The following is a 111,409-nucleotide window of genomic DNA, read 5'->3' as shown; positions in this document are numbered from 1 at the left end:
CTTCCCGATAAAACCCAGCATAGTGCAGCTTGCTTTCTCACAAGCACTGTTGCTCAATGTCCTTACCAGATCGACTATGCTTATTCTGACAACGGTAAAGAATTTAAAGGAACTGACAGCCACGCTTTCGTCAAAGCTTGCAGGCAGCACGGTATCGGTCAGAAGTTTACCCGCATCAATCGTCCGCAAACCAACGGTAAAGCTGAGCGGGTTATCCGCACCCTGATGGATATGTGGCACAGCAAGATTCACTTTAAAGACTGCGCCGATCGGCACATTCAGCTTCTCCGTTTCATTAATTTCTACAATACCGTTAAGCCTCACAAGAGTTTGAATAATGCCACCCCTTATGAAATACTCACCGCTTATTTCAATCAACCTATCTGTAAACAACTCTGAGATTTCTTACAGATTAACCTTGTTCATTGTCTGTTCTGAAATATATCATCAGATACGTTCGCGTATCACTTTTCCTCGCTTCTTCGTTAAAGTAGCAAAAAACTGTCACACCAGAAATTGCTGATAATACGGCGTGATAAGGTTGTGCTGTGTTTTTTAATATGCTGGTATTCATTGCGGGTTCCTCTTCAGTGTCATCTGACTCAATAGACTTGTCAGGCCAGTAAGGTGTATTTCTGGATGTCCGGCGTTTGGGCCAGCAGAGGCGCTATTTCTGCCAGTGCTTGCTGGATATGCGGCGTGGCGAAGTGTGCTGCGATGGCATTTTCTTCTGTCCATTCTTCGATAACCAAAAACTCAACCGGATGGCTGTTATTGCTGAATAACTGGTAGCTCAGGCATCCTGCTTCCTGGCGTGTTGGTGCGACGATTCCGTGCAGAATCGTTTGTGCACTTCTGGAATTTTGTCTGTGCGTGCGATGACGTGTGCAACGACTTTGATAGTTTGCTTCGACATGAAATTTTTCCTCCTTCGGTTGATGAGCTATCCCAAGCGAAATGCAATGGATCGCTTCTACAAACCTATACGAAGGAATCTGCTGTTTGGATGCAACGGACGATTACTGCGTGATTGAGTGAACTGGGATTTCTTGAGGATGCAATTTAAGTGTCTGTATATAGATTGAATATGTGGAAAATTTAAAAAACTTGTGTTTGTTTGCATCCAAATTTCAAGTGGCTGCGTATTGAGCAGTGGAGGTACTCAAAAAATATATGCAGGGGACTCCATTGACTTCCAGTGAAAGCAGACAGCGCTCACTGGGCACAATAACTTGGAATTAATGAACAGGAGAGGAAATCATGATGTTTGCACAATCAAGACCAGTTTCACCGGAATGGGTTAAATATTTCGCGATCGCTTTGATTTGCGCGCTCGTCGCCATTGACGGCATCGGTTCGGTGATGGCGGATCAAGTCAAGACCAACGTTCAGCAAACGGAAGCCAGCGACAGTGCAGATGAGCCGTGTCTCGTGATCAGAAGCGATTCGGTTGCGGCCAGATTGGGCGGGTATTATGGCATTTTTGCGTTTTTGGAGAACCATGCATTGCCTGCTTTATTGTCCGATCGTGAAATTGCATCGTTCTTTGGCAATTTGACGGAAACCCCCGCGGATATTTCGCAGTGCCTGGCCATGATGCTGGATCATGACTTGGGTGGTTCCTCACGGCATGACGGCACTCTGCTCGATACCGGCCATAAATGCCGCGGTTCGATGCCTAAAATTCACAAGGGGCGCAACATTCCGGATAGAACAATTACAAAATTCATTCAAATCATCGGTCAGCAAGCCGAGTTAGCCGGTATCAGCGAGGCTGATATCAAAGCCGTTGCCAAGGTGCTCGAGCAAAAGCGTGCCGGGGTGCGTAACAAATAATTCAATTCCGGCCGGTTGGATGCCCCGCTCCGTGTAGCGGGGTTTTTATTGCGGTTGAAAGCAGAAAGGGCTATTGCATTGAATGCAAACCGATCATGTTGCCTTCGGTGTCCCGGATCAAAGCGATAAAGCCATAGGGTCCGATGGATATTTTTTCGCGGATCAATTGTCCTCCCGCAGAGGCTGCACGAGCAGCCTCAACAGCACAATCCGCACAAGAAAAATAGACCAACACGGCGTTTCCGCCGGATGGCCCATCCGCCATTTTGACCAGCGCACCGGATGCACCCATTTGACCCTTCATCATGGGAAAGCTCCAAAGCTCAACCGGCATGCCCGCGGGACTATCCAGTCGCTCCAGTTTTGTTTGGAACACTGATTCATAAAAACGCTTGGCGCGCTCCATGTCCTGCACGTAAATTTCAAACCATCCTACGGGGTTATTGTTCATGTGCATTTCTCCTTTGCGTGCTTAAGTTTCGAATGGATTTTTATCTTAACCAAGGTTTGAATATCCTCGATCTTGATTCTCTATTGAGCATCGAAATGTCCAATTAACTGGGCTGGCATTGAGCAAGATTGTCTCTTAACCATCTAAACGCAGAACATTTACTTGTTGCGTTATTTTAGTGTTTTTCATGCTATTTTTCCCTCCTGAACTATTCCCGAGTAAAAAAGTCAGATATTTTGTTGGCTTTCATTTTTGATTATGATAAACTTTGTTCTCCATTACGAAAAGGTCTTATATTTCATGACCTTGAATGGATTGTGGTTAATGGTAACTACAACGGGAACTGTGGTTTTGATTGGTAAAACGTACTATTTCCTTACCCAAAAACTATAGTTTTTTTCTGATTAACAAATTTAATGGAGGAGAGGAATATGATCACAAGTGTCGTGATTTTTTCAACAAACGCCCGAGCGCGGAGGGTTTCTATGATGTCAAGTGTAATGGCATTGCAGTCATACACAAAAGTTTTCCCAACCTACACTGAACCTTGGAGGAGTTAAAATGACATTATTGATATATGATTCGAAAAAATTGATCGAAAAAGCACTAAAAGTATTTTCACTATTCTTAACAATTTCCGTTTTATCCGCTTGCGCACAAATGAGTTCCGTCGCTGCGCCAGTTGGAATTTCCAATAATGATCATGATGCTCTAGTCAAGTATTATGAGGATATAGGGAGAGAAACCAAAGCAAGGTTGCGGGAGAATAAAAAAGTTCTCAAGGAGTATGAAGCGCATCCTTATTACTTTGGTAGACAAGGTCTAGAAGCTCAATCGCATGCAAAAGCAAACGTTCGTGAATACGAAAAGACTTTGCGGGAAATTCAGATACATGCTGATTTCCATAGAAAAATGGCGTTAGAGCAAAAAGGCAAAGTAATAAATAAAGCGAAAGCTAATCAAGATCGTGACCTCACTTCAAAGAGTCCAGAGAGTTCTGTGAACAAAGGCCTTTGAGTAAGTAACGAACAACCACCGAATTTTTCGGTGGTTGGTCTTTAAGACCTGCAACAAAAAATCTGCAACATCGATTTTCAGTCACAACGCTGATTTAAAACTGTTCCTTAGAAGGGAAGTACAAAATCCAGCGAGAACAAAATTTGATCCTTATGGCCAGCAAACGGTTTGTACGCAACAGTACGATAGGCATCGACACTGTCATAGCGAATATTCGGTCGAATGGTGAGCTTCTTCAGATGATCCCAGCGAATTTTTAGCGTCTTAGCCGCTTTCCAGTTCATTCCCACCGTTGCCGCGTAATAATCCGCAGGTGCAACTGTAACGTTGTTGATATTTCCCGCATAGCTGACCGGTACGCCATTGACGATATTGGTTGCCGCCGCGACCCGGAATGGCGAAGGATTGCGAAATCCGTCTCTGTCGCGGAACCATTCGCCACGAAACCCAATCGATAAATTTTCGGTCAGATCATAATATAGATGCGTGACCAACCCCATCCACTGGGCATCTTTGACTACATTGGCGTATTTCAGATTATTCAATAGAACGCCGTCCGCGAATCCATGCACATGATGCAAGACCAATAAGGTTTTGGGATTGATTTTGTGTTGCAGCACGAGGTTAAACATTCCCCACGATTCACTGCTGTGTGTTGAAGTTTCGCCGTAAGTGCCGGTGGCATTGAACGATGTGGCCTGATTGTCACTTTTCCAGGTGAAACCGGCAATTCCGCTCCAGTTGCCAAGCTGTTTGTCCCAGCCGCCATCCCAGCCTCCGGTGGCGCTGCCGGTCACAGCGCTGCCCATGATTGACCAGTTTTTATCGACAATATAATTGGCTTGTAAGCCGGTATGCGTGAAAGGTTCGCCTGCATTAAAAGAATAAGCGCGCGTGTAAAAGAAATTGTCGGGTGCTGGAATTGTTTCAAAACCGGTAGGAGAGTAAAAATGACCGGCTCTGATATTAATTCCTTTTGTGCCAATGGGCACATGGGCTTCCAAATAAGCTTGTGGCAGGGCGATGCCGTAGGTTTTGGTAGAGGCGCAACACAAACCGAGATCCCAGTTGCTGCGCTTGAGCGCTTCACCGGTGTTGACGTCAAAAGCCGGTACGCCAAAGGCTTGAGTAAAAACGGCATCGGTTCCGAACAGGAAATCGAACCGTCCGCCAAAATCCCATTTGTGGGTTTCGGAAACCACTTGACGTTGAATAAACGTATTGAATTGATTCAACTGAAAACGATTGGCTTGATCGGCGAAAGCAACCGGTCCATTGAAGCCATCTGACTGGCTTGGATTAAAGGTTGCGCCGCCATTAACCCATCCGCCGACTTCCACCCGGCTGTCTTTAATAAAATTCTTTAGATTGCTTAAGTTGCTGGCATAGAGTGGAACCGGGGAAGCTATAAATTGAAACATAATGCTTGTCGCAGCAAGCAACAGCCATTTTGAATATTTCATCTTGCACTAGCGATAATAGTGATTCATTAATGAGTTACGACGGCCTGAAAATACTGCGCGGATGATAACTGATTTTACCAGTTTCATGGTGAATAGATACCGCGAACGAAGCAACACGCTGCATTACGGGACGCTACTCCGGAGCAACCGGAGTAGCGGTTATCGTATTCACCAGATAATTCCTGAGATCCTCATTTCAGCCGGTTACAACCACACCATCAATCCCATCTCCAGCGGATGCGTCAGCAGCGGGTGATACGGATAAATGCGGATGAAATATTCTTGTTTGCCGCACAATTCCGGGGTTAGTTTGAGCTCAAACAGATGTTCGCCGGAATCTTGGATGCCGGTAAAGGCAAACTTAAAATGGTCAAAATTGCACAGCCGTGTGGTCTTGAACTGGCGGCAAATCAATAATTCAATGACGATATCTTCGGGTGCCAAGTTATTCAGTTTGGCGGCGATCTTGAAATTCAGCGCTTCGTTAAAATGAATGCGTTCGCAAGGCGCATCCAAACGGCGTAACGTGACGCCGTGCCATGCTTGCTTTATTCTGGCCTTCCATGCGGCGATGTTTTTTGCACCGGCAAAATCATTTTCAGCATAAAGGGCGCCTTTGCCGCTGGCCGGACGATAAAATTTGGTGACATATTCATCGACCATGCGGGTCGCGTTATAGCTAGGCAGCAGCGATATCATCGAATGCTTGGCCATTTTCACCCAGCCGGGCGAGTAGCCGAGCTTGCCATGGTTGTAATACAACGGAACCACTTGGTCCTGCAGGATTTCATACAATGCGCGGCTTTCCTCCTGGTCGCGCACGGTACCTTCCATATCTTCCGGGCCGGGTTTGATCGCCCAGCCGTTTTTGCCGTCGTAGCCTTCTCCCCACCAGCCATCCAGCACGCTGAGATTGATCGCGCCGTTGATGCCCGCTTTCATGCCGGAGGTGCCGCTGGCTTCCAGTGGATAAATCGGATTGTTCAGCCAGACATCGACACCGGCGACCAGCCGCCGGGCGAGACGCAAGTCGTAACCTTCGACTAACAGCAGCCGTCCTTCAAACTCGGGAAAACTGGCGACTTGACTGATGCGCCGGATTAAATCCTGCCCTGGTACATCCGCCGGATGCGCCTTACCGGCAAAAATCAGCAATACCGGGCGTTCCTGATCCAGGATAATTTTGCGCAGCCAGTCGAGGTTTTCAAATAACAACGTGGCGCGTTTGTAGGTGGCGAAGCGGCGTGCGAAACCCAGTGTCAGAACATTCGGATTGATCGGATCGACAAACTTCAGCAGCCGGTCAAGATGCGCTTCGGAGCCGCGATTCCGGGCATTTTGCTCGGTGATGCGCGAGCGGATGCCGTAAAACAGCTGCGATTTCAACGATTGCCGCACACTCCAGAACAGATGATCCGGTATCGTATCGATCCGTGACCAATATTCGGTGTCGCACATTTTGTTGCGCCATTCGTGACCGAGATAACGGTCGAACAGATCGGACCATTCCTGCGCCAGAAAGGTTGGCACATGAATACCGTTGGTGACGTAGGAAATCGGATTTTCTTCCGGCTCGATCTGCGGCCACAAATCGCGGCAGATACTGGCGGATACGCCGCCGTGTATCTTGCTGACGCCATTGTGCGTGCGTGAGCCGTGAATCGCGAGCGCCGTCATATTGAAGTCCGGACTTCCGGATGCATGACCGAGCGCCATGAATTCTTCACGCGTAATGTTCAAGCTGCGGTAGAAGGCGTCAAAATAGGTTTGCATCATCTCCGTGTTGAAGTGGTCATGCCCGGCAGGCACCGCGGTATGCGTGGTAAAAACGGTATTTACCGCGACGCTTTCCAGTGCGCTGGCGAAATCAAGTCCTTGCTGCACCAGATCGTGAATGCGCTCAAGAATCATGAAAGCGGCGTGTCCTTCATTGATATGCCATATCGTCGGTTTGATGCCGAGCGCATGCAATGCGCGCACGCCGCCCATACCCAGAATGATTTCCTGTTCAATCCGCATGGTTCTGTCGCCGCCGTATAGATTGTGCGTGATATAGCGATCTTGCGGCGAGTTTTCCGGCAAATCGGTATCGAGCAGATAAAGCGTGACGTGGCCGATTTTCGCTTGCCATATTTTGGCCGTGACCTGGCGGTGCAGTAAGGGCACTTCAATTTGCAAGCCCGAGCCATCCGGACGCAATACCGGTGTGACAGGGAGGTCGTCGAAATCGGAAATGGTATAGGTGACTTGCTGGTTACCCTTGCTATCGATGGTTTGAAAGAAATACCCTTGGCGATACAGCAAGCCGATGGCGACGAAAGGCAAATGTAAATCGCTCGCCGCTTTGCAGTGATCTCCGGCGAGAATGCCCAAACCGCCGGAATAAATCGGCAGGCTTTCGTGAAAACCGAATTCAAAGCAGAAATAAGCGACTTGGTCTTGTGAACTCAGCCCTCCGTTGTTCTGTAGCGCCGATGCGTCATGGTAGGAGTCATACGTCGACAGAATGCTATTGTAGGTGGCGAGAAAAACCCGGTCTTCGGTCGCTTTCAGTAACGCCGATTCGTCCACGCGCTTCAGGAATGCCTTCGGGTTATGGCCAACCGCTTCCCATAAATACGGATCGAGCCGTGAAAACAGCGTGCGTGTGGCGCGATCCCAGCTGTACCAGAGATTATTGGCTAGCTCTTCCAGACGTTTCAGGCGTGGCGGTATTTTAGGATTGACGGTGATGGTGAAGGCGGTTCGCGGAAACATGCAGGCTCTCCTTGCTGAGAATGATCGTTGCTATGATACACCCAGCACCGGCTAATTGATTGGATTTGAAGATGGGAATCCGCTAGCGAGGTACGTTGGGTGCGGATTTTAGGGAATTTACGGGCCGTTATTGAGTAACCGAAAGGCTTCCTGACGAGCGCCCAGTAAGCCAATTGCGGGGTTGGTGACGATATGCACCGGAATTTCGCGCATGAGTGTGGAAAACCGTCCTTTCGCGTGAAACGCATGCATAAAGCCGCCCGCGCTGAGTGTATCGATAATTTTCGGCGCGATGCCGCCCGCGATATAAACACCGCCGCGGCATAATCCAGCCAGCGCCAGATTGCCCGCATAAGCACCGTAAATCGCGGCAAATAATTCCAGCGCCTGGATCGCGATGGGATGTTGCTGGGTTTGCGCCAGCGCCGTGATGATGGCGCCGCTATCTTCTTCAAGCTGGAGTGGCGGTAAGTCTGGAGATGCCGCTGCGTTCTGTTGCAGAAATTTAAAAATATTCGTCAGGCCGGGTCCGGACAACAAGCGTTCCACCGACACATGCCCGAAGCGTTGTTGCAACCATTCGAGCAAACCGGTTTGCAGCGGAGTGACCGGCGCGAAATCGATATGCCCCGCCTCGGTGGGCCATGCAAAGTAGCGATTGTTGACCGGTGTGAGCCATGCTACGCCCATTCCCGTGCCTGCGCCCAATACCACGCGCATCGCCTGCGCATGCGGTTGTCCGGCTTGCAGTGTGATCAAGTCAATTCCTGGTAGATTTTCAATAGCCAGTGCAACGGCTTCAAAGTCGTTGATCAGTTTGACCGATGGAATAGAGAAGGCATGGGCAATGTGCGCACTGCTGATCTGCCAAGGCAAATTGGTTAATCTTGCCTGTTGATCGGCAATAGGCCCCGCTACGGCAAAACAGGCTGCTGCGGGTGGGTTGGGTGCGGCGGTCTGTTTGAGGAATGCTTCGAGAATGCTGGAAAAGGTTGCGAAAGCTGTGCTGTCGTAGCGTTGTGTGCAGCGCTCATGTATTCGGCCATCCGCTATTTCAGCCAGTTGCAGGATGGTTTTGGTGCCGCCGATATCGCCGTAGAGGAGTTGTGTATTCATGTGCTGGTCAATCCCTGGAATCTTCTTAAGATGAATGGAAAAAGTGACAAGCTGGAACGATAGTATACCGCGGCGTATACGCTATGTTTTGATTGCCTTTGCGATGGTTTGTCTTACAATCACGGATTCAGTACATTTTTGCGCAATGCTAGAACTTCTATGATCGATCCACTGATTATCGCTAAAACAAATAAATCGGACTTGGCGCTTTTGCCCGCGATGGCAACGCGCCACGGTTGCATTACCGGTGCGACTGGAACCGGTAAGACGGTGACGCTGCAAAAACTGGCGGAGAGCTTTTCCAATATCGGCGTGCCGGTATTCATGGCCGACATCAAGGGGGATTTGACCGGGATTTGCAAAGCGGGAACGCTGTCCGGGAAAATGCAAGCGCGTTTGGATACGTTGCAACTGGATGTGCCGCAATGGGAAGGCTTTCCGGTGACATTGTGGGATGTGTTGCAGGAGAACGGTCATCCGCTGCGGGCGACGATTTCCGATATGGGGCCGCTGCTGCTGGCGCGTTTGCTGAATCTGAATGAAACGCAGGAAGGCGTGCTCACGTTGGTTTTTAAAGTCGCCGACGATCATGGTCTATTGTTGCTCGATCTGAAGGATTTGCGCGCGTTGCTGCAATTTGTCGGCGACAATGCGGATCAATTCAAAACGCAGTACGGCAACGTGTCACCGGCTTCGATCGGCGCGATTCAGCGCGGTTTGCTGCAGATCGAGAAGCAGGGTGGCGGCAAGTTCTTTGGCGAGCCGATGCTGAATATCGAAGACTTGATGCAGATCATCGACGGCAAAGGCGTGGTCAATATTCTGGCCGCCGATAAATTGCTAAACTCGCCGCGCTTGTATAGCTCCTTTTTGTTGTGGATGCTGTCCGAGCTGTACGAAAATCTGCCGGAAACCGGTGACCGCGAGAAACCCAAGCTGGTGTTCTTTTTTGACGAAGCGCATTTGTTGTTCAGCATGGCATCGCCTGCGCTGCTGGAGAAAATCGAGCAAGTCGTGCGGCTGATCCGCTCCAAAGGAGTGGGGATTTATTTCGTGGCGCAGAATCCTTTTGATATTCCCGAGAAGGTGTTGAGCCAGCTGGGCAACCGTGTGCAGCACGCATTGCGCGCGTTCACGCCGCGCGACCAGAAAGCGGTGAATGCCATTGCGGAAACCATGCGACCCAATCCAAAGTTGAACGTCAAGCAAGCGATTCTCGAACTTTCCGTCGGCGAAGCGCTGGTTTCATTCCTCGATGCCAACGGCTCGCCCGGCATGACCGAACGCGCATTCATATTGCCGCCGGTCAGCCAGATCGGCCCGATCACGGCGGACGAGCGCAAGGAATTGATGCAGTCGTCGATTGTGGCCGGTGTCTACGAGCAGGAAATCGACCGCGAAAGCGCTTTTGAGCTGCTGCAAGCGCGCAGCGGCGCGGAGAAACCGCACGGCAATTCAGCGCAAACCACAGCGGCCGGAAGCTTGCGCAAACCGGCGGACGAGGGGATTCTGGCCGGTCTGGGCGATTTGCTGCTGGGTTCGTCCGGCAAGCGCGGCGGACGTCGCGAAAGCGTGCTCGACGCCTTTGCAAAAAGCGCCGCGCGCTCGGTTGGCTCGTCGATTGCGCGCGAAATTACTCGCGGGGTGCTGGGGTCGATCCTAGGGCAGAAGCGCCGTTAGGGAAGTTCTGAAAAACGACTGCGCTCGTTCAAGCTGTGTTGAAATCAGGTTCAAATGCTCTTTACTCAATGTAAACTGCGCTTTCTCACCTGATTTCGCCTTGCCTGATCATCGCTCGCTACCTTTTTCAGAACTTCCTTAGCCAGAGCGCGGCTCTGTTTTTATATTGAGGAGAGAAGACAATGAAAAAAATCATCGGCGCGTTGCTTTTGTGCCTGCCTGCCGGACTGGTTCACGCTGCCGGTACTTACGACGGTATCTGGACGATAGACGATTTGCCGGAAGCGGGTTATTTAATGATCTCGGAGAATAACGGCCGGTTGATTTTTGCCGGTCTCAATCCACCTGATTTCGACGGCAATCGACGCTGGGGCGCATCGTGGGGCGGACATCAAGGACGGCACGGTGCGGCTGACGCGTTTGATTAACGATAACATCGATGCCGTCACCGATGTCATCTTTACTTCAGCGACGACATTAACGTTGACCCAGAAATCATGCCGTCCGATCAATCCCAATTATGTTTGCTCTCTGCCAAACGGCGTGGCTTTTGCGGCCACCAAGATTTGGTAAAAAACGGATCACCACATTCCTATGCACACCATCATGAAATCACTACTCATCGTACCCATCCTGTTGCTGGCCGGTTGCGCTTCATATTCGATCTACGGCGGCGACCCTGCGCAGCGGCAATTGCGCAACCAATGGTCAGCCAACTACGAACTATGCGAACGGCTAACCGTCGCGACACTAGCGCCCGAGAAAATCCGCGAAGAATGGACCAATGAAATTACCAGTAGAAGCGTGGATTGCAACCGGTATGCGGCAACCACGCATACTGCGGTGAACCGGGATATGCCGGTTCTGCGCTGGAGCACGCAATGGACTGCGCCGAAAATGACTTCAACCATACCCGCGCCGAGTCAATTGATTCATGCGCGGTGAGTTTTGGGGAGCTATGAAACCCGAACCTTAGAATGAAGCATCAATTCAAAGGCAGCATTAGCCGTGATTTCGATGCCTAATGTTTGACATGAATGGCAACGGGAGATCGCAGGTCGGTAGCTGTCCGCTAGATGGAGGGAGTGGATGTCACTTCTTCTTCGTGCTGATAGCCTTCTCGTTCCGGGCTTCTATGGCTGCCAGCTTTTCGGCAGGAAGCTGGTCATAATCTCCTGCACGGATTTTGGGTGCGTGATCATTTGATCGGCGATCGCATTCACCAGCCCAAAGAGACGCAAAGCAGTGTCACGATCATCCTTGAGATCAATAGTTCCGGGATGAACTGCTTCGTTTCCAATCACACGAACCACGTCAAGTGCTCTCTGTACGAGTGGGTTTAAACCTTTCGACACCAAGCTTGCGATATCGTCGTCAATGTTCTTGCCCTTTTCACCGAGATGCTCGCAAAGCTTCTGAACGACTAAACGCATAAGTGCAGCCGCTCCACGCGGTGAACTCCCCACGATTGCGCGGGCTTCTTCAAAGTCAGCTATGAGTTCATCGGGTAGGTCGGTGTTCGGTAGTACACCAACTCGTTGTGCAGGGAAGGTCAAATTTTTATGTACCCATACGGCGATCTTCTTGCAGTTGTAGCACTCGCTCAAGTGAAGATTGCTGATGTTGTTGTAGACATAGGAGCCGCTCTGATTGCGATCTAGAAGCACTAGCCCTGACATGATCTTGTCGATCGACAGCAGGAATTGCTCCTTTTGATCTGCTTCCAGTTCCTTTGCTTTCGTGATTCGATCTCTCGTCTTGGCGCCGGGGAATGATGGCACTCGCTCTTTCTCGCTAATTTGGTTTGCGTACAACTTGTACCAGTGCTGGGTTGTGAATGCCCCGCAGTGAGGGCAATCGAAAGCAGTGACAGAAATGGAGGGTGGTGTGGCAGCTTTACTCATACATGCATTGTCCCCACGGGTTGCGTGTTTGTGACGGCCAACGCAGTATATAAGACATTCTGTCCAATAATCTCATATGCAATGTCGTAAAACTGTGGTCAAAATTAATTCTCATCCTATATTTCCAGATAAAGTTAAAAATGAATGCGGCAAACAATACAAGTAAAAAGACCTGACAAGTTTTGTATTGAATACGATGTTCATTTTACTAAAGACCGGTCCCAATAAGGCATGTCGCCGACGTGTTCTGCTAAGAAATTAATAAAAGCGCGTATTTTTATGGGTAAATGCCGGCTGGGGAGATAGCAGGCGTAAATATGACGCTCTACGGATAAGTAGTCCGGCAGCGCTATTTGCAACCGCCCTTTTTGCAGTTCCATGCCAATCGTATACGTGGGCAGCAGGGCAATGCCTAATCCATACAGCACCGCTTGTGCGAGTGCATCGTTATCGTTGATCCGCAGGGTTCCGGAGATCGGAACCTTGATCTTGCCTTCCGGCCCGTCGAAACGCCAATAGCCTTGTTCGGGTGAAAGCGCGCAATCCAGACAGTTGTGTTTTACAAGTTCCGCCGGAGTTTGGGGTGTGCCCCATTGTTGAAAATACTGCGGGGTTGCGCACAATATGCGGCGGACAGGCGCAATCTTGCGTGCTACCAGATTAGGATCGGGCTCGTTGGTCACGCGGATTTGCACGTCATACCCTTCTTCAATCAAATCGCCCGCATGATCGGTGATGGTTAAGTCAACTTTGATCTCGGGATAGCGCGCGAGAAAACAAGGCAGCGCCGGGGCGATATGGCGCGTTCCGAATGAGCTTGGCGTGCTCACTTTCAGGGTTCCGCGCGGCTCGTCATGAAGACTATTGATGGCTCGCTCGGCGTGTTCGGCTTCTTCCAGAATGCGTTTCACATGTTCCGAAAGCGCAATGCCTGCTTCGGTCAGACTAAGGTGCCGCGTGCTGCGGAGCAGTAAGCGGGTGCTGAGATCCTTCTCAAGCTTTGCAACGGCTTTGCTCACCGCTGAACGAGAGATATCCATGCGCCGCGCCGCCTCGGCAAAACTGCCTGTTTCTACCACCCGCGCAAATATGACGAAAAGATTAAGATCTTGCATCGTGTCATTGTATCTAATTCGGAAACAAAATGTTTCGCTTTATTGGACTTATCACCAAGACATTCAATCTATATGATCTATCCCAAGGTGAGATATTTAATTTGTACCTTTAATTTTGTACCTTTAATTAATAGGGTTTTTTTCATTGCATTTAAATGGCTATTATATATCGATCCTTATTTTGTTTGTTCTTTGGTCACTGCAATTGAGGGTGATTGGTTGATAAGCCAGTAGTCTTATTGTCAACCTGAAAGAACGTATTATTAACCTGGATATTGATTCGAACCGGCGATGCGCTTTTTGCCGGTTGGTATGAATAACCGGTAAACAACCTAAAAGAGGAATAATAAATGGAAACTAAAGAGTTATTAAAAGCACCGCAGCTGGTTGTAGTTTATGCAATCACGATTCTTTACACGATTACGTTTTACTTGGCCGCTTTTACAGAGCCGTCTGCGACGAAGAAACACTACAGGATTTATCAGGTTGCCCAGGTGGAAACAGGTCGTCCTGTTCATCTTGAAGCTGTAAGAGATAACAGCTCGGGTTAACGGAGTGTGGATTGCGCCCCCGTGCTTGTGCCTGGAAAATCATTGAAATATGCCCACGGGGGCGTCCGGATTAGTTAGTAATAATTAATTGAAGTTTTGGAGAGGAGTCAATGGATAATTCGATAGTAATGAAAAGATTCGAAATCGTAATTGGAGCGGAGTATGTCGATCAGTTGACGGAATTGCTGGAAAGAACCGAAGTCAGCGGATATACCTTTTTCAAGAATGTCGGCGGTATCGGATCGCGGGGTATCCGCAATCCCGATGATGTTCTGATAACCGATGAAAACATTGTGATCATTCTCGCTTGCAAAGAAGACAGGGCGCAGAAAGTGCTGAATGAACTCGGCGTGGCCATGAAAGGCTTTGGTGGTATGTGCCTGGTTTCAAATTGTCGTGCACAAATGCCAGGATGAGATGAATGGATGAAGCCCTGTTTTTAATGCCAGCTGGGTAGCTGGCATCAGCTGCTAGGTTTCGTTAGTCCGCTTAAACGCCGATTCTTACGCTCCAGCTCATAGCCGCACGCAGTAAAGGATTGGATCAAAATGTCTTGTTTTCTTGTGTTGATTGGATCACACTGGAATAGAGTTTTGATTGATCAATTCTGTTGTTGGCGGATCATCAAACTCTTTCTTAGTGCGTTCATTTCTCATGAAAAAGTAGCTTTATTTTTTCTATCCACGGGAGGCACATCATGGCAAGAGATTCTGCATTAATCAGCAAAATTAAATCCGGTATCGTCAGTAATCTGTCTTGGAGAGCTGCGCGAAACACCAATCTCCATATCGAAAACCAAGTGCTCAAAAAGGGTGAAGCTGTGCTGGCGTATAAGCAGCGCATCGTCATGGAGCGCAATTCCATCATGGTGTTCGCGGATGACGCGCCGCAATATAACTGGTCGCATCCGTGCCGCTATTTATTGCACGATGCGGAAACCGGTGATTTGTACAATGAGGTGAGCGCTCAGTTTCCACCTTATATGACAGCCGATGTTCCCAACACTTTTCAAGCGTTTCATACGCCCATCAAGATCGCCGAACCTGAAATTTATTATCCCGTTCTGCCGTGGCTGCGCTGTCCGATCCGTTGGACGAAAGGCCAGCGTTACGCGGTGTTGTTCTCGGGTGCTTCAAACAACCGGCACACCAACGATCTGGAGTTTCTCTACCGTACTTTGCGCGATATTTATGGCTTTCCCGCCGCGAATATCTTCGTGCTGAATTACGACGGCACGATTAACTACAGCGGCAATCCACACCCGGTGGTGAGTTGGCCGGGGGACAGTTCCGCCTATCGGATGCCGGTCAACGGCAAGGGAACAAAAGTCGATCTGGATACGGTTTTCAATACACTCAAGGCAAAATTGAAACCGGACGATCTGCTGTTGATCCATACCAACAATCACGGCGGTCATAATGGGTCACAGTCCTATCTCTGTACTTATAGCGGAGCGGATTATCTAGCCTCGGATTTTGCCGATACGCTGGCGACCCTGCCCAAACACTATTGCATGATGGTGATGATGGAGCAGTGCCATGCCGGCGGTTTTAACGCGCCGATCCTGGCGAAATCAACCGCAGCCTACACCAGCGTTTCGTCCGCCTGTCTGGAAGCGAACAATTCCATCGGCGGTGCGCAATTCGACCCGTTTGCACGCGACTGGATTGCTGCGATGGCAGGGCATACGCCGTATGGAGGCGCGTTGGCATCCAATCCCGATACGGATGGATCCGGTAAGGTTTCCGCGCGTGAGGCGCATGACTATGCCGATTCGGTGCATGATCCCTATGACACGCCGGTGTTCAGCCGATCCTCGGTAGCGGCGGGTAACTGTTTCCTCGGGCAGCGCTACTGGCATGTCTGGCCGATTTACTGCCGTTTGCTGGTGGAAGTTTTGCAGCCGTACTACCTGCGCAAACCGATCCCCGAGTTTTACGATATGGTCCATGCCAAGCTGGTGCCGCAGTTGAGGGAAATCGAAAGCAAGCTGGAAAATGCTTCCGCGGCACAAGAGAAAGAGCTGCGGGCAACACTGGGCGACGTCGTGAAAAAGACGCTGGGTAGATGAGAGAATCCGATCAGGGCATTTTCGAGCGTGTCAGCTCGGTCTTTGACGATGAAACGTTATCCAACGCGATCGTCTATCTGAGCCGCGAGATTGCGCACGCCGGAGCCAGGGTTCACGCCGGAGATGTGCTGATTGATATTCCCTGGGAAGCGCGCATTGTGTTTGTCGATCTCGAGCCCAGGGCCAATTGGGGGCATCGCTGTGCCTACATCATCTTGCAGTGTGAGGGCAACGGATGTATCCGCAAAGATGCGCAAATGCCGCCCTTTCTCAAACCCGGCGGCATGCCGTTCCGCTTGTTGTCGAAGGGCGCTGAAGTTCCGGAATGGACGGTTGCAACGCTGTAAACAGGGCGGAATGCCGGATGGGTGTGCATTTGACAGTGCAACGGGCTTCCAGTACATTCGCGCATGAAAGCGGGGGTATTGTATATGCCTTCAGCAAGTTGATTCGTTCAGTAACAGCTCGCCTTATTCACCCATAACTAGGTTTATCGATTATTCATTATGATCAATGTGGCCGTGCAACTCCTTGCGACACAGCTGAATCAGTATTTACGCCGTACTTACAATCTGGGTGAAGATGTGGTGGTGGTTTCCAATTTATTGGAGATCGACGGTACGGTGGCAGTCAATGTCAATAATAAGCTGGTTGTTTTTTTGGTGAATATCGAAAAGGATTCCGTGCCGTTCCGGCAAGTCAGCCTGCATGAAGTCGGGCAACGGGAGGTACAGAGCAGTGTGCCGCTCTATTTTAATTTGCACCTGATGATGGCGGCGAATTTTACCGGCAATAATTATCCCGAAGCGCTGAAATTTTTATCCAGCACGATCATTTTTTTTCAGAAGAATCATGTGATCAATCATCAAACAGCACCCGAGATGGACGATCGCATCGAGAAACTGATCCTGGATATCGAAAATCTTTCCATCCAGGATCTCAGTAACTTATGGGGTTCTTTAGGGGGTAAATATTTGCCATCCATTCTGTACAAGGTGCGCATGGTGGCCTTCGATACCGAGGATGTGGTTGGCCGTATCCCCGTTGCGGGCGAGCCGAAGTCGATGGTGCAATAGTGTTTCAGGAATGGTTTTGGGTTGAGTTGATCTGGAAAATAACCATAGATTGAGCGGAATATGGGTGCCTATCGTTTACTCGTCAATGTAACTGTCGAACATGCCTATTTCTCCGGCCAACATTGCAAAACCCTGGAATTCATTCCCAGCGAATCTTGTGTGGTGTTATTGAGAAGAGCAGGTTTACTGCTCAAGTCATCGGAAAGTGGAATTGCCGTTTATTTTGACGAAGAAAAAATCAATATCCTGCGTCTTCATGCGGAAGACGACTTGGTTCTGACTTTTAAAGTTTTTTCCAAGGACAATAACTTCTTCCGCTATACCGCTCCCGGTGCGCCGCCCGATGATGCGATTCTTTTCTTCGATACGCAACAAGTCACCCGGGATGCCGCAGATAAACAACTGCTGCATCCGGATGCGTATGCCGCCGCGGATGCTTGGCTGAAGCTCACAGCCGATCCCTTGCCTGCCATACTGGAACGCAAGGATTATCTCGTCAAGCCGGTGCTTATTGCGCGGGTAAACATTACTGCCGGAGCGGAAGGATTGTGTTCGGACAAGCTGGATGACGCCGCGCGTAAGTTTTATATCCGTTTAAACACCAATCAGACGTACTGGAAATACTACATTCTCGGCGATTTATCGAAACGCAATGTGTTCATCGCGGATTTGGATAATGTCTTGCAGTTTGAAAACTTGGGAAACGTGACCTTGCCCGGAAATCGCAATGCCATTCAATTGCTGTCTTCAAAGGCGATTCCGCTGCATGAACTGCCCGATCAGCGCTTGCAGTTGAAAGAATCCACCGGCACGGGTGACAGAGTGCTGGTCAAACGCCTGCCGAATGCCAGTGTGGAGCAAATTCATGCGGAAATGATCAGTGACAAAATAGCGAGTGTTTCCGAGATTTATATTAATTGATAGATAAAATGGCGCGCAGTGGCAGAGTTGTCTGCGCACTATTTCTTCCCGATTTGTTTCTGACTGGATTCGACAGACTAACGCGAGATGGCGAGTGTTCGGATGTGAGTGGTACCGCTGTAACCGGGTTGTCAGATAATTTGACAAGAAACAATGCGGATGCCATGTTCATTGGTAAGGTTTGACACCGTTATCCGGGGGGTGACTATGAAAATTTATCGTTTGACCGCTCATATCCCGATGGCTCATACCTGTCAGTTGATTCTGACAATAGCTAAAACCCTGTTGACAACACCAATGTTATTGAATAAAAATCATGGTCTTATAGTGCATTCGTAGATGCCTGATACTTGCTGGTCATCTTCTAACAATATGAGATCTTCATGTCTGAAATTCCACCGTATCAGCAGCTATTTGAAGTAAGCCCACACCCTTATTTGCTCCTCCGAGCGGATTCCGCTTTTACCATTGCCGCCGTAAACAACAAATATGTAGAAATGACCCGTACCGAATGCGATGCGATTGTCGGACATGGTTTATTTGAGATTTTTCCCGATGACCCGGAAGATCCGGCTTGCGCCAGTGTAAGAGATTTACGTACTTCGCTCAATCATGTGCTCAGTAAAAAACGCGCGGATGTCATGAACGTGCAAAAGTACGATATTCCATTGCGCGATGGCAGTGGAGGCTTCGAAGTCAAATACTGGAGTCCGGTCAATACACCGGTATTGGATGAAGAGGGCCAGGTTGCCTATATTTTGCATCATGCGGAAGATGTGACTGAGTACATCGTCAGTCATAACCATAAAGCGCAACCTGGCAAGGTGAAAGGGCGCGCACAGCGCATGGAAGCGGAGATCGTGCAGCGTGCGGCTGAAGTGAATCAAGCTAATCGCGCTTTGAAAACGGCGCTGGAAGAATTGGAGCAGATGAATCAGCGTCTGACGGAGCTGGATCAACTTAAATCACAGTTTTTTGCCAATATCAGCCATGAATTACGCACACCGCTGACGCTGATCATCGCTCCTTTGGAGAACCGCATGCGGTGGCTCACCGGCAGCAACGCTTCCGCGGAAGAACGCCATGAAACCGGATTGATGCTGCGTAACGCGCGCATTCTTTACCGCCACGTTACCGATTTGTTGGATGCGGCTAAGCTTGAGGCGGGGCGCATGCCGGTTTTTTGGGCGCGGTTCGATTTGGCGGAGCTGGTGCGAGTCACGGCAAGTTACTTTGAATTGCTGGCGCAGGGGCGCGATATCGCATTACAGGTTATCGTCCCGGAAGTCTGTGCAGTTGAAAGTGATAGCGAGAAGCTGCAACGCATCCTGCTCAATCTGCTGTCCAACGCATTCAAGTTCACGCAGGATAAAGGTTGTATTGTCGTCCGGCTTGTTACCACCGAAGCGCGCGCGCAGATCGAAGTTCAGGACAATGGTCCCGGCATACCGGCGGAAATGCGTGAGCACGTGTTTGAACGCTTTATGCAGGTGGAGAGCAGCGTAACCCGGCAGCATGACGGCACCGGCTTAGGGATGGCGATCGTCAAGGATTTTGCCGATTTATTGCATGGCAAGCTCGAACTCGAAGAATCACCCGGGGGTGGCGCGCTATTCAGGATCACGCTGCCGCGCACCGCGCCAGCCGGTTCGGTACTACGGGATGCGCCAGTTTCCCTGGACGAGATCATTGTGCATGAAGTCATGGATGAACTTCAGAGCCGTGCGGAAAGAACCCCGCCGCTCCCGGTGGCCGCCACCCATTTGCCCTTGGTTTTGGTTGTTGAAGACAATGCGGATATGAATCGCTTCATTGCCGGCATGTTGCAGCCTCGCTACCGCGTAGCCAGCGCTTTCAACGGCCGTGAAGGATTGGAGCAAGCGCTGAAGCTGGCACCCGATTTGATTCTTTCCGACGTGATGATGCCGGTAATGAATGGTGAACAAATGGTGTGGCAAATACGCCAGCATGCGGAACTGGATGGCGTGCCCATCATCATGCTGACTGCTAAGGCCGATGACGATCTCTGTGTCAAACTGCTGAAATCCGGCGTGCAGGATTATCTGAACAAGCCTTTTGCCGTGGATGAGCTCCTGGTGCGCGTTGATAAACTGGTGTTCGAGAGACAACTTGTCAGAGAACAGCTGCGGCAGAGCGAAGCACGATTTCAGGCTACTTTTGAGCAAGCCGCCGTCGGGATTTCGATTATTTCACTGGAAGGATATTGGTTGCGTGTCAATCACAAGCTTTGCGCTATCCTGGGGTACAGTCAGGATGAATTGATGGCGCTTACATTTCAGGATGTCACCTATTCCGATGATCTGGAAGCAGACATCAATAACGTAAAGCGCATGTTGAACGGTGAAATCACTGCGTATGCAATGGAGAAACGCTATATTCGTAAGGATGGCCGCGTGATATGGATCAATCTTCACGCTTCCCTGGTGCGTAAGCCCGATAACGCGCCGGATTATTTCGTCGCCGTGGTTGAAGATATCCAAAGCCGCAAGGAGATTGCGGCAAACTTCAAAGAAGCCAGACGCATCGCCAACCTCGGGCATTGGACCTGGAACGGCGCGGATAAACAAACCTGGTCCGAGGAGCTTTACCTGATTTATGGCCGTGATACCGCTTTGCCGCCTGCGGATTATCAGGAAATGGCGAGTTTTTACACCGTGGATAGCTGGAATAAGCTGGCTGCCGCAGTGCAAAAGTGCTGGCGCGACGGTGCTGCATTTGAGTGCGATGCGGAAGTGGTGCGGCCGGATGGCGCGCATCGCTGGACGATCTCACGCGGAGAAGCAGTGCCCGATTTTGACGGCCGCATCATTGCCATGCGCGGAACCGTGCAAGATATCACCGAGCGCAAGCTGGGCGAAATGGCGCTGCAGGAAAGCAAGGAACGACTCAAGTTGTTCATTGAATACGCACCCGCCTCGTTAGCCATGTTCGACCGGGAAATACGCTATCTTGCTTGCAGTCAGCGCTGGCGTAACGATTACAACTTGGGCGATCGTGATTTATTGGGGGTATGTCATTACGATGCTTTTCCTGAGATCGGTGAAGAATGGAAAGCGATCCATCGCCGCTGTCTGACTGGTGAAATCATCCGCGCCGATGAGGATCGTTTTGAACGGGCCGATGGCAGCATACAATGGTTACGCTGGGAGGTGCGGCCTTGGCATCAAGCCGGTGGTGCAATCGGCGGGATTGCCATGTTTACCGAGGATATCACTTACCGGAAACAAGCCGAAGCGGCATTGCAGCAACTGAATGCCGATCTGGAAAAACGGGTTGCGGAGCGTACCGCCGAATTAAAGATGCTCAACCAATCACTGGAAAGCTTTGTGTATTCCGTTTCGCATGATTTGAAGGCGCCACTGCGCGGTGTCGAAGGCTATAGCCGGTTGCTGGAAGAAGACTATTCCGATCGATTGGATGACGAAGGACGTTTATTCATCACCAACCTGCGCGGGGGTGTCACGCGCATGAATGAGTTGATCGATGATTTGCTGGCTTATTCACGCATGGAACGACGTAAATTGGATTCCCATGCGCTGGACCTGACGGCATTAACCCAGCGGGTGATTGCGGAGTGTGACGGGGAGATTGCCGCGCGTCAGATCGAGGTCATTTGTGATTTACCGCTATTGATGGTCAATGGTGATCGCGACGGCCTGGCTATGGTGCTGCGCAATCTGCTGGAGAATGCGATCAAGTTCAGCCAGCATGCGGCTCACCCGCGCATAGAGTTTGGCGCTGACCGGGATGATCGGCATGTGATCTTGTGGGTCCGTGATAATGGTATCGGTTTTGACATGAAGTATAATCAGCGCATCTTTGAGATTTTTGAACGTCTCCATCGGCTGGAAGATTACCCGGGTACCGGGATCGGTCTGGCTTTAGTCAAGAAGGCTATGCAACGCATGGGAGGACGGGTATGGGCACAAAGCACGCCGGGTGAAGGTGCAACCTTCTATCTGGAATTGACCGCGATGGCGGAAAACTTGAAATAGCGACGGAGTCAATAACGATGAGCTTATACCCACCGATTCTCCTGGTCGAAGACAATCCTCTCGATGTGGATCTGACGCTACGCGCTTTTCAGCGCCGCAAGTTGATTAATCCGGTACTGGTCGCGCGGGATGGCGAGGAAGCCTTGGCGTGGGTGCCGCGCTGGGAAGCGGGCGAGATCCAGCCGGCCGTTATTCTGCTGGATTTGAATTTGCCGCGCGTTGACGGTCTGACTGTGTTACGGACTTTGAAACAACACGCGGTGCTTTGCCGCATTCCGGTTGTTGTTCTCACCACTTCAAAAGAAGATCGCGATATCCAAGCGGCCTACGATTTAGGCGTCAATTCCTATATTGTAAAACCGGTAGGGTTTGATAACTTCATGGACGTGGCGCAGCACATCGAACTGTATTGGTGCGTTCTGAACGAGCATCCCCAATAATCATGATGCGCGTTCTGTATATCGAAGATTCCGCCAGCGATGCCGATCTGGCCCGGCGCACCCTGCGCCGGACTGCACCGGATATCGAATTGGATGTGGTGAATACCCTGGCTGAAGGATTCAAGCGGCTTGCCGAGCCGAATTGTTATGACCTGCTGCTGGCTGATCTGTCCCTGCCCGATGGCTCCGGTTTGGATGCATTGGCGCATGTGCGGGAGCAACAACTGCCCATCGCGGTAGTCATGCTCACCGGGTCGGGCGATCAGGATTCCGCCGTGGCCGCGCTTAAAGCCAATGCGGATGATTATCTGATCAAACGGGATGATTATCTGGAACGTCTGCCGCGGATATTGCGTGGCGCCCGAGAACATTTTCGCGACAATCTGGAGCGCAGTCATCCGGTTCTGCGCGTGTTGTATCTAGAGCATAATATATTCGATATCGATTTGATGCGCCGTCATTTTGTTTTGCATGCGCCGCATATCCAGATGACCGCGGTGAGCAGTGTGCAAGATGCGCTCGCGCTGCTGCCTGATGATCCGATGAATCAGGCGGCGGAATTCGATGCATTGCTGATCGATTATCACTTGCCCAGCATGGATGGCTTGGAGTTTTTCCAATTGTTACGGTATGAGCGCAAACTGAATATTCCTACCATCCTGGTGACAGGCCAGGGTAGTGAGATAGTGGCCGCGCGTGCGCTGCACTTGGGTGTGGATGATTATTTGTCGAAGCACGAAGGCTATCTGTACGAGATTGTTGCCACTTTGGAGAAAGTGCAGCACCAAGCGGAATTGACTCGCGAACGGATCAGCTTAAAAAGAACCAGCCAGCGCCTTTCGTATCTTCTGGCCGCCAGCCCGACAATTTTATACAGCTTGAAGTTTTCCGGAGAAACGCCGCGCCCCAACTGGGTGAGTGAAAATATCGAACGTCTGCTGGGCTATACGCAAGAAGAGGCATTGGCGGCGGATTGGTGGCGCTCGCATATCCATCCGGATGATCGTGAAGCGGCTTTGGCCCGCTGGCCGATGTTGCTGAGCGAAGGCCAGCTCACACACGACTACCGGTTCCTGCATCGATCTGGGCGAATCGTCTGGATACTCGATGAGCTTCGATTGGTGCGGGATGCTGACGGCGAGCCTGCCGAAATTGTCGGTGCCTGGCTGGATATCAGTGAACATAAGCGGCTCGAACTGATACGCCAGGCGCATCAATCCGCATCGAATCTGATCATTGCCAGCCAACCGCTGCCCGTAGTTCTGAATGATATTGCGCAACGCCTCGAGGTGATCAATCCCGGCATGCTGGTTTCCATCCTGCTGCTGGATAGGCATGCGGGCCGTCTTAAGCACGGCGCGGCGCCCAGTCTGCCGGATGAATACAACGTCGCTGTCAATCAGGTGATGATCGGTGATGGGGTTGGCTCGTGTGGTACGGCCGCATGGCGCGGTGAAGCGGTGATTGTTTCCGACATCGATCACCATCCGTACTGGCAGCCTTTTCTGGAACTGACGCGCAAAGCCAATCTTCATGCCTGTTGGTCGATACCCTTCAAAGATGAAGCAGGCAGTGTGCTAGGCACTTTTACCATTTATCATCGTACCCCGCGTGAGCCATCACCTGCCGATTTGATGCTGATCAATGAGTTTGCCTCGATCGCGGCCGTGGCGGTGCAAAAAGTCTATGCCGCGGAAACATTGAAACAGGCGGCGGCGGTGTTTGAGTCCAGCCGGGAAGGGATCGTCATCACCGACCTGGAGCCGCGCATTCTGGCCATTAACCGCGCCTATACCGAAATTACCGGTTATAGTGAAGCGCAGGTGCTGGGTAAGAATCCGAAGATCATCAAGTCGGGGCATCACGGTAAACCCTTTTACCAAGCGATGTGGGCCAGTCTGAAAACCGTGGGCCATTGGAGCGGGGAAATCTGGAACCGCCGCAAGAATGGCGAAATTTATCCGCAATGGCTGACGATCAGCACAGTGTGTAATGACAGGAATGAGCCCTGTAATTATGTTGGCGTGTTTGCCGACATTACGCAGATGAAGCAATCCGAGGCACAGCTGGCGCATTTGGCGCATTATGATCCATTGACCGGCTTACCGAACCGGCTGTTGGTGCAATCGCGCCTGCATCATGCCATTGAGCGGGCGCAACGGCACAGTCTGCGCATAGCGACGCTGTATGTCGATCTGGATCGTTTCAAGAATGTCAATGACAGCCTGGGACATCCCATCGGGGATGAGCTTTTGATTATGCTGGCTGCGCGCCTGAAAAAGCGTTTGCGTGAGGAAGATACGCTGGCGCGCCTGGGCGGCGATGAGTTTTTGCTGGTGCTTGAGGATATCAAGGAGCCGAGCGAATCCGCTTCTGTCGCGCAGACTTTGATTGATTTGCTTGCGACCCCCTTTGCACTGCCCAGCGGTCATGAGATCTTCATTAATGCCAGTATCGGTATCAGCCTTTTTCCGGATGATGCCAGCAATGTCACCGAGTTGATCCAGCACGCCGACATGGCCATGTATCTGGCGAAAAAAGAAGGCCGCAGCACCTATCGTTACCATACGGAAGCATTGAGCATTGCCGCCAATGAACGCTTGGTCATGGAAACCCGCTTGCGCCATGCGCTCACCGCCGGGGAGTTCGTTCTGCACTATCAGCCGTTGATCGATGCGCATAGCGGCCGGGCGGTCGGGGTTGAGGCTTTGGTGCGATGGCAGCCGCCGGGAGAAGCCATCGTGCCGCCGGGAAAATTTATTCCGATTGCAGAAGAAACCGGATTGATCGTGCCGCTCGGGGAGTGGGTGTTGCGGACCGCCTGCGCGCAAGGACGGGCCTGGATTGATGCTGGTTTTGCACCGCTCGTGATGGCGGTCAATCTGTCGGTTCGGCAGTTTCAATCCGAGAATCTGGCTGAAGTGATCCAGCGGGTTCTGGAAGAAACGAAACTTCCGGCAGCGTGCCTGGAATTGGAATTGACCGAGAGCATGTTCATGGAGCATGCGGAACGCTCGATCGATACGCTGAAAACCTTGAAGGCACCGGGAATCCAGCTGGCGATTGATGATTTTGGCACCGGCTACTCGTCATTGACTTATTTGAAGCGCTTTCCCATCGATAAACTCAAGATAGATCAAAGCTTTGTGCGCGGTCTGGCGCATGATCCCAATGACCGTGAGATCGCCGCCACGATCATCGCGATGGCGCGCGGTCTGAAATTAAGCGTCTTGGCGGAAGGCGTTGAGTCGGAGCAGCAATTGGCTTTTCTGCGTCAGCATGGCTGCGATTATTATCAAGGATTCCTGTTTCACCGCCCCGCACCGGCAAAGGAGCTTGAAGCTTGGCTACGGGAGCACTCCGCACAGCCGTAAAAATTGTGCGTTCTGCTGGAAGTAGGAATTAGCGGCGTTAATTTTGACAATTCTTTACTTAACGCTTGAGAATTAATATTGCATCGGCTAAGCTGCTCCATGTTCAATCTAAACAAGGTTGTAGGCTGGATTTATCAAGTTGAATGATAACAATGGCCGATGAACGCTACATTTCCAATTAAAAGGAGCTGATGATGGGGCAATATAAGACACCGGGTGTTTACATTGTTGAAAAGAGCGCGTTTCCGAATTCTGTCGTGGAAGTGGCAACCGCAGTGCCGGCATTTATCGGTTATACGGAAAGAGCCAATAACAAAGGAAAATCGCTATTAAATAAGGCGTGGCGTATTTCATCCATGTCGGAATTTATCAGCTTCTTTGGCGGACCGCCTAAAACGCAATATCAAATTTCCGAAATTGCCGCGGCAGCCGCAGCGAAAGCGGGAAAAGGAGGGGCTGCACCGGCTGCGGCTGCAGCTGCGGTCGAATCGGATTTTGCGAGCGGCGATAAGGAATATGTTCTGGAACTCCAGGGCGCTCGTTATTTTCTGTATCACAGCATGATGCTGTTTTTTCAAAACGGTGGCGGCGCTTGCTATGTCGTATCGGTTGGCGGCTATACCGATAATATCGAAAAACCGAAGCTGAACGCAGGGATCGATGTTTTATTAAAAGAGCAGGAACCGACGATGGTGGTGATTCCTGATGCCATGTCGCTGGCTGAACCGGACTGTATCGCATTGCAACAGGCTGCTCTGAGTCATTGCGGGCAAGTGATGAAAAATCGCTTTGCCATCCTGGATGTTTTTGATGGCTATAAGGAAGCGCAGGATAGCGGGTGTATCGAGAAATTCCGCAATGATCTCGGCACGAATAGCCTGGATTTTGCCGCAGCCTACTATCCGTGGCTCAATACATCCATCGTGCAAACCGGTGATTTGAACTTCGCTAACATTTCCAATGCGGATAAATTGCAGGAATTACTCAAAGCGGAAGTCGACGGCAGCGAGTTGGATGATAAGAAAAAAACCGAGATCAACGGCAAGATTGCAGAAATCGGCGTGACACCCAAAACAGCAACCATGTCGACCGATGTCGATCTGCATAAAATTCTGACAGCCGTTTGCCCGCTGTACAAGAGCATCATCGAAAGTATCAAACTCAAACTCAATCTGCTGCCACCCAGCGCGGGTATGGCCGGTGTTTATACCATGGTCGACAATTCCCGCGGAGTGTGGAAAGCACCTGCCAATGTCAGCCTGAACGCGGTCATTTCACCCGCCGTTGAGATCACCAATGCGCAGCAGGAAGACTTGAACGTCACAACCGCCGGTAAATCGATCAATGCGATCCGGACGTTCATCGGCGAAGGCACTTTGGTTTGGGGGGGCCCGCACGCTCGATGGCAACAGTTTGGACTGGAACTATATCAACGTGCGCAGAACCATGATCATGCTGGAAGAATCCATCAGACTGGCGACCAAAGCGTATGTATTCGAACCCAATGTTTCCAGCACCTGGGTAACGATCAAAAGCATGATCAGTAACTTCCTGACCAGTATCTGGAAACGCGGCGGCTTGGCTGGCGCGACACCGGAAGATGCCTTCGGCGTGTTCGTCGGCCTGGGCGAAACCATGACGCCGCAGGATATTCTGGACGGTATGTTGAAAGTGACCGTGCTGGTTGCATTGAGCCGCCCGGCAGAGTTTATTGAAATTACCTTCCAGCAGCAAATGCAGAAATCTTAACCTGAAGTTAGCGCGTTAATCGGTGCAATTGACAAAAACAACGTTTATTTCTTAATCATAAAATTGGGAGTGCATTATGGCAGATGATGGATCAGCTCAGTCGACGACAGTTTGGCCTATGCCAAAGTTTTATTTTCAGGTTAAGTGGGATTCTCAAGTCATGCGGTTTCAGGAAGTCAGTGGTCTGGATATTCAGTCGGAAGAGATCAAATACCGCCATGGCGATAGCCCGGAATTCTCTGTGATCAAGATGCCGGGGATGAAAAAAGTCGGCAATATCACCATGAAGAAAGGCGTTTTCAAAGGTGATAACAAATTCTGGGATTGGTTTAAACAGATCAAGATGAATACCATTAAGCGCTTGCCTGTTACCATCAGTTTGCTGGATGAAGGCGGCAAGGCGACGATGGTGTGGACGCTCACGAACGCTTGGCCGACCAAGATTACCGGCACTGATCTGAAATCGGAAGGCAACGAAGTGGCGATAGAATCCATCGAAATCGTGCATGAAGGCCTGACGATCGCCAACAGTTAGTGTTTTTAAATCTTGCCAGCAGATGGGTGACTCATGAATATTTCATTATCTGGAAATGTTTATCCACCCTCTGCTTTCTATTTTAAGGTCGTGATCGGGCCACCGGCCGGATTGTCGGCGGACACTTCTTTCCAGGAAGTATCCGGAATCGAAACGGAAATGGAAGTGGAATCGGTTGTCGAAGGCGGTGAAAACCGGTTCGTGCGGCAATTGCCGAAAGGCATCAAGCATCCCAATTTATCCTTGAAACGCGGCATTGCGCCATTGACCTCACCGTTGGTGGTGTGGTGCAAATCGACGCTTGAATCCGGTTTTAATTTGGCGATTAAGCCCTTGCCTGTTCTGGTGTATCTGATGAATGAAGACAAGATGCCGATTCGCGGCTGGTCTTTCGATTCGGCTTACCCGTTGAAATGGGAAGTCGAAAGCTTCGGCTCTACCAAAAACGAAGTCGCCATCGAAAAGATCATTCTAAGTTATACCGTTTCCATGCGCATTATCTAGCAGGCGGAAGAATACCCAATGGCGATAGAGATTAAACAACTGCTGATCAAGTCCAATATCGTGCAGCGCACCGGGAACGAGGATCTCGATTTATCCGAAGAACACCGGTTATTGAAAGAAGAAGTGCTGGCGGAATGCCGCCGCATGATCGCCGATTTTCTGCGCGAACAGGGGGAACGCTAAATGTCGCTGGGCGGTGCCAAGGCGCTGTTGACGATTTCGCCCTGCGTCGTGAATAACGGCAAAATCAGCGTCGATGGCTCGCTGAAAAAATTTGAAGCCATGATCAATCCCGCCGGTTACGAGCAAACGTTCAAGCTGAGCTATTCCAAAAACAAGGTGCTGGGGCAACCGGGAACCGAAACCAAATACGATGCAAGCCACCCGGAAAAATTTGTTCTCAAGGAATTGATACTGGATGCCACCGGAGCTGTCTCGGCTAATCCGCTCTCGGTCGTCAGCGATCCGGTTCCGGTCAAGGAGCAGATTGAATTATTGAAAGACGTTGTGTATCGCTACCGAGGTACCAAGCACGAAGCGCCAATTGTGCAATTGAAATGGGGCGAATTGCTTTTCTACGGGCGGGTGGAGTCACTGAAATTTGACTATACCTTGTTCAAACCCAGCGGCGTGCCATTGCGTGCCAAAGTTACACTGGCCTTTGTCGAATATCAGAGCAAAGAGGAAATATCCAAGGAAGCAGGGCAAGAATCCCCGGATTTGACGCACTTGATCGAGGTGAAAGCGGGAGATACTTTACCGCTGTTGTGTTACCGGATTTATCAGGACTGTAACTACTATATCGATGTTGCAAAGATTAATCGTCTGACGGATTTTCGTGATCTTAAACCTGGAACTAAGCTTCAGTTCCCTCCATTAAACTAGGTTCACTATGGCAGATTCCCCATTAACGGGCAGCACGGGTGTCGTATCTGTGACTATTCAGAGTGATGGCAATGCCATAGCCGATACCATTCAAGTTGTTTCGGTCGAGATCATGTACGGGGTCAATAAAATTCCCGGCGCCAAGATCGTCTTACTGGACGGGGATATGCCGAGCAACAAATTTCCGGTTAGCGATGCGGATTATTTTAAACCCGGCGCGGTGATCACCATCAACGCCGGTTATGCCAATCAAACGAGCACTGTGTTCAAAGGTATTGTCGTCAAGCATGGCATAAAATTGGATGGTGACAATTTCTCCCGGTTGATCGTGCAGTGTAAAGACAGTTCGGTTGCCATGACGGTGGGCCGCAAGAACGCCAATTTTGTCGATTCAAAGGATAGCGACATCATCAGTAAGCTGATCGGCGCATACCGCGGACTGAGTTCCGATGTGACGGATACGACGGTGAGTTATAAAGAACTGGTGCAGTACTATTGCAGCGACTGGGATTATTTGCTGGCGCGGGCGGAAGTTAATGGTTTTCTGGTGACGATCGACGCCGGAAAAGTAACGGTCAAAGCGCCGCAGGTTGATGGTGAAGCGGTTCTGACCGTGACGTACGGTATCGATTTGATGGCGTTCAGCGCGGAGGTCGATGCCGCTGCGCAATTTTCCGTGGTGAAAGGCATCGCATGGAGCCTGACCGATCAGGCGGTGCAGGAAGCGCAGGCGAGTCCCGAACAATTAACCGGGCAGGGCGATCTTGCCGCGGGTGTTCTGGCAGACGTGATGGCACCGGATTATTTTCGTCTGCAAACCGATGCACCACTGGAGAATGCTTCGCTCACCGGGTGGGCCAAGGGGCAGCAAATTAAGTCTGGTCTGGCGCGTATCCGAGGTTACGCGGCGTTTCAAGGGAGCGCCAAAGTGAAACTTGGCACTCTGGTTGAGTTGAAAGGCGTGGGCAACCGCTTTAACGGCAAAGTGCTGGTGACGGCAGTGAAACATGACATCAGGCAGGGCAACTGGGTGACGGAAATTGAGTTCGGTCTATCGTCGCAGTGGTTCGCCGAGCAGTATAAAACCGAGGCGCCGCTTGCTTCAGGCTGGGTACCCGGAGTCAACGGTTTGCACATCGGTGTAGTGAAAAAGCTCGATGCCGATCCGGAAGGGCAATACAAGATTCAGGTATCTGTGCCGGTTTTGCAGGCAGAGACCGATGGCGTATGGGCGCGGCTGGCCAGTTTCTACGGTTCCAGCGGCATCGGCGCTTTCTTCATTCCGGAGATCGGCGACGAAGTGGTGCTGGGATACTTCAACGACGATCCTTCGCATCCGGTTATTCTCGGCAGTTTGTACAGCAGCAAACAAAAAATGCCCTACGAATTGACCGCCGATAATTTCATTAAAGCAGTGGTTACCCGTAGCAAGCTCAAGCTTGAGTTTGATGATGATAAGAAAGTGATCACGGTGATTACACCGGGCAATAACAAAATCGTCATCAGCGACGATCAAAAATCGATTCTGCTGCAAGACCAGAATTCCAACAAAATCGAGCTCAATTCAAGCGGTATCGTCATCGACAGCCCGAAAGACATCAAGATCAGCGCCAAGGGCAAGGTAACCATCGATGCGGTGAGCAATATCGAATTGACGGCGCAAGCGGATATTAAAAATCAGGGACTTAACATCAATCATCAAGCCAATGTCGGTTTCAGCGCCAAAGGTAACGCCACAGCCGAGCTGTCGGCCAGCGGTCAGACCACGGTAAAAGGCGCTATTGTGATGATTAATTAAGCTGTATTGAATGCTCAGGATTGCAATTGTTTTGAAAGGAATTTAACGATGCCCCCAGCCGCACGTATTACCGATATGCATACTTGCCCGATGCAAACACCGGGCGTGCCGCCGATTCCTCATGTGGGCGGCCCGATCAGTGGTCCTTGCGTGCCCACTGTATTGATCGGCAATATGCCGGCCGCTGTGGTAGGGGATATGTGCATCTGCGTCGGACCACCCGACAGTATTGTGAAAGGATCGGCGACGGTCATGATCAGCAACCGCCCGGCTGCCCGGATGGGTGACACAACGGCGCACGGCGGTACCATCGTGCTGGGTTTTCCGACGGTGATGATCGGCGGCTAGCATGGAAGCAAAGCGATGAGTGCCGACGATAAATCATTCCTGGGAATCGGCTGGGGATTTCCGCCTGAGTTCGGTCAATACGGATCGATGCGGAAAGTATCGGCTGAAGAGGATATCCATGAAAGCCTGTATATCCTCTTATCGACCAATCCCGGTGAGCGCGTGATGCAACCCACATACGGCTGCGGTTTAAAAAGTCAGGTCTTTGAAGAGATTAATGAAACGACGGTCACGGTCATGGTTGACCTGATCAAGCGCGCGATACTTTTTTTTGAGCCTCGCGTGGTGGTGGAAAATATCCGGGTGGATTCCGGTAACCAGGAAGATATCTTGAATGGCTTGATCAAGATTGATATCACCTACATCGTGCGGACCACAAATAACCGCCACAATATCGTGTACCCGTTTTATTTCACTGAAGGCACGAATGTTAAATTATAAGGTTTCTGGGTGAATGAAGCTTCGCACCGATTGGTCAACACAATATCATTTGCACATCAGTGACGGTAAGAATCAGGAGAAAAGATTATTACCGGCGCTGGAGAAGGATTATTTCAACGTTGCCGATATGCGCTTTCATACCTTATTGGCGCTGCTGGTTGAATATGCGCAAGTGATGAAGTTTTATAACCTGAATAATCGGGAAGACGGAACCTGGGCGCATTTTTTCTCGTTGGACGAGACGGTTGTCATTGCCACGATTCTGGCTGTCGATCTGGATAAGCTGGCGACCGGCGCTGCCGGTCAGGGCAATATGGCTGACGATGAATTGACAAAGGCATTGCGTGCATTGTCTGAAAAAGAAATCAGCCAGCATATGATGTCGTCTTATACCGCGGTCAGGTTGTTGGACCGGTGGCTGCAATTACTGGCGCGGACAAAAAATGCCATCGGTACCGAATTGCGCAAAGTGTTGGAAAGTGTCATTACCGGACTCAGGAAAGATATCGATGTGCTCGGGCAATATTTGGCTGAGCATGTTTCGCATCACACGCTCGAAACGATTTTCTCCCGCGATTTGATGACATTGTTGCAAGTGACGGAGGAAACCGCGCTCAGTCACGCCAATGCGGCGGTTGACGTGGCCGATGCCGTTCCTATCCGGTCCAGTTTCTATGCGTTCGTCAAAGCCATTGAGATGGTGCAAGGCAGTGCGGAAAAATTATTGTCCGTATCGTTAACCAGCAAAGACCATGAACCCGCCGCAGGGTTGTTGCTTGCCTTTTTGCAGTTGTTTCAGAAACTGCACGATAAAATTAATCGCTTCACCTTGAACTATGTCGATTTTTATTACGACCAGGTGCTCAAAGTTCAGCCACGCGGATTCACACCCGATCATGTTTATGTGGCGCTCGTTCCGAACAAAAAAAATCACAGCGTATTGATACCGAAAGGAACGGAATTTCTGGCAGGTAAGGATGAGAACAAGCAGGATATTATTTATACCGCTGACGACGATGTGTTGATAAACGATGCCTCGGTGAGCGCTATCCATACGTTATTTTTTAAGCGCGATCCGTTAAATTTTCCCGAAAATGGTTTGTGCGAATCGGTTGTGCTGAATGATCAAGCGGGCGCGATCAACCGGCAGATCCCTACTGGCGGCTGGTTGAATGATGTGCCGGTTTTAACCGGCGATAGCGCGCTGGATAGCGATAATGTTCAGATGTACCCGTTATTCGGCGCCCCTAAAAAAGGGGAGGAAACCATTCTGGTGCAACATGCCCGCATCGGGTTTGCGCTAGCCAGCAAGGCGTTGTGGTTGCAAGAAGGACGGCGGACGGTCTCTATCCATATGAAATACACCACTGGACTGGAGGGGGATAATAAAATCACCCTGGAACAATGGGTCCGGAAAATCGCGGTAGCCATGCAACTGTCCGGAAGTGCCGGTGAAAAAGGATCAGTTCAAGAGCAGCAAGCTTTTTTCAAAGCGTTCCGGGATATTTTCATTATCAGTTTATCGGTCGAAGGCGGGTGGCGAGAGATCGCGGAGTATCTGCCATCCTACTCAGGTGTTGAACAACGGCAGGAAGAAAACAGTCTGACGCTTACTTTTTTCCTGCCGGAAAACTTTCCGGCGGTTGTTCCCTACGATTCCAAAATTCACGGCGAGGGTTATGAAACCGGATTGCCTGTGGTGCGATTGGTTCTGAATCCCAAGAGTTACTTATATCCCTATGGGATTTTGAGCAAACTGGAATTGGATTCGATCCGCATCGATGTCGCGGTGGAAGGATGCCGCACGGTGCAATTGCACAATAACATCGGACAATTATCCCCGCTCGCGCCGTTTGCGCCGTTTGGCCCGCTGCCGGAGGTTGGTTCGTATCTGATCGTGGGTTGCTCGGAAGCGGCCGGTAAGCAATTGTCGGATTTCAACGTCGAGATCCAGTGGGGCGGTTTACCTGCCGGTATCGGTGGTTTTAAAACCCATTACCAGGGCTATGAAACCTTCGGCGATACCGACTTCAGGGTCAGCACAACGGTACTGTCAAATGGCAAATGGCTGCCGGAGAATGCCAAAGCGGCGGTTGTCAATTCTCTTTTTCAAATTAAAACCAGCTTGGATGGCGGCAGTGAAGTCAGCGCATACCGTAAATTGTCGTGTGCTCCGGTCATTTCCTATTGGAGTCCTTTTGAATATCGCAATGCTTTGGCAGAATTCGCTTACACGCCCTCCACGCATCGAGGCTTCTTCAAATTCACCCTGGCGGCGCCGGGGCAAGCATTCGGTCACCGCGATTATCCCACTGCATTGGCTAATGTACTGACTTTCAACGCCAAGCAGAAACATGCCAAGTTTCTTAAACACGTGCCTAATCCGCCGTACACACCGATGATCACATCCATCGCAGTCAACTATAAAGCTTCTGCGCAAATGATCATGGGCAAGGAAGAAGTCAATTGTGTTGCGGCGCTGCAAGAGAGAATGATTTATTTGCATCCGCTGGGGTGGAAAAATGTCACTATGCGAGCCGATCAAGCCCATTATTTATTGCCGCAATTTCTCCACTCCGGGAATCTATTAATTGGCTTAAAAGGTTTGACCGGTGGCGGTGTGATTACGCTATATTTTTATTTGCGGGAGAATTCATTGCCGGTAGAAGCCGCTTCGCTGAAGGAGATGCAGTGGTTTTATCTGGCGGATAACCAATGGTTTGCGCTAAGCGCTAGAGAGATCGTATCCGACTCCACGCAGCGGTTCATGAGATCGGGAATAATCACGTTGAATATTCCGGCGGATATTTCCCAGGACAATACCGTGTTACCGGCCGGATTATCCTGGTTGCGGGTGTCGTCCGATCATGATCTGGAAAAATTTTGCAGTTTGTATTCAATTCATGCGCAAGCGTTAAGAGCCAGCCGGCATCTGGAACAAGATACCGTGCCGGGCAATTCCATCCGCTTACCTGCCGGTGCGGTGTCGCGCGCGCGCAAATCAATTCCGGGCGTAGGCGCCGTCAAACAAATTCAACCCTCTTTTGGCGGCCGTTTGGCGGAAGACCGCGCTCATTTGCGTATTCGTGTCAGCGAGCGGCTGAGGCATAAAAAGCGCGCGTTGCTGCCGGCCGATTATGAACTGCTGATACTCGAGCAGTTTCCGCAAATCTATAAGGTGAAGTGTTTTCCCGGCATGAGCCCTGATTTTGTGATCAAGCAGCGCTTCAGTCCCGGCCATGTGCTGATGGTGGTGGTGCCTTATCTCGCTCAGAACGAAAGCGTCACGCAGAAGCCGCTTCTGAATGGCCACCTGATTACTGAAATACAAGATTTTATCAACCAGTATGTGCCGCCTTTTGTGACCGCGCACATCCTTAACCCGGTTTACGAAGTCATCCAGGTGCGCTGCACGGTCAAGCTGAAAAATCCATTACTGGCCGGTATGTATCTGGAGCGTTTGAATCAGGCGATAACGGACTTCCTGTCGCCATGGAACGAGACCGTGGGATATACCCGTCACTTTGGCTGGATGGTCAGTAAGCATGATGTTGAGTCTTTTATCCAGAGCCTCGATTATGTCGATCGTGTCACCAATCTTTCCATACTGCGCATTGCACCGGCGGGTGAAGACTATTTCGACCTGCTTGACAGCGCGGATAAACCGGAGGATTCGGAAGTAAAAGATATTATCCCGGTATATCCCTGGAGTATCGTGGCGCCTATCAAGCAGCATTTTATCGAGATGGATGATCGCTACGATTTAATCGAGCCGCAAATCACCGGCATCGGCGAACTCGAAATTGGCAGTACTTTTATAATTTCTGACGAAAAATGGCGCGAAAAGATAGAAAAACACTAGAAGCCAAATTCAAGAATGGCAGAATGCCTTCTGAAGTGGCATTTGCCGACTTGATCGATTCGACGCTGAATCTGATTGATGATGGATTCGAGAAAACCGCCGAAGAGGGATTGAAAATTTTTCAGCTGGGCGACGGCAAGCTGATGAGTTTTTATCAGAACATGGCGACGCTCAGCGCCATGTGGTCTGCCGGTATCGATAAAGCAACGGGAAATCTGAGCTTCGGCAATAAAAATAACCCGCATATTCTGACATTGCGCAGCACCGATGGCAGCGCCGAGTCCGGCGATGCGGTAACAGCCGGTGTCGGTATCAATACCGATAATCCCCGTTTTGAACTGGATGTCGCCGGTACCATTGCTTCGCATGGCAGAGTCGGACGCCGCGGAGAACTGCCGGTGCCCGCAGATGGAAACTGGCACGATATCACCGAAACGTTGACCGGCTGTCAGGCCTTCGAGGTGATGGCCGGTGTCGGCGGTAAAGATGCCGATGGCAAGTATGCCTTGATGCATGCTTTCGCGCTCAACGCCTATAACGACAAGAGCCACATCACCTATCATCAGGCGCACTATGGCGCCAAGTGCAATCGCCTGGAATTACGTTGGGAGCGCGGCGCGAATATCGAGAACTTTGAATACACGCTGCAGCTTCGTGTGGAATCGTCATACGGTGACAAGATCTGGGTGAATTATTACATTACCCGGTTATGGTATGACCCGGTGATGTATGAAAGCGAAAAAGAGCCGGAATCGGCGTACCCTAAAGTTTTACGCAAAAGACAGGAAGACAAATAAATGTCCGCGCGTATGCTAGTCATTCATTTGAGTTTGCAGGAAGGCAATCTGCTGCTGGAAGCACTGGCCGAGCTGCCGTTCAAATCCGTATTCGAACTGATCGGTAAGTTAAATCAACAAGCCAATGAATTGTTTGCGCCGGGTATCGCGCCGCAAGAGCGGCAGCGCTTTGTGTTTATCGAGGCTGAACTGTCACTGGCCATCAAGGCGCTGGGGAATTTGCCTTATCATCGCGTCCATGCATTGCTGTCCGGTTTGCACCAGCAAATCCAGGCGCAATTGAGCAACCCGCATTCATTCGCAGCTTCGCAAGAGTATGCCGGCCTCTGAGCAAATACCGCGTATCCGGATCGATCCCGATGGATTGGATTTTGAAACGTTGCGCAAGGAAGCCATCGGCAAGGTTCAGGATTTATCCGGTGACCTATGGACCGACTATAACCTGCATGATCCCGGCGTCACCATTCTGGAACAACTCTGCTATGGGTTGACCGATTTGTCTTACCGTTCCGGATTTACCGTGCCGGATTATTTGACCGGTGCAAAAGGAACGATCGATTATCAGCAGCAAGCGCTCTACTCGCCGGAAGAAATTCTTCCCAGCGCCGCAGTGACCGGAATCGATTATCAAAAAATTCTCTACGACGCCATTCCGGAGATCGATTATGTCTGGCTCGAACCCAGCGCGACGGAAGAAAATGCGTTAGCCAACGGTCTTTACACCGTATTCGTGAAGCTTGACGATGAGCTGATTCAAAGCCGAGCGGATCCACCCAAGCAAGATGAGAGTCTGAGCGAGCTATCCGGTAAGCTGGAACGGATCAATATCGCTTCGGAGCATGTTCGCTCGCTGCTGGATCAACTCGGCCATCAACTGGATACTGATCACGAAAACTTAAAACGAGGGCGCGATTTTGCGGCTGATATTGACTTGCCGTTACCGGCATCCGAGCAGCTGGCTGATCAAATAGGCGATATCCTGCATCAACTGGATGCGAGTTTGTCGAGTGTCGACGATATCTGGAGCAAGATTGGCTCCATCTGGTCGGTCTTGATGGATTCATCGCTGAGCACGGATTTGAGTGCCCGGTTGAACGAAGTGTTGTTCAAGCTGGATGCGGTATTCCATTATGCGAAACTCAACGATGCGTTAAAAAATATTCTGGCTGCGATCGAATCAAACCCGGACGATTGGATAGCCAATGGCGGTGAGTTGCTGGCAAAGCTGGTTATTCCCTTGTCGCGCTTCGGGAGTGTGTTATCCAGATTGGATAAAATATTGACCGGAATCGGCGATGGTTTGTTTTCGGAAATCAATACGCCGGATCAAAGTGCAGGGGAGCTCGATGAAAAGGCCGTCATACAAAAAATCCGGTCTGTTTTTGCCGCGCATCGCAATCTGTGCGAGGATATTCATCGCATTGAAATTATCCATACGGTGCTCTATTTTCTGGCGGGTGAGATCGAAATACAACCGGCTCACAATAGTGCCAAAATTTATGCCGAAATCTTCCTCCAATGCGCCCACTACATTTCTTCCGGCATTCAGATTGACCGCTATGAATCGATTCTGAGTGAAACGGGCAATTACGAACAGGTTTTTTCCGGCCCACTGACAAAGCACGGTTTCATCAGCGACCGGTGCTTTGAAGGCGCGGAGGAGATTCTCAGCGTAGTCGATTTAATTTCCCTCATCAGTCAAATCGATGGTGTGAGCAAGGTGCACGATCTCTACCTGATTGACCAGGAAAACAAGAAGTACACCAGCATTTCCTATGACTCATCGCGCTACGTATTTCCCGATCTGTGTTTTCCTAAATCCGGCAAGCCGAAACAACTGTTGCGGCTGGTGCTTCCCCAGGATGTGAGCCGCAAGAATCATGACGGCAAGACGACGGGATTTACACCCTACGAGAATGCGCAAGACGAAGCATTGCTGGAAGAAACGCGTCTGGAATTGAAAAAATTAATTTTTGCATACCATGCATTCAGAAATAATCGCCCGTCGTTTGCGCATTTAATCCCGCTGCCCAGAGGAGAGCGGCGGGTATCGTCCGATTATTACTCGATTCAGAATCATTTTCCGGCCATTTACGGGATTAACCGCTACGGTATTCCGCAGTCGGAATCGCCCGGCGTGAAAGCAAAGGCAAAGCAGCTCAAAGCATACCTCTTTCCGTACGAGCAATTGATGGCGGATTACTTGCAGCATCTGCAAGAAATGCCGCGCTTGTTTTCGCTCGATTCCGGGCTGCAACAGTCCTATTTTTCCCAATTTCTCGATGACCGGAATATTCCCGGCATCGAATCCCTGTATGCGGATGGCAATCATCATAGCCGGACGACACTGTCCAAGATTCTGACGCGTTACGATCGCTTCACCGAGCGCAGGAATCGCGTGCTGGATACGGTATTGGCGATGTACGGCGAGCAATATCCGCAACGCTCATTGCAAGAATTCGATTGTTACCGGCGTCCCGATCAAGCCAAGTGGGTGATCGAGAACAAAATCAATTATCTGAAATGTATCCGGGAAATCACGCGCGACCGGGCGAAGGGTTTTAACTACCTGAAACCGGTATTGCACCCACATCATGGCGAGCTGGAAGAAAATCTCGCCGGTGCGCATAAACGGATCAGTATTCTGCTGGGATTGCAGTCATTCGATCGTATTGCATTGATCACCGATGTTCTCGCGGAAAGAAACAGCCGCCTGATTCCCGATCATATTCTGGCGGAAAGTGTGCAATTCTTACCGGAGAAAATGGAAGATCGCGCGATTCCAGTCGTATTCGAGGAAGAAAAGTTTGCAGAAATTGCTATTCCCGCAAAGCTCCCGCCGTTTGGTTACGGCGTTTTTAAGGATGGCGTCGAGATAAAAAATTTCCGGCTGATCAGCACCAGGGAATATACCGCCGTGTGTTTGAAGTCCGGACAGAATACCCGCTTATGGCCATTGAGCCGCAAACGCAACCGGGATGACGCGGTTCGATACGCGCATGAGTTCTGCCGCGCGATTACACAGCTGAATATCGCATGCGAGAGTTTTCACATGATCGAGCACGTGCTGCTGCGGCATCGAGGAAAAGATGCTGCTACCGCTATCTCCGGTACTGAAGATTTTTTTGATTTCCGTGTCAGCGTGATTTTTCCATCCTGGACGGCAAGGTTTGCAAATACCGCATTCCGTAAATTTGCCGAGGAAACGGTGATCAAGAATCTCCCCGCGCATATTCTCCCCGAGTTTTACTGGCTCGACTTTGTACCGATGCAGGATCTCGAGCAACGCTATAAAACTTGGTTATTTTGTCTACAGCAGGCCAACCTCGATCACCATCAGGATAATTTCAAGCAACTAAACAGAGCATCGGAACGAATCATCTCTTTTCTGCTGAAAAACAGAGGAGAAACCGATTGTGAATGCTGGCTTTAATACTATGTCGAGCGCGCACCGCATTGATGAATTTATTTTTGATTGTTCGTTTGACTCTTTCTCGCTAGCCAACGAACACGAGCCGGAAATGAATGCTTTCCTGACAGCAAAGCTGTTGCCTGCCATCGATTCAATTCTGGATGAATTCGATGAAACTGATGCGGTCTGGCGTTTGGATCGGGTGGAAATTGACCTGGGTAATATTCCCGGCGTGGATTTTTATGCTGAATTGATTCAGCGCGTGCAGGAGGAACTGAGTGACCAGCTGCGCGCGATGCAAAGCAATTTTGTCCAATCTGGATCGATACCGGTCAAGACATTGCCTGCGCAATTATCGGTACAGCGGTTAAGTAAGATCCAAACGGATTTGGAAAAACTGCAGGATTTTTTGCTGACGGGCCGGATGTCCTGGCCTATGGACACGGCAGATCGGCATGTGCACGAAAAGATGCTGCAGCAAGTACTGCGGGAACACAGCGCCAGCGCAGCTTGGGTTCATCTGCTCAAACGTTTGCCATCTGCGGAAAGAACGGTAGTGATTAACCGCTTGGTTTCGCAGTTTCCACGCAGTGCATTGGAGGATGTTTTAAGCCGTATCACGCCGGATCATGCGCATCCCCTGTTGGATTTCCTGCGGCTATATCAACGGGCAATGTCACATACGGATACCATGCCAGCCGCTCAAACACAGGCGGTCAATGCCGCCTGGGAAAAGCTCTTGGCACTGTTGCTGCAACACGGCCAGTCTGAGGCTGACCGGGTGATTCTGCTGGATCGCCTTTTCCGGGAAATTGCACCGCCGCAAGCGCGAGAATCGCTCTCCCTGCTGAAAAGAATCCGCCAATTGGCCGCGCAGTCTCGTCACGAAGAGAGAACCGGTAGCTTGCTGTATGACGCATTGCTGGCCATGGAAAATGCCTATGCACGGAATCCGCATGCTGATTCCACAGGGAACTCAGCTTTGCCGATGCCCCGGAATGACGATCAGGATGCAGCACAAAGCAAGACGAAAGGGACAGAAAGCGAGCGCTGGGAAGAGGAAGCGCAACACCCGGAGATCACTGCACAATCCGCTGAAGCGGAACAAGCCCGGCCGGTGCATGAAACATTGTACTTCCGCATCGTAGCGGCACTGCAACAGGCAAAGCTGATCGATGCGGAATTTGCTTCGAGCGTGCTGCGGCTGCAAGCGGCTGAACGGCGGCAACGGTTGCATCGTTTACTGCAATCACCAGCAATAAAACCCCAACTGCTCCAGCTGCCGCAACCGGTTCTGCTGGACATCAGCTACTGGCTGTCGCCGCCTACGGCGTTGCTGTTCGAACGCCTGCTGGCGCATAGCGTCGTGCTGTACCGGCTGCCTGGATCGTCCGGGAAAGCAACGCAGAAACACTGGAAGCAGCAACTATGGAGTGTGAGTCTGGATTATCTGTTGTCTGAAACCGCTACAGAGATCGATCCGGCCGCTTACTTACAAACGCTTGTGCGCGCTGTCTCTCCCAAAGAGGCGCGCTTACAGACAACCCTGCACGCTTGGCACGTAGCACTGGAGCACAGCAAAACCGCCAGCGCGATAGCGGCGTTATTGCGAACACTCATCGGCGGCGCACCGGCATGGCAGCAGACAGCAGAAGAAACCCCGCATTCCGTTCAGGAATTAAACCCAGCAAGCGAAGCACATGCTGCTTACTGGCAACTCCAGCAACGCTTCACAACCGGTCAACCGGCTGCCGGGTACGATCTGAGCGCGTTGCTGGAAACGTTAGCAACCAATCACCCTGCGCAATTGCGGCAACTGTATCAAGACCTGCGCAACCGCCACTACGATGTAACAGCAGCCCAACTGGATGCGGTCGAACTGCACAGCCTGGTTGAACAACTGCTGCGAATGGAATCCGCCAGCGACACTGCCGACCGGCGCACCTTCCTGCAAGCAATAGAAAAGTACGCGGATCATGCCAATGACCGGCAAGCCTACTACCGGCTGCTGCTGGAAGATCTACTGCATGACCGGGAAATCGACCTGGAAGCGATTGCAAGCCAATCGCAGCAAACACCTTTCCAGCCGAGTGATGCCCGTGAAGATCGGAACGAACAAGCCAAACAAGCCGAAACGGAATCAGCAGTTGGATCAACGTCACAACAATCAACCGAACAACACTCCCCGGCAGGCGATGAAGCACTGTACGCAACAGTAATCGCAGCCTTGCGCGAGGCACAGCTGATTGATGCGCATCATGCAACGGTTGAGACAAGCACTCAACCGGCTGAACTCAGGCAACGGTTGCGCGGCATATTGCACACGATTAAAGCGAGCGATTGGGTGAACAAACTGCCGCAATCCATACGGATGAATATCGCGTACCTGCTGGCGCCGCAAGCGGCCGTACTGAATGAACATCTGCTGGCGCAGACAGACAAGCTTTATCGGGTAACCGGGTTAGCCGGACAAAGCAACCGGCAGCAATGGCAACAGCGCTTATGGGCTGCCAGCTTGCGGTATCTGCTGACCCTGGACACCGTTGAGATCACACCGGCGGCTTACTTGCAGGCGCTCGCACGCGATGTGTCGGATGAGACCGATGCACAGATCACGCTACGGGCTTGGTATGAAGCGTTGGCGCAAGGCGAAGCTGGTGATAAAGCGCAAACGGCTGACTTTCAACCGTTGCCGGAGAGCCGGTTAGAAGAACGGGAAATTGATCCGAAAGCGATTGCAGCGTTACCGCAGCAAACATTGCTTGAAAACGATTCTGCCCATAAAAATCGGGACAAGCCGATCACCGCGGAACCGGTGAGTACCGGATCGACTTTCCAGCCAATGGCGCCGCAACCCCAAACCGGTTTTGAGACGCTGTATGTCACCGTTATGGCGGAACTGTGTAGATTAGGGCTGATTCATGAGCGTCTCGCGGCTATAGAAGAAAGTATTCAGCCCGCGGACCTCAGACAACGGTTACGGGCTGCATTGCGTGCGATAGCCGTACACGACTGGGTGAATCAGCTGGCGCAATCAATCCGGATGGATATTGCCTATTTGTTAGCCCCGTCAGCGGCAGTGCTGAACGAACATCTACTGGCGCACGCGGATACGCTATACCGGGCGATTGCCCGGATCGAACAAAGCAGCCGGAAGCAATGGGAGCAGCGCTTATGGATGGCCAGCATGCGTTATTTGTTAACTCAGGATGCTACTGATATTTCACCGGCGGCCTATATGCAAGCGCTTGCACGTGGCGTATCGGGCGAAGCTGATGCGCAAGCTACACTACAGGCTTGGCATGAAGCGCTGGCGCAGCGTAACACTTCCGGTGCATTGCTTACATTGCTGAGAGGCCTTGCTGCGAGCACTCAGGCAGAGGGGAGAGCGGTTGCGGCGCACAGTGAGCCGGCCAAACTGGAGGCAATAAAAGAGACTGAGAATGTAGAAGACGTCAGGTTGCCGGAGATCACTGCACAAGCCGCTGAAGCGGAACAAACCCGGCCGGTGCATGAAGCATTGTACTTCCGCATCGTAGCGGCACTGCAACAGGCGAAGCTGATCGACGCGGAATTTGCTTCGAGCGTGCTGCGGCTGCAAGCGGTTGAACGGCGGCAACGGTTACATCGTTTACTGCAATCACCAGCAATAAAACCCCAGCTGCTCCAGCTGCCGCAACCGGTCCTGCTGGACATCAGCTACTGGCTGTCGCCGCCAGCGGCGCTGCTGATCGAACGCCTGCTGGCGCACAGTACCGTCCTGTACCGGCTGCCCGGATCGTCCGGGAAAGCAACGCAAAAACACTGGAAGCAGCGGCTATGGGGTGCGAGTCTGGATTATCTGTTGTCCGAAACCGCTACAGAGACTGATCTAGCCGCTTACTTGCAAACGCTCGTGCGCGCTGTCTCTCCAAAAGAAGCGAATTTACAGACAACCCTCCGCGCCTGGCACGTAGCGCTGGGACACAGTAAAACCGCCAGCGCGATAGCGGCGTTATTGCGAACGCTCATCGGCGGCGCACCGGCATGGCAGCAAACAGCCGAAGAAACTCCGCATTCCGTTCAGGAGCTTAACCCAGCAAACGAAGCACATGCTGCTTACTGGCAGATTCAGCAACGCTTTGCAACCGGTCAACCGGCTGCCGGGTACAGTCTGAGCGCGTTGCTGGAAACGTTAGCAATCAATCACCCGGCGCAACTGCGGCAACTGTATCAAGATCTACGTAGCCGCCGTTACGATGTAACGGCAGCGCAACTGGACGCAATCGAACTGTACAGCTTGGTTGAGCAACTGCTGCAGATGGAATCCGCCAGCGACACTGCCGACCGGCGTACCTTCCTGCAAGCAATAGAAAAGTACGCGGATCGCGTCAATGACCGGCAAGCCTACTACCGGCTCCTGCTGGAAGATCTACTGCATGACCGGGAAATCGACCTGGAAGCGATTGCAATCCAGTCGAAGCAAACATCTTTCCGGCCGAGTGATGCCCGTGAGGATTGGAACGAACAAGGCAAGCAAGTCAAAACGGAATCAACAACCGGATCAACATCACAACACTCAACCGAACAACACTCTCCGGCAAGTGATGAAGCACTGTACGCAACAGTAATCGCAGCCTTGCGCGCGGCACAGCTGATCGATGCGCATCATGCAACGATTGAGACAAGCACTCAACCGGCCGAACTCAGGCAACGGTTACGCATGACACTGCGCGCGATAGCCGTACCCGGCTGGGTGAACAAACTACCGCCATCCATACGGATGGAGATCGCTTACCTGTTGGCGCCACAAGCGGCCGTGCTGAATGAACACCTGCTGGCGCAGACAGACAAGCTTTACCGGGTAACCGGACAAAATAACCGGCAGCAATGGCAACAGCGTTTATGGGCCGCTAGCCTGCGGTATCTGTTGACCCTGGACACCGCTGAAATCACACCGGCGATCTACTTGCAGGCACTCGCACGCGGCGTATCGGATGAGACGGGTGTGCAGATCACGCTACGGGCTTGGTATGAAGCGTTGGCGCAGAATAAAACGGCCGCTGCGATTCGTTTATTGTTACAGGCACTGATCGACACTCCGGTCGAATCACTGCACAGCGGGAAAGAAAATCCACTGGTCGAAACCGGAGTCAGTCCGCCGGTGCCGGTTGAGCAAGCAGCGGCCATCGATTGGGATGCTTTGCTGAACCGAACTGAACCGACCGATGTCACCGAGGAGATTTATATCGATAATGCCGGGCAGGTGCTGGCAGCGCCGTATTTGCCGCGGCTTTTCAGCATGCTGAAACTGGTCGAGGAGGGCGCTTTTGTCGATCGCCAAGCAGCCGAGCGTGCGGCGCATTTGCTGCAGTTTATGGTCAACGAGCAAACGCAATCGCCGGAATACCAATTGACACTGAACAAAATTCTATGCGGCGTATCGACCGGCATTCCGATCTGCCGGGAAATCGCGATCAACGCGCAGGAACAGGAAACGATCGAAGGGTTGATGCGCGGCATGATTCAGAATTGGAAAACCATCGGTAATACCTCCATCAGCGGTTTACGCGAGACATTCCTGCGGCGTAAAGGGAAATTGCAATTAAAAGAAGATGGCATGTGGTATCTGACAGTTGAACCCGGCGTGTTTGATATGTTGCTGGATAGCTTGCCGTGGAGTTTTTCTGTCATCAAGCACAGCTGGATGGAGCGGGCGGTTCATGTTATCTGGCGCTAATAATTTACGGGAAAAATACCGGCGATGATGGAAAGCGACGCAAACGCAGTCACTTTGGAAAAGGAAATCGCCTGGTTTAAGACGGTGCTGGCGGCGCGCTGTGATATTTATTTTTGCCGGGAAGGCGCTGTTGAGGATATCCGCACGTTATCGCCGCCGGATATTGCCGCGGAGCAATCCGAATATGCGCAGCTGGTGCGGGAATACGCTATGGGATTCGATGAGCGGCTGGTGGTCATTCTGGCGTTGCTGCCGCACATACAACCGCATGTGCTGGATACTTTTCTGCTCAACAACCAGGAAACCGCGCGTGGATTTACCGAGTTCGGCGGATGGAAAGGCAAGGGGCATAGCGGATTTTTGCCCACCTGCGAAACGGCTGTTTTCATTCTGGCGGGAGACAATCTGGCAAAACGTTTCGAAGCGATGCGTTTGTTTCAGCCTGATCACTACTTGTCCAAACAGCAAATTCTCAAGGTGGAGCACAGCGCAAGCGGCGAGCCTTTTTTGAGCGCCATGCTGATGATGATGGTCGAGTATTTGAACCGGTTGACGCTGGGGCGTCATGATAAGCCGGATTATGGTACCAACTTTCCGGCGAAATTGATTACGACTTCGCTGACTTGGGATGATTTGGTGCTCGATCCGGAAGTGATGGATGAGATCGACAATATCAACACCTGGCTGCGGCATTCGCACACCATTTTGCAGCAATGGAATCTGGGCAGAAATATCAAACCGGGTTACCGCGCGTTATTTTATGGCCCTCCCGGCACGGGAAAAACGTTGACGGCGACGCTGATCGGATCGAGCATCGGCGTCGATGTGTACCGCATCGATCTGTCGATGGTGGTATCCAAATATATCGGCGAGACCGAAAAAAATCTGGCGAATGTGTTTGATCAGGCGGTGAACAAGAACTGGATTCTTTTTTTCGATGAAGCGGATGCGTTATTCGGTAAACGAACGCAAACCAGCAGTTCGAATGACCGCTACGCGAACCAGGAAGTATCGTATTTATTGCAGCGCGTTGAGGATTATCCCGGTGTGGTGATTCTGGCGACCAATTTGAAAACCAACATCGACGAAGCCTTTGCCCGGCGTTTCCAGACCTCGGTGCATTTTGCGATGCCGGACGCTGACCAGCGTTTAAGATTGTGGCAAGGCATGTTTGCCAGCAGCCGCTTGCTTGCGGCGGATGCCGATTTGGCAAAGCTGGCGGAGAGCTATGAGCTTTCAGGCGGCGCTATTACCAATGCGGTGCGCTACGCTGCCATTCAGGCGATACGGATGAAGCGCGATGTGATTATTCAGGATGATCTGATCAAAGGCGTGATAAAAGAATTGCTAAAAGAAGGCCGAACACTGTGAGTATGCGATGAAAAAATATTTCCTTTGCTGGATGGTATGCGTTTTTTTAAGCTGCTGCGTTTCCGCTGCGCTGGCAGTGGACGCGCAGTACGATCGCTTGCTCGATCAAGAAAAATTCAAACGATTGGATAAATCCACTGTCAGTGGCATGCAGCGGAATCTGGCGTTGATTTATCAAGGAGATCGCGATTGGAAAAAGGATGTTGCGCAAAGCAAACAACCGCTGACGGATGGGAAAATGGGGCCGGTCACGTTGTATTGGCTGCAACGGTTTATCCACGATTTCAAGATTGAGCCGGTCGGCCAATATGTCAATGAAACCAGAAGCCGTCTGGAACGTATCGCATCTTTCGCGAATATGTTTCCGGAAGAGGCAAAAGTGCTGATCAGCGCTGATTTTGCGCTGTGGAATGACGATCAGCCGGAAGCGCAGAAAAATAGTTATTACAAGGTGCGGCGCAGCGGAACCGATCAAGCATTGCTGGATCTTGTGTACCTTTATCTGCAAGTGATCGATCCACAAATGGAATCGATCACGATCCATAAGAACCAACCGATGATCAATTTCTATCAGCTGGCGGCGGAAGATTTCAAAATACTGCAAGGTAAAGGCCAGATCTATGTGCAATTGTCCAAGCTGGTCAATAAGAAATTCGATAACGTAGCGGCTTTGCAAGCGGCCATCGCGGAGGTGCTTAAGGATTATCCCGATCTGGTGGATAAATTGACGCCGGTGATCCAGCAATATTACCGCTATGCCGATGCTGCCATCAGTCAGAATTTTCTCGATGTGCTGATGGGCGATGCTTTATTTACTTCGCTCAATGGTGTTCTCGCTGCATTATTGGATAAGTCATTAAAAGGTGTAGCCTATCCTGATAAACACCTGTTTGAGCAAGCGGCAAAGTCGAAAATCTATGCGGGTATTGGCGCCTGCCAGGATGTAAGTAAACAGAATGCCTATGTGTCCGGGTTAAAAATCAGCGATGATAACTTTAAAAAATTGACCGAGGACTTGCTAACCGGCCCCTATCAGGGAATGCGCGATTTTTCCCAACAGTTGAAGGAAATTGATTTATTGCGCTTGCATCCCAAAGAGGATTGCGAAGATCACGATTTGGCATTGATTGATGAATTTGTCACCGGTCTGTATGAGCAGGTGGTACAGCCCGCCATCGCACCACTATATAAGAAAAGTCCGGTTTATCGCGCGGCATCGCCCGTTCAATGGGATGGTAGCGGCTGCGGTTGCGTGCTGGATAATTTGTCCGGCACGGTGTACGGTTTTTACCCATTTTGGCTGGCTGGAGAGAAGCAAACGGTTAATTTCAGCGTATTGTCCAGAGTTGCTTATTATGGGCTTTCGTTTGATGAAGACGGCATCATCAAGCACGCGAATAATATACATAACGAAAGCACGATTTTATCGCTCGGTGATGCGGGCCGGGATGCGCAGACCGCATTTATTCAGGCTGCCCGCAAACACAACAGCAAAGTCGATTGGGTCATCCGCAATGATAAATCCTACTGGGAGCGCTGGAAGAAACTGTCCAATCCATCCAAAGCAGCGGTTTTTGAAACGTTGACGGAAAACATCGTGAATCTGCTCACCAGCCAATTAACCGATCGTTTCAGCACAATACGGCAGAATATAACCTTCGGCATGATTCCGCCGCCCGCGCTGGGCGATGGCATTACGCTGTATTTTGATGGTTTCCCGGATGATCGCGAATCCGTTGAGTTGTTCAACCGCTTTTTTACCGAACTGCAGAAAAGATTGTTTGCGCAGAGAGGTGACTATTTTGTCAATATCCTGGTGCCGCAATCCGCGCTCGGTAGCGGTGTTTACCGCTATGCCAATTTATTTGCCTGGGTTGATAATACCAAGCCTTCCAGCAGCGCGGATACATCGTTTGCAACCAATGCGCGTTCTGACGTGAAAACCAAGATTCTGATTCTGATTGAGGAGCCGACCACGGATTCCAAAAAGAAATTGCGGCTGGATATCGAAAATGGCGAACTGCATGGTATCGAACGCGGCATCTTGCTTAGACATATTGTTCCGGTCATCGAATTCGATGGCAGGGATTGGAAACAATTGGAAGACGATATTGTGTATTTTAAAGATAACTTCGGCGGAATCGGGTTCTGGCCTTTATGGACCAACGAGCCGGAGGTCGTTGCGGAAATGCCGTTCCGCTGCGATGAAATTAATTTTGTTAGCGGCTGCCTGGTGCGATATTTTCAAAATACCACCTGGCATGGTGAACCGGAATCGATGCTGGAAAAAATGGTCTGCGAAAATCGCGTGTACTTCCGGTTAGCATTAGGTGCGCTGATCTTCTTATGTTTGTTATTCACCATCCTGTATTTATATTCATGCCGCATTCATAAAAAGATCAGTAACTTTTATGTGATTTATCTGCTGGTTATTCTGCTGCCCACAGTGATAGTCGCATTGCTGTTGTTAACCTATGATCCTCTGCTGGAGCCGGTTTCTGCGGGTAATTTGCCGTTGATCCTGGTGGTTTCCGGCGGTATTGCAGTCAGTATCATTGCTTATCAGCGGCGGAAAAAACAAATGCGCAAGCCATCGCGGCCGAGAATCAGCGATTAGACCGGGTAATGATTTCATGCGCAGAAAATTGGGGTTTAAAAGGAAATGACTACAATGGACCTTTTTGAAAAAGCGACAGTCATGCATTACCACCGTCATCGTATTGCCGAATTTCAACACGGCACGGTCGAATCACTGGGATGGCGCGGTGCGCATAGCCAGCAAATCCGCTACCAAGTGCTGGCCAAAGTGGGTAACTTGAGCGGTAAGACGATACTCGATGCCGGGTGCGGGTATGGCGACTTAAAAGCATTTCTGGACCAGCATTTTTCCGGTTTCGATTATATCGGCATCGATCAAATGCCGGAGTTTATCGCCGAAGCGCGGAAGCGCTACGAAGGCATCGAACGGACAACTTTTTATCAAACGGACTTCAGTACCGCCGAGTTACCGCAGGTCGATTATGTCATCGCCAGCGGTGTATTGGGATACCGCTGTAAAGATGATAGTTTTTATACCGCCATGATCGGCAAACTGTATAACAGCGCCAGAATCGCGTTGGCTTTCAACATGCTGGATAAAAGCCATTTCCCGCAGCATGACTTACTGATCGGACATGACCGGGAAGAAATCCTGACGCTTTGCCGGGTACTGTCGCCCCGAGTAGAATGCTTCAATGATTATTTGGAAGATGATTTTACGGTGTTGATGTATCGGGATGAGGTTGATGGTCAGTTGCCGGTGTAAAATTGGAAGTAATATCCCATAACGCGGAGGAAAGCATGAAACAATCAGTTTCAACTGGATCGGAACAACAGCAAACAAGACAGTTCCAGCCTAATGCTAATGGGATGCATGCAGGAAACTCATCGGATTTTGTCGATAACCGACCGGAGACTATCGCACTAAGGCAGTTAAAAGATACCATTCGTTCCAATCCAAAAACAATTGCTCAACGCAATAGGACGGAACAATTTCATAATATGTCGCGAGGGAAATTGAATGCGCTGCAGCGTATCAAAGAAGAAAAGCCGCTTCAGGGTAAGTTCGCAACTGCCCAGCACCGCGAGTTAGGGATCATCAACGCTAGAACCGTGCAACGGAAGGAACAAGAAGCCGAAAAACCATTGCCAGGATCAGTCGTGCCAAGCCAAGAGCTAGGCAGTACGGCAGTCAATGCAACCGACAATGCCGGGAAAGCGCTGCCACCAAAGCCCGCACAAGCGCCCCCGACGCCTAAATCCGGCACCTTGCCGACCGACCCTGCAGCGGCTGCGGAAATAGAACAACGGGCACTTGAGGTGGAGGCCGCTGTGCAGGCTTTGATGAAACAATCCGCCGACACGCTAAGCCTACAACAGGGCTTGTCCACGCTGGCCGAAGCCTACCGCTTGAAAGACATCCGGTTGAAAGGTGTCGGACATGCCAAGCCAAAGGTCGTCTTTGAGATCAATCCGACTTACGAGGTTGCATACGATTCCGGTTCTTCAATTGGTTATCGCATGCTTGGTAGCGGCACAGGAGAAGCCACTCAAACCAATGCCTTGTTTAAAACTGGCAGCATAACATTAGGTACAGCCTCGGCTACGGTAGGTCGGGAAATGATCGCCAACCCGCTGTCGCAAGACCATCAACCAGGATCTGATTCCAACAAGGACTCCGATCAAGACAGTTTGATGAAACAGCTTGCCAATAGCGGAAACACCGGTGTTCCGAATCATTCTAAATACATCAAGGGGCACTTGTTAAACCATGATGTGGGCGGCCCCGGCAATGCCATCAATCTATATCCAATCACTGCCGACGCCAATGACAAGCACTTGAAGTTTGTCGAGAAATGGGTCAAGTCTAGCGTACAGGCAGGCTATGTCTGCTACTATCATGTTAAGGTGGATGGTGAAAGCATCTCGCATTTGCCAAGTGGCAAATACCAAGTGGATTCCAACTTCAATTTCGACTTTTTTCGCTACAGCATAGATGGAAACCCTGTTCCAGGTTCCCGCCATCAAGGCAGCATCCAATCCCGCTATCTGGCCTATGGGGAAAAGCCTTATGGAATCGCAGAAGAATTCGGAAAATCAGGCAGCCCTGAAGCCAGCAAGTTGGATGAAGGCAAAGGGACGCCGAAGGCGGCGCCATTGGGCGGTGAGCAAACTAAAATTGTATCGGGTTACAAGCTGCAACATCCGGCCGGTAAGGGATTCATCACCGGTGGGGCTTCTGGCAAACCTTTGCCAGCAGTATATGGCGGTTCGGGAACCTTGGGCTTTAGTGGTATCACCTTGGCTCATAGTCCTGACAGTGGAGAGGCAAACGTACTTGAATCCTTCACGAGCGATACTGTGGTGCAACCCATAGGCTCGCCAGTCAAGCGAAAAAAGTCTTGGCAGCAAGTCAGGATTTATCTGTCGCAGGATAAAAAAATCCCGCCTGGAACCGTCGGTTGGATGAGTAGCAAGGCATTAAAGAAAGGGATACCGTTCTCTTCTTCGGTGCAGTGGCTGCGGCCTATCAATTTATCAGACAGCATTGGTGGGATTAATTCTGGCGCTATATATACTTTCTTTGGCGGCGCCGGTGTGACTCTAACCGGGAATGAATACGGTAGTTGGGTGCAAGTGAGCGTGATTCATTCGCTTGACGATAAGCTGTCAAAAGGCATTGTGGCGTGGATGAAAGCCGCCTGGTTGGAATAAATCTGCCTGTTGGACAAACGGGGAGGGGGGCTGGATCATTGCATGGCGATTCCATAATTTTCACGTGGAGCAATCCATGTGCTGGATTAAAGTGGATCTGGAAACGGATCCTTCTCAGGTGGACTATGGCTCTACTAAAAGAAGTGGTGTGGTGAAACTTGCATCCAATGGCAGACAGGCACAACATCTCTCGATTGCTGAATGGCTAGTGATTGCTAAGCACCTCGGAGCCTGGAAATGGCATCGGAATATGGTATGGTATTCAGGATTTGATTGCAGCAAATGTGAATTGGAGTTCAATAGCTTTGTTGTAAAGCTTTAGTGCGAGTAAAATACTTAGTGATGATCTATAGCAAGTGGCTTCAACTAGCGAGCCAGATTGTATTCACCTGTCAGTCAAAGATTGAAAGTGGCATAAGATAAACGGAGGGTAGTATGAAACGATTATCATCGATTGAGTCAGAGCGGCAACAAACGCGCAATCCTACTGCCGTGGCAATTATATCATCCGTTCAGCAAGCTTTTGCGGACAATCGTGAATCGACTGCAAATCAGCGGCAATTGATGACTACTATGGTCAATTCTCCCCAAGCTATCGCGCAAAGAAAAATCAGTCAGCTGATACACAATAGCTCGCGCATGCTGGCACAACGCAAAATGCTTTCCGGTGAATCCGTGCAGCGCGTCGAGGAAGACAAGTCGCTGCAGAAGAAATCCGAACCGATTCAACGGATCGAGGAAGAAGAATTACAGAAAAAGGCAGCCACGGATTCTCCCGCGCAATTGAAAGAGCAATCCTCCGCCCAAACGAACAATACTGCGAACAACACCGGCCTGCCGGATAACCTTAAATCCGGCATAGAGAACCTATCCGGTATGTCGATGGATTCCGTCCGGGTACATTACAACTCATCGCAACCAGCGCAACTCAACGCGCTTGCCTATGCGCAAGGAACCGATATCTATGTCGCACCGGGGCAGGAGCAGCATTTGCCGCATGAAGCCTGGCATGTGGTGCAGCAGGCGCAAGGCCGCGTGCAGCCGACGATGCAGATGAAGGAAGGTGTTCCCATCAATGATGATCGTGGCTTAGAGCACGAAGCGGATGTGATGGGTGCGAAGGCATTAGGAAGCGCTGTTTAGCTTAAATAGGAATAAGCCGACGGGGCTGTGGCGTTAGATCCCGCTGGATTCCTCGGACTATCCACCGTGCCGCACATAGCTACTCCAAAGCAGTCTGCATGCGGCTATCCATCATCAATGCACGAAAATCAGTTTCCCAGCCTTTGAGTTTGTCGTGCGCATGTTGACGTTGTGCTGGCGTGGTGCTGTTGTGCATGCGTGCGATAAAGCCGCAGGTGTGTTCGGCCAATTTCAATTGGTATGCCCGATAGTCCGGATCGTCGGAACGGTGCGTGTGGGCAATCAGTTTCCGTAATGAGGCCGTGGCCAGTTCGGGTGCGGCGGATTCGGCGGCGAGCTGGCGCAGGGTTCGCAGGGTTTCTTGTTGCCGCCGCTGGCGTTCGGTCAACCATGCTTCCGGATTGAAAGGGGAAGCTTCAAGGCTGGCAACGATTAAGCGTCGTTGTGTTTTATCAATATCACCGTACAGATTCTCAACGCGTTTGACCGTCCGTTTGATGGCTGCGCGCAGCCGGTCTTCGGGATCGGGTTGCAGGAAATCCTCGCGCAGCTCCTCGTTACTCTTGGCGTAGCGTTTTTCGAGATGCCGCCACTGCGGTTCACCCAAACGCAGTGCCACCGGTGTGCCGAGATGCGCGGCGTGATCGAAAGCGGGCGCGACGATCGTTTGCAATTCATCGGACCAGCTACAGACTTGCTCGGGTGTCAGCGGGCCGTCGACCCGGCTGCGTATCGCGGCTAGCCAATCCGCGTATTCCGGCAACTGGTTGGCGCGGTGCCAGCCAAACCATTGGTGAATGGCGTGCTTGGCGTGCGGCGCTTGTTCCCGGCTGAAATCGACATAACCATCGAGCCACCACCACACCATTTGCGGCCCATTATCATAGCCAAGTCTCAGCATGCTGCAACCGCTCAACAGCAACAGCAAGGCGATCAGCGCGATTCGTGCGAGTGATTTGCGTAAGGTGTGCAGCATCATGACAGGTGTCCATTCAACGTTAAGCAGAAGGGAATTTTACCGCAATCGCGTCCATCTTTTTTGACGTAACGTGTGATTCCGAATCGCTAGGATTTTCGCACCTTTGGCGATAACATTGCGGGACTTCATTTTGGATGCATTGCAAATGCGTACTTCGCAAATTTTCTACATTCATGACCCCATGTGCAGCTGGTGCTACGCCTTCAGCCAAAGCTGGGCTGCGTTGCAGCAGGCATTGCCGCGCGATATGGACATTGTTTACCTCGTTGGCGGTCTGGCGCCGGATACCACGGAACCGATGCCGCCCGCGACGCAGAAAATGGTTCAACAAGCCTGGCAACGCATCGAGCAAACCGTTCCCGGCGTCCGCTTCAATTGGGACTTCTGGTCACGCAATACACCGATCCGCTCAACGTATCCGGCTTGCCGGGCCGTTCTGGCGGCTAAAAAGCAACGCACTGAAGCTGAGCCAGAAATGATCCGCGCCATTCAAACCGCCTATTATCAACAAGCGAAGAATCCATCGCTGCCGGAAACCTTGCAAGCATGCGCCCGTGAGATTGGTTTGGATGCGGAAACCTTTAGCAAAGACCTGAAAAGTCTGGCGATAGAAAATGAATTACAGCAGCAAATTCAGCAGGCAAGAAGTATGGATGTTTATTCCTATCCGTCTTTGCGATTGGTGCATAACAATGCTGTGTTTCCGGTTGCGGTCGATTATTTGGATTATCGAACCATGCTGGATGAGATAAAAGCAATCGAATCTGAAGTGCCTCACACCTGATAATACAGTTTTAGAAATTGTTCTCCATTCAATCTGACATTGATTGAATGGAATCGATTCTTCGCAGTGATTTCCACCAACGTAATGTTCACCAATCGGATTGGGGTGAAGAGACTCTTTGTGTGAATATTGATTTAGATCAAAATCAATTTTTCCGTATGCTATCTATCTTTGTAAGATAATTGACATTAATAATAAGAATTATCTTTCTAATTAATAAAATAAATATGACGTAAGATTAGCCCTAATCATTATAAATAAAGGGTAAAGGAATATGAGAGTAAACCTACCGGTTTCAAACACAGAATATCCTATAGGCGATGACACGCTGATTTTATCGACCACTGATACAAAAGGAAGAATAACATATGTAAATCCGACCTTTATTGAAGTGAGTGGATTTTCTGAAGATGAGTTAATCGGGAAAGCGCATAACATTGTAAGGCACCCTGACATGCCACCGGATGCATTTGCTGATTTGTGGAAAACTTTGCAGGCTGGTAAACCATGGACAGGTCTGGTTAAAAACCGCCGAAAAAATGGCGATTTTTACTGGGTACTGGGTAATGCTACTCCTCTAGTCGAAAATGGAACCATTGTCGGTTATCTGTCGATACGAACCAAACCATCTCGAGAGCTCATCGATAAAGCAGAGCCGATATACCGTCAGATTCTTGAGGGAAAAGCTAAGAATATCAAGATAGAAAATGGAAATATTGTTCGCACTGATTTTGTTGGAAAAGTTGCTTCTTTATTTCAAATGACTGTTGGAAAACGGATAGCGCTTTCTTTATCGCTGCCAACATTGTTGTTGGTCAGTGCTGCAATAGCTGGCTGGTGGAGCTTACACCAAGAATCCGGAGCAAGCTGGTCAAGCAATTTTATTGTAGTAACTGCTTTAGCAGGCATACTGTCAATGTGTTTGTCTGGATTTCTGATTTGGCGGAATACTCTCAAACCCTTAAATAAAGCGATTGAGATAGCCAATACACTTGCATCAGGGGATCTGCGAAGCAAATTTACAAATGAATTTTCGGATGAATTCGGAAAGTTGATCAAAGCGCTGGTTCAGATGAGTATTAATCTGAGGACCACGGTTTTAGATGTTCGCAATAGCGCTGAGGAAGTGCGCCAAGCATCGAGTGAAATAGCAAGCGGTAACCTTGATTTATCACAACGCACAGAAGAACAGGCTTCTTCGCTAGAGGAAACCGCATCCAGCATGGAAGAATTAACTTCCACAGTAAGGCAAAATGCTGATAATGCAAGACAAGCAGATCGGCTCTCAACCAGTGCGAGTGCAGTCGCAGGAAAAGGGGGACAAATGATGAAAGAAGTTGTTAATACCATGTCCTCGATCAGCGATAGCTCAAACAAAATCGCAAATATCATTAGCGTAATTGACGGTATTGCTTTTCAAACAAATATTCTTGCACTCAATGCGGCTGTAGAAGCAGCTCGAGCAGGAGAGCAAGGTCGAGGATTTGCTGTAGTGGCAACGGAAGTGCGAAACCTGGCGCAACGAAGCGCCGCAGCAGCAAGAGAAATAAAAACACTAATCGAAGATTCTGTTGGAAAAGTCCAGGATGGAGCCAAACTTGTAGAAGAAGCTGGGAAGACTATGGATGAAATAGTCGCCTCAGTGAAACAAGTGGCGGAGATAATGTCAGAAATTACAGCAGCTTCTCGGGAACAAAGCACCGGCATTGAACAGGTTAATCAAGCAGTGATTCAAATGGATGACGTTACACAGCAGAATGCTGCTTTGGTAGAAGAAGCGGCTGCATCGGCCGAATCATTAGAGCACCAAGCAAAAGATTTGGCCGGTGCAATTTCAATTTTCAAAGTGGGTCAACAATCTGTGACGAGAAAAGATTCACGAACTCGAATGTTATCTACTGCTATGACACTCCCTTCAGAAAAAAATAGTTTAACCTATATGAAAAGGAATCAGCATCAGTCAGCATGTAAAAAAACTGCTAATGGAAGAAATGAGGATTGGAGTGAATTTTAGTTTGGAAGCTATCAAAATAAATTTTAATGCTTAAGAGATCGCTGATTAATTTGCTACATAAAGAGTGTGCAGAGTGAAAAATGAAAGAAAAATTGGATTTTTATCTCTAATTTGATTCTCATTTTATTTCTGAAATATTTCTGGGCAATTAATCAGCGACTTAACCTTTTTGGAAGGACGCTAACCTGATGCATTTTAATTAATTCAAGTTATATTTCCATCCGAGAATTTCAGAGAGTTGTAATCCAAAAAGAATAATAATAAATAAAATCATGCTCCTGTTAAGAAAACTCCAAGTTTTTCCTCTTGCCATAAAAAAATTTCCGATGCATAGATGGGTGAGTATTGGTTCTATGTTGTTGCTAGCGCTGACATATGCCTTACTAGCTAAAATAATAATAGAAAATTTCGCTGCCCAGGGAAATTTTTCTCCAGTCTGGCCGCCAAGTGGATTGGCTTTGGCAGCTCTGCTCGTTGGTGGTCATAGATTTTGGCCCGGTATTGCGCTAGGAGTTTTTTTAGCCAACTATTTAGCAGGCAAGTCTATAGAATCAAATCTAGTTTTTGTCATTGGTAATACTGCTGAACCTCTTATTGCTATTTGGTTTCTTAGGCATAATTTTAAGTGTAAAAATATAAATTATGAAAGTATCATAAAACTTAAAAATTCTAGTGACTATTCATGGCTTGCCGTATCGGCCATCTTGTCGGTCTCGATTGGCACTATGCTATGTATCATAGGGCTATCATTAATTAACGAATTGAGCTCTCCAGTGCTAACTTTCAGCTTATTAGTCTGGTGGATAGCAAACTTGCTCGGGATAGCAATATTTACTCCCTTCTTTTTAATTTGGAAGAAACTTCCTAAAGGATGGTTTGAAGGTTATCGTGCGATTGAAGCTCTTGCTTTTATTGGCTTAACCATTTTGATTGGACAAATAGTCCATCTCGAATTGTTTTATCATGAACTGGGTTCTATCGCTCGAGGTTACTGGATCGTAGTTTGTGCAACATGGGGAGCTATCCGGTTTGGTCGTCATGGCATAACGCTGGTCCTCACTATTACATTTGTGCAAGCCATGATCGGAGCGGCAATCGGAATTGGTCTCTTTGGAAAAGATTTGCAAGAATCTGGATTAATCAATATGCAACTCGCATATCTTGTTGTATCAGTACTTGGTCTAATGCTTATGCTTACAATTTATGAATTAAGAAAATCTCAAGACGAAATGAGATTGGCATTACTTGTTTATCATAAAAGCAGTGAAGCAATGATGGTTACAGATGCGAATAAATGCATTATCAGTGTCAATCCAGCTTTTACTGAAGTCACTGGTTATCAATCTGCGGAAGTCATTGGAAAAACCCCAAGGATTCTAAGTGCGGGTCTTCATAGTAAAGAATTTTATCAGACTATGTGGCAGTCGATCGGTGCGACTGGCAAGTGGCAAGGTGAGATTCAAAATCGCCGCAAGAATGGCGAGTTATTTACGGAAGTGTTGAGTATCAATACTCTATATAACCTGGATGGGACTATTCAGGGATGGGTCGGCTTATTTAGTGATATTTCAGAAAGGAAGAAAAAAGAAGAATTAATTTGGAGACAAGCTAACTATGACCAGCTGACTGGATTACCAAATCGGCGAATGATATATGAACGATTAAATGAGGAGTTGAAGAAATGCCAGTATGAGAATAAGCAACTTGCGTTGATTCTTATCAATATTGATCGCTTTCGAGAGATAAACGATACCCTTGGTCATCATTATGGAGATTTGCTTCTTAAGGAAGTTTCTCAGAGATTGGCTACGTTTTCACAAGGAAAAGGAATGCTTGGGCGGTTAGGTAGCGATGAATTTGCCTTCATGCTTAGTAATCTGGACGGAACTAGCCTTGTGGGCTATTACGTTAATTCCATTTTAGAGCAGTTGGCAATCCCTTATCATTTAGAGAATGAAATAACCTATCTTACAGCCAGTATAGGAATTGCACTTTTTCCAACGGATGCAACTGATATAGCTACCATGCTCAAGTGTGCTAATCATGCGATGCATACTGCTAAACGTGAAGGAAGAAATTGCTTTCATTACTTCACAAACAGTATGCAAGAAACTGCCAATACACGAATGCGGCTCGCAAATGATTTGCGGCATGCCGTGAAAAATGGAGAATTACTAGTTCATTATCAACCAATCATAGATTTATCTACTGGTTACATTCAAAAAGCAGAAGCTCTTGTTCGCTGGCAACATCCCAAAAGCGGGATAATTAATCCAGACAAATTTATTCCAATTGCTGAGGAAACAGGTCTTATTGTAGAAATTGGCGATTGGATTTTTCACCAAGCGGCTACGCAGGTAAAATACTGCCGTGCAACTTACAATTCGAATTTTCAGATCAGTATCAATAAATCCCCTTTTCAATTTAAAGTAGATTCTAGTAGATGCCACTCGTGGTTCGAGCACTTAAAAAAACTTGGCCTGCCAGGGGAAAGTATAGTAGTTGAAATCACTGAGAGTTCTATGATGGAAGCAACGAATAACATATATGATTATTTATTGAAGCTTCGGGATAATGGTATGCAAGTTGCACTTGATGATTTTGGAACAGGGTACTCATCCTTAGCCTACCTCAAGAAATTTGATATTGATTACATCAAAATTGACAAGTCTTTTGTGCAAAGCCTTAGTTCTGACTCGGATGACTTAACTTTATGCGAAGCAATGGTTGTGATGGCTCATAAACTTAATTTAAGAGTCATTGCAGAGGGTATAGAAACATGGGATCAATTTGAGCTATTGAAAAGTATAGAGTGTGATTTTGGACAAGGCTATTTATTTTCAAAACCGATTCCTGCCAATGAACTTAATCAATTATTTGCTGAAAATACTGCTTTTATTCCACTCAAGAAATCGGTAGGTGAATAATTTTGTGTTAATTGTCATTTAGCAGGAAACTGCTTATATATTTGGAGAAGAAATCCACCCCCTCCAGGCCCCTACCGACCGACTTAATTGCTAGGCCGTTGGCCGATTACAATATGCCAGAAGATTTAATCGGTGAGTATGGCTTTACTCAAGTAACTGACAAAGCGCTGGTTGAGCGTGCCTTGCAAGCTGAAATGATCGAATATCTTGGTCACGATAAGCACGAAACTGTAACGAATCCCACTGGCAATCCTAGAAATGGCAAAAGTCGTAAGATACAGAAGGTGAATTTGGTGAATTGCCCATCGAGATTCCCCGTGACCGTGAAAGTAATTTCGAGCCTCAAATCATTTCCAAGATGCACAGCGGCAATCTGTCATTCGTCTCCGAACAGGGCCGCCCTTATAATAATTGCACCGGCTTACGATATGACGCCGATGACCTTTGCGCCCCGCGGAACAACTAGTTTGTGTGTTCCTTGCTCAAATGAAAGCGAGCACAGGATTCAACCACCGGTTCGGACCGTGTATCGCCGCACTTGAGGATCACATCAAGATGGCCAGCGCTAAGATTGACCGGCTAGGATGAATGTGTAGAGACCTTTGCACGGCTACGATCCAAAGGGGATCACACAATACCCCGATCCGCTCAACGTATCCGGCTTGCCGGGCCGTTCTGGCAACCAAAAAGCAACGCGTTGAAGTTGAGCCGGAAATGGATACGCGTCATTATTGATCGGCTGAATTCGGCTCATTGCGGACGTTTGTTCGAGCCTAAAACGGCTCGCCAAAGCGGACAAAACAAGTAACTGGAATTTGTTATATTTGTTTAATAGTTATTCTATGGTAGTTGGCCTGCAATTGATTTGGTAGGCCGTCAGCAGGTGCGTTGCTTATGCCGCTTACTCCAACATCTAAAACGGCTAACCCGGCGCTCAAACTCGCTCCCTTCGGTCGCTGCGCGATAAAGCCGCGCAGCGCTGGTTAGCTCTACGTTATAACTCAGGAGAGTTCATGAACGATTTAAAATTCATCAGAAGATTTGTTTTTTTAATCGCACTGTTCCCTACAATCAGCACATATGCGGCTGAGTTCACTAAAGAAGACATTATTGGTCAATGGAAAACTGTTGTAAAAAATCCTGTGCATAAAAATACGGTGGCAAAACGGTACATGAGGCATACGTTTTTTGAGGATGGGAAACTTGTAGTAGAAAATAAAGAAGACTCACAAGACAACAAAGAGTGGAAATTTAGTGATGGAGTTTTCATTGTCACATCATCTTACAAATCAAGTAAATTTATCGAGCAATATAAGCTAATAAATATTAACAAGCTGTCAAAATTTAGATTTCAAAGCATAATCGATGGGAAACCACTAGCTGATTACGATCCGAAAGAAATCTATATAAGACAAGGAAGCGATACAGACAGGAATATGGAAACCTTGGATATTTTTAAAAGTGTTAAAAGCTCAATGGATTTCATAGATCCAAACACATTAGAAGTTGGTTCAGAGTATATACTTAGCAAAAAAACACCAATCATGCCTCACTACACTCCCTCCGACTTATCAAAAATAGTTTATGCCGTTAAAGGTCAGTCTATATCAATTATCAAACGTCAAATGGTCAACAATACTATTTGGTATCAAGTTACATTTAATGGAAACCAAGGCTGGGTAAACAGTATTGCTTTATTTGGGCAAAAACTTAAATGATACGAAAGAGTTATAACAAGTCAGCCCAGTCCGACGCGCTAACGCGTGCGGCTGGCTTCAGATGTTACAAATATATTTATCATTTAGAAATAATTCCATCAAAATGCAAACCTGCATGTCCCCCGTTCAAGTAATACGGGGGGCTACAAATGTATCTCACCCAAAAGAAAAATACTTCTTCAACTTATCCCAAAAGCCATCGGTATCCGAGTCGGCCACCACAGTTTTATCGATCAACAAATTCTCCATGATCAACTGGTAAATTCTCGATAGTTTCTCGAGATCGTCCACCGCCACGTGTTCGTTCAATTTGTGGATCGTCGCGTTGCGCGGGCCGAATTCGATGACTTGCGCGCAGATGTCGGCGATAAAGCGGCCGTCCGATGTGCCGCCAGATGTGGAGAGTTGCGGTTCGATGCCGGTGACTTCGACGATGGCGGCGTGCATGGCGTCGGCCAGTTCCGCTTTGGGCGTGAGGAATGGTTTGCCCGACAATTCCCATTGCAAGTCATAATCCAAACCATGTTTGCCAAGAATTTCATACACGCGGTTTTGCAGCGATTCGACCGTGCTGGCGGTGGAGAAACGGAAATTGAATAACAGGTTCAGCGTGCCCGGGATAACGTTGGTCGCGCCGGTGCCGCCGTGAATGTTGGAGATATGCCAGGTGGTCGGCGGAAAATATTCATTGCCTTGATCCCACTCGGTTTGCGCCAGTTCCGCTATTGCCGGTGCGGCCAGATGAATCGGGTTTTTTGCCAGATGCGGGTAAGCGATATGGCCTTGGATGCCTTTGATCGTCAGATTGCCGGATAACGAGCCGCGCCGGCCGTTTTTGATGGTATCGCCCAGTGTATCGGTGCAGGTCGGTTCGCCGACGATGCAGTAATCCAGCAATTCGCCGCGCGCTTTGAGCGCTTCGACCACTTTGACGGTGCCGTCGACGGCGATGCCTTCCTCATCCGAAGTGATCAGCAATGCGATGGAGCCTTGATGGTTGGCATGTTGCGCCACGAACGCTTCAATGGCGGTGATAAAAGCGGCCAGCGATGATTTCATGTCAGCGGCGCCGCGGCCGTACAGCTTGCCGTCGCGGATCGTGGGCGTGAACGGGTCGCTGTCCCATTGTTCCAACGGGCCGGTGGGCACGACGTCGGTATGTCCGGCAAGGCACAGCACCGGCGCTGTATCGCCGCGCCGAGCCCAGAGGTTGTCGACCTCGCCGAAGCGCATTTTTTCGATACGGAAACCGAGTTTTTCCAGGCGTTCGATCAGGATTTCCTGGCAGCCGTCATCGGCAGGGGTGAGTGAGCGGCGGGCGATCAGTATTTGCGCAAGCGACAGTGTGTCATCGGACATGATTTTTTCCTGAATTTAACAAGTTAAAAATTGGTGGCGGTGCGGGTGTATGAAAACCACAACAAACGCGGCATAATACTTCAGCGCTACAGTAGGGATTTGGACGGTTATCATGTAAATTTGCGACTGTAGCGCTTTGAGAAGATTGCCGGATTCTACACGCCTGATTGAAGTCTTGTACAACACCGTGTCATCGTGCCGCAAAGTTGACCGGGTTTAACTCACTACGAGGAAGATTGCCATGTTCCTGTTTCTCTTCTATGTCGTCTTATTTGTCGTTGCCGTTGCCAGCCTGATTCTGGCGATTCCTTTACTGCGCCGTCATCTGGTCAGCAATCCGATCCTGAAAATTTTCCGCAAAATGCTGCCGCCCATCTCGCAAACAGAGCAGGAGGCGCTGGATGCCGGTACGGTTTGGTGGGAGGGTGAATTATTCAGCGGCAAGCCGGATTGGAAAAAGCTGCTGGCTTATCCCAAACCGCAATTGAGTGCGGAGGAGCAGGCGTTTCTCGATGGCCCGGCGGAGCAATTGTGCGCCATGCTCGACGAATGGAAGATCACGCACGAGCTGAAGGATCTGCCGCCGGAAGTATGGCAGTTCATCAAGGACAAGGGTTTCTTCGGCTTGATTATTCCCAAGCAGTACGGCGGTTACGGTTTCTCGGCGCTGGCGCATTCCGAAGTGGTGATGAAAATCGGCTCGCGCAGCGGCACCGGGGCGGTCACGGTGATGGTGCCGAATTCCTTGGGGCCAGCCGAGCTGCTGCTGCATTACGGTACCGAAAAGCAAAAAGAATATTACTTGCCGCGTTTGGCCAAAGGCCAGGAGGTGCCTTGCTTTGCGCTGACTTCGCCGGAAGCGGGTTCGGATGCGGGTGCGATGCCGGATTTCGGCATTGTGTGCCGCGGCGAATACGACGGTCAAAGCGATGTGCTGGGGATGAAAGTAACCTGGGAAAAACGCTATATCACGTTGGGCCCGGTGGCGACTATTCTCGGTCTGGCGTTCAAATTGTACGATCCGGATCGCTTGCTGGGTAAGGATGAAGATCTCGGCATTACGCTCGCGCTGATTCCGACCAATACGCCGGGCGTCCATATCGGGCGGCGGCATTATCCGCTCAACGGTGCATTCCAGAACGGCCCGAACTGGGGCAAGGAAGTGTTCATTCCGATGGATTGGATCATCGGCGGGCAGGAAGGCGTCGGGCAAGGCTGGCGCATGTTGATGAACTGCCTGTCGGTCGGGCGCGCCATTTCATTGCCAGCCACCAGCGTGGGCGCGGCAAAATTGGCGGCGCGCACTGCCGGTGCGTATGGCCGGGTGCGGACGCAATTCAAAACACCGATCGGTTACTTTGAAGGTATCGAGGAAGCACTGGCGCGCATCGGCGGCAATACTTACATGATGGACGCCGCGCGCGTCATGACCGCGAGTGCGGTCGATCTGGGCGAGAAACCTTCTGTCGCGTCGGCCATTGTCAAATATCATCTGACCGAACGCGGACGCCAAGCGATCAACGACGCGATGGATATTCACGGCGGCAAGGGCATTTGCATCGGGCCGAGAAACTATCTCGGGCGTACTTATCAGCAGATTCCCGTCAGCATTACCGTGGAAGGCGCCAACATTCTGACGCGCAATATGATCATTTTCGGTCAGGGCGCGATCCGCTGTCATCCGTATCTGCTGAAAGAAGTCAACGCCACGCATGATAACAATCCAGACAGCGCATCGCAGGCGTTTGACGAAGCTTTGATCGGGCACGCCAAGTTCACTCTGCGCAATACGGCAAACGCTTTGATTTATGCGCTATTCGGTAGTCATATCAAAGACAACGCGCCAGAAAATTGCGCGCCGGAAACGGCCGCGTATTACCGCCAATTAGCGCGTTACTCCGCCAGTTTTGCGTGTATCGCCGATATCGGGCTGATGAAGCTGGGCGGATCGCTCAAACGCAGGGAGCGCTTGTCGGCGCGACTGGGCGATATTCTCAGCATGTTGTATCTGTGCTCGGCTACGCTGAAGCGTTTTGAAGACGATGGCCGTCCGGCTGCGGATTTGCCGTTGCTGCATTGGTCCATGCAAGATGCTTTGTATCGCTTGCAACAGGCATTCGATGAATTTTTGACCAATTTCCCGGGGCATATTGCGTTGATCTGGGCGCTAAAAGCCTTGGTCTTTCCGCTCGGGAAACGCTGCAAACCCCCTACTGACGTACTGTCGCACGAAGTTGCCAGGCTGATGATGGAACCGGGTGCGGTGCGCGATCGATTAACCTCTGGGATTTTTGTTCCTACCGCCGACGGTGAACCGATGGCGGATCTGGAGCACGCTTTGCAATGCGTTATTCAATGCAGCGCCATCGAAGCCAAACTGCGCGAAGCCGTCAAGCAGCATAAAATTACCGATCATGGTGACGGACAGATCGCTCAGGCGTTGCAACTGAACATCATTAGCGCGGAAGAAGCGGGTCTTCTGAACAAGTTGAAAGATTTACGCGGCCGAGTGGTTAAAGTGGACGATTTTCCGCCTGATTTCGGTCACGAAACAAGGACGGACACGGGAATTGCCGGAACAATCGGTCATGTGGCGAGCGCCGCTGCTGGCGCGGGTGCTGCTGGTTTTGTCGCGGCGGTGAGTGCTGCGGCCGCTGCGGCTGCCGAAGTGATGGAAAGTATTTCTTCAGACGAAGGCGGTGGCGAAGAGGAACAAGACAAGGAATGACGTGCACTGAAAACATAACGACACTGACAGAAATCCCGGTATAAAAAGGAATGCTATGCAAATCGAGCAAGACGGAATGACAAACATTATTCCGGTAGAAGAAGCAAAAACACTGGATGGTCTTTTCAAGGCGCGCGTGCAGCGCACGCCGCAGAAAGTGGCCTACCGCTATTTCAACGCCGTCAGCGAGGAATGGGCTAACTATACCTGGGAGCAGATGAATCAATGGGTGGCGCGCTGGCAAGCCGCGTTGATGAAAGAATCGCTCGCGGCGGGCGACCGGGTCGCGGTGATGATGAAAAATTGCCCGGAATGGGTGATGTTCGAGCAGGCGGCGCTCGGCCTCGGGCTGGTGGTGATTCCCTTGTACACGGATGACCGGGTTGAGAATGCGGCTTACGTCATCAACGATGCCAACGTTAAATTATTGCTGCTGGACAACTCGCATCAATGGCAGCAATTTTTGACCATCCACAATGAAATCGAAGGATTGCAGCGGGTACTCATCCTCCGGCCTTTTGAACCGGATAGTATCGATGCTTGCGATCATGTTCGGGTCGTCGCGGCGATGGATTGGCTATCATCGGCGCATGCCAATGAAGTGCAGCATATCCCCAGCGATCCGCATGCGCTGGCCACGATCATTTACACCTCCGGCACATCCGGCCGTCCCAAGGGTGTGATGCTCAGTCATCACAATATCCTAAGTAATGTGGCCAGTTGCTTGCAGGTGATTCCGGTGCAGCCGGATGATTTGTTACTGTCGTTTTTACCGCTATCGCATACGTTCGAACGGACATCGGGGTATTACGTGCCGATGATGGCTGGCGCCACGATTGCGTACGCACGTTCGATTCCGCAGTTGCAGGAAGATCTGCTGACTATCCGCCCGACATTGTTGATTTCGGTGCCGCGCATCTATGAACGGGTTTATGCGGGCATACGGGCAAAACTGGCCGAAGGCTCGGGTTTTGCGCGCTGGTTGTTCAATTTTGCGGTGGAAACCGGGTACAGCCAGTTTGAATGCCAGCAAAGAAGGGGATATCGGCGTTTGTCGCATGTGTTGTGGCCAATCCTCAAGCAGCTGGTGGCCGACAAGGTGCTGGACAAGCTCGGCGGACGCTTGCGGATGGCGATGAGCGGCGGCGCAGCCTTACCGGCTGAAGTTTCGCGCATATTTATTGGTCTTGGATTGCCGGTGTTGCAAGGCTACGGGATGACGGAAAGCAGTCCGGTCGTGTGTGCTAACCGGGTTGAGGATAATATGCCAGCCAGTGTCGGCTTGCCGATTCCCGGCGTGGAAGTCAAATTAGGGGAAAACAATGCCCTGTTGGTACGGGGGCCGAATGTAATGCTGGGATACTGGAATAATCCGGAAGCGACGAAAGCGGTGATTTCGCCAGATGGCTGGTTGAATACCGGTGATATCGCATCGATTGATGAGCAAGGCCATGTAACGATTACCGGGCGGTTGAAAGAAATTATCGTTTTGTCGACCGGCGAGAAAGTGCCGCCGGGTGATATGGAAGCCGCGATTCTGCGTGATCCCTTGTTTGAACAGGTGATGCTGATCGGCGAAGCGCGTTCTTATTTAAGTGTTCTGGCGGTATTGAATCCAGCTCGATGGCAGGATCTTAGCGCGCATTATGGCCTGGATGATCGCCTGGATAGTGAACAGCAGAAACATCAGCTGGAGAAAATTTTATTGGAAAAAATCACGCATCAAACCAGTGAATTTCCAGGCTACGCCAAAATACGCCGCGTTGCCGTCATTCAGGAGCCTTGGACTATCGAAAACGGGTTGTTGACACCGACGCTCAAATTAAAACGCACGAAGGTGCTGGAAAAATATAAGGCCGAAGTCGACAAACTCTATATCGGGCATTAAGCAGCGGGCATTGCCCCATTGAATCTTTTCGAGAGAAGGAAACAAGCCGATGGCAAAAGACACGAGTAAACTGGATAAAGTGGTTCTGGAAGCGCGCCGGAATGCCGAGAAACGCGCGCAGGGGTACCGCGAGCAGGCGCTTAAACTATTTCCCTGGGTGTGCGGGCGTTGCGCGCGCACGTTCGATCATAAGAATTTACAGTTGCTGGAAGTGCATCACAAAAACAGCAATCACGACGACAATCCGCCCGATGGCAGTAACTGGGAACTCCTCTGTACCTACTGCCACGAAAACGAGCATTCTAAGCTTAAGGATGCCATGGGCCGGACGGATAGCGGGCAAGCCGGGAACACGGCGACGTTCAGTCCTTTTGCCAATCTCAAAGATATGTTGAAGAACAAACCTTGATCCGGATTTCGTTTATTGAATTGAATTCAGATCAATGGCGGTATTCCGGGCTGTTGTGCGTTGTATTAAACGAGCAGGCGGTTATAATGATTTTTTCGAGCTCATAGGAGTCAGGTCATGGTGATGAAGAAGTTAACGGATATCAAAGGAATCGGTCCGGCGACAATCAAAATATTGCAAGAGCGCAAAATAAAAACGGTTGAGGCGCTGGCTTCGCTGAGTTTGGAAGAGCTGCGGAAAATACCCGGTTTTAAAGGCGAGTTGCGCGCGCGTGCGGTCAGACAAGCCGCTTTGGATAGTCTGAAAGAAAAGCCAGCCAAACCAGCCAGTACGGCGGATAGCAGCACACTGACTGTGACCAAAAAGACTGTAATCGATCAGACAGTAAGTTTGCCCAAAGCGGATAAAGCGAAAGGCAAAGATAAAGACAAAGACAAAGACGAGAAAAAAGCCCGGAAAGACGACAAGAAAGCAGTAAAAGATAAAGAAAAGAAAAAGAAGCATAAAGATAAGAAAAAAGACGGCAAGAAAAAAGATAAAAAGAAATCATAGCTCCTTGGGTCTGATCAAACATTGCAGGTGTGCTTGATGCGCTTTTACCGAAATGGGCGCAGTTCCATAATCCAGCACAGCGGTTGCAGCGGTGGTCAGTAATTTACCGGAAGCGTTAGCAAGTGGGGGATCATCACATAGGTGGCAGAGTAATTGATCCAGACCGGGATTGTGGCCGACGATCAGTAAGGTGTGAGCGCCTGCGCCGTATTGATTGACCAGCGCAATCAGGTCATTGAGCGATGCTTCATAGATTCTGTCTTCCCACAGCACGCGCTGTTGAGCAAAATCCAATTGCTCCGCAGCCAACTGGCAGGTTTGTTTTGCCCGCAACGCAGGTGAACAGAGTATCCGGTCGATGCGGTACTGTTTCTGTTTCAACCATTGTCCCATTTGTTTTGCAGCTTTTTTGCCGCGCGCGGTTAGAGGGCGGTCAAAATCGGATTTGCTCGCATCGCTCCAGTCCGATTTGGCGTGCCGCATGATGATCAGCTGATTTTTTTGCATCGCTTGAATAGAAAACATATTCACCAACCAACATACTATCACCCTTATGGCGCCGAACATGGATGAGTCCTACGCAGCCGTGGATTTAGGTTCAAACAGCTTTCATATGATTGTGGCGAATTGGGCGGATGGCCGCCTGCAGATCATTGATCGTATGAAAGAAATGGTGCGATTGGCTTCCGGCTTGAATGACAAGCAGGAGCTATCCAGCGAATCGATGCAGCAGGCGCTGGAATGCCTGCAACGGTTCGGTCAGCGTATCCGGGAAATTCCGCATGTGAATGTGCGTGCCGTCGGTACCAATACGCTGCGCCAAGCCCGGAATGGCGGCGAGTTCTTGCTGCATGCGCATCGCGCATTGGGGCATCCGATTGAGATTATTGCTGGCCGTGAAGAGGCGCGGCTGATCTATTCCGGTGTGGCGCATACTTTGTACGATGAGGTGAACAAGCGGCTGGTGATCGACATCGGCGGCGGCAGTACGGAGCTGATTATCGGCCGGGGGTACGACACATACCAGACGGAAAGCTTGTATATGGGTTGCGTCAATATGGAGCAGCGGTTTTTTGACGACGGTAAGATAAAAGCCAAAAAAATGCGCAAGGCCATCCTGTTTGCAATGCAGGAACTGGAATCGCTGGAAACTGCGTATAAGAAAACGGGTTGGGATTATGCCCTGGGTTCTTCCGGCACCATCATTGCCATCCGGGATGTAGTGCAAGCGCAAGGCTGGTGCGATTCAGGAATTACGGCAACCGCGTTGACGCAATTGATGGACGAACTTATCGCAATCGGTGACAGCGCGTTAATTAATTTCCCGGGTTTGTCGGAACGCAGAAAGCCGGTTTTTGCCAGCGGCGTCTCGATATTGTACGGTGTGTTTGAAGCGCTTAACCTGAAGAAAATCGATGTATCCGAGGGCGCGTTACGCGAAGGTTTGCTGTATGACCTGATCGGCCGGGTGCACGATGAAGATGTCAGGGATAAGACCATCATGGCGGTGGCGCAACGCTACAATGCCGATTTGGAGCAGGCCGGCCGGGTTAGGGATACTGCCGGAAATTTTTTTCATCAGGTAAAAGCGGCCTGGGAACTGGATGAAAAAACCGACCTGAAATTATTGTCGTGGGGTGCCTACATTCATGAAATCGGCTTATCGGTTGCGCATAACCAATATCACCGGCATGGCGCTTATCTGACGGGCAATTCGGACTTGGCCGGTTTTTCCCGTCAGGAGCAAATGAAACTGGCGATGCTGGTGCGTAGCCATCGGCGCAAGTTTCCCGTGGAAGAATTTGAATCGATCGCTGTTTCCATGCGTACCTCGATTATCAGATTATGCATCTTACTCAGGCTGGCGGTAGTCATGCATAGAAGCCGCTCGAATATCAGTCTGCCGGAAATATTGGTTTACGTGAATAAGAACCGTGTGAACTTGGACTTTCCACCCGGCTGGCTGGATCAACACCCCTTAACGCTGGTTGATCTCATTACCGAACAAGGTTTTTTGCAGATCGCGGATATCAAACTATCGTTTCATTAGATAGTTGCAACAGCTAGCTTGAGATTACATGCGGAATTCATTGCAAGCTATTGAATTTATGGGTTGCGAGCGCTAGACTGCTGCATTTCCCGATATCGGAAAAGCGGATTTTTTTGTGTTCAGAGTTTTACCCAATGATGTTCCAATGAGAAAGGGGATGGCATGCAATTAGGAAAACTTGCGCACCGGTTTGGCGGGATTTGCAGCACAGCGTTGTTTTTGATCCTGATTCTATCGGCTCCTGCGGTGGCCGAAGAGTGGATTTATACCGTCCGGCCCGGCGATAATTTATGGAATCTGACGGAACGCCATCTGAAAAGCATGGAATACGTGCAGCAGCTGCAGCAGCTCAATCAAGTGCGGAACCCCTATGTGATACCGCCTGGTACCGCGCTGCGAATTCCGGTGGCCTGGACAAAACAGCAGGATATCTTCGCGCAGGCGGTCAGTGTCTACGCTACTGCGACGTTGCAGCGTAAAGACCAGGAGCGCATAGCGCTTGAGCAAGGCATGCAATTGCTGATGGGCGATGAAATACACAGTGGAAACGACGCGTTTGTGACCGTCGAGTTCGCCGATGGATCACAAATGCGTATGCAGGAAAACACCCAGCTGCGCCTGGAAAATATGCGGATGTTCGGCGATTATGGTTTGATTGATACGCTGGTTGATGTGCGTCAGGGGCGCACGGAAAATTCCGTGCCGAAAAAATCCGAGAAAGCCACCCGGTTCAAAATTAAAACGCCATCCGCAATCAGCTCGGTGCGCGGCACGGATTTCCGCGTCGGGGTCATTGAAACGCAATCCGGTACCAGCAGCGAGGTGCTGACCGGTAGCGTGGAGGTCAATGGCGAGAGAAAACAAGTCAAAGTGCCGGCGGGTTATGGCACGGTAACCATCGAAGGTAAGCCGCCGGTCTCGCCCGTCAAGTTGCTGCCGCCGCCGGATTTGTCCGGAGCCGCGCATTATTATCAAAATTTGCCACTGGTGATTAAATTTACCCCATTGGCGGGGGCGCACGCGTACCGGGCGCAAATTGCCGCCGACCGGGACTTTAAAAACTTACGCTCTGAATTTACCGCTGCGAATTTACCGTTCCGCGACGGCGATATTCCGGATGGCGATTATTGGCTGAGAGTGCGCGGTATCGATGGATTATCGATCGAAGGCAAGGATGCGGTCATTGCGTTCGCGCTGAATGCCTATCCGGAAGCGCCTTTTATTCTTGCGCCACTCCCGGGCGGCATGGCGGAGCCGGAAAAACAGCAATTCAAATGGGCGGCGCAAACGGATGTCTCCCACTATGCCGTTATGATCAGCAAGGATGCTGATTTCTCATCGTCTTTGTACTTTAATCCTGAAGTGAAAGAAAACAGCGTGACTTTATCCGAGTCACTGACGCCCGGTCATTATTTCTGGCGTATTTTCGCCGTGTCCGCGCGCGAAGGCGCGGGGCCGTTCAGCGATACCATGGCATTCCGGGTACCTTATCCCGCACCGGTGGTGGGAGAAGCGAAACTGGACGATAACAAAATGACGTTCGCCTGGCGCGCTGCTGCGGAAGGGCAGAGCTTTCAGTTTCAATTTGCGCGCGATAAAGAATTTACCCATATTATTCACGACGAGTCGACTACGGCTTCGCAAGTAACGATCGCAAAACCGGATAGCGGCACTTATTATCTGCGTATCAAAACCATTGAATCAGATGGTTTTCAAGGGCCTTGGGGATCGCCGCAAGCGATTGAAGTTCCCTTCGGGATATCCTACTGGTTTATGCTGCTGATGTTGCTGCCATTGCTCGTATTGATATGATCCAGGCGGGTCAGCTGCGGAAGCACCGGTCATTTGCTATCCGCATCGTAATCCTGCTCGCCGGAGTTGCTTTCATCGCTTATACGGAAGTACTGGAGCGCTTCGATTTTATCCTCTATGACAAAATAGCCACGTTGCAGCAATATCCACAGGATCCCGATGTTGTCATTGTCGCGATCGATGATGAAAGCTTCAAAACTTTAGGCCGCTGGCCGTGGTCCAGAGGCGTGCACGCGGAATTGATCAACCGGCTGAAATCGATTGACAATCAAGCGGTGGCTTTGGATTTGCTGTTCTCCGAGCCGCAGGATAGCGATCCCTACGCCGATCATTTGCTGGCTTACGCGATTGCCGAACACGGCAATGTCATTTTGCCGGTGGCGCCGGTATTTGACGCCGATACGCAATTGTTAACGCTGGTGCAGCCGCTGCCCCTGTTTACCCAACAGGCTGTACTCGGCCATGTTGACGTTGAACTGGATAGCGATGGCGTTGCGCGGCGCGTTTTTTTATCCGCGGGGATTAATGCGCCCGCATGGCCCGCATTAGGATTGGCGCTGACCAATCCGGCCGCCGCGAGAGCAATCTATCAACTGCAAAACCCTGTGGCAGTGCCGGAGCAACCGGAACACTGGGTAAGAGCGCAGCAAGCGCTGATCCCTTATGCTGGGGAGCCCGGCAGTTTCCGGAGAATATCGTACGCCAGGGTTTTGTTCGACGATGAGGCCTTGGCCAGCTTAAGAAACAAAACGGTGATCGTCGGCATGACCGCGGCGGGAATGGGAACACGTTTCGCCACACCGGTATCGCCGCTCAATCATCAACTCATGACGGGCGTGGAATGGCATGCCAATGTTTTTTCCATGCTGGCAACCGGCCGCATCATTCATCCCGCTCCCGCAGTGATTACAGCAGCCATCGCAGTTTTCTGGGTAAGCGCTATTCTGGTGATCATTGCCTGGACAGGGAAAAATCTGACAATCCCGCTATTACTCGCGCTCATGATTGCCGGATTATTTCTTTGCGGCTTGATCCTGACGCTGAATCGCATCTGGATTCCCCCCGGCGCGGCGTTATTGGGCACGTTATCGCTGTATCCGCTTTGGAACTGGCGGCGCATCAATGAATTTCTGCGCACATTCTGGATTGATAAAACACATTCCAATGCGGCACTGGAATCAATCGGGGATGGCGTCATCATTACTGATGCTTTTGACCATGTGATCTACATCAACAAAGGCGCGGAGACAATTCTGCGAACCCAGCTCAATCAGATCAAGGGCAAGCTGTTAGCGGAAATTCTGGGACTGGATACCCGAAACAACGGCTTATCCGCTAACCCAGCCGGGAAAGATATCTTGGACGGCGGTTTGCATAAACCCGGCATGGTTGAATGCTTGCTGAAAACAGCGCAAGGCACTGAACGGACGGTGCGGATTACGCGGAATCAGTTATTCGACGATCAAAAAGCCATGATGGGTTCGGTAATCGCGATGACGGATATTACCGACCGCATTGAACTGGCGCAGCAAGTTGCGCACCAGCAAAGCCACGATGCGTTAACCAAGTTACCGAATCGCTCGAGACTGCTGGCGCAATTTGATTCCCTGATTCAGACAATCCCCGATACCGGGAAGAATATTACGGTATTTTTTGTCACCCTGGATAATTTCAAAAAAATTAACGATGCCATGGGCCATCATGCCGGAGACAAATTACTCAAGTTGGTTTCCAGCCGTCTATTCGATATTGTGGGAGCTGAGGTCATCCTGGCACGCTGGGGCGGCGATGAGTTCGTGCTGCTATTTAACCGTCTGGCGAAGGAAGATTCCGCGCCGGAGATGGCGCAGAGAATTCTCGACACCATCCGGCAACGGTTTGAGATTGATGGATTTGAAGTATTTGTTTCCGTCAGTATCGGCGTGAGTTTTTACCCTGAAGATGGACTGACCGGCGAAACGGTATTGGAAAGAGCCGGTACCGCAATGTATCGCGTCAAGAAGGATGGCGGGAATCACTTCGGTTTTTATTCCGCTGAATCCTCGGTGGTTTGGACGCGCGATCAGCTCGAACTGGAAAGGGAATTACGCGCCGCGATAAAAAATGATGAATTGCAGGTATTGTTTCAGCCGATCGTCAATGCGCAATCGCATCATATCGCGCGTATCGAAGCGCTGGTCCGCTGGCTGCACCCGAAGCGGGGCTATTTGTCGCCGAGCGAGTTTCTTCCGCTGGCGGAGGACATCGGCCAGATTGAGCAGCTGGGCGAAATCGTGCTGAAAACCTCATGCGCCGCGGCATACAACCTCTTGCAATTGGGTTATCCGGTAAACGTTTCGGTGAACGTCAATCCGCGGCAATTATTAAACAAGAACTTTCCGCAAACGATTGTACAAGTGCTGCACGATACCGGACTGCCTGCCAAGTCCTTGATTCTGGAAATAACCGAGAGCGCCATTGTCAACGACATGGAACGGGTCAGCAAAGTGCTAGAGGAAATTAAGCGCCTCGATATTTTAATCGCCCTGGATGACTTCGGCACAGGCTACTCCTCGCTGACATTGCTGCGTGAACTGCCGATCGATATCTTGAAAATTGATAAATCCTTCGTGCGGACGCTGGATCAGAACCGGAACGATCTGAAAATCGTGCAAGCCATTATCGGTCTCGGGAAAAATCTCGGTCTGACGGTGATTGCGGAAGGCGTGGAAACGGAACGGCAGGTTAAATTATTGCTTCAGCATGCATGTTATTTTCATCAGGGCTATTATTTCAGCCGTCCTATTCCCTATGAGGCGTTGTATAACTTAATGCAGCACAAGCTGCTGCGCTGAGCAAGCGCTGACTTTTGGGGGAGAATCCGCAGCATGCTGCTGGTTTTTGTGATGATCTTTCCGGTTTTCCCAGTTGTTGAGGAATTTAATTGCTTAGCGGATATGGAGTGCCTTGTTGATCAATATGGGCGTGTTCAATGCGCCAGTTTGTTACGCCCTGAATCGTTACATCCATCCATAGCACCCAGCCAGTATTATTTTCGATGGATGAGAAACCGTCGAAAATGAAGTTGCCCAAGCTGTAAATGATGGGTTTTCCCCGGTAGGTTTCCGTATCTTGCACGACATGCGGGTGTGTGCCCACCACGGCATCGGCGCCAGCATCGATCATCAGGCGAGCCAGTTCGCGCTGGCGATCATTAGCGATTGGCTCGTGTTCCTGACCCCAGTGCATGAAGGGGATGACGATATCCGCCTGCTTGCGTGCCTGCTGGATATCGTACACAACCTGCTCATCTTCTGACCACGCTACCCCAGGTAATTTCTCGCCAGCTTCGAATACGCGCGGGAAGAATTCATCATAGCCCAGCAAGGCTATTTTCAGGCCTTTGCGCTCGATGATCAGTGGCTTGTGAGCTTCACGCCAATCCATACCGCCGCCGAAATAAGGTATGTTGGCCTGTTGTAAGTGAGTGATCATTTCCGAAAAGGCATCCTTGCCGTAATCGCCCGCATGGTTGTTGGCCAGTGATACGGCATCAATATGGCTTCTGAGCAATGGCAGTACAGCTGGGGAAGCACGGAAGGTCCAGGGTTTGTTGATTGCTTTACCGCCCTCGGCGATGACGCATTCCAGATTGGCTACCCGGATGTCGGCGTCAGCCAGCCGCGAGGCGAAGGGCTGAAAGGGGTTGCCACCGCTTGCGATCAGACGTCCCGGCCCATCGGCCAGCATGATGTCACCCATCCAGACAATACGTACAGTAGTGTTCGGAGTGTCCGGATCAACTGGCCCGGCAGCATGAGTGGGAAAGATTGAGCTCAATATGCACAGAAGCAGGATATTGGTGAGCTTGCGGCAGATCATGATTGCACCGATTGTAGTGCGCATCCATAGCGCAATTCGCGCCCAAGATAGTTTGCGTAAACATGGTTCCAGCCTGTTAAAGCAGGAATTTCATTATGCATGTTGAAAGGCGCGTGATAACGTACCTGGTGAATGATGACGGGAGGTGCTTCCTTAACCAATTCATACACCGTCAGCGTGATATGGTCGACCTGGCCGGATGAGCCCAGCACGACAGCTCTAAAGCGGAAACGATTGTCAAAATCCGCTGTGGCAGCTGAATAGGGATCGGTTGTGGCAAATTGGTGAAGCGTGCGTGTTTCACTGGCGTAGCGTATCTGACAGAAGAGTTCTGGTGAGCCCACCTCCGGTTCTGCGGCTGCTGCCGGCATTGTTCCTATTGAATACGATACGGCCGCCAGTGCGGCAATGAGAATCCATCGAAAGGTGAGGTGGTAAATCACTTCCTTAAGCCGGACCGCAATAATGTTCCAGCAGAAGCTGTTGCGCCGAGCGTGGTTTGGATGTGCCGGGTTTCAGGCGCTTGTACGAGCCGTCGCTTTGTAGTACCCAAGCCTGTGTATTATCGGACAAATAACTTAATAATCCCTGATCGATGACATTGTCGCTAGTGCGTTTTTCTTCGACGGGGAAGCACACCTCAACGCGGTAATGTAAATTGCGCGTCATCCAATCCGCGCTGGAACAAAAAACCAGTTCTTCGCCGATACCGCCGCCATTATGAAAATAATACACCCGGGTATGTTCGAGAAAACGGCCGACGATCGAACGCACGGTGATATTCTCCGATACATCCTTGATACCGGGGCGCAGGCAACAGATACCGCGAATGATCAAGTCGATCTTTACACCCGCTTGCGATGCCTTGTACAGCGCGGCGATGATTTCCGGATCGACCAGCGCATTCATTTTGGCGATGATCCAGGCTTTTTTTCCGGCGGCCGCAGCGCTGATTTCCTTGTCGATGTAATTCAGAATGCCTTTATGCAGCGTAAAAGGCGATTGCAAAAGTTTTTTCAGCTTGCCCGCGCGGCCCAGACCGGTCAATTGGTGAAACAGCTTGTTGACATCCTCGCCGATTGCCTTGTCGCACGTCAGCAGACCGTAGTCGGTATACAACCGCGCCGTGCGCGCATGGTAGTTTCCGGTGCCCAAATGCACGTAGCGGCGCAAGGCGCGGCCTTCTCGCCTGACCACCAGAATCATTTTGGCGTGGGTTTTATAATTCACCACACCATACACCACATGCGCCCCGGCCTGCTGTAACTCACTAGCCAGCTCGATATTGGCTTCTTCATCGAATCGTGCTCGCAGCTCGATTACCACGGTAACTTCCTTACCGGCGCGTGCTGCAATTTTTAATATTTCGACGACGGCTGAATCAATGCCGGTACGATAAAGCGTCTGTTTGATGGATAGCACATCGGGATCGGCTGCCGCTTGCCGCAGAAAATCGATGATCGGCGCAAACGATTGAAAGGGATGGTGCAGCAAGATGTCGCCGTTATGCAGCGCGTCAAAAATGCTGGAATTTTTCAGCAAACGCTTGGGTATATCCGGTGTGAATCCAGCGAATTTCAATTCCGGACGGTCAACCAGATCGCAGATCGCGAGTAAACGCCCCAGATTGACAGGTCCTGCGACTTGATAGAGATCGCTTTGTTGCAAGCCGAATTTTTGTAACAGAAAACGGCTGAGATTGTCCGGACAGTTATCCGCCACTTCCAAACGCACGGCGTCGCTGAAGCGGCGCGAGGGCAGCTCGCCTTCGAGCGCGCGCAGCAGATCGTCGATGGCTTCATCGTCGATAAACAGATCGCTATCGCGCGTCACCTTGAACTGATAGCAACCGGTCACACTCATGCCCGGAAACAGATCGCCCACGTGCGCATGGATGATCGACGACAACATGACAAAATCGTGATTGCCTTCGCTGTATTTTGCCGGAACCGGAACCACCCTGGGCAACGAACGCGGCGCTTGTACGATGGCCAGCCCGGAATCCCGCCCGAAGGCATCTTTTCCTTCCAGCGATATGATGAAATACAGGTTCTTGTTCAGAACCTTGGGGAAAGGGTGCGCGGGATCCAAGCCGATCGGACTCAACACCGGCAGCACTTCATCTTTGAAATAGCGGTGTATCCAGCGGCCGAGCAAGGGTTTCCACTGCGTACGGCGCAGCAAGCGTATTTTATCCTTGGTCAGCGCCGGTATGATCAAGTCATTCCACACGATGTACTGCTCTTGCACAAACTGATGCGCCGTTTCACTGACGCGTGCCAGCACTTCCGCCGGAGACAGATTATCCGGACCCGTTTGTGTCGAACTGTATTTGACCTGCTGTTTTAAACCGGCCACGCGGATCTCAAAGAACTCGTCCAGATTGGTACTGGCGATACATAAGAAGCGCAATCTTTCCAGCAACGGCAGGCTTTCATCCTTGACTTGCTCGATGACGCGCCGGTTGAATTCGAGCAAGCTCAGCTCGCGGTTGATATACAGCGTCGGGTTTTTAAGATCGAGAGTGTCCATCAATGGAAGTTGTTCAGGTGATTTTTACTTTTTCTTGTCAATTTATTGCCGTTCCAATGTGCTTGTGTGGAAAATACGCGGGTTTGCCGGAGTCCGGTTTATACCGCATGAATGTTTCATTTTGGTGACAGTTTCAGTAATTTGCCGTTGTCTTCATCCGTCAACAAATACAATGCGCCATCCGGGCCTTGTTCGACATCGCGGAAACGCAGCGTGTTAGTCAATAAGCGCTCTTCGCTGAGAATTTTCTTATCGTCCGTTGTCAAACGCACGACTTGCCGTCCCGCGAGTGCGCCGATGAACAAGCTGCCACGCCATCCCGGAAATTGTTTGCCGGTATAAAACACCATGCCGGACGGTGCGATCGACGGCACCCAGTAGTGAATGGGTTCTTCAAAGCCTTGCTCGGCGTGTTCGTGCTTTATCGGCGCGCCGTTGTAGTGTACGCCGTAGTTGGCCTTGGGCCAGCCGTAATTTTTTCCGGCTTGCGGAATATTGATTTCATCGCCGCCTTTCGGACCATGCTCGTGGATCCACAATGCGCCGGTTTTCGGATGAATCGCTGCACCCTGCACGCTACGGTGGCCATATGACCAAATTTCCGGCTTGGCTTGCGGATTGTTGACGAACGGATTGTCGGCGGGCACCGAGCCATCGGGCCGGATGCGGATGATCTTGCCGATGTGATTGCTCAGATTCTGCGCTTCCTCCATGTAATCCCCGCGATCACCCAAGGTGATGAACAGATTGCCGTCGGGCGCGAATGCCAGACGTGAACCGAAATGCACGGGTCCTTCCGTTTTCGGTACCTGGCGGAAAATCACCTGCAAGTTTTCCAGGCTGCCGTCTTTTAATTCAGCCCGGGCGACCGCCGTTCCCGCCCGCGACCCTTCCGGTTCGGCGTACGACAGGTAAATCAGCCGGTTTTTGGCAAACTCCGGATCCAGCGCTACATCCAGCAAACCACCCTGCTGCTGAAAGAAAACCGCCGGAACGCCCTTGACCGGTTCCGATACCTTGCCGTCCGGGGTGATGATCCGCAACCGGCCTACTTTTTCCGTGACCAGCACATTGCCGTCCGGCATGAACGCCATGCCCCACGGGAATTGCAATCCTTCGGCCACCAAGTGCACATCGAATTCGGTTTGGAGGCGCTGGGCTTGTGCGCTGAGTGAAACAGCAAGACAGAGAGCGATTACGATCAGGATTTCTTTGAATGGTCGTTTCATAGTAGATAGTGTCACGATGCATGAGTTAACGCGCTCCACTGTACCATTCCTACCGGAGCGGCTCAATACAGGCCGGTCAAAACACCACAATGCGCACTCGCACGCCGCCGAACACATTGAGCGGCGGTCCCGGCTCGTAGTAGCGTCCCAAGGCCGCGTTGATGCGGGTATTGGCGTTATATTGCGCATCGAACAGGTTGTTGATGCCGAAAAAGATCGAGCTTTCAAGGTTGTTGCGCCGCAATTCCCATCCTGCCAGCAGTTGACCCAAGGTATACGCCGGATTGGTTGCGCTGTTGGTGTCATTGACAAAAAACTCGCCGACGCGGTGCACGTGTAGTTGCCCGAAAAAGCCGAGCGGGTGTGCGTAGCGCAGCAATCCTTCCCAGCGGTGACGGGGAATGCCCGGGAAAATGTTGCCTTTCAGATTCACGTCGTTCACAACATATTTCTCGAATTCAAAATCGGAAAAGGTGTAACTGACTTCGCCGCGCAGACCTTTCCATTCCGGTGTCGCCAGACGTGTTTCGACACCGATGCGGCGCGATTGTCCGGCGTTGCGGAAGAAAGCCCGGCCGGGCGACGACGCCAGTTCGAACGGCGTGATTTCGTTCCACGTGCGGATAAAAAACACCGCGGTGTCGTATTGGAATCCGGCGGTGTTGCCGCGAAAGCCGAGTTCGTTGCTGAGCGACGTTTGCGCGTTCAGATTCGGATTGAAACCGCCTTTTCCGGCGGGATTGTTGATCAATTCGGTGGTGGTCGGCGCTTCAAAAACGGAAGCGGTATGCGCGTAAATCTGCTGTTGGCTGGTCACGTGATACACCAGCCCGGCGGTGCCACTGGCTTGCGATACGGTGCGCGCGCCGGACTGGTTACCGTCGCTTTTGAATTGATCTTTGACTTCATAGCGCAGCCAATCCCAGCGCCCGCCGAACACCACATCCAGCTTATCCGCCACGCGCCATTCGTTGCGGAAAAACGGCCCGGTGCTTTGCACGCGCTCGGTCTGGCTTAAGTTCAACGCGCCGCGCGCGCCAAAATTGTTATTGAAACGTTGCCGGTCGTCGTTCTGGATGCCGTAATCGACACCGATCAGAAAGCGGTTGGGGCGATTGAACAAAATATGATCGTTGACGAATTGCATCATCAATCCGCCCACCTGCCGGTCAAACTGCACCTGTCCGCCGTCGAAAAACTGCTGGCGGCTTTGGAAATCCCGTTGCAACCAATGCCCCGTCATGCTGAATTCCTTGCCGGCAGATGGTCGTTGGCGAAAGCGGATGCCCATCTCCTCCTGGCGGATTTCCTCACCGGCGTTGTACTGCACATTGCGCACGGAAGCTTGCCGGGGGTCGGCCTGCACTTCCGCACGGGTCAAAGCGCCGGGGTCTTTCGACAGCGGCGAATAAAATTCGCGGAACACCAGCATCAAATCGGAATCGGCACTCGTCTGGAAATTCAGCTTAGCCTGCGAAAACGTATTCTGCATCGCGCTATGATCGCGCCAGCCATCCTGTTGCAGGTGCGAACCATACAAACTGTAACCAAAGTTTCCTTGCCGTCCGCCCATAAACAATTCGGACTTCAGATAACCGTATTGCCCGAACACCTGGCGCGGCATGATCACAAATTTCTCCGGCGGCGCTTCGCGCGTGGTGATGTCGATCATGCCGCCGGAAGCATTACCATACAACGACGCGGAAGGCCCGCGCAGAATATCCATGCGCTCGATCAGCGACGGGTCGATCGAATCCAACTGCGTCTGCCCGTCCGGCAACGTCGCTGGAATGCCATCGACGTGCATCTGAATACCGCGCACCCCAAACGGCGAGCGCGCGCCAAATCCGCGAATCGCAATGCGCAAATCCTGCGTGAAGTTGAACTGATTCTGAAAAAACACTCCCGGCGTGCCGCGCGCGAATTCATCCAATGTCGCACCGGGCTGGTAGTTATGTTGCGGAGTGCGCGAGATCTGCGTGACGCTGTTCGGAATCTGCTCCGGCGAACGCTCGCTGCGCGTGGCGGTGATGTTGATCGGGTTGAGAATGATGGATGGCGCGGTTCTGGATTCCTGCGCCCAAGCAGGTAAAGTTATTGCAGTGCAACCGGCCAAAATCATTAAAAAATGAATCACGGTTCGCATGCAGGAAAAACAGCCAGGACAAAAAAACGCAGCAGGAATAACAAACATGCGCGCAAGTGTATCACTCGGATAACTGGTATCAAATTGCAGAGTAGTTACCGAGCGGCTGCCGGTCAATTTCTACCAATTGCTAACGATATAAATATGTAGCAATCTGCTACAATCTGTGATCGTTCTGATTGATGGAGTGAAAATTATGGCAAAAGCAGCTTCTCCGATCCGCCTGCAAGATGACTTAATGCAAGCCGCCGCGTTGACCGCCGAGCGGTTTCACCGCAGCACGGCGGAACAAATCGAATATTGGGCGGAAATGGGGCGCAATGTCGACCACATGCTGAACCCCGACGACTTGCTGGCGATCTCGGCGGGATTGGCAAAAATTACTGTCGAGCCGGTTAGCAGCGAGCCGGTCGATCCTACCGGCATATTTCAATCGCTCGAAGACGATCGCGCCAGCGGTATTTTGCCACAAACGGTGAGCGGCAGCGTGCTCAAATACCAAGTCTCCTTAGCGCACCCCGGCTACCTGGAGCAAATTCACCCCGATGGCCGCATTCAAACGGGGAAATTTCAGGACGGTGAGTTCATCCCGATTGATGCATCGCAGCTTTGAACAAGAAAAAACAACTGTGGCTGCTGGCCGGAGGCAATGGCGCGGGCAAAAGCACTTTCTACCGTACCCGCCTCGCGCCCAGCGGCTTATCGTTTGTGAATGCGGATATCATCGCTAAACTGCTGTATCCGCAAGCGCCGGAAGCGCACAGCTATCAAGCCGCCAAACTGGTGGAACACTTGCGCCTGCAACTGCTGCGGCAAGGCCGCAGTTTTTGTTTCGAAACGGTATTCTCGCACCCGTCGAAAATCGATTTTGTTGCACAAGCCAAAACGCTCGGTTATGAAATCGTTCTGGTGTTCATTCACCTGGGCGACCTAGCGCTCAATCAAGCACGTATCGCGCAGCGCGTCAGCGAAGGCGGCCACAACGTTCCACCCGATAAAGTCATCAGCCGGATACCCAGGACGCTCAAGCTGATCAAAAAGACGCTGCCGCTGTGCGATCAAGTGTATATCCTCGATAATTCCCGCGCGGATAATCCGTTTCAGCAGCTGGCGGTTATTCGCGATGGACAGATCGTATTCCGGCATAACGTTATGCCCGATTGGTGTTGGGAATTGTTGGCCGATTATGGGGCAGAAAAATAAGATTTGTAATGAATATGGAGATCTAAACGATGCATGAGGAAATTAATGAATGGAGTGGCGATGTATTGCAACGCAAGAAATATGCGGATTTTCTCACGCAATACCTGATCGCTAAAAAAGGCCCGTTCGTAATCAATATCAATGCACCTTGGGGATCCGGCAAAACCTTTTTCATTGAACATTGGTGCGAGGATTTGAGGAAGGGGCATCCATGCGTGCTGTTTAATGCATGGGAAAATGACTTTTCGAATGATCCTTTATTATCTGTTATTTCTTGCATTGAAAAAGATCTATCGCCTTTGTTATCAGTTACTGATAAAGATAATACAAAGCTAAATAGTAGGTTATCAAAAGCTGGTAAGTATTTAAAAAGTATTGCGCCAATTTTAGCAAAGGCGGCTATTTCCAAGGTAATTGGCGAAGATGGGATAGAAGAACTGCAAAAACTGAATGAAGAGGATGAAAAAGTTGCTGCCGAAATTGTAGAAAAAGTCACTGAGAAATTGATTCAGAATAATAAAACTGTTGAGAAAGCTATAGAAAGTTTTGGAAAGTCTTTGGAAGAACTAATAGAAAAATTGACTCGCAATCAAGAGTACTTGAAAAAGCCATTATTCATTTTTATTGATGAGCTTGATCGATGCCGCCCACTGTATGCAATCGAATTATTAGAAAGAATAAAACATTTGTTCGGAGTACCAGGAATCGTTTTTGTGATAGCGACAGATACCGAACAACTAAAGCATTCTGTCAATGCAATTTACGGTAGCGGATTTGATTCAAATACTTATTTAAGAAGATTCTTTGACCAAAGTTATACCCTTTCTTTGCCTGATTATATTGAATACGCTAAGTTATTATTTCAAGAGTTTGATTCTGATTTAGTTAATAGATTTGTTCAAATTGGTATCTCTGCATCAGGAGATGAAAGAAGTTATTGGTTCCATTGTGGTGCTGGCAGAGGTGAATATAGCGAAAGTAATGAGGATACTTTTACGATAGAGAAAAATGACCAGGCTGAACTGGTTCTGCTATTTTCCTTTTTTCAGCATTCTTTAAACTTGATTTACGAACACAAAAACAGTGTTACGAAAAAGTCCTGGCAATTATTTCTTCTGTTTCATTCGGAGAAAAATTACATTTTGCTTACCTGATTTTCTTGGTTATGCTCGAGGCTAAAGATCCAGTGATATTTAAAGAGTACTTTTCATTTAGCAAAAATCAAGCGCATGAAAAGAAAGAATTGATTAATAATAAATTCAGCTCTTTATATAATATCAGGATAGGTGAGCGCTTATGTCGCGCGATTGATTTTGTGAGTTTTTATTCCAAATATGCTTTTGCTGAGCCAGATGAGATATCAACAGCTATGGGTGCGAGTACTGGGTCAAGTGCCAATGCAAGATTGTTAATGAGTATCAAAAATAATCAAGGCAATATGAGACTGTATGAGAAATGGGTTTTACTTGCATGCAATTTAGATTAACAGGTCGTTGAATAATCATGGCTATATCATTTCTCTTTACAAGAAAATAATGAATTCTTCTGTTCATCAGCGTGGTTGATAACCGCCTACCCCAAAACCGCCTCATCCTGCTCGGCGCCAGCAACCTGACGTTATCGCTCCGTCTGGTCACGCACTTGATGCAGCAACGGATTGGCGCACCGGGTGAGATTTTAGCGGCGGTGGGGCATGGGCGGGCGTACGGTGTTTTCAGTCAGGTGGTGTGGCGCGGGTTGCCGGGGATTGCGGAGTGCGGGTTGTGGCGGCAGTTAGGTGCAATGGAATCGCGCCCTACCTATGCGTTGTTAACCGATATCGGTAACGATATTGTGTATGAGTTGACGCCGGAGCAGGTTTTGCGCGCGGTGGAACGGTGTATTGATCAGTTGCAGCGGCAATCCGCGCAGATTGTCGTGACTAATTTGCCGATGGCATCGGTTGAACGATTGTCCGAGCGGCGTTATACCTTTTTTCGGAATCTTTTTTATCCGTTTTGTAAGCTTTCCAGAGATGAAACAATTAGCCGTGTGCGGGCGGTGCATGCAGGATTAGTGGATATGGCCGTGCGCCGGCAATTCCTGCTGGTTGAGCAGGAAGCGCACTGGTTTGGGCCGGACGGTATTCATGTGAATTACTGGCAGCGGGAAGCATTTTACCGGGATATCGTGCGGCGGTTTCCGGATTCCGGCGTTAAGCCGGAATATTGGGATGATAAACGGAAGTTCTTTCTGACCTGGCAGCGGCGACCGGTGTTTGCTTTCAAGACGGTGTTGGGCCGTGCGATTTACTGTCCGCAGCCGAGCGGGCAGCTGGCGGATGAATCGCCTGTCAGCAAGTATTAAGGGTACCGATTGGATGGCGCCACGGGAATGAAAGCTGCGGCTTTTTTGCACTAATAGCACGTTTGACAGCCTATCCGGCATTCAGTATATTCAGCGCAGAAAAATTGCGTTGATTTTTATCGTATCCTGCCTTAATTTTCTCTATTCGAGCTTTCTTATATGCGTATCGTCGTTACCGGAATGGGGATTGTGTCACCGATTGGCACGAGCATTGACCAATTCTGGAAAAATGCGGTAGCCGGTACCAATGGAATTGTCAGTATTCAAAGCTTTGATGCTGCCAAACAGCGTTCGCGGATTGCCGGGGAAGTGCAGGGGTTCGATCCCGCCACCTTTTTATCCACCAAGCAAATCGAACAAACCGACCGGTTTACCCAACTCGCTTTACACGCGGCACAACAAGCGCTGGAAGACGCAGGTGGTTTAGAAGGCTATGAGCCGCGGCGCTTGGCCGTCAGCTTGGGGTCGGGCATGGGGGGATTTTCGACGTTCGAGTCTTCCGCCGCGCGCAGATTTCAAAACAAATCGGTGCCGCCTTTTACCGTTCCGCGCATCATGGCGAACTCAGCCGCCGCCTGGATCGCGACCAAATACGGACTGAAGGGCATCAACCTGACGACCAGCACGGCATGCTCGTCCGGCGCCAATGCCATCGGCATGGCGCTTGATCTGTTGCGCAACGGCAAAGCCGACGCTGTTGTTACGGGCGGTGCGGAAGCGTGCGTGTTGCCGCTCACGATGTTCGGTTTTGAAGCCTTGTTTGCGTTATCTACCGGTTTCAACAACGATCCCGCGCATGCCTCGCGTCCGTTCGCCAAGGGCCGCGACGGTTTTGTCATGGGCGAAGGCGCGGGTATCCTAGTGCTGGAACGGGAAGATGCAGCGCTGAAACGTGGCGCAAAGATTTATGCCCAACTGGCCGGTTACGGTTGCGCTTGTGACGCGACGCACATCGTCGCGCCGGATATCGACGGGCAAGTCGCTGCGATGCAGGCCGCACTGGACGATGCCGGTGTGACATCCGGTCAAGTGGACTATATCAACGCCCACGCCACTTCTACGCCCATCGGCGATGTTGTCGAAACCAAGGCGATCAAGCAAATGTTCGGTGAGCGCGCGCTGGAAATCCCGATCAGCGCCACCAAATCGATGATCGGCCACAGCATCGGCGCTTCCGCCGCGATCGGCAGCATCGCTGCGATCATGACGCTGCAAACCGGCACCATCCATCCCACAATCAACCTCATCGAAGCCGATCTGGAATGCGATCTGAATTACACGCCCAATACGGCGGCGCAGAAAAAAGTGCAAACCGCGCTGTGTAACGCCTTCGGCTTCGGCGGCAACAACGTCAGCATCGTTTTTACAACTCTTTAAAAGGTATCAGCCGACATGGATACAGCAGAACTAGAAGCGAAAGTTATCGAATTTATCGCGTCAAAAGTTGAAAACATAGACACCTCCACCATCACCACCGCCTCCAAATTCGAAGAACTCGGACTCGATTCGATGGACACCGTGCAACTGCTATTTGACGCGGAGGATGCCTTCGGCGTCACATTCGACGGCGATGAAGTGAAAAATCTCCGTACGGTGGGGGATATTATTACTTATATTAGTGAGCATCCGCCGGAGGGGAAGGGTTAGTCTTAACAAAAGTTGTAGGCAGAACCTGAGCGTTTCCCTAACAGCAGTCACCAGTCTAACTGTCGGTTCGATATGGACGGCTAACTTGGGCGTTACACAATTTGAGTTGAGATGAAAAAACTAATATTTTTCTTGGCCATGATGTTTTGCCAGTATGCTATCGCCGCTGATGGTAATTTGATTTATCAGAATTGTCGTTCAGAAAGTCAGGTGGTTAGAGCATCTTGCGTAGGCTACATCCAAGGTTTACTAGCAGGGTATCCTTGGGGCTTTGGAAAAGGAATGTCTGCATCTCGACAGCTCCTAGAAGTTGCAGGTGCGAATGGCTCAGAAATTCTGGTCAAGTATGATCAAATAGCTTTGCCAGTTGCGCTCCGCGTCGGTGCTGGCTTCTGTACAAGCAGCTCCAAAGGCCTTACTGTTGAGCAAACAACAGATATTGTAATTAACTATCTTCGCAATAATCCGCAACTTAGAAATCACCCTTCCTACGAGCTTGTTATGACGGCAATGGAAGAAGCATTTCCACTAGACAACTGTAAAGACCAGTAATGGTCAGCGTCCAAACTGTGTAAGGCGGCAGCTGAAAGCGTTCCGCCTCAATCACCTGCCGAATGAAAGTGATGATCGTTTGGGATGATTTGTTGATACTGGTTTTGATTTGGTGGATTGCTCATTGGACATTTGCCTTACGGGATCGAAGGAGTCAGCGAAACCGTCGAGACGGAGATGTTGTATGGATCTGTGCAATGACTTGAAGCAGGTGAGTATGGTTTGATCCGGCCGGTTAACGGATACAACGCACAGCAACCGGTAAATTTAACGTGGCCCAGATTTTATCGGCGGTTAGTACCGTTGCATCCAGCCCGATACCGGTGCTCAGACAGGCCCGATCTCCCAGCGACAAACCGGCGTGGCGGGTTTTTTGCCAAAGCTGCGCGGTAATCCCGGCTTCTTCGGCGCTGAATGGGGTGATCCGCAAGCCCAACGCTTCAAGGTCTTCGCGCATGCCTTTGACATCGACATCCGCCGCGATTGATTTTTGCACCACTTCCGCCCAATTGACGCTGGAAATGACAGCTTCCGCTAGAGCCGCTTCAACTTGATCGCAACCGGGTTCATTCTGCAGGAAAGCTAGCAGAGCGGAAGCATCCAGGACTATCATCGTTCACTGGTTTCCCGTTTTGCCTCTTCCCGCCGGTCAGCGATGAGTTCCTCGGCGAGGCTGGTAGTTTGCGGTAAGTGAGCAAAGCGGTTTTTGAGTCTTTGCTTAATCGTTCCAGCTTTTTCCAGAATCAAGCGCCCATCCTCCGTGCGCGCAATCAGGCTGTCGCCGGATTCAAATCCTAGCAAGCGCCTGAGTTGCGCTGGAATTACCAACCGCCCTTGAGGATCGAGTTGCACTTCGGTTTGTGTCATTAATTTTGCCATAATGCTGAATATTATGGCACGATTGTGGTAGGAGTGCCATTTTGATGATTTTTATGTGCTAACCACTTTCAAAAGGAAAATAATCATGTCTACCCATACAATCCGCCTTCATCGCGTGCTGCGTGCGCCACCGGAGAGAATTTACCGCGCTTTTCTGGATGCCGATGCGATGGTTAAATGGATTCCGCCGAATGGTTTTACCGCGAAGGTTCACCATATGGAGGCTAAAACCGGCGGCTGTTTCAAGATGTCCTTTACGAACTTCAGCAGCGGGCATAGCCATTCTTTTGGTGGTGAGTATCTGGAGCTGGTGCCGTTTGAGCGTATCCGCTATACGGACAAGTTCGATGATCCGAATTTGCCCGGAGAGATGCATGTCACGGTATCGTTAAAACCGGTTTCCTGCGGGACCGAGTTGAATATCATGCAAGAAGGTGTGTCGGCAGTGATTCCGGGTTGATTTTCATGCGGTTGGCAGCGTTTTGATTTCGTTAGTTTTGTGAGCATCATCGCATCGTGACAATGTTTCACAAAAATCATGTAACAGTTGGGATGGTCTTTTTCTTCCTGCTGATAGTACTTTCCGGTTGTGTTCACCGGCCGTATGTTACGGCTTCCTATTCTCGTTGGGGAAATGAAATGGTGCTCGAACAGGGTGGTGAGGAGCCATTGATTCTGCGCACTTTGCCATCGCAGTCCAATCAAGCTAGCGCCTGTGTGTTGCTGGTACACGGCATGAACGAGCATATCGGACGCTATGGCGAGGTGGCGCGGTATTTTTCTCAACGTTATTTTGTTGCCGGGTTCGATCATTATGCGCATGGCCTTTCCAATCCGGTATTGCGCCGTGCGGATCGGGCGCTGGCGGAAGGAGCCGATCGGGCCGATGTCAGCGACGCTTTTCTGGCGCAATCGGCTTTGTACGATCTGGAGCCGCTGCGGCAGACGTTGGGTCTTGCATTGCAAGCCTTCATGGCGCAGTGCGATGCGCAAGATCATTCGCGGCGGCCGGTATTCATCGTGGCGCACAGTTTGGGCGGGCTGGTAACCGCGTCGTATTTGCTCAGGCATCAGAATGAATCCGATCTACGCGAGCGGCTACGGGGTGTCGTTTTTCTCGCTCCGGCTTTTGCCGTGAGCGAACCGCCCGGATGGCGCGGTTGGGTGGCGAATCCCTTGATCAAGCTGTCTTTTTATGCGGAAACCCATTTTTTGCATCCGCAGAATGAACCGCTGCCGTTGTTGCTGTTCAATCAATTACTTTCATTAGTCACGGTGCCGGTTCTGGATGGATTGTTCGAGGCGTTTTCCTGGCCGGGACTGCGCAATTTTGCGTCGCCAACCTCACCGGTGTGGGTGACGGATTACTTGACCGATAGCGAAGAAGAGAAAGCGCGGCTGCGCGCCGACGGTTGGATCGTGCGCCGCAGCCTTTTACGCTACGTGAAAGGCATCGAAGCGGAAGTTGTTCATTTCCGCCGCCACATGGCGGATTTCTCGATCCCGTATTACCTGATTTATTCCGAAATGGATCCGATCACTCCCGCCTGGGGCGACGAGGATTTTGCCCGTGTGACACTGCAACATAATCCAGCGAACGAAGTTTTGAAACTACCTGGTCTGCCGTATCACCAGCACATATTTATGCAAGAACCCGCACGGACCGAATTGCTGCAGAAAATAGAAAAATGGCTGGATCGCCGCTTGCAGATGCCGAATTAATCGTTTCAATAGCACAGACTGTATCCCGTCAGCGCAAGTTGGACAAAATGGTGTGATTGTCTAAGAGAGTGTTTTGGTACATCGTTACTTAAAGAGGAGCGATAAATGACAGAGAAGAATCAACAAAATCGCAGTGTCTAGAAGACCGTTCGTGATATACGTCGAGAACCCGTAGCCAATCTTTTATCTGCACCTGAAAGAAGCAGAATTTCGATTTAGTCATCGTCGTGATAATCAGTTCTTAAATTATTACGTCTAAACCCGCTTTAACTTCCTAAGACCCTTTCAGAAGATACTGGCTGAATATGGCATGCTCAGTTCAATGAACAGAAAAGCAAACTGTTGGGATAATGCTCCCATTGAAAGCCTGCGGGGATCGTTAAAGGTAGGTAAATTGTATGGAATGCGGTTTGAAACACGCTGTTAGGCAATGGATGAAGTGATTTGGCTTAACTACTACAACCGCAGAAGACTGCATTCGACACCGGGATACATCAATCCAATGAAGTTCGAGCAAAACTGGCTTGTTGTACAGTTGAAAAAAATCGCATAATAAGCGAGTTAAGATGTACGAATTATCAGGGCAAGGTCTATTTTGAATAGAACCGAATAACTAAACGTACATTGCCTTCCGGAAAATCAGCGCGAGCCGTGCCAATATCCAGCATGAAAAGTGTGTCCCTACAAAGATGGTATGGCCAAACTAATAATCCATATCAGCAATTGTTATGTGCGATATCGCACAGACGACTTTCATTTTCACTATTAAAATTTTTATTGATACTTAAATAGCGATATTTTCGCAGCAAGAATGGCTTAGAAGTCGTAAAAAATTAAGGAGAAGAAAGAATATGAAATCTTACTGTTTTCTTATGCTTATACTTGTAGTTGTTGCACTAATTCCGATGTTGCCTGCTTGTAGCCAAAATCAATCCGGTAGTGAGAAGATAATGGATAAAGTTGGCGACGCGCTTGACAAGCGTCCTAATGAGAGAGTTCTTGATGCAGCCGAAGAAAGAGCTAAAGGCACTCCTAAATAATTTGTATTTTTTTACATCGTTTTCTCATGTTCGATATCGAAAATATTTATGGGTATATTATTACTCAATATCTATCTTATAGTCGATAATGACTTGGAAAAAATCACCAAGAGATTGAAGATGCGATGATTGGCACAGTTAAATTGGTCAACTTGAAAGTTCGATCGAAGGAATATACGAATTGAAATTCGGATTGAAGATGTGCCTTCGAAAGATAACTGTCAAACTAAAATGAGTTTTAGAGTGGGTGGGTTTTGTTGGTCATAACCATACCATGCCAATAAATGTACATAAATTTTGGGGCTGTAGTAGATCAGGTTAAATCTGATTCCAATCTTTGAATACTTTGTCTTTGTATTCGATTATCTCCGTTCTATGAAGCATTAAGTTGATGCTGAGCTAGAAGTCGTCTTGCTCGGTTTGTCAAGACGGGTGTATCCATACCATGGCATTTAAGAAGAGACTACGTACGACATCAGAATGGCACCGGCACATCTAAAGTTTTACATCAAGTTTCAATAGACCAATAATCACCTGAACCAACAGAGCCGAAAATGAGCATAGAAGAGCGTATTGTACAATTTATTCAGTTGGCAGCACTCGCTATTGTTTTCATTATTTGCTATCAGGTTCTCCGTCCGTTTATTCCCGCGATTTTGTTTGCAATGGTCGCCTGTATTTCGACTTGGCCGCTCTATCTACGCTTGCGCAAGGTGTTAGGTGAGAAACCTACGTTGGCATCTTCGTTGATGATAATGCTGCTGACTATGCTGGTAATCATCCCATCTGCTCTGCTTGCTACCAGCTTGGCGAATAATGCGGCTGTCCCTTTCGACGCCATCAGGGTATTTCTTGAGAGGGATTCTATAGAGCCACCGTTATGGCTTAAAGAAGTACCCATGTTCGACGAGCAATTTAATCGTTATTGGCAGGGATTTTCTTTGGGCGGGAAGGAAACGGTAATGCTATTCAGAGAATTGCTTGAGCCAACCAAGAATCTTCTTTTTAGTCTTAGTAATATTATCGGCCAGAGCTTGCTACAGATGGTGTTCGCTGCATTTATCGGTTTTTTTTTCTACCGTGATGGCGAAGTTTTGCTGCAGACTCTACGAAATGGAATGACTAAGCTTTTTAATAGCAATCTCGCAGTGGATCCATTGGTAACGATCCACGATATCGTGACAGGGGTTGTGCATGGCATTTTCGGGGCAGCTTTGGCACAGGCTATCGCTGCCACAATCGGTTTCTTCATCGCGGGAGTGCCAGGTGCTTATCTACTCGGTGCCGCCACTTTCTTTTTATCAGTGATCCCTATGGGACCTGCCCTGTTATGAGGTGGCGTGAGTGTGTGGTTTCTCTACCAAGGATCTTACGGCTGGGCCATTTTCATAATATTGTGGGGCATATTTGTGATTAGCAGCATTGATAATATTATCAAACCCTACCTCATCAGTCGCGAAGGTAATTTGTCCATGCTGTTAATTGTTTTAGGTGTAACGGGTGGCATCGTTGCCTTTGGTTTTATCGGTATCTTCATTGGCCCTCCTATTCTCGCGGTGGGTATAACTCTCATTCAACTTTGGACATCATCACCTGCTGCAGAAACAAAGAGTGCACCACCAGCTCGTTATGATTAACGCCTGATTAACAAACTAGTCCAGAAGCACTGAGCACACAGGAAAATCTGTAACTAAACCGAGTACTAGTTGGTGCGTTACCGAACATACTAAAATTGATCCATGCAGTAAAATATGAATGTAATAATATGATTCGCAAGATTAGAGGGTTATATTTTAAATCTCATACAGTCATTGTTGTTTCCTACTTCCACTTCATGGCAAAGTGGTGTAGTTAATCGATATTCCGCAATCTTGCAAAGGAGGCTTAAATGGGTAAATATTTTTTAGCATGGCTACTTGGTGTACCGACAATTGTATTGGTCATTATTTATCTGCTTTACAATTAATTAAGAAGAGTACAGGAATCGTATAGGGAAGAGGTGATTCATAACCATAATTGTATGTTCAGAAACATTATTTAACCAATCTTTTATTCAGACGGAGAAGAAACTATGGCATCAGCAGATGAATTTAGTAAAGAGATGGAACAGTTAAAAAAAGAATTTACCGCCCTTCGTACCGATCTCGGTTCAGTGGTAACCTCAGTAAAAGAACTTGCAGGTAAGCAAAGTGATAGAGTTGTGGATTTAGCTGAAGATGCAGAAAAAGCGGTACGAAACCAGACTAAGGTAGCCGGAGAAAGTGTGGAAAAGTATATTGAGGAAAGACCGCTTACGAGTGCTCTCGTTGCTTTCGGCAGTGGTTTTATTATCGGTATGCTACTCAGTAATAATAGTAATAAACGCTAGAAGGTTGACGGGTAAGTGCTACCAAAATCCTTTATGGATATTGTCGCTGCGGAGAAAGCCAGGTTCTGGCGGGGGTCGGTCAGGCTAGCCATGATTATGTCCATGTTGGGACTGGCTGTGATGGCAGGGATAGTTGGCATGATTTTTGTGCTATATGGTTTATGTTTGTCATTGGCGGAGATAATGAAGCCGTGGGAAGCAGGATTGATTGTGGGTGGCGGGATGATGTTTTTTGCGGCAATCTTGATTATGATCATTGCGGCGCAAGGACACGTTCTACGACTCGAAGGCAACGCCATCCCCATCCCCAAACAATCTGACAATGACTCCACCGCTGAATTCGGATCTAAAATCGGCGATATCATTGCTCAATCTAATGTCAAGCGTAGCGATATTGCGCTGACGGCGTTAATCGGTGGAGTAGTACTCGGTGCCAGTCCACGCCTACGGCAGCAGATATTAGCTTCTTTAACAGACCTGATCAAATCTACCGGTAAATAACTTTAGATGTAGTAGTTCAGATTTTTGATCAGACAGTAGGTCTTATAAATAGCGGAGTAAAAATATACTACTGAGGCGCACTTAGAATCTCAGAATAAAAGTGTACCAAGTCTTACGCCTGTAAGCTGATGCGATGAACATCAAGTGAAAGGCGATGAGGATGTATACAGTGGAACACTATGTAAAGATTCGACGAGCGGTGATGGTTGAAGGCAGAAGTGAGCGTGAAGTTGTGCGATATTTTGGAATTCACTGCAAGACTGTCAATAAGATGTGCCAATACGCTATACCGCAAGGTTATAGGTGCAAGAGCGAACCCATTTCCCCTAAGCTTGCTGGATTCACAGGCATCATTGGTGCCATTTTGGAAGTTGTAACGTCGTCAAAGCAACATGGGCAGATGATTGCCTAGATTAAGAGAGGTTTTAGTTCATCGGGTTTGATTTTGTTGCTTGGTCAGCATAAAACATCTGGCGTCGCAAAGCTAAGGTTCGTCGTTTTATTTTTTCACGTTCATTCAAAATAGATTGTCCTCGCTTATAAAAGACATCAGCCGGAGTTAGATTATTCAATGACTCATGGTAGCGTTGTCGATTGTGGTAATCGACAAACTGCCGAATACGTTCTTCCAATTCACCGGGGAAATAGTGATTTTTCAGCAGGATCTGGTTTTTTAGGGAACGATGCCAACGCTCAATTTTGCCCTGAGTCTGAGGATGATAGGGATTGCCGTGATGTGTACAGAATTGCGGGACGGTTTTAATTATCATAATAATTTATCTTTCAAGACTTCATAAGGAGTTTTTCCTCGATGAGCGACATGAGGGCGAGAGAAGTTATAGAATCTTTCCCATTCAGCTAGTTTTTCCTCCAGATCCACATCATCTTTGTAAGTAAGAAGTTGATAAAATTCTTCCTGATCGGAACGATGAGATCGTTCAATTTTTCCATTTAGTTGTGAGGATCGGGGCTTGATATACACTTGCTGAATTCCGAGGTCTTCAACATGCCAATGAAACTTTGCCTGGAACTCGTGACCCCGGTGTGCTCGTATTTGTTGTATTCAAAAGGAAGCTTATGGATCACATAATCTACAAAGTCTATAGCATTGGCTTGTGTATGCTTTTTATAGATTCTTAATGCGCGTATTCGAGTGGTATCATCAATAGCAGTGTATTGATAACGCCTGATCTTTTTACTATCCTTTGCTTGGAAGATCAGAAACTTCACATCCATTTGAATAGAATGACCAGGAACGACTTTGCTATATCTTTTTGTTTGTACAGTTCGTTTTTTGACCTGACGGGGAGGCAATTCAGGCCATTACGCTTCAATATTCTGTATATGGTTGCATCTGGACATTTTTATGTCATGGTAGCGAGCCCTATACCACATGATTCTGATTGGTTCTAATGGTTTTGCGTCTTAGATATAAGACTTTTTCAACGACTTCTTCCGATGTTTGATTGGGTTGTTTTTGGGAATTGGCTTCTTGCAGTGCAGACCTTTTTCGCCACTGATTTTGAAGGCATTACGCCATATATAGGATATTGAGCGCGGTATCCCAAAATATCAACAGGCCTTGGAAATATTACCTAGCTCATCTGCATATTTCAGTATTCTTATCTTGCTGTTTTACAGCTCTTTCTTCGTCTTTCGTCATTTCGGACCTCCATGTATTAATCTTTACACGAACTGTCCTACAGATCCCAATATTCTCGCAGTAGATCGCTTGCAGGTTGAAAATCCTGATAGTTTCTTGTGGCTTAGGCGTGTTAGGATTTTTTCCATGTCTAAGTCAAATAATTTATGATTGCGGGCGGTGTCGATCAGCACTTCGGTGCGCCGCCAACCCCAGAATCTTACAGAAAGGTGACAAAAATGATGAAAGCAATCCTCGCAGATTTGATGCAACGCATACCCGGCAAGGCGAGTCCGGAATGGCCGATGGGCGAGCCGTTCGCGCTGGCGTTTGCGCACGGCACGATGTCGGTTGAAGTCTCTGCGCCTAGAGATTCCGATATACAAACGCCGCACGATCAGGATGAGTTGTATTTCATTCATACCGGTCGCGGAGAAATCGTTATTGCCGGGGAGCGGCATGTGTTTGAGCCGGGCATGGTGTTTTTCGTCGCGGCGCATGTCGAACACCGGCTCGAGAATTTCTCGCCAGATTTTACGACTTGGGTGGTATTTTGGGGACCTAAAGGTGGCGAGAAAAGCTCGGGAGCAGCGGATTAATAAGTCATGCTTAAATTCTACGGTTATAAACAATGCGGAACGTGCCGTAAGGCGGAGCAATTTTTGCAGCAGGCGAACATTGCCTACGAATTTATCGATATCACGTTAAATCCGCCGGGTGCGGAAGAATTGGCGGCAATTGCCGCGCGCGCCGGGGTTTCACTGAATAAACTCTTCAACACCAGTGGTGTGCAATACCGCGAATTGAAAATTAAGGAACGGCTGCCAGCGTTATCCGGGCCGGAGATATTAGTTTTGCTCGCAGGCAATGGCCGCCTGATCAAACGCCCGCTGGTTACCGATGGAAAGCGTGCCACCGTGGGTTTCAATGCGGAACAGTTTGCGGCGGTATGGGGTTGATCCAAAGTAAAGTCTTGGTTCCCGCCTAACCGCATAAACAAACAAGCTTGCGCTTTGAGTCTCATGCTTGTACTCTTGCAGCACAGTTCGATGCGAACAGTGTCTTATTCCATAACCGGATCAAGCAGGAGGCGAAATTGAGCGGGCAACGTTTTTTGGTGCGTAAAGCGGCGGTACTCGGGGCTGGTGTGATGGGGGCGCAGATTGCGGCGCATTTGGTGAATGCCAATATCGAAACATTGCTGTTCGAGCTGCCGGGCGATGCCGGTAATCCCAACGCCAACGTAATCAAAGCCGTAGAGAAGCTGAAAAAGCAAGAACCCGCGCCGTTGTCGGTCAAAACCAAGGCGGCCTGTATTCAAGCGGCGAATTACGAGCAGTATCTTGAATTGCTGAAAGATTGCGATCTGGTAATCGAAGCCATTGCCGAACGCATGGATTGGAAGCGCGATTTGTATGTCAAAGTGGCGCCACATCTGGGTGAACACACGATTTTCGCCAGTAACACTTCCGGTCTATCGATCAACCAACTGGCCGAGGCGTTTCCGGAAACGTTGCGCCATCGATTCTGTGGCATCCATTTCTTCAACCCGCCGCGCTATATGCATTTGGTCGAATTGATTCCTTGTCAGACCAGCGATGGGGGTATGCTCGATCACCTGGAAGAATTTCTCGTGACGAATCTGGGCAAAGGCGTCATTCGCGCCAAAGATACGCCGAATTTCATCGCTAACCGCATCGGTGTGTTTTCGTTGTTGGCGACGATGCATCATGGCCGGGCATTTGATTTCGGTTTCGATATGGTCGACGCATTGACCGGCTCGCTGATTGGCCGTCCCAAAAGCGCGACGTTTCGCACCGCTGATGTGGTGGGACTGGATACTTTGGCGCACGTCATCAATACCATGCGCGACACGTTACCGGACGATCCCTGGCATCGCTATTTTGCTGCCCCGGATTGGCTGCAAGGCCTGATTCAGGCCGGTGCGTTGGGTGAGAAAGTCAAACGCGGGGTGTATCAGAAAATCAAGAATGAAATCCATGTATTTGATCTCGCGGCACAGACGTACCGGCTTTCAGCTGCGGAAGTGGACGAAGATCTGAAGCGTTTGTTGAAATACAGCAGCCCGGCTGAGAAGTTTGCCGCATTGCGCAACAGTCAAGAGCCACAGGCGCAATTTTTGTGGTCGATATTCCGTGATTTGTTCCATTACTGCGCGGTGCAGCTGGAAACCATTGCCGATAACGCCCGTGACTTGGATCTGGCGGTGCGCTGGGGATTCGGCTGGAATCAAGGGCCTTTTGAAATTTGGCAAGCCGCCGGATGGAAACAGATCGCCGGCTGGATCCAGGAAGACATCGCCGCCGGTAAAAGCATGAGTCTGGCGCCGTTGCCGCAATGGGTGATGACGATTGCGGATAGTGAATCGCCTGGTGTGCATTCCGCGCAAGGCTCATTTGCGCCAGCTTCCGGAAAGCCACAATTGCGTTCAACATTGCCGGTGTATCAGCGTCAGCTGTTTCCCGATCGCCTGATCGGCGAATCGGCGGTCTACGGAGAAACCATTTTTGAAACGGATGCGGTCAGGTTATGGCATACCGGCGACAGAATCGCCATTCTCAGTTTCAAGAGCAAGATGCATACGATCGGCATCGATGTGTTGGAAGGGGTGCAGCAAGCGATCAAGGAAGCCGAACAGAACTGGCGCGCCTTGGTGATTTGGCAAACCGAACCACCGTTTTCCGCCGGTGCCAATTTGCAGAAAGCCACGGAGAAACCGAAAGCAGATGCACAGCAAAGCGGCGTACCTGTCGCACCGCCTGCGCCACCGAAGCCGCCGACAGCCTTCCAGTCATTCCTGAAGAAATTACGCAAATCGACCCAGGAGACAGTGCTGCATGTCGCGCGCGAGCTGGATCTGGCCGATGTGCTGATGGCCAAGAAACTGGCCGAAGTGGAAGGCATGATCAAGCAGTTTCAGCAAACATCGCAGAGGTTGCGCTATTCGATGATTCCGACCGTGGCCGCCGTAGATGGTCTGGCGCTGGGTGGCGGGTGCGAGTTTGTCATGCATTGCGACCGGGCTGTGGCTACGCTGGAAAGTTATATCGGCTTGGTGGAAACCGGGGTCGGATTGCTACCGGCAGGCGGCGGGTGTAAGGAGTTCGCCATGCGGGCCGCGCAAAACGCCAAGGACGGCGATCCTTTTTCGCAATTGAAATATTATTTCCAAACCGTGGCGATGGCGGAGCTGGGGAAAAGCGCCGAGCAGGCGAAAGAGCTTGGCTACCTGCGTAGTGCCGATACGGTCGTGATGCATCGTTTCGAATTGCTGCACGTGGCGAAGGCGCAAGCGTTGGCGTTAGCGGAAGCCGGTTATCGTCCGCCATTACGGATGCGGGAAATCCCGGTAGCCGGTAACACCGGTATTGCAACGATCCAAAGCCAACTGGTGAACATGCGCGAAGGCGGTTTTATTTCCGAACATGACAATCTGATCGCGAATAAAGTGGCGCATGTGATGTGCGGCGGCGATCTGACGCCGGGCAGTCTGGTCGACGAAGACTGGTTTCTGGAATTGGAGCGCGCGGCCTTTATGGAATTGCTGGCGACGGAAAAAACCCAGGCGCGTATCGAATACACGCTGAAAACCGGCAAACCGCTGAGAAACTGATATCACGATTTACGGAGAATCCTATGACCAAGCAAACTCAAGAAGCTTATATCGTCGCTGCTGCACGTACACCGGTTGGAAAAGCGCCGCGCGGTATGTTTAAGAATGTGCGTCCCGACGATATGCTGGTGCATGTATTGCATGCGGTGATGAGACAGTGCGAAGGACTCGATCCGGCCGCGATTGACGATGTCATCGTCGGTTGTGCCATGCCGGAAGCCGAGCAAGGCATCAACGTCGCACGCGTGGCGCTGTTGCTGGCCGGTTTGCCGAACAGTGTCGCGGGAATGACGGTGAATCGTTTCTGCGCATCCGGTTTGCAGTCGGTTGCGCTGGCGGCGGATCGCATCCGCCTCGGCGAAGCGGACGTCATGATCGCCGGCGGTACCGAGAGCATGAGCATGGTGCCGATGATGGGTAACAAAGTTTCCATGAATCCGGCGATGTTCCAGCATGAGGAAAATGTCGCTATTGCTTACGGCATGGGTATGACCGCCGAGAAAGTAGCGGAGCAATGGAAGGTTTCGCGCGAGGATCAGGATGAATTTGCCCTGACCAGTCATCAGCGGGCAATAAAAGCAATCGCGACGGGTGAGTTTAAGGATGAAATCGCAGCTTATACCGTTGACGAGAAACGCCCGGACTTGATCGCGCATACCGTGCATGAGGAGATTGCGGTCAAGGATACCGATGAAGGGCCGCGCGCCGATACCAACGCCGATGTTTTGGCGAAATTGAGACCGGTGTTCGCGGCAAAAGGATCGGTCACTGCGGGCAATAGTTCGCAAATGTCTGATGGCGCGGGTGCGGTGGTGCTGATGAGCGAAGCTGCATTGAAGCGTTTTAACCTTTCCCCGCTGGGGCGGTTTATCGGTTTCTCGGTGGCAGGCGTGCCGCCTGAAATTATGGGCGTCGGGCCGATCAAAGCTATTCCCAAAGTATTGGCGCAAACCGGTATCAAGCAGGACGATCTGGATTGGATCGAACTGAATGAAGCCTTCGCGGCGCAAAGCCTGGCCGTGATTCGCGATTTGGGATTGGATCGCAGTAAAGTGAATCCGCTGGGTGGAGCGATTGCATTGGGTCATCCGCTCGGAGCAACCGGTTCTATCCGGGTAGCCACTTTATTGCATGGATTGCGCCGTCATAAACTGAAATATGGCATGGTGACTATGTGTATAGGCAGCGGCATGGGCGCAGCCGGTGTGTTTGAAGCGCTTTAATGCCGGTTATAACAGAAAACTGCTTTTCATCGCTTATGTCATAGATCGATCTTCGTAAAAACCTGCGCAAGGAACGGCAACGATTCACACTGATCGCTATGCCAGCGCGGGTTGTGGATTTTTCTCAACCAGAGTAACCGTAACAGCGTAATCCTCGATGTTTTTTCTTACAGTAGACGCTCTGCTGATTCCACGATCCATTCTTTTCTCGATTAGCCTTTGCGCATTCCTGCGAAACCTCAAGTAAGTCATTAGTAAGCCGTAACAATCAGTTCACTGCATGGGTATTTCGGTTGTTTTCTGAAAACTTGATGATACGCATGCGTTTTGTAACAGTCTGCAATGGATGAATGATTGCACAATAGTTTCCGTACTAAATCAGATTATCGCTATTTGGAGGTTGTTTTATAGTGAATCCGCATGCCTCTTTCGATTTGCTTTCCTGTATCAGTGACTTTGCGGTGTGCATAAATGCGCATGGCGTCATTGAGCAAGCATCCAAACCTTCGCAGGCATTTTTGCAATTACCGGCAGTGTTATTGCAAGAATCTATTGAATTATTCATTCAACCTGAAGATATGGCACTGTTTGCTGAAGCACGAGAAAAGGCCAAGCAGAGTGGTGAAAAACAAACTTTTATCTGCCGTCTTTTACGGCAGCGCGTACTGCCGGTTTGGGTTGACTGCTACATGCATGCGTTGCCGGAGGATAAATATCTTATTGCGGCGTTTGATGCTACGCACTGGAAGGATAGCGAAAGCCGCCTGGTTTACCTCTCCACGCACGATGCCTTGACCGGATTGCCGGGTAAAGTCTTACTCGACGATCGTATTGCCATGAACATTCAAACGGCGCAGCGGGAAAAGAATGTCTTGTCGTTGATTGTGTTGAGCTTGGATGGCTATAGAAAAATTAACGATTTGCTGGGACATGGTATCGGTGACGAACTGATCAAAGCAGTAGCGGAACGGCTGCAAAATTGCGTGCGGCGTAGCGATACGGTTGCGCGCGTCAGTGATGATGAATTTTCCATGATCATGCTGAGTGCGGGGCGGGAAAATATCGAATTGATTGCCAGGAAGATTTTAGCCGCTATGCAACGGTCTTTCCGCATCGGCGAACATACACTGCATATCAGCGCCAGCCTGGGTGTTTCCATGTATCCGGAACATGGCGAAGACGCTTCGCTCTTGTACCGGAATGCCGAGATGGCGATGTACAGAGCGAAAGCGCAAGGTAAGAATTACTGGAAGGTTTATAGCGATCAGGTTGACGATACCGAAAGAAGTGATTTGTCGCTGGAATCGGCCATGTACGAGGGGATCGAAAATGGTGAGTTCATGCTGCACTATCAGCCGATCTTTTGCACGCAAACCGGTCAATTGAAGGGCGCGGAAGCGTTGATGCGATGGCAAAATCCAAGCCGGGGCTTTGTTTCGCCGATGAAGTTTATTCCGCTCGCGGAAAACAGCGGTTTGATAAAAATTCTCGGCGCATGGGCTTTGCGCAGCGCGTGCTATCAGGCAAAACAATGGCAGGAAGCTGGACTTAAGGATTTTTATATCTCCGTGAATGTATCCCCGCGCCAATTTGTGCAAGAGGATTTTCTCGATATGATCCATAAGGCATTAAACGAGTCCGGGCTATTACCGGGAAACCTCATGCTGGAAATCACCGAAGGCGTGTTAATGGAGAACCCGCAGCGTTCCGGGGCGGTTCTGACGCAACTGCATGTGGCGGGAGTAAAAATCGCAATTGATGATTTTGGTACCGGTTATTCCTCATTGGCTTATTTGAAAAGATTTCCGCTGTCCGTGCTGAAGATTGATAAGTCTTTTGTAGATGACGTGGTGAACAGCGCGGAAGATATGGCGATTGTGGGCACCATTCTAAGTCTGGCGGAAGGATTGAATCTGCTGGTCGTCGCCGAGGGTGTGGAAAATGATGCGCAATTGGGTTTCTTGAGGCAGGAAGGATGCAATCTGGTACAAGGCTATTTGACCGGCAGGCCGGTGCATTCGGATGCATTTAAAGAGAAATACATGGCATGACGGTATCTGCGCCGGAGCTTGTGAACAGCAAAGATCAATTTCTCGCTTTGCTGACAAAATGCATGAGCGAGAAAGGTGATTTTCCTGCCTTTGCAAAATCCGTGCAGCAACTGGACGAGTTGATGCACGATCAAAATAAAAATATCGCGGATATTGCCCGTGTGATTTTGAATGATTTCACTTTGACGCAGAAAGTGATTCGTTTGGCCAATTCTGCCATGTATTCCGGAATGGGCGGAGAAATTACAACCATCACCCAAGCTGTTGTTGTGCTTGGCATCGATACCATAGCGCATATTACCCTCAGTATCCGTTTCATCGATACGCTTTCAGCTTCCGCACCGGCATCGGACGAAGCGCGCAGGGAACTGGCGCAAGCGATGCTGGCTGGAAGTGTCGTTCGCAACGTGGTGACAAAATTAAATATGGTCAACGGTGAAGAAGCCGTTGTGTGCGCATTGCTGCATCATCTTGGCCGTCTGATGCTGATATTTTATTTTCCTGATGAATGGTCGCGAATTCAGAAAATTGCGCAAAGCGATGCAATGAGTGAAAATGACGCGGCGTTGCGAGTCATTGGCATTTCTATCGATGAGATGTCCCAAGAAATTGCCAGGAACTGGCATTTGCCCAAGAAAATATCCCATTGCATGATCAGCTCGGCAACCTTCACGGAAATTAGCATACCGGGTTCGTCCGATTGGCTGAAAGTGATGGCTAATTTTGCCAGTGGCGCTGCATCGCTGTTAGCTCAGCAGTGCAACGCGGATGATTTAAAACAGTATGTGTTACGTTATAGCGAATCATTACTGATTTCCACCGAGGATCTTGCTGAATCGATTGATTTGGCGCAGCAGATGGTTGCTGAATTTCCTGGTAATCCAGAAAGTGGAAAATCCATTGGCAAGCCCTATGACTCGCGCGAACGTCTGGCTGTCAGTATTCGTGAACTCAAGATGGCGCTGACGCAGGGCATAGACTTCAATGTCGCATTGAGCATGATGCTTGAATCGTTGTATGCAAGCATGGGCTTTAATCGCGTGGTGACCTTCTTTCGCGACGCAGGCATGTTAAAGGCCAAAGTCGGGTTTGGCCGCGGTGTGCCGGAAGTGTTACCCGGATTGATTTTTCCCGAAGCCTATGCGGCCGATGTATTCCATCTTTCGCTTACCAATAAAGCGGATGTATTTATCCAGGATGTTGCTTCAACCCAGTCTTCTTCGAGTATACCGGCATGGTTAAGGGAAACTTTGCCCGATGTCGATGCTTTTATCCTGCTGCCGCTAATTTTCAATGGCAAGGCCATCGGTTTGATCTACGCTGACTGGTGCAAGGGAACAACCAATCAGATCGAACCCAGCGAATTCTCATCGATGGGTGTGCTCAGGGATTATTTGATGAAAGCTTTGATTAAAAGAAAATGACGCATTTCTCAGAACATTCGTTTTTGGTTATCACTACATAGAAATTAATTTAATACACACTGACCGCCAGTATTTTGGGCATGAAAGTACCGCGTGAATAACTCAACACCAAGGATTGCAAGGGTTGTCCGGGGAAATGATCGCACAGATACTGCTTTGATAAACCGGAAGAACTTGAATATTTTAAGAGCTTTATAAAGTATGACAACATTAACCTCCGCATTTGAACACAGTCAGGCTGATTTTTTTGCACAGCTAGAAAGAAGAATAAATGAGAAGGGCGATTTTCCGGCGTTATCCAAATCAATTCAAAACATCAGGCAATTAATACAGGATGAGGGAAGAAACATTGCAGGTGTTGCCAATGCCATCTTAAGCGATTTCACCTTAACCCAGAAAATCATCAAACTGGCTAATTCGGGGTTGTATTCCAAAGCGGACAGTGAAGTGACCACCGTTTCTCATGCGGTGGTGGTGTTGGGCCTGGATACGATTACCAACATTGCGCTCAATATACGAACCATTGATACGCCCTCCGCAGCTAAATCAGAACCCGGAACGGTATCGGGCGAGCTGGAAAAAGCGGTTTTAGCGAGTAATATTGCGCGCAATATCGTGGCCCAATCGTATGTTGCGAATGGAGAAGAGGCGATTGTTTGCACACAATTGCACCATCTCGGACGGCTTGTTCTGGTTTTTTACTTTCCCGATGAATGGGCGAGGATTCAGCAGATTGCGGGTGGCGATGAAGCGCGTGAAAATGACGCTGCATTGAAAGTTTTTGGCATGACCATTGATGAAATTTCGCACAATATTGCCAAGGATTGGCAATTGCCCGAGAAAATTTCCGGTAGTGTTACTGACCTAACGGACAATATGAATCCTGAGTTGGGTTCTGCCGGCTGGTTGAAAACCATGGCCAATTTTTCAGGAAAAATGGCGACATTATTGGTTAACAATATCAGTACCCAGAATCTGAAAAATTTTATTGCGCGCTATAGCGGATCGTTGCTGCTGCCAAGCGAAATTATTTGGGGGTCGATTGAGCCGATCCAAAATAAAACGAGCCAATTGGCTGCCCATCCGGAACTGGAACAGGGGAATAGCGAATCGGATCGATCGCGCAAACGAGTTGCAGCTGGCTTACTCGAGTTGAGCACTGCATTGGCCCGGGGAATGGATTTCAAAAGCGCGCTCAATATCGCTTTGGAAACGATCCATGACAGCATGCGGTTTAATCGGGTGATTGTGTTTTTTCGTGACGCCGATCAGTTTAAAGCGAGCTTGTATTGTGGCAATCTGAAGCCGGAAACGATGGCGCAACTTTGCTTCTCCAAGAATTATGCCGCGGATGTATTTCATTTATCGCTGGCGCAGAAAGCCGATGTGTTTATTCAGGATGTGACTCTCAGCAGAGAAACCACGATACCCGCTTGGTATCGAAAAGCATTGCCGGATGCCTGCGCATTTATTTTGCTTCCGCTGATATCCAATAACAGTAAGGTCGGTCTGATCTACGCGGATTGGAAAGAAGATCAAACGAGGGTGATCAGACCGCGGGAATTTTCTTCACTCGTCATGCTGCGGGATTATTTGATAAAAGCGCTGGTGAAAAGATGATAAAACACCGTGAGCATCAAAAAATCCCGGTTCAAACCTGGCTGTTGTGCTGTAAAAATGCGCCAGCCGCCGTCATTGCACTATAATCCGGTATTTGCCAAACAATACAAAGGAAATGTTTCATGAGTGCAATTTGGTTTAAAGATTACACCGTCGAGTATCTGGAAGGATTGCGCAACGCCAATATGGGGGAACATATTGGCATTCAATTCACCGAGCTTGGGGCTGACTTTCTCAAAGCGCGCATGCCGGTTGATAAACGCACCACGCAACCATTCGGTATCCTACACGGCGGCGCCAGTTGCGTGCTATCGGAAACACTTGGCAGCGTCTCCGGCTGGATGACCATCGACCCGGAAAAATACCGCGCAGTCGGGCTGGAGTTGAATATTAATCACATCCGTGCAGTAACCAAGGGCCATGTCATCGGCATTTGCACACCGTTGCACACCGGCCGCCGTACCCAAGTCTGGCAGACGGACATTATCGAGGAAGCAACCGGCAAACGCGTAGCGATTTCGCGCTTAACGCTGGCGATCATTGAACAAGGCACACTCAGCGCGCAGAAGGAGCATGTGATCGTCGACAGAGAATCATAAAATGCTTCGCTGGATCGACCGGTAAACCGGTTGCATTAAAAAACCCTCATACCGGAGTTGCAGGTATGAGGGTTTTTTAATGGCAAACGTAACAACAATGCGCAGTGTGAATGTTCCTAAGCGTCCTTGCTGTCTTTGTTTTTAGCGCTGTCTGCCGCGGATGGTGTTTCGGATGATCCGGCAGCACCGGCTGGGTTTTCCGTTCTTGCTTCGCCACTATCGCCAGCGGCCTCGGCGGTAACAGCTTCTGTAGATTCCTGGTTATTGGCTGCGGACTGATTGTCAGAGTGTTCTTCCTTACCCTTACTGTTCCACATGAAATAAGCCGCGCCCATGGTTACCACCACAACTGGCAGCGTGATGAACACCAGCAACGCGTATTCCATCGAGATGTCCGCTCCTGCCGGTAGCGGTTTGGTGACGACCATGTAGGCATGCCCAAACGCAAAGCCGTAAACCGGCACCAATGCCGCCATGTAGCGGTTGGTGACCAGCGGCCGGACCGTCACCATGTTCAGCACATTGGAAGCGTAGTATCCAATGAAATAGATAAAGATATAAAAGAAAATAGCGCCCATCGTTTTTCCTTATTGAATTGGTTTATCGGTGATAAAAATCGGAATGCATCAAAGACCGCAAATATTCGGGCTTATGATACACAGATCGCCGTAAAAATTGTACTGATCACGGAAAGGTTAAGTCTGCCGCGGGTAAATCTCAGCCCGGAGCTGCAAGGCTTTGCCGTTCAGGCGAGACTCGATTGCCTCGGTCAATGACCGGCTTTCTTTGTGTTTGTCCAAAATGGTTTTGTAGGCTTTCATCAGGCTGATAGCAATATCGATATCTGGTTGAGTAATTTGCCAATGCTGTTCCTCGGCCTGATCGATGATCTGCTCATACAGAACCGGTTCGGTATCGAGTGCATTCAAACCACGGCAATTTTCCCACGTGATACCGCTCAGTTCGGCCTGATCGAAACACACACCGGATAAATCGCAATCGGCGAATTGCGCTCTATTAAGGATGCTGTGGCGAAAATCCGCGCCGGTGAAATCGCAGCGGCTAAACACCGCGCCCGGATAATGCCCACCGGACAGATCGGCATAATTAAAATCACGATCGCTGAATTGTGCCTCATCGCCGCCCGCAAAACAGGCATTTTCCAGCAGATTCCGTGAATAAAACGTGTCAGTGCCGCTGGCGCGGGCGTACAGCGTGAGGATTGCCGGGTGATGAAATCCATCTTGATCGAGCCGGTTCCATAAAAGACCGCCAAACGCTGATCTTCCTCGCTGTACCATTGGCCTGTGTCATTCGCTAATTGCAACATGCGGGAAAACTCCTTTCGCAATTCTTGTTGTTCTTCTTGGGTGGCGGTTTTCTTGCGCTGCTCAAATTCCAAATAGCGGTACGGATTTTTTGCCAATTCTCCCCGGTTGCGGATCAACAACCAGCGCAGCAACAGGTTCAAGTCCGGTGTGTGTTGTCTGGTTTGCGGATTAGTGTGCAGTTCCTCCTTCAGGATCGCCATCCGCAGCACCGCTTCGTTCCAGATCAATTTCAGCTTGCGCGGGTTATTGCCCAGCACCTCGCACAGCGGCCGGTAAGCGCGCAACGTTTCCGCATCCGCGGATGGCAGCATCCGGACCAAATCCCCGCTGTGATGCGGCGGCAAGTCGAAAGCCAGTTGCACGAATTTTTCCAGATACGCCGCGCCGGAACCGGGGAAAGTTTTATCGATAGCATCCACCACCTGCTGGCGATCCGCGGCGATAAAAAACAGACAACCGTCGAGATGCAGGAACAATTTGATTTGCTCGAGCAGATGGACGATTTGCGCCGGATCGTGGCAGCGATCGAGATCGTCGATGAGGAAAACCAGGCGCTTTTTCTCCGTGATGGTTTTGATCGCGGTAGCAATTTCTTCGTGGAAAAACTTATGGTCACTGTTTTTGTCGGCGAGATTATTCAATGAAATTTTCAGCGGCATGCCGAGCTTGTCAAAATCCAGTGTCGCGGAAGTGCGTTTAAGAAACCGCTTCGTGGTTTCCGTCATTTTCTTGATCAATGGCTTGAAAACGTTTTCCCGATGTGCCAGCAACGCCAGTAACGGCACCAGCAAGGATTCTTCCTGGCTGTATAGCCAGGGGGGGAACTTGATGATTACCCACTTTGATTGATTAATAGCGGTACCCACATTCAACTCATCAAGCCTGTTTTCCAGCATGCCGAGCAACGTGGATTTACCGCTGCCCCACGGGCCGAAAATGCCGGTGACGAACGGCGCAGGATCATTCCGGTTCAGCACTGTCGCTTCAACTGCGGTTAAATAACGCTGGAAATGTAGGCGATCCGAATCAATCCGGGCGGGTTGATCGCCCAATAGGTTCAGTACGGACATAGCTGGTATCCCAAATCAATTTCTTCGATAGCTTGTACTGCTATCTTGCGAACAAATGAATCTTCATCCTGAAGAGCGTGGATCAGCGTATCGACAGCTGCTTTATCGCCGATTTTTCCCAGTGCCTTGGCTGCCGCCCAGCGAACAACCGAATTTTCATCCTTAAGGGCATGGATCAGTGGTTCGACAGCGGCTTTGTCGCCGATTCTTTCCAGTGCCTTGGCGGCCGTCCAGCGAACAACCGAATCTTCATCCTTAAGGGCATGGATCAGTGGATCGACAGCGGCTTTGTCGCCGATTTCTCCCAGCGCCTTGGTTGCTGTCTGGCGAGCATCTGAATTTTCATCCTTGAAAGCATGGAGTAGCGGATCGACAGCGGCTTTGTCGCCGATTTTTTCCAGTGCCCTGGCTGCCGTCCAGCGAACAATCGAATTTTCATCCTTAAGGGAATGGATCAGTGGATCGACAGCGGCTTTGTCGCCGATTATTTCCAGCGCCTCGGCTGCCGTCCAGCGAACAGCCGAATTTTCATCCTTAAGGGAATGAATCAGTGGATCGACAGCAGCTCTGTCGCCGATTTCTCCCAGTGCCTCGGCTGCCGTCCAGCGAGCAATCGAATCTTCATCCTTAAGGGAATGGATCAGTGAATCGACAGCGGCTTTATCGCCGATTTCTCCCAGTGCACTGGCTGCACGTGAGCGAACAGCCGAATTTTCATCCTTAAGGGAATGGATCAGTGCATTGACAGCAGCTTTATCGCCGATTTTCCCTAGTGCATTGGCGGCGCTCATGCGGACAGAAGAGTCTCCGTCCTTGAGAGCATCAATCAATATTTGTAGAGTGCTTGCCTGATAGCGGATTTTTGCTCCAGGTTGGCTAAGTAGCTGTAAGAATAGTTCCCGAGTGTTTTTTTCATTGAGAAGGTATTCAATCCACTGGCGAAACATCCGGTCGGCGGTTTCCAGTTCCACTTTAGCTTCTTTCAGGCATAGAAAGGCGAAGCGGAAGGTGTAGTGCATCAGGCCGTCGTGCAGATGCTTCTGGCGCAGAATGGCCTCGATGAATTCACTACCGGATTCCTCATCTTTCGTGCCCGCATGCGCAGCGGCCAGGCGGATCACTTCACGCCAGCGCGATTTGAACAGATAGCGGCTCAGGTAGCGGTCGATGTCGCGTTTCTTGCGCGTGATGGCGCGCGCGGCGAGATATTCCTGGAAAGTCAGGTGAAAGAAACCGTATTCCTCGTTGCCGCGGTCGATCAGCAAACCGGATACATCGCGGATCAGGTTCAGTAGTTGATCGGCTTTGTGTTGCGCCTCAGTTTCCGGCATGCCTTGCTGCCCGGTCAGAAACCGGCTGACGATGGTGGTTAGTTGCTCGCGCAGGATGCGGTTTTCCGGATAGTTTTCGTGCAACTGCAACGCGATTTCTTCCAATACCGCCTGCGTCTGATCTTTATCCAGGCTGCCGGTTTGATCGCTGCGCTGGCGCTTTTTCATTTCCCAGTTGAAAATGAACGTGTCGATGCACAGTTTGTAAAGCTCCACGCGCAGTTCCGGCAACGTCGCGCCCTGACGCTGGATCAGGCCGATGATGGTGCACAGCAACGGGTTGGCGGCGAGTAAACGGATGCCGGGATTATGCTTAATCTGCTCGAGCAGTTGCGCGGCTTTGTCATCGGCGCGTTTGAATGTGTGTTCGTCGTCCACGATGTCTTCGCTTTTTTCCACCGCGTAACACCAGTGCTGAAAAAATTGGCTCATCTGCTCGTCGTTGAACGGCTCCAGCGTGGCGGTGTTGAATCCACCGCCGAGCGGCGCGGCGTCGTAACCGACGATGCGCGAAGTGACGATGAAGCGATTGCTGGGATGTAAGAATTCCTAGCGTTGTTTACAGTATTCAGGAGAATACTGTAGATGAACATACACAAACGCACTCGCTTAACATTATTGGATCGTCAGGAA

General features: G+C 50.0%; 90 protein-coding genes and 6 pseudogenes. 72 read left to right on the top strand and 24 right to left on the bottom strand.

Annotated features, from left to right (window positions below; translation table 11 throughout):
- Positions 1-69: 69 nt before the first annotated feature.
- On the top strand, positions 70-399 hold the full coding sequence (locus BLU57_RS16830) for an integrase core domain-containing protein (protein WP_371113153.1): 330 nt from the start codon (positions 70-72) through the stop codon (positions 397-399).
- 215 nt (positions 400-614) lie between these two features.
- Here BLU57_RS16830 and BLU57_RS16500 read toward each other — a convergent pair whose 3' ends face one another.
- Positions 615-797 (bottom strand): putative quinol monooxygenase, encoded by a 183-nt coding sequence (locus BLU57_RS16500; protein ID WP_256206202.1) that lies wholly within the window; start codon positions 795-797, stop codon positions 615-617.
- Entirely contained in the window at positions 794-916 is a 123-nt protein-coding gene (locus tag BLU57_RS16495) for a hypothetical protein (protein WP_256206201.1), read from the bottom strand. Before BLU57_RS16495 ends, BLU57_RS16500 begins: the two co-directional genes overlap by 4 nt.
- Positions 917-1,260: 344 nt before the next feature.
- Between BLU57_RS16495 and BLU57_RS07005 the strand changes: the two genes are divergently transcribed.
- A complete protein-coding gene (locus BLU57_RS07005) occupies positions 1,261-1,836 on the top strand; it encodes a hypothetical protein (protein WP_143026947.1) in 576 nt (191 codons plus the stop codon).
- A 70-nt stretch (positions 1,837-1,906) separates the two neighbouring features.
- On the opposite strand, the gene BLU57_RS07000 is transcribed toward BLU57_RS07005, so the two are convergent.
- Positions 1,907-2,287, bottom strand: coding sequence for a VOC family protein (locus BLU57_RS07000; protein WP_090318335.1), 381 nt, complete (start codon positions 2,285-2,287; stop codon positions 1,907-1,909).
- A gap of 561 nt (positions 2,288-2,848) precedes the next feature.
- Here BLU57_RS07000 and BLU57_RS06995 point away from each other — a divergent pair.
- On the top strand, positions 2,849-3,304 hold the full coding sequence (locus BLU57_RS06995; protein WP_256206200.1) for a hypothetical protein: 456 nt from the start codon (positions 2,849-2,851) through the stop codon (positions 3,302-3,304).
- A gap of 107 nt (positions 3,305-3,411) precedes the next feature.
- On the opposite strand, the gene BLU57_RS06990 is transcribed toward BLU57_RS06995, so the two are convergent.
- From BLU57_RS06990 to glk, 3 genes are all read right to left on the bottom strand, one after another.
- Positions 3,412-4,725 carry a porin gene (locus tag BLU57_RS06990; protein WP_256206199.1) on the bottom strand — a complete coding sequence of 438 codons (1,314 nt, stop codon included), beginning with the start codon at positions 4,723-4,725 and terminating at the stop codon, positions 3,412-3,414.
- Between the two features lie 246 nt (positions 4,726-4,971).
- A complete protein-coding gene (glgP, locus tag BLU57_RS06985; RefSeq protein WP_090318329.1) occupies positions 4,972-7,524 on the bottom strand; it encodes an alpha-glucan family phosphorylase in 2,553 nt (850 codons plus the stop codon).
- A 117-nt stretch (positions 7,525-7,641) separates the two neighbouring features.
- On the bottom strand, positions 7,642-8,640 hold the full coding sequence (glk, locus tag BLU57_RS06980) for a glucokinase (RefSeq protein ID WP_090318326.1): 999 nt from the start codon (positions 8,638-8,640) through the stop codon (positions 7,642-7,644).
- A gap of 159 nt (positions 8,641-8,799) precedes the next feature.
- Here glk and BLU57_RS06975 point away from each other — a divergent pair, with 159 nt between their 5' ends.
- The 4 genes from BLU57_RS06975 to BLU57_RS06965 all read left to right on the top strand — a co-directional run bounded on the left by BLU57_RS06975 (position 8,800) and on the right by BLU57_RS06965 (position 11,265).
- Entirely contained in the window at positions 8,800-10,320 is a 1,521-nt protein-coding gene (locus BLU57_RS06975) for a helicase HerA-like domain-containing protein (protein WP_090318322.1), read from the top strand.
- Between the two features lie 182 nt (positions 10,321-10,502).
- Complete coding sequence (locus BLU57_RS06970) at positions 10,503-10,748, top strand: hypothetical protein (protein WP_090318319.1); 246 nt, start codon at positions 10,503-10,505, stop codon at positions 10,746-10,748.
- Positions 10,726-10,893: a hypothetical protein gene (locus BLU57_RS16040; protein WP_176776389.1), complete on the top strand. Its 168-nt coding sequence runs from the start codon at positions 10,726-10,728 to the stop codon at positions 10,891-10,893. The genes BLU57_RS06970 and BLU57_RS16040 overlap by 23 nt, the downstream gene beginning before the upstream one ends.
- 33 nt (positions 10,894-10,926) lie before the next feature.
- On the top strand, positions 10,927-11,265 hold the full coding sequence (locus BLU57_RS06965; RefSeq protein ID WP_143026946.1) for a hypothetical protein: 339 nt from the start codon (positions 10,927-10,929) through the stop codon (positions 11,263-11,265).
- A gap of 188 nt (positions 11,266-11,453) precedes the next feature.
- Here BLU57_RS06965 and BLU57_RS06960 read toward each other — a convergent pair whose 3' ends face one another.
- Positions 11,454-12,224, bottom strand: a complete 771-nt coding sequence (locus BLU57_RS06960; RefSeq protein ID WP_218131644.1) for a DUF4145 domain-containing protein — start codon at positions 12,222-12,224, stop codon at positions 11,454-11,456.
- 200 nt (positions 12,225-12,424) lie between these two features.
- Positions 12,425-13,339 carry a LysR family transcriptional regulator gene (locus tag BLU57_RS06955; RefSeq protein ID WP_090318314.1) on the bottom strand — a complete coding sequence of 305 codons (915 nt, stop codon included), beginning with the start codon at positions 13,337-13,339 and terminating at the stop codon, positions 12,425-12,427.
- A gap of 350 nt (positions 13,340-13,689) precedes the next feature.
- On the opposite strand from BLU57_RS06955, the gene BLU57_RS06950 reads away from it, so the two are divergent.
- The 29 genes from BLU57_RS06950 to BLU57_RS06820 all read left to right on the top strand — a co-directional run bounded on the left by BLU57_RS06950 (position 13,690) and on the right by BLU57_RS06820 (position 53,605).
- Positions 13,690-13,890: a hypothetical protein gene (locus BLU57_RS06950; protein ID WP_090318311.1), complete on the top strand. Its 201-nt coding sequence runs from the start codon at positions 13,690-13,692 to the stop codon at positions 13,888-13,890.
- Positions 13,891-14,018: 128 nt separating this feature from the next.
- Entirely contained in the window at positions 14,019-14,306 is a 288-nt protein-coding gene (locus BLU57_RS06945; protein ID WP_256334379.1) for a P-II family nitrogen regulator, read from the top strand.
- Between the two features lie 281 nt (positions 14,307-14,587).
- Positions 14,588-15,961: a C13 family peptidase gene (locus BLU57_RS06940; RefSeq protein ID WP_090318305.1), complete on the top strand. Its 1,374-nt coding sequence runs from the start codon at positions 14,588-14,590 to the stop codon at positions 15,959-15,961.
- Positions 15,958-16,308 (top strand): hypothetical protein, encoded by a 351-nt coding sequence (locus tag BLU57_RS06935; protein ID WP_090318302.1) that lies wholly within the window; start codon positions 15,958-15,960, stop codon positions 16,306-16,308. Before BLU57_RS06940 ends, BLU57_RS06935 begins: the two co-directional genes overlap by 4 nt.
- 159 nt (positions 16,309-16,467) lie before the next feature.
- The gene (locus BLU57_RS06930) at positions 16,468-17,037 is read left to right on the top strand and encodes a Pvc16 family protein (RefSeq protein ID WP_090318300.1); all 570 of its coding nucleotides are present in this window, start codon (positions 16,468-16,470) and stop codon (positions 17,035-17,037) included.
- 60 nt (positions 17,038-17,097) lie between these two features.
- A complete protein-coding gene (locus tag BLU57_RS06925) occupies positions 17,098-17,958 on the top strand; it encodes a hypothetical protein (RefSeq protein ID WP_090318297.1) in 861 nt (286 codons plus the stop codon).
- 383 nt (positions 17,959-18,341) lie between these two features.
- Positions 18,342-21,974 (top strand): ATP-binding protein, encoded by a 3,633-nt coding sequence (locus BLU57_RS06920; RefSeq protein ID WP_090318295.1) that lies wholly within the window; start codon positions 18,342-18,344, stop codon positions 21,972-21,974.
- A gap of 17 nt (positions 21,975-21,991) precedes the next feature.
- A complete protein-coding gene (locus tag BLU57_RS06915; protein WP_090318291.1) occupies positions 21,992-22,414 on the top strand; it encodes a response regulator in 423 nt (140 codons plus the stop codon).
- A gap of 2 nt (positions 22,415-22,416) precedes the next feature.
- A complete protein-coding gene (locus tag BLU57_RS06910) occupies positions 22,417-25,788 on the top strand; it encodes an EAL domain-containing protein (protein WP_371113149.1) in 3,372 nt (1,123 codons plus the stop codon).
- 191 nt (positions 25,789-25,979) lie between these two features.
- Positions 25,980-27,335 (top strand): hypothetical protein, encoded by a 1,356-nt coding sequence (locus BLU57_RS06905; protein ID WP_218131643.1) that lies wholly within the window; start codon positions 25,980-25,982, stop codon positions 27,333-27,335.
- Positions 27,235-27,537, top strand: coding sequence for a hypothetical protein (locus BLU57_RS16230; protein WP_371113148.1), 303 nt, complete (start codon positions 27,235-27,237; stop codon positions 27,535-27,537). Before BLU57_RS06905 ends, BLU57_RS16230 begins: the two co-directional genes overlap by 101 nt.
- A 76-nt stretch (positions 27,538-27,613) precedes the next feature.
- Positions 27,614-28,072, top strand: coding sequence for a phage tail protein (locus BLU57_RS06900; protein ID WP_090318288.1), 459 nt, complete (start codon positions 27,614-27,616; stop codon positions 28,070-28,072).
- 33 nt (positions 28,073-28,105) lie between these two features.
- Positions 28,106-28,576, top strand: coding sequence for a phage tail protein (locus tag BLU57_RS06895; RefSeq protein WP_090318285.1), 471 nt, complete (start codon positions 28,106-28,108; stop codon positions 28,574-28,576).
- A gap of 18 nt (positions 28,577-28,594) precedes the next feature.
- On the top strand, positions 28,595-28,759 hold the full coding sequence (locus tag BLU57_RS16035) for a DUF5908 family protein (protein WP_176776388.1): 165 nt from the start codon (positions 28,595-28,597) through the stop codon (positions 28,757-28,759).
- Positions 28,760-29,461: a CIS tube protein gene (locus BLU57_RS06890; protein ID WP_090318282.1), complete on the top strand. Its 702-nt coding sequence runs from the start codon at positions 28,760-28,762 to the stop codon at positions 29,459-29,461. It begins immediately after the preceding gene.
- Between the two features lie 7 nt (positions 29,462-29,468).
- The gene (vgrG, locus tag BLU57_RS06885; RefSeq protein ID WP_090318280.1) at positions 29,469-31,259 is read left to right on the top strand and encodes a type VI secretion system tip protein VgrG; all 1,791 of its coding nucleotides are present in this window, start codon (positions 29,469-29,471) and stop codon (positions 31,257-31,259) included.
- 48 nt (positions 31,260-31,307) lie between these two features.
- Positions 31,308-31,607, top strand: a complete 300-nt coding sequence (locus BLU57_RS06880) for a PAAR domain-containing protein (RefSeq protein WP_090318277.1) — start codon at positions 31,308-31,310, stop codon at positions 31,605-31,607.
- A gap of 15 nt (positions 31,608-31,622) precedes the next feature.
- Positions 31,623-32,048, top strand: coding sequence for a GPW/gp25 family protein (locus BLU57_RS06875; RefSeq protein WP_090318274.1), 426 nt, complete (start codon positions 31,623-31,625; stop codon positions 32,046-32,048).
- Between the two features lie 13 nt (positions 32,049-32,061).
- Positions 32,062-35,910: a baseplate J/gp47 family protein gene (locus tag BLU57_RS06870; RefSeq protein WP_090318270.1), complete on the top strand. Its 3,849-nt coding sequence runs from the start codon at positions 32,062-32,064 to the stop codon at positions 35,908-35,910.
- Positions 35,883-36,707: a hypothetical protein gene (locus BLU57_RS06865; RefSeq protein ID WP_090318267.1), complete on the top strand. Its 825-nt coding sequence runs from the start codon at positions 35,883-35,885 to the stop codon at positions 36,705-36,707. Before BLU57_RS06870 ends, BLU57_RS06865 begins: the two co-directional genes overlap by 28 nt.
- Positions 36,708-37,037, top strand: coding sequence for a hypothetical protein (locus BLU57_RS06860; RefSeq protein WP_090318262.1), 330 nt, complete (start codon positions 36,708-36,710; stop codon positions 37,035-37,037).
- Positions 37,024-40,140, top strand: a complete 3,117-nt coding sequence (locus tag BLU57_RS06855; protein ID WP_090318258.1) for a hypothetical protein — start codon at positions 37,024-37,026, stop codon at positions 40,138-40,140. The genes BLU57_RS06860 and BLU57_RS06855 overlap by 14 nt, the downstream gene beginning before the upstream one ends.
- Entirely contained in the window at positions 40,124-45,838 is a 5,715-nt protein-coding gene (locus BLU57_RS06850) for a contractile injection system tape measure protein (protein WP_143026945.1), read from the top strand. The genes BLU57_RS06855 and BLU57_RS06850 overlap by 17 nt, the downstream gene beginning before the upstream one ends.
- A gap of 24 nt (positions 45,839-45,862) precedes the next feature.
- Positions 45,863-47,209: an ATP-binding protein gene (locus BLU57_RS06845; RefSeq protein ID WP_090318252.1), complete on the top strand. Its 1,347-nt coding sequence runs from the start codon at positions 45,863-45,865 to the stop codon at positions 47,207-47,209.
- 7 nt (positions 47,210-47,216) lie between these two features.
- On the top strand, positions 47,217-49,826 hold the full coding sequence (locus tag BLU57_RS16030; RefSeq protein ID WP_090318249.1) for a hypothetical protein: 2,610 nt from the start codon (positions 47,217-47,219) through the stop codon (positions 49,824-49,826).
- 54 nt (positions 49,827-49,880) lie between these two features.
- Complete coding sequence (locus tag BLU57_RS06835; RefSeq protein ID WP_176776387.1) at positions 49,881-50,513, top strand: class I SAM-dependent methyltransferase; 633 nt, start codon at positions 49,881-49,883, stop codon at positions 50,511-50,513.
- A gap of 236 nt (positions 50,514-50,749) precedes the next feature.
- Positions 50,750-52,462: a hypothetical protein gene (locus BLU57_RS06830; RefSeq protein WP_143026944.1), complete on the top strand. Its 1,713-nt coding sequence runs from the start codon at positions 50,750-50,752 to the stop codon at positions 52,460-52,462.
- A gap of 76 nt (positions 52,463-52,538) precedes the next feature.
- Positions 52,539-52,784: a hypothetical protein gene (locus tag BLU57_RS06825; protein ID WP_090318241.1), complete on the top strand. Its 246-nt coding sequence runs from the start codon at positions 52,539-52,541 to the stop codon at positions 52,782-52,784.
- A gap of 113 nt (positions 52,785-52,897) precedes the next feature.
- On the top strand, positions 52,898-53,605 hold the full coding sequence (locus BLU57_RS06820; RefSeq protein ID WP_218131641.1) for an eCIS core domain-containing protein: 708 nt from the start codon (positions 52,898-52,900) through the stop codon (positions 53,603-53,605).
- 79 nt (positions 53,606-53,684) lie between these two features.
- On the opposite strand, the gene BLU57_RS06815 is transcribed toward BLU57_RS06820, so the two are convergent.
- Positions 53,685-54,584: a DUF6279 family lipoprotein gene (locus BLU57_RS06815; RefSeq protein ID WP_256206198.1), complete on the bottom strand. Its 900-nt coding sequence runs from the start codon at positions 54,582-54,584 to the stop codon at positions 53,685-53,687.
- Between the two features lie 145 nt (positions 54,585-54,729).
- On the opposite strand from BLU57_RS06815, the gene BLU57_RS06810 reads away from it, so the two are divergent.
- From BLU57_RS06810 to BLU57_RS06790, 5 genes and pseudogenes are all read left to right on the top strand, one after another.
- Positions 54,730-55,368 (top strand): DsbA family protein, encoded by a 639-nt coding sequence (locus BLU57_RS06810; protein ID WP_090318357.1) that lies wholly within the window; start codon positions 54,730-54,732, stop codon positions 55,366-55,368.
- A gap of 274 nt (positions 55,369-55,642) precedes the next feature.
- Positions 55,643-57,382, top strand: a complete 1,740-nt coding sequence (locus BLU57_RS06805) for a methyl-accepting chemotaxis protein (protein ID WP_090318239.1) — start codon at positions 55,643-55,645, stop codon at positions 57,380-57,382.
- 338 nt (positions 57,383-57,720) lie between these two features.
- On the top strand, positions 57,721-60,309 hold the full coding sequence (locus tag BLU57_RS06800) for a bifunctional diguanylate cyclase/phosphodiesterase (protein WP_176776386.1): 2,589 nt from the start codon (positions 57,721-57,723) through the stop codon (positions 60,307-60,309).
- A 113-nt stretch (positions 60,310-60,422) separates the two neighbouring features.
- Positions 60,423-60,667, top strand: a pseudogene (locus BLU57_RS16490) (transposase); the annotation flags it as partial.
- Positions 60,668-61,322: 655 nt separating this feature from the next.
- Positions 61,323-62,027, top strand: coding sequence for a GW dipeptide domain-containing protein (locus BLU57_RS06790; RefSeq protein ID WP_090318233.1), 705 nt, complete (start codon positions 61,323-61,325; stop codon positions 62,025-62,027).
- Positions 62,028-62,183: 156 nt separating this feature from the next.
- Here BLU57_RS06790 and dapE read toward each other — a convergent pair whose 3' ends face one another.
- Complete coding sequence (gene dapE / locus BLU57_RS06785; RefSeq protein WP_090318229.1) at positions 62,184-63,386, bottom strand: succinyl-diaminopimelate desuccinylase; 1,203 nt, start codon at positions 63,384-63,386, stop codon at positions 62,184-62,186.
- A gap of 241 nt (positions 63,387-63,627) precedes the next feature.
- Here dapE and BLU57_RS06780 point away from each other — a divergent pair, with 241 nt between their 5' ends.
- From BLU57_RS06780 to BLU57_RS06765, 4 genes are all read left to right on the top strand, one after another.
- A complete protein-coding gene (locus tag BLU57_RS06780; RefSeq protein ID WP_090318226.1) occupies positions 63,628-66,114 on the top strand; it encodes an acyl-CoA dehydrogenase in 2,487 nt (828 codons plus the stop codon).
- Positions 66,115-66,190: 76 nt separating this feature from the next.
- Positions 66,191-68,002 (top strand): AMP-dependent synthetase/ligase, encoded by a 1,812-nt coding sequence (locus tag BLU57_RS06775; RefSeq protein WP_256206197.1) that lies wholly within the window; start codon positions 66,191-66,193, stop codon positions 68,000-68,002.
- 49 nt (positions 68,003-68,051) lie between these two features.
- On the top strand, positions 68,052-68,411 hold the full coding sequence (locus BLU57_RS06770) for a YajD family HNH nuclease (protein WP_090318220.1): 360 nt from the start codon (positions 68,052-68,054) through the stop codon (positions 68,409-68,411).
- A gap of 123 nt (positions 68,412-68,534) precedes the next feature.
- Complete coding sequence (locus BLU57_RS06765; RefSeq protein ID WP_090318354.1) at positions 68,535-68,963, top strand: helix-hairpin-helix domain-containing protein; 429 nt, start codon at positions 68,535-68,537, stop codon at positions 68,961-68,963.
- Here the strand turns inward: BLU57_RS06765 and sixA are convergent.
- Complete coding sequence (sixA, locus tag BLU57_RS06760) at positions 68,958-69,488, bottom strand: phosphohistidine phosphatase SixA (protein WP_256206196.1); 531 nt, start codon at positions 69,486-69,488, stop codon at positions 68,958-68,960. The genes BLU57_RS06765 and sixA overlap by 6 nt on opposite strands.
- A 40-nt stretch (positions 69,489-69,528) precedes the next feature.
- On the opposite strand from sixA, the gene ppx reads away from it, so the two are divergent.
- From ppx to BLU57_RS06745, 3 genes are all read left to right on the top strand, one after another.
- A complete protein-coding gene (ppx, locus tag BLU57_RS06755; protein WP_090318217.1) occupies positions 69,529-71,013 on the top strand; it encodes an exopolyphosphatase in 1,485 nt (494 codons plus the stop codon).
- 162 nt (positions 71,014-71,175) lie between these two features.
- The gene (locus BLU57_RS06750) at positions 71,176-72,825 is read left to right on the top strand and encodes a FecR family protein (protein WP_090318214.1); all 1,650 of its coding nucleotides are present in this window, start codon (positions 71,176-71,178) and stop codon (positions 72,823-72,825) included.
- Positions 72,822-75,659, top strand: a complete 2,838-nt coding sequence (locus BLU57_RS06745) for an EAL domain-containing protein (RefSeq protein WP_090318211.1) — start codon at positions 72,822-72,824, stop codon at positions 75,657-75,659. The genes BLU57_RS06750 and BLU57_RS06745 overlap by 4 nt, the downstream gene beginning before the upstream one ends.
- 85 nt (positions 75,660-75,744) lie before the next feature.
- Here BLU57_RS06745 and BLU57_RS06740 read toward each other — a convergent pair whose 3' ends face one another.
- From BLU57_RS06740 to BLU57_RS06720, 5 genes are all read right to left on the bottom strand, one after another.
- Positions 75,745-76,710 (bottom strand): CapA family protein, encoded by a 966-nt coding sequence (locus BLU57_RS06740; RefSeq protein ID WP_218131640.1) that lies wholly within the window; start codon positions 76,708-76,710, stop codon positions 75,745-75,747.
- On the bottom strand, positions 76,683-77,057 hold the full coding sequence (locus BLU57_RS06735; RefSeq protein ID WP_090318205.1) for a hypothetical protein: 375 nt from the start codon (positions 77,055-77,057) through the stop codon (positions 76,683-76,685). Before BLU57_RS06735 ends, BLU57_RS06740 begins: the two co-directional genes overlap by 28 nt.
- A gap of 76 nt (positions 77,058-77,133) precedes the next feature.
- Positions 77,134-79,218 (bottom strand): polyphosphate kinase 1, encoded by a 2,085-nt coding sequence (gene ppk1, locus BLU57_RS06730; RefSeq protein WP_090318203.1) that lies wholly within the window; start codon positions 79,216-79,218, stop codon positions 77,134-77,136.
- A 116-nt stretch (positions 79,219-79,334) separates the two neighbouring features.
- Positions 79,335-80,447 (bottom strand): PQQ-dependent sugar dehydrogenase, encoded by a 1,113-nt coding sequence (locus BLU57_RS06725; protein ID WP_090318200.1) that lies wholly within the window; start codon positions 80,445-80,447, stop codon positions 79,335-79,337.
- A gap of 76 nt (positions 80,448-80,523) precedes the next feature.
- The gene (locus tag BLU57_RS06720; protein ID WP_256206195.1) at positions 80,524-82,593 is read right to left on the bottom strand and encodes a TonB-dependent receptor family protein; all 2,070 of its coding nucleotides are present in this window, start codon (positions 82,591-82,593) and stop codon (positions 80,524-80,526) included.
- Positions 82,594-82,789: 196 nt separating this feature from the next.
- On the opposite strand from BLU57_RS06720, the gene BLU57_RS06715 reads away from it, so the two are divergent.
- The 8 genes from BLU57_RS06715 to BLU57_RS06680 all read left to right on the top strand — a co-directional run bounded on the left by BLU57_RS06715 (position 82,790) and on the right by BLU57_RS06680 (position 88,341).
- Entirely contained in the window at positions 82,790-83,206 is a 417-nt protein-coding gene (locus tag BLU57_RS06715; protein WP_090318198.1) for a TA system antitoxin ParD family protein, read from the top strand.
- Positions 83,203-83,796 carry an ATPase gene (locus tag BLU57_RS06710; RefSeq protein WP_090318195.1) on the top strand — a complete coding sequence of 198 codons (594 nt, stop codon included), beginning with the start codon at positions 83,203-83,205 and terminating at the stop codon, positions 83,794-83,796. The genes BLU57_RS06715 and BLU57_RS06710 overlap by 4 nt, the downstream gene beginning before the upstream one ends.
- Before the next feature lie 29 nt (positions 83,797-83,825).
- Positions 83,826-84,950, top strand: a complete 1,125-nt coding sequence (locus BLU57_RS06705; protein ID WP_090318192.1) for a KAP family P-loop NTPase fold protein — start codon at positions 83,826-83,828, stop codon at positions 84,948-84,950.
- An 11-nt stretch (positions 84,951-84,961) separates the two neighbouring features.
- Complete coding sequence (locus BLU57_RS06700) at positions 84,962-85,282, top strand: hypothetical protein (RefSeq protein WP_090318190.1); 321 nt, start codon at positions 84,962-84,964, stop codon at positions 85,280-85,282.
- Between the two features lie 71 nt (positions 85,283-85,353).
- Positions 85,354-86,142 carry a hypothetical protein gene (locus tag BLU57_RS06695; protein ID WP_090318187.1) on the top strand — a complete coding sequence of 263 codons (789 nt, stop codon included), beginning with the start codon at positions 85,354-85,356 and terminating at the stop codon, positions 86,140-86,142.
- A 159-nt stretch (positions 86,143-86,301) separates the two neighbouring features.
- Positions 86,302-87,519 carry a beta-ketoacyl-ACP synthase II gene (fabF, locus tag BLU57_RS06690; RefSeq protein WP_090318184.1) on the top strand — a complete coding sequence of 406 codons (1,218 nt, stop codon included), beginning with the start codon at positions 86,302-86,304 and terminating at the stop codon, positions 87,517-87,519.
- Between the two features lie 15 nt (positions 87,520-87,534).
- The gene (locus tag BLU57_RS06685; RefSeq protein WP_090318181.1) at positions 87,535-87,789 is read left to right on the top strand and encodes an acyl carrier protein; all 255 of its coding nucleotides are present in this window, start codon (positions 87,535-87,537) and stop codon (positions 87,787-87,789) included.
- Between the two features lie 111 nt (positions 87,790-87,900).
- On the top strand, positions 87,901-88,341 hold the full coding sequence (locus tag BLU57_RS06680; RefSeq protein ID WP_090318177.1) for a Rap1a/Tai family immunity protein: 441 nt from the start codon (positions 87,901-87,903) through the stop codon (positions 88,339-88,341).
- Between the two features lie 235 nt (positions 88,342-88,576).
- Here BLU57_RS06680 and BLU57_RS06675 read toward each other — a convergent pair whose 3' ends face one another.
- Both BLU57_RS06675 and BLU57_RS06670 read right to left on the bottom strand, forming a co-directional pair.
- On the bottom strand, positions 88,577-88,954 hold the full coding sequence (locus BLU57_RS06675) for a type II toxin-antitoxin system VapC family toxin (RefSeq protein WP_090318175.1): 378 nt from the start codon (positions 88,952-88,954) through the stop codon (positions 88,577-88,579).
- Positions 88,951-89,208 (bottom strand): AbrB/MazE/SpoVT family DNA-binding domain-containing protein, encoded by a 258-nt coding sequence (locus tag BLU57_RS06670; RefSeq protein WP_090318172.1) that lies wholly within the window; start codon positions 89,206-89,208, stop codon positions 88,951-88,953. Before BLU57_RS06670 ends, BLU57_RS06675 begins: the two co-directional genes overlap by 4 nt.
- 97 nt (positions 89,209-89,305) lie before the next feature.
- Here BLU57_RS06670 and BLU57_RS06665 point away from each other — a divergent pair, with 97 nt between their 5' ends.
- The 8 genes and pseudogenes from BLU57_RS06665 to BLU57_RS06635 all read left to right on the top strand — a co-directional run bounded on the left by BLU57_RS06665 (position 89,306) and on the right by BLU57_RS06635 (position 94,851).
- A complete protein-coding gene (locus BLU57_RS06665) occupies positions 89,306-89,680 on the top strand; it encodes an SRPBCC family protein (RefSeq protein WP_090318169.1) in 375 nt (124 codons plus the stop codon).
- 179 nt (positions 89,681-89,859) lie between these two features.
- The gene (locus BLU57_RS06660) at positions 89,860-90,942 is read left to right on the top strand and encodes an alpha/beta fold hydrolase (RefSeq protein ID WP_256206194.1); all 1,083 of its coding nucleotides are present in this window, start codon (positions 89,860-89,862) and stop codon (positions 90,940-90,942) included.
- 181 nt (positions 90,943-91,123) lie between these two features.
- Positions 91,124-91,212: pseudogene (locus BLU57_RS15795) on the top strand (IS1595 family transposase); the annotation flags it as partial.
- A 13-nt stretch (positions 91,213-91,225) separates the two neighbouring features.
- A pseudogene (locus BLU57_RS06655) lies at positions 91,226-91,495 on the top strand (IS3 family transposase); the annotation flags it as partial.
- A gap of 298 nt (positions 91,496-91,793) precedes the next feature.
- Entirely contained in the window at positions 91,794-91,982 is a 189-nt protein-coding gene (locus BLU57_RS06650) for a hypothetical protein (protein WP_090318163.1), read from the top strand.
- Between the two features lie 554 nt (positions 91,983-92,536).
- A pseudogene (locus tag BLU57_RS06645) lies at positions 92,537-93,619 on the top strand (AI-2E family transporter).
- A 434-nt stretch (positions 93,620-94,053) separates the two neighbouring features.
- Positions 94,054-94,350: an ElaB/YgaM/YqjD family protein gene (locus tag BLU57_RS06640; protein ID WP_090318160.1), complete on the top strand. Its 297-nt coding sequence runs from the start codon at positions 94,054-94,056 to the stop codon at positions 94,348-94,350.
- Positions 94,351-94,383: 33 nt separating this feature from the next.
- Complete coding sequence (locus BLU57_RS06635) at positions 94,384-94,851, top strand: hypothetical protein (RefSeq protein ID WP_256206193.1); 468 nt, start codon at positions 94,384-94,386, stop codon at positions 94,849-94,851.
- A gap of 425 nt (positions 94,852-95,276) precedes the next feature.
- Here the strand turns inward: BLU57_RS06635 and BLU57_RS06625 are convergent.
- Together BLU57_RS06625 and BLU57_RS06620 are read right to left on the bottom strand one after the other, a co-directional pair.
- A pseudogene (locus tag BLU57_RS06625) lies at positions 95,277-95,582 on the bottom strand (integrase core domain-containing protein); the annotation flags it as partial.
- 35 nt (positions 95,583-95,617) lie between these two features.
- Positions 95,618-96,336: pseudogene (locus BLU57_RS06620) on the bottom strand (integrase core domain-containing protein).
- A gap of 396 nt (positions 96,337-96,732) precedes the next feature.
- Between BLU57_RS06620 and BLU57_RS06615 the strand changes: the two are divergent.
- The 8 genes from BLU57_RS06615 (at position 96,733) to BLU57_RS06580 (ending at position 107,044) form a co-directional block, all read left to right on the top strand.
- Positions 96,733-97,092: a cupin domain-containing protein gene (locus tag BLU57_RS06615; protein ID WP_090318346.1), complete on the top strand. Its 360-nt coding sequence runs from the start codon at positions 96,733-96,735 to the stop codon at positions 97,090-97,092.
- Positions 97,093-97,098: 6 nt separating this feature from the next.
- Positions 97,099-97,452 carry an arsenate reductase family protein gene (locus tag BLU57_RS06610; protein ID WP_090318153.1) on the top strand — a complete coding sequence of 118 codons (354 nt, stop codon included), beginning with the start codon at positions 97,099-97,101 and terminating at the stop codon, positions 97,450-97,452.
- A gap of 137 nt (positions 97,453-97,589) precedes the next feature.
- Positions 97,590-100,127: a 3-hydroxyacyl-CoA dehydrogenase NAD-binding domain-containing protein gene (locus BLU57_RS06605; RefSeq protein WP_090318150.1), complete on the top strand. Its 2,538-nt coding sequence runs from the start codon at positions 97,590-97,592 to the stop codon at positions 100,125-100,127.
- A gap of 23 nt (positions 100,128-100,150) precedes the next feature.
- Positions 100,151-101,350, top strand: coding sequence for an acetyl-CoA C-acyltransferase (locus tag BLU57_RS06600; protein WP_090318147.1), 1,200 nt, complete (start codon positions 100,151-100,153; stop codon positions 101,348-101,350).
- 410 nt (positions 101,351-101,760) lie between these two features.
- The gene (locus BLU57_RS06595) at positions 101,761-103,401 is read left to right on the top strand and encodes a putative bifunctional diguanylate cyclase/phosphodiesterase (protein WP_090318144.1); all 1,641 of its coding nucleotides are present in this window, start codon (positions 101,761-101,763) and stop codon (positions 103,399-103,401) included.
- A gap of 20 nt (positions 103,402-103,421) precedes the next feature.
- Positions 103,422-104,825: an HDOD domain-containing protein gene (locus BLU57_RS06590; protein WP_176776384.1), complete on the top strand. Its 1,404-nt coding sequence runs from the start codon at positions 103,422-103,424 to the stop codon at positions 104,823-104,825.
- 201 nt (positions 104,826-105,026) lie between these two features.
- The gene (locus BLU57_RS06585; protein WP_090318139.1) at positions 105,027-106,445 is read left to right on the top strand and encodes an HDOD domain-containing protein; all 1,419 of its coding nucleotides are present in this window, start codon (positions 105,027-105,029) and stop codon (positions 106,443-106,445) included.
- A 122-nt stretch (positions 106,446-106,567) separates the two neighbouring features.
- Positions 106,568-107,044: a hotdog fold thioesterase gene (locus BLU57_RS06580; protein WP_090318136.1), complete on the top strand. Its 477-nt coding sequence runs from the start codon at positions 106,568-106,570 to the stop codon at positions 107,042-107,044.
- A 116-nt stretch (positions 107,045-107,160) separates the two neighbouring features.
- On the opposite strand, the gene BLU57_RS06575 is transcribed toward BLU57_RS06580, so the two are convergent.
- The 4 genes from BLU57_RS06575 to BLU57_RS06555 form a co-directional block, all read right to left on the bottom strand.
- The gene (locus tag BLU57_RS06575; RefSeq protein WP_090318132.1) at positions 107,161-107,622 is read right to left on the bottom strand and encodes a hypothetical protein; all 462 of its coding nucleotides are present in this window, start codon (positions 107,620-107,622) and stop codon (positions 107,161-107,163) included.
- A 117-nt stretch (positions 107,623-107,739) separates the two neighbouring features.
- Positions 107,740-108,114 carry a pentapeptide repeat-containing protein gene (locus BLU57_RS16025; RefSeq protein ID WP_371113146.1) on the bottom strand — a complete coding sequence of 125 codons (375 nt, stop codon included), beginning with the start codon at positions 108,112-108,114 and terminating at the stop codon, positions 107,740-107,742.
- A complete protein-coding gene (locus tag BLU57_RS06560) occupies positions 108,003-109,445 on the bottom strand; it encodes a KAP family P-loop NTPase fold protein (protein WP_090318126.1) in 1,443 nt (480 codons plus the stop codon). Before BLU57_RS06560 ends, BLU57_RS16025 begins: the two co-directional genes overlap by 112 nt.
- Positions 109,433-111,208, bottom strand: coding sequence for a HEAT repeat domain-containing protein (locus BLU57_RS06555; RefSeq protein WP_090318123.1), 1,776 nt, complete (start codon positions 111,206-111,208; stop codon positions 109,433-109,435). The genes BLU57_RS06560 and BLU57_RS06555 overlap by 13 nt, the downstream gene beginning before the upstream one ends.
- Positions 111,209-111,409 lie beyond the last annotated feature (201 nt).

Origin of the sequence: Nitrosomonas oligotropha (genome assembly GCF_900106555.1) — a bacterium.
Classification (GTDB): Bacteria; Pseudomonadota; Gammaproteobacteria; order Burkholderiales; family Nitrosomonadaceae; genus Nitrosomonas; species Nitrosomonas oligotropha_A.
The sequence above is the reverse complement of the archived record's forward strand: the minus strand, read 5'-3'. Positions and strand labels throughout refer to the sequence as shown.

Bases quoted from the DNA above. Each gene is read 5' to 3' on its own strand.
- BLU57_RS06600 (WP_090318147.1), top strand. From the start codon at position 100,151: ATGACCAAGCAAACTCAAGAAGCTTATATCGTCGCTGCTGCACGTACA.
- BLU57_RS06895 (WP_090318285.1), top strand. From the start codon at position 28,106: ATGAATATTTCATTATCTGGAAATGTTTATCCACCCTCTGCTTTCTAT.
- glk (WP_090318326.1), bottom strand. From the start codon at position 8,640: ATGAATACACAACTCCTCTACGGCGATATCGGCGGCACCAAAACCATC.
- BLU57_RS06775 (WP_256206197.1), top strand. From the start codon at position 66,191: ATGACAAACATTATTCCGGTAGAAGAAGCAAAAACACTGGATGGTCTT.
- BLU57_RS06920 (WP_090318295.1), top strand. From the start codon at position 18,342: ATGTCTGAAATTCCACCGTATCAGCAGCTATTTGAAGTAAGCCCACAC.
- BLU57_RS06975 (WP_090318322.1), top strand. From the start codon at position 8,800: ATGATCGATCCACTGATTATCGCTAAAACAAATAAATCGGACTTGGCG.
- BLU57_RS06925 (WP_090318297.1), top strand. From the start codon at position 17,098: ATGGGTGCCTATCGTTTACTCGTCAATGTAACTGTCGAACATGCCTAT.
- BLU57_RS06725 (WP_090318200.1), bottom strand. From the start codon at position 80,447: ATGAAACGACCATTCAAAGAAATCCTGATCGTAATCGCTCTCTGTCTT.
- BLU57_RS06970 (WP_090318319.1), top strand. From the start codon at position 10,503: ATGAAAAAAATCATCGGCGCGTTGCTTTTGTGCCTGCCTGCCGGACTG.
- BLU57_RS06810 (WP_090318357.1), top strand. From the start codon at position 54,730: ATGCGTACTTCGCAAATTTTCTACATTCATGACCCCATGTGCAGCTGG.
- BLU57_RS06880 (WP_090318277.1), top strand. From the start codon at position 31,308: ATGCCCCCAGCCGCACGTATTACCGATATGCATACTTGCCCGATGCAA.
- BLU57_RS06815 (WP_256206198.1), bottom strand. From the start codon at position 54,584: ATGATGCTGCACACCTTACGCAAATCACTCGCACGAATCGCGCTGATC.
- BLU57_RS06560 (WP_090318126.1), bottom strand. From the start codon at position 109,445: ATGTCCGTACTGAACCTATTGGGCGATCAACCCGCCCGGATTGATTCG.
- BLU57_RS06825 (WP_090318241.1), top strand. From the start codon at position 52,539: ATGTGCTGGATTAAAGTGGATCTGGAAACGGATCCTTCTCAGGTGGAC.
- dapE (WP_090318229.1), bottom strand. From the start codon at position 63,386: ATGTCCGATGACACACTGTCGCTTGCGCAAATACTGATCGCCCGCCGC.
- ppx (WP_090318217.1), top strand. From the start codon at position 69,529: ATGGATGAGTCCTACGCAGCCGTGGATTTAGGTTCAAACAGCTTTCAT.
- BLU57_RS07000 (WP_090318335.1), bottom strand. From the start codon at position 2,287: ATGAACAATAACCCCGTAGGATGGTTTGAAATTTACGTGCAGGACATG.
- BLU57_RS16495 (WP_256206201.1), bottom strand. From the start codon at position 916: ATGTCGAAGCAAACTATCAAAGTCGTTGCACACGTCATCGCACGCACA.
- BLU57_RS06745 (WP_090318211.1), top strand. From the start codon at position 72,822: ATGATCCAGGCGGGTCAGCTGCGGAAGCACCGGTCATTTGCTATCCGC.
- fabF (WP_090318184.1), top strand. From the start codon at position 86,302: ATGCGTATCGTCGTTACCGGAATGGGGATTGTGTCACCGATTGGCACG.
- BLU57_RS06830 (WP_143026944.1), top strand. From the start codon at position 50,750: ATGTCGCGAGGGAAATTGAATGCGCTGCAGCGTATCAAAGAAGAAAAG.
- BLU57_RS06735 (WP_090318205.1), bottom strand. From the start codon at position 77,057: ATGCCGGCAGCAGCCGCAGAACCGGAGGTGGGCTCACCAGAACTCTTC.
- BLU57_RS06955 (WP_090318314.1), bottom strand. From the start codon at position 13,339: ATGCAAGATCTTAATCTTTTCGTCATATTTGCGCGGGTGGTAGAAACA.
- BLU57_RS06715 (WP_090318198.1), top strand. From the start codon at position 82,790: ATGGCAAAAGCAGCTTCTCCGATCCGCCTGCAAGATGACTTAATGCAA.
- BLU57_RS06575 (WP_090318132.1), bottom strand. From the start codon at position 107,622: ATGGGCGCTATTTTCTTTTATATCTTTATCTATTTCATTGGATACTAC.
- BLU57_RS06805 (WP_090318239.1), top strand. From the start codon at position 55,643: ATGAGAGTAAACCTACCGGTTTCAAACACAGAATATCCTATAGGCGAT.
- BLU57_RS06940 (WP_090318305.1), top strand. From the start codon at position 14,588: ATGGCAAGAGATTCTGCATTAATCAGCAAAATTAAATCCGGTATCGTC.
- BLU57_RS06700 (WP_090318190.1), top strand. From the start codon at position 84,962: ATGCTCGAGGCTAAAGATCCAGTGATATTTAAAGAGTACTTTTCATTT.
- BLU57_RS06640 (WP_090318160.1), top strand. From the start codon at position 94,054: ATGGCATCAGCAGATGAATTTAGTAAAGAGATGGAACAGTTAAAAAAA.
- BLU57_RS06860 (WP_090318262.1), top strand. From the start codon at position 36,708: ATGTCCGCGCGTATGCTAGTCATTCATTTGAGTTTGCAGGAAGGCAAT.
- BLU57_RS06780 (WP_090318226.1), top strand. From the start codon at position 63,628: ATGTTCCTGTTTCTCTTCTATGTCGTCTTATTTGTCGTTGCCGTTGCC.
- vgrG (WP_090318280.1), top strand. From the start codon at position 29,469: ATGGCAGATTCCCCATTAACGGGCAGCACGGGTGTCGTATCTGTGACT.
- BLU57_RS06900 (WP_090318288.1), top strand. From the start codon at position 27,614: ATGGCAGATGATGGATCAGCTCAGTCGACGACAGTTTGGCCTATGCCA.
- BLU57_RS06935 (WP_090318302.1), top strand. From the start codon at position 15,958: ATGAGAGAATCCGATCAGGGCATTTTCGAGCGTGTCAGCTCGGTCTTT.
- BLU57_RS06995 (WP_256206200.1), top strand. From the start codon at position 2,849: ATGACATTATTGATATATGATTCGAAAAAATTGATCGAAAAAGCACTA.
- BLU57_RS06950 (WP_090318311.1), top strand. From the start codon at position 13,690: ATGGAAACTAAAGAGTTATTAAAAGCACCGCAGCTGGTTGTAGTTTAT.
- BLU57_RS06680 (WP_090318177.1), top strand. From the start codon at position 87,901: ATGAAAAAACTAATATTTTTCTTGGCCATGATGTTTTGCCAGTATGCT.
- BLU57_RS06845 (WP_090318252.1), top strand. From the start codon at position 45,863: ATGATGGAAAGCGACGCAAACGCAGTCACTTTGGAAAAGGAAATCGCC.
- BLU57_RS06905 (WP_218131643.1), top strand. From the start codon at position 25,980: ATGATGGGGCAATATAAGACACCGGGTGTTTACATTGTTGAAAAGAGC.
- BLU57_RS06665 (WP_090318169.1), top strand. From the start codon at position 89,306: ATGTCTACCCATACAATCCGCCTTCATCGCGTGCTGCGTGCGCCACCG.
- BLU57_RS06865 (WP_090318267.1), top strand. From the start codon at position 35,883: ATGGCGCGAAAAGATAGAAAAACACTAGAAGCCAAATTCAAGAATGGC.
- glgP (WP_090318329.1), bottom strand. From the start codon at position 7,524: ATGTTTCCGCGAACCGCCTTCACCATCACCGTCAATCCTAAAATACCG.
- BLU57_RS06930 (WP_090318300.1), top strand. From the start codon at position 16,468: ATGATCAATGTGGCCGTGCAACTCCTTGCGACACAGCTGAATCAGTAT.
- BLU57_RS06555 (WP_090318123.1), bottom strand. From the start codon at position 111,208: ATGAGCCAATTTTTTCAGCACTGGTGTTACGCGGTGGAAAAAAGCGAA.
- BLU57_RS06910 (WP_371113149.1), top strand. From the start codon at position 22,417: ATGATGCGCGTTCTGTATATCGAAGATTCCGCCAGCGATGCCGATCTG.
- BLU57_RS06660 (WP_256206194.1), top strand. From the start codon at position 89,860: ATGGTGCTCGAACAGGGTGGTGAGGAGCCATTGATTCTGCGCACTTTG.
- BLU57_RS06875 (WP_090318274.1), top strand. From the start codon at position 31,623: ATGAGTGCCGACGATAAATCATTCCTGGGAATCGGCTGGGGATTTCCG.
- sixA (WP_256206196.1), bottom strand. From the start codon at position 69,488: ATGTTTTCTATTCAAGCGATGCAAAAAAATCAGCTGATCATCATGCGG.
- BLU57_RS06650 (WP_090318163.1), top strand. From the start codon at position 91,794: ATGAAATCTTACTGTTTTCTTATGCTTATACTTGTAGTTGTTGCACTA.
- BLU57_RS06790 (WP_090318233.1), top strand. From the start codon at position 61,323: ATGAACGATTTAAAATTCATCAGAAGATTTGTTTTTTTAATCGCACTG.
- BLU57_RS06720 (WP_256206195.1), bottom strand. From the start codon at position 82,593: ATGCGAACCGTGATTCATTTTTTAATGATTTTGGCCGGTTGCACTGCA.
- BLU57_RS06670 (WP_090318172.1), bottom strand. From the start codon at position 89,208: ATGACACAAACCGAAGTGCAACTCGATCCTCAAGGGCGGTTGGTAATT.
- BLU57_RS06835 (WP_176776387.1), top strand. From the start codon at position 49,881: ATGGACCTTTTTGAAAAAGCGACAGTCATGCATTACCACCGTCATCGT.
- BLU57_RS06915 (WP_090318291.1), top strand. From the start codon at position 21,992: ATGAGCTTATACCCACCGATTCTCCTGGTCGAAGACAATCCTCTCGAT.
- BLU57_RS16035 (WP_176776388.1), top strand. From the start codon at position 28,595: ATGGCGATAGAGATTAAACAACTGCTGATCAAGTCCAATATCGTGCAG.
- BLU57_RS06945 (WP_256334379.1), top strand. From the start codon at position 14,019: ATGAAAAGATTCGAAATCGTAATTGGAGCGGAGTATGTCGATCAGTTG.
- BLU57_RS07005 (WP_143026947.1), top strand. From the start codon at position 1,261: ATGATGTTTGCACAATCAAGACCAGTTTCACCGGAATGGGTTAAATAT.
- BLU57_RS06615 (WP_090318346.1), top strand. From the start codon at position 96,733: ATGATGAAAGCAATCCTCGCAGATTTGATGCAACGCATACCCGGCAAG.
- BLU57_RS06580 (WP_090318136.1), top strand. From the start codon at position 106,568: ATGAGTGCAATTTGGTTTAAAGATTACACCGTCGAGTATCTGGAAGGA.
- BLU57_RS06685 (WP_090318181.1), top strand. From the start codon at position 87,535: ATGGATACAGCAGAACTAGAAGCGAAAGTTATCGAATTTATCGCGTCA.
- BLU57_RS06960 (WP_218131644.1), bottom strand. From the start codon at position 12,224: ATGAGTAAAGCTGCCACACCACCCTCCATTTCTGTCACTGCTTTCGAT.
- BLU57_RS06855 (WP_090318258.1), top strand. From the start codon at position 37,024: ATGCCGGCCTCTGAGCAAATACCGCGTATCCGGATCGATCCCGATGGA.
- BLU57_RS06870 (WP_090318270.1), top strand. From the start codon at position 32,062: ATGAAGCTTCGCACCGATTGGTCAACACAATATCATTTGCACATCAGT.
- BLU57_RS06890 (WP_090318282.1), top strand. From the start codon at position 28,760: ATGTCGCTGGGCGGTGCCAAGGCGCTGTTGACGATTTCGCCCTGCGTC.
- BLU57_RS06750 (WP_090318214.1), top strand. From the start codon at position 71,176: ATGCAATTAGGAAAACTTGCGCACCGGTTTGGCGGGATTTGCAGCACA.
- BLU57_RS06990 (WP_256206199.1), bottom strand. From the start codon at position 4,725: ATGTTTCAATTTATAGCTTCCCCGGTTCCACTCTATGCCAGCAACTTA.
- BLU57_RS06770 (WP_090318220.1), top strand. From the start codon at position 68,052: ATGGCAAAAGACACGAGTAAACTGGATAAAGTGGTTCTGGAAGCGCGC.
- BLU57_RS06740 (WP_218131640.1), bottom strand. From the start codon at position 76,710: ATGCGCACTACAATCGGTGCAATCATGATCTGCCGCAAGCTCACCAAT.
- BLU57_RS06820 (WP_218131641.1), top strand. From the start codon at position 52,898: ATGAAACGATTATCATCGATTGAGTCAGAGCGGCAACAAACGCGCAAT.
- BLU57_RS06965 (WP_143026946.1), top strand. From the start codon at position 10,927: ATGAAATCACTACTCATCGTACCCATCCTGTTGCTGGCCGGTTGCGCT.
- BLU57_RS06765 (WP_090318354.1), top strand. From the start codon at position 68,535: ATGAAGAAGTTAACGGATATCAAAGGAATCGGTCCGGCGACAATCAAA.
- BLU57_RS06705 (WP_090318192.1), top strand. From the start codon at position 83,826: ATGCATGAGGAAATTAATGAATGGAGTGGCGATGTATTGCAACGCAAG.
- BLU57_RS06675 (WP_090318175.1), bottom strand. From the start codon at position 88,954: ATGATAGTCCTGGATGCTTCCGCTCTGCTAGCTTTCCTGCAGAATGAA.
- BLU57_RS16230 (WP_371113148.1), top strand. From the start codon at position 27,235: ATGATCATGCTGGAAGAATCCATCAGACTGGCGACCAAAGCGTATGTA.
- BLU57_RS06635 (WP_256206193.1), top strand. From the start codon at position 94,384: ATGGATATTGTCGCTGCGGAGAAAGCCAGGTTCTGGCGGGGGTCGGTC.
- ppk1 (WP_090318203.1), bottom strand. From the start codon at position 79,218: ATGGACACTCTCGATCTTAAAAACCCGACGCTGTATATCAACCGCGAG.
- BLU57_RS16030 (WP_090318249.1), top strand. From the start codon at position 47,217: ATGAAAAAATATTTCCTTTGCTGGATGGTATGCGTTTTTTTAAGCTGC.
- BLU57_RS06610 (WP_090318153.1), top strand. From the start codon at position 97,099: ATGCTTAAATTCTACGGTTATAAACAATGCGGAACGTGCCGTAAGGCG.
- BLU57_RS06585 (WP_090318139.1), top strand. From the start codon at position 105,027: ATGACAACATTAACCTCCGCATTTGAACACAGTCAGGCTGATTTTTTT.